Genomic DNA, 114,124 nt, shown 5'->3' on the forward strand with positions numbered 1-114,124 from the left:
CGCGTCAAGGAACGCGAACTCCAGGGCTACACCTACGAAGCCGCCGACGCCTCCTTCGAACTCCTCCTGCGCGAAGAGGTGGAGGGCCGCGCCCGGTGCTATTTCCGCGTCGAGTCCAGGCGGGCCATCGTGGAGGACCGCCCGGACGGCACCCACGCCAACGAGGCCACGGTCAAACTGTGGGCGAAGGGTGAGCGCATCATCGCGACCGCCGAGGGGAACGGGCCGGTCAACGCCCTCGACCGCGCCCTGCGCGTGGCCCTTGAGCGCATCTACCCCCAGCTCGCCAAGTTCGGGCTCGTGGACTACAAGGTGCGCATCCTGGAGGGCAGGCACGGCACGGACTCGGCCACCCGGGTCCTCATCTCCACGACGGACGGCCAGGAGGAGTGGTCCACCGTGGGCGTCGCGGAGAACGTCATCGCCGCCTCCTGGCAGGCCCTGGAGGACGCGTACACCTACGGGCTGCTGCGCGCGGGCGTCGAACCGGTCGAGTAACGCGAAGGAGGGCCGGGGCCGATCCCCGTATGCGGCCTCCGGGTCCGTCTCGGCGCCATTCGGAGTGCGGCCGTTCCGGTGTCCGGTCCGCAGTCACGAGCGGCAGCGGGCACAGTTCGGGTGGCCTCGCGTGGCACCACTTGGCGCCACATGGTGCTGCCGGGCGTCACCACCTGCCTCCAGCAGCACGGAAACACCGGTGGTGCCACTCTGAACCGAGGTGCAGGCGTTACGTTTCCGCAGGTGAGGTGGGTGGTGGCCAAACTCGTCCGCTACGGAGTACCCGTGGTGCTTGCGTGTGGTGCCATCATGGTGCAATCATGGCGTCATGGACCTCACGCCGTATGTCGACACCCTCCGCCGCGAACTCGCGGTGGCCGCCGAAACCGGCGGCGACGAAGCCCGCGAGCTCGCCGAGCGGCTCACCGTGCCCCTGGAGTCGGCGACCCGGCTGACTCTGCTCAACGTGCTCTCCGCCGCGATGGACGAGATCACCCGCGAACTCGCCCCCGGCTCCGTCGACGTACGGCTGCGCGGACTCGACCCCGACTTCGTCGTGACCCTGCCGCCGACTTACGCCGACACCCCGGCGGAACCCGCCGCGCCCGCCGAACCGTTCCGGGCCCCCGTGCCCGCCGACGGCGACGAGGGCGGCACCGCCCGCGTCAACCTGCGTCTGCCGGCCCATCTCAAGGCACGTGCCGAGGAGGCCGCGAGCCGTGAGGGCCTCTCGGTCAACGCGTGGCTCGTACGGGCCGTGGCGGCGGCGGTCGACGGCGGCACGCGGCCCCGGCCGACGGAGAAGGCCCAGACCGTCGGCCAGAGCTTCACGGGCTGGGTGCGCTGACCGCGCCCGCGCACGCACCCCTTTCATCCACAACACGTCCCACCAGCGGGGACGCCCTAGGACCCAAGAGGACGGGGCAGCCATGCCTTCTTTCGACACTCCCGCAGCGATCTCGGTCACGGCGCACGTGGACGCCGGTTCCATCCAGTTCACCGCGAGCGAGCGCGCCGACACGCTCGTCCAGGTCACGCCTCGCGACCCGAAGAAGGACCTGGACGTGCGGACCGCCGACCAGACCGAGGTCAGGCACGCGAGCGGCGCGCTCACCGTCAGGACGCCCAAGACCAACCTGTTCGGCCGCACCGGCACCGTCGACGTGACGGTGGAACTGCCCGAGGGCTCCCGCATCGACCTGACCGGCGCCTGGGTCCAGGTGCTCGGCGAGGGCCGGCTCGGCGAGGTCCGTGTGAAGACCTCCTCCGGTGACGTCCGCCTCGACGCCACCGGGCCGCTCCAGCTGAAGGCCTCGCACGGGTCGATCACCGTCGAACGGGTCGAGGGCTCGGCCGAGATCACCACCAGCTCCGGCAGCGTGCGCGTCGGTCTGCTCGACGGCCCCGCCGTCCTGAAGAACTCGCACGGCACCACGACCGTGGCCGCCGCGACCGGCGAACTCCGGGTGAGCGGCGCCAACGGCGACATCGAGATCCGGCGCGCCGAGGACTCGGTCACGGCCACCACCGCCCACGGCACCCTGCGCGTGGACGAAGTGGTGCGCGGCACCGTCCAGTTGGAGACCTCCTACGGCGCCATCGACATCGGCGTCCGCGAGGGCACGGCAGCCTGGCTCGACGTCAGCTCGGGCTCCGGGCAGGTACGCAACACCCTCACCGTGTCCGAGGCCCAGGACGGCGGCGAGAACACCGTCAGGATCCTCGCCCGCACCCGGCACGGCAACATCGACATCCGCCGCGCCAAGGCGTGACCGCCCCTCGGGCCACCGGTCGCATCCACCGCGCCGCCGTCCGAGTACACCTCTTCGACAACAGGACGCAGCCGCCCGGTTGAGGCATGAGCGCCCTACGCGGCAGCCGGTCCCGCACCGATCCATCACCCGAGTACCGGCTCGGCGACCGTCATACCGGTGCGGGCCGAGACGTCGGCGCGGCCCGGTGATCGGCCCCACCGCCCGGGCGGAGCGGTCGGTGCCGCTACGGCAACAGGGCTTCCTGTCGCGCCAGTTGGCATACCGCGACAGCTCGTACCTCCCGGCACGGCACCACCCGGTGAGCGTTTCACAGCATACGAACCGTCAACACCCGCTCGTGGGCGGGCCCGTCGCCCGCGCCGGAGCGACGGCACCACCTCGGCGATCCGCCGCACCACCCCACCACCTCGCCTCGAACGGAGGGCTCCCATGCCTTCTTCTGTCATGCCCATGTCCAGGCAGGCTGACGGCCGTCCGTCACCGGCCGCCGTCTCCGCCGTCGGCCTGCGCAAGTCGTACGGCGACAAGGCCGTCCTCGACGGCATCGATCTGCACATCCCGGCCGGGTCCGTCTTCGCGCTGCTCGGCCCGAACGGTGCCGGCAAGACCACCGCCGTCAAGATCCTCTCCACCCTCATCACCGCCGACGGCGGGCAGGCCCAGGTAGCCGGGCACGACATCGCCGGCTCACCCGACGGCGTCCGCGCCGCGATCGGCGTCACCGGGCAGTTCTCCGCCGTCGACAACCTGATCACCGGCGAGGAGAACATGCTCCTCATGGCGGACCTGCACCACCTCCCCCGCGAGGAGGGCAGGCGCGTCACCGCCGAACTGCTGGAGCGGTTCGACCTCATCGAGGCCGCGAAGAAGCCCGCCGCCACCTACTCCGGGGGCATGAAGCGCCGCCTGGACATCGCGATGACGCTCGTCGGCGATCCGCGCATCATCTTTCTCGACGAACCGACGACCGGCCTCGACCCGCGCTCCCGCCACACCATGTGGCAGATCATCCGCGAGCTCGTCACCGGCGGCGTCACCGTCTTCCTCACCACGCAGTACCTGGAGGAGGCCGACGAACTCGCCGACCGCATCGCCGTCCTGCACGACGGCAGGATCGCCGCCGAGGGGACCGCCAAGGAACTCAAGCGGCTCATCCCGGGCGGCCACGTACGCCTGCGGTTCACCGACCCCGCCGCCTACCGGTCCGCCGCCGCCGCGCTGAGCGAGGCCACCCGCGACGACGAGGAACTGGCGCTGCGGATCCCCAGCGACGGCAGCCAGCGCGAGCTGCGTTCCATCCTCGACTGGCTGGACTCCGCCGGCATCGAGGCCGACGAGCTGACCGTGCACACCCCCGACCTCGACGACGTGTTCTTCGCCCTCACCGACAGCCACACCGCGCCCGGCGCGGCCGAGCAGCCCAAGGAGACGACCCGATGAGTTCCCTGTCCCTCGCCGTGCGCGACTCGAACACGATGCTGCGCCGCAACCTGCTCCACGCCCGGCGCTACCCCTCCCTCACCCTGAACCTGCTGCTGACCCCCGTCATGCTGCTGCTCCTCTTCGTCTACATCTTCGGAGACGCGATGAGCGCGGGCCTCGGCGGCGGCGCCGACCGCTCCGACTACATCGCGTACCTCGTGCCGGGTGTGCTGCTGATGACCATCGGCTCCACCACCATCGGCACGGCCGTGTCCGTCTCCAACGACATGACCGAGGGCATCATCGCCCGCTTCCGCACCATGAACATCCACCGCGGCTCCGTGATCATCGGGCACGTCGTCGGCAGCGTCCTGCAGTCGGTCATGAGCGTGGTCCTGGTCGGCGCCGTCGCCGTCGCGATCGGCTTCCGGTCGACCGACGCCACGGTCCTGGAGTGGCTCGCTGCCTTCGCCCTGATCGTGCTGTTCTCCCTGGCGCTGACCTGGATCGCGGTCGGGATGGGCCTGATCAGCCCGAGCGCCGAGGCCGCCGGCAACAACGCGATGCCGCTGATCTTCCTGCCGCTGATCTCCAGCGCCTTCGTCCCCCTGCACACCATGCCGGGCTGGTTCCAGCCCATCGCCGAGTACCAGCCCTTCACGCCCGCCATCGAGACCCTGCGCGGACTCCTGCTCGGCAGCGGGATCGGCCACAACGGGTGGCTCGCCACGGCCTGGTGCGTCGGCCTCGCCGTGCTCGGCTACTTCTGGTCGGCCTCGAAGTTCAACAGCGACCCGGCCTAGCCGGCCTCCCACGGCACGGCTCCGGCCTGTCCCCGCTCCAGTACGGCGTACTCCGGCACCGGCCGGAGTGCGCCGTACGCGCGTTCACCGGTCCCGCGGCTCGGCTGCGGTGGCGCCGAGGTGTCACCGGCCTTCGCGTTCCTGTTGAACCCTTCGCAGCAACTCCTGCTGATCACAAACCAGTTGGTCGATGCGGGTCTGCAAGTGCGCCATCTGCGTCGCGAGGTCCGCGTGGCGCGGATGCCCGGCGGCGGGCGTGGGGGAGTGGTTGAGGATCGCCTCCATACGGCACCGCAGGGCCGGGCCCGGTTCGACGCCGAGGGTGCCGACGAGATGGCGGCGCGCGCGTTCGTAGACGCCGAGTGCCTCCGCCTCCCGGCCGCTCCGGAACAGGGCGATCATCAGCAGGTCGTAGAAGCGCTCACGCAGCGGGTGGTCCATGGTCAGCCGCTCCAGGTCGCAGGTGATCTCGGCGTAGCGACCGCAGTTGAGACTCGCCTCGTACAACGCTTCCAGGGTGGCCAGGCGCTGTTCCTCCAGGCGCTCCGCCTCGGCCGTGCAGATCGGCCCGTGACGGCTGTCCTGGAGGGCAAGTCCCTGCCACAACGACAGGGCGTGGCCGAGGAGTTCGGACGCGTACCGGGGGTTGTCGGGGACCGCCGCCCTGCCCTGTCTGGACAGCCGGGTGAAGCGCTCCACGTCGGTCGAGGCGTGGCCCAGGGTCAGCAGGTATCCGGTGGGGAGCGTGCTGATCCACTTGTGGCCGCGGGCGGGCAGCAGCCGGCGCAGCCGGGCGACATGCGCCTGGAGGGCGTTCGGCGCGTTGGCCGGGGGCCGGTCGCCCCACAGCTCCTCCACCAGCCGGTCCACGGGCAGGCGTTCGCCCGCGTGGATGACCAGGGTGGCGAGCAGCGCCCGCTGTTTGGCCCCGGTGGGTACGATGCCCGCCCCGCTCGACCCGTCGTGCACGACCACCGGGCCCAGCAGCCGGAACTCGGTGGGCTCGGCCCGCACCGGCGCCGGTGCGGCAACGTCGAGTACGGTCATCGGCGTGTCCCGGTGGGCGCCCGGCCCAGGAGCAGGGCGCGGTGCACGTCCTGCTGGATCCGCGCGGCGACCTCGGGGAGCCGGTCCTGGTAGTAGAAGTGGCCGCCGTCGAAGAGGTGCGCGCCCAGGAAGTGTTCGGTGGCGGCCGCCCAGCCCTCCATGCGGTGCGGCGGCGCCACGTGGTCCGCGGTTCCGCCGAACACGGAGAGGGGCACCGGCAGCGGCGCGGCGAGGGGGCTGGTGCGCCAGCTCTCGCTGATCCGCAGGTCCGCGCGGATCGTCGGCCTGAACAGGTCCCACAGTTCGTCGTGGTCCAGGACCGAGGAGGACGTACCGCCCATCGCCATCAACTCCCGGCGCAGGTCCGGGTCGGAGAGCAGATGCCGGCGCGCGGGGTCCCCGTCGGGGTGGAGGGTGCCGCGCGCGGAGATGCCGAGCCAGACCGGTGGCGTACGACCCGAGTCGAGGAGCAGGCGCGTCAGTTCGTACGCGACGAGCCCGCCCATGCTGTGCCCGAAGAACGCGAACCGGCCGGTCAGCCGGTCGTCGAGTTCGTGCAGGAAGTACTCCAGCAGGGCGCCCGTGTCGTCCAGCGGAGGGCGTTCGTCGCCGGGTCCGCGGCCGGGCGCGTCCGGGACCTGTACGTCCCAGCCGGCCGGGAAGGCGGACAGCCAGTCGCGGTACATCCGATGCGAGCCACCGGAGTGATGGAACACGAACAGACGCAGCTCGGGCTCGTCGGCCTTCGGCATGGCGACTCCATCGAAAGACACTCCGGCCCGGCCCGAGGACCTGGAACCCGGAACTGGGTCAGGAGTTGGGACGATACGCGGACTCACGCCGGTGGCAGCCGTGTGCTGGAGCGCGCTTCGAGGTGCTCTGCACGCGTTCTCAAGTGAGGCCGTCCGGCTGAGCGTTGCACCGAGCCGCGTGCCGCCCCGGTGAGCGCACGCTGCGTCCCGCGAGGTGAACTCCGCCTGACCACCCGCCGTTCGAGCTGTACGGCTGCTCACGAACTCGCCCCCGGCGGAGAGCCGGGGGCGAGGGGTGGCTGACTGGGGCGGCGGTGGTCGGGTCCGACGTCCGGGGCGCTCAGGCGGCGGGGCAGAGTGCCGCCGGGCCGGCCGGGGCCGCGGTGCGGTTGACGGCCGCGGACACGGGGGAGGCGGTGCGCTCGCGGACCGCGGACTGCGAACGGCCCCGGGCGAAGACGACCAGCCGCAGCACCGCGAACCGTGCGACGCCGGCGAGCGCGGAGGCGGACAGGTACACGACCTGTTCGAGCACCGCGCCGGGCGCCGCCACCAGCAGTTGCAGGACGAACATCGCCGCGCAGGTCACCGCGTACGCGGCCGTCGCGGACCCGGCCGACTGCAAGTGCTGGCTCCGGGTCGCGCGCCTGCCGGCGCCGAAGGTGAAGCGGGCGTGCAGCTCGGTGGCCAGCAGCGTGGAGGCCACCGTGATGACGGCGTTGGCCAGGACCCAGGTCGTCCAGGGTGCCAGGGCGGCCACCGCGAAGCTGGAGGCGACCCCCACCCCGCCACCGCAGAGTACGAAGCGGGCGAAGGCGGCGAGGGCGCCCGCCTGCTGTCGGCTCCGTGCTGTCTCCATGATCCGCCCCTTTGCCGTCCGGTCCCTGAGAAGCGCATCCGGCGGTGAAGCCGAGCGTGCGCTGCTGACAACACCATCATGACACATGAGTGGTGCCATGTGGAGCCGTTTATGTGCCAACAGTGCTGCGGGTGCTGTCGCGCCGCCTGTAGCCGCACAGTTCATGGCGGTGAAACGGCAGGTGAGCGCGCCGAGCGGGCGGTCGGCGGGCGGAATGGTCCGCGGCTTCCGGTTGTCGTGTCACTGCGGCGACCACGCAGTGGCTCGTAGTTGGCGCAGATTGATTCACGATGGCGCCAGATGTGTGCCATGATGGGGCCACGGAAACGGAGCGACGCCGGGAACGGTGTTCGACGTACTAAGGAGCCCCCATGTCTGTCACCTTCAGCGACCAGGACAAGGTCACCCTGCGCAACGCCGCTTACGGGGCCGTCACGCTGATGGCCGCCGCCGCCGGGGCCGACTCCCCGCACAAGGTGGCCACCCAGGGCAGCATCGCGCTGACCTCGGCGACCGGCCCGGTCGGGCACGTGCTGGCGGAGAAGTCGTCGGTGGGTGACCTGGGCGGCAAGTCCGCGGCCGAGATCGCCGACCGTGTCCTGCCCGCCCTCACCCAGGCCATGGACCTGCTGAGGAAGCAGGCGCCCGAGGAGGCCGGCAACTTCCGCGACACCGTCCTGGTCGCCGTCGAGGCCGGCGCCCGCACCGCCAAGGGCGGAACCGCCAACCCCACCCTGGCCGCCATGACCCGCAAGATCACCGACGCCCTCGACGCCGCCTGACCCACCGCCCGCGCCTCGGCGCGACCGGTGCCGTGACCGCGACGCGCCCCGGGGCCACGGCTCGCCTCCACCGCGAGCCGGGCCCGCCGGCGGCGCGAGGGCGGCCACGCATCCCCCCACGAAAGGAAGTCCGATGAGTCAGTCACCTCCCACCCCGCAAGGCCTCCCGACGGAGCGCGACGCGGGCCCCTTCAACCCGCCCCGTGACATCACCCGGCTGCGCGACACCCGCCCCGTCAGCCCGCTGGTGTTCCCCGACGGACACAAGGGCTGGCTGGTCACGGGCCACGAAGCGGCCCGCACGCTCCTGGCCGACCCCCGCTTCAGCTCCCGCCAGGACCTCGGCGCCCTTCACATCCCCTACGACGTCCCCGGCATGCCCGCGGTCACCGAGCCGTCCCCGCAGGTGCCGGGCCTGTTCATCAGCATGGACCCGCCGGACCACACGAGGCTGCGGCGGCTGCTCACCGGTGCCTTCACGGTCAAGCGCCTGAAGGAACTCGAAGAGCACATCGTCGACATCGTCGAACGGCAGCTGGACGCGATGGCACGCCTGACCCCGCCCGTCGACCTGGTCAAGGAGTTCGCGCTGCCGGTGCCGTTACAGGTGATCTGCGAACTGCTCGGCGTCCCCTACGCCGACCGCGAGAAGTTCCAGGCCGACATCGCCACCTTCCTCGAACGGGACGTGGCATTGGACGAGAAGATCGCCGCGTACACCGGCCTGACCGGCTATCTCGCGGAACTGGTCACCGGCAAACGCGCCGCCCCGGGCCAGGACATCCTGTCCGACCTGGCCGCCCGGGACGACCTCACCGTCGAGGAACTGACCGGCATCGGCTTCCTGCTGCTCCTCGCGGGCCACGAGACGACCGCCAACATGCTGGGACTCGGAGCCTTCGCGCTCCTGGAACACCCGGACCAGGTCGCCGAACTCCGCGCCGACCCGGGCCTGCTCCCCGACGCCGTGGAGGAGCTCATGCGCTACCTCTCCGTCGCCGACATCTTCTACCGGTACGCCACGGAGGACATCGAGCTCGGCGGCGAGACGATCGCCCAGGGATCGACCGTCGTCGTCTCCCTGCTGGCCGCCAACCACGACCCCGCGCGCTTCGAGGACCCCGACACCCTCGACGTCCACCGCACGGCCCGCGGCCACCTGACCTTCGGCCACGGCCTGCACCAGTGCCTCGGCGCGCAACTGGCCCGGATCGAGATGCGCGCCGGGTTCGGCGGACTGCTGCGCCGCTTCCCGACCCTCGCACTCGCCGTTCCCGCCGCCGAGGTGAAACTCAGGACCGACATGAACATCTACGGCGTCCACGAACTGCCCGTGACCTGGACCGGGACGGCTCCCTAGAGCCGCGGCGCGCGGGGCGGACCGGGCACCGGCGCCGGCGGCGAGGAGCCGGCCCACGTTTGCGGTCCGCTCATGGGGTACTTGCCGCTGGGTACGACACACAAGCTGCCGGGAGGTACGACATGGGCAAGCTGGGTGACATGGCGAACAAGGCCAAGAACATGGCCAAGGGCCACCCCGACCAGGCCGACAAGGGCGTGGAGGCAGCCGAGCGGGCGGTCGATCAGCGTACGGGCGACAAGTACGACGCCCAGACCGACAAGGCCGCCGACGCGGCCCGCCGCTCCTACGGGAGCGACGGCACACCGCAGCGCTGACCACCTCACCGAATCTGCCCCCGGCGCCCCGCGCCGGGGGCAGGCGCGCTCTCGGGCGAGGCCGCGCGGAGCCTGCGTGAGCACATCTTTTTCCCCGTGCCCGCCGAGGCGCGGTGCGTCAGACCGGCGGAGCCGTCACTCGACCGGGAGGGTCCCGACCATGAGCAGCAAGTTCACCGAGCTGGCCGTCGACTGCGCCGATCCCCACGCCCTGGCCCGCTTCTGGTGCGCGGTCCTCGACTACGAGGTGCAGGACGAGGAGGACGGGGTCGTCAGCATCGGCTCGCCCGCGGTGCCCGAGGGCAAGAGCCGGCCCGGCCCCGTGCCACCGGCGTTGACCTTCGCGCGCGTCCCCGAGGGCAAGACCGTCAAGAACAGGCTCCACATCGACGTCAACCCCACCGACCGGGAGCAGGACGACGAGGTCCGCCGCCTGCTCGACCTGGGCGCCCGGCACGCCGACGTCGGCCAGACGGGTGACGAGAGCTGGGTCACGCTCGCCGACCCGGAGGGCAACGAGTTCTGCGTCCTCGCGAGCCGCCAGCCCTGACCACGCGGTCCGCTCACAGGGGGCCTCCGCCTCTGAGACTGGGCACAGGACTGCAAGGACGGCACGGCGCTCGACGGCCCTCCGGGGTCACGACGACCCCGGCGGCCCGCCGTATCCGTCTCCGACTTCGTCACCGCACGTCGTAGGTCAGGTGCGTCACGGTCGACGTCGAGATGACACTCCGCTGGACCAGCGTGCGCGGAGTGCCGCCGGTGAACAGGGGCGTCCCCGAGCCGAGCACGACGGGCGCCAGGTGCAAGATCAGCACGTCGACCAGCCCCGCGTCGAACGCGGAGCGGATCGTGGCGCCGCCGCCCATGAGGACGACGTCGAGGTCCTTGCCGCTCGCCGCGGACGCCGCCTCGGCTCGCTCGCGTGCGGCGGCGACGGCGTCGGCCGGTCCGGTCGTGACGAACGTCCAGTCCAGGTTCGCCGTCCGCACCGACTTCGGGGGCGAGCCGGTGACGACGACGAACGCGGGCCTGCCGACCTCGCCGGCGCCGTAACCGACCGTGTCGTCCCAGCCTCCCGGGCCGTCCACCACGTCGAAGAGACGGCGGCCGAGGACTACGGCGCCGGAGCGCGCGGTCCCCTCGCGAAGGAGCCGGCGGTCGTCGGGGTCGTCGGAGAACGCCCACGTGTGCAGGGCCTCCCCGCCTGTGCCGAGGCCGTTGTCCGGTCCGGGGTCGGGCCCGGTGACGAAGCCGTCGAGCGATACGGAGATGTCGGCGATGATGCGTGTCATACCAAGGCAGACCGGCTCCGGCGCCCGAACTCATCGCCGCACGGACCCCACGTCTTCGCCGGGGACCCGGCGGGCCTCACCGCGTGCGTACGGGGCTTTCCCGCGCCGGCTCGGCCGGGTGGACGGGAGCGGTGCGGCCGAGGCGCCGGAGCCGAGGACGGGGGAGCCGAGGAGGGGGGAGTCGAGGAGGGGGGAGCCCAGGAGGGGGGAGTCGAGGACTGCGATGCGGTTCCCGCGTACCGGCACGGCGCGGAATCGGAGAATCCCCCCGTACGCGCGGACGGCTCCCGCCCTGTCTCCAGGGGAGGGAGCCGTCCGCGCGTGCAGAGGTCGTGTCGTCAGCGGCTTACGCGTGGCGGTGCGAGTGCCGGTTGCCGGTGACGAGACGGTAGATGAAGAGGAGGATCACGGAACCGACGATCGCGGCGATCCAGGTGGAGAGTTCGAAGAACCCGTCGACGGAGTCGACGCCGAAGACGACCTTGCCGAGCCAACCACCGAGCAGACCACCGGCGATGCCGATCAGCATGGTGATGATGATGCCACCCGGGTCCTTGCCCGGCATCAGGGCCTTGGCGATGGCGCCGGCGAGGAGGCCGATGATGATCCACGCGATGATGCCCATGGTGTGTCTCCGTTGATCGTGTAGGTGTTGTGTCAGTTCACCGTCTGCACCGTCTTCGCCCGCACAAACGTCCAACTCACATCGCAGTTCGGAACCACTCCGGAGCCGCGAGCGGCGGGGTGGACGGGTCCGTTTCCGATGCGTGAGCAGCGGGAACACGGGTCCTTTTCGGGTACGCGAGCTGCGGGAGAGCGGGTCCTCTTCCGCTCGGGCGGCGGCTGGAGCGGTGCCCACGACTGGGCAGTGTCCGTCGCATGAGCTTCGCCGTCACACCGGACGAACTGCTGGAGACGTTCGGTCCGACCGGCGTCGTGTACTTCCCCCGCCACGACGCACCCGGCAACGAACTCGCCCCGCGCACCGCCGACTTCCTCAGCCGGGTCGGGCTTCCGGACAACGACTGCTTCAAGTCAAGCGCGGGCATCGGGATAAACGGCGCGCTACGGCAGCCGTCCCGCACCGTCGCCATCGCCATCGCCGCGGCCACCGTGCCACTCGCCCTGGCCGTCCTAGCCTGGCCTGCACCACCCGCCGGATGGCCACCCGACGCGACCAGGTGCACGTCCTGGTCGCCGACGCCACGAGGACGTACCGTCCGCACTGGCCGTCCCTCCAGGCTGGGGAGAGGTAGATGACGCGCCGCGCGTCCCTCAACTCTTCGGAGGAGGACGGCAGGTGACAGCGGGTTGCGGGGCTCCCCCCCAGCTCCCGCATAGTCGGCGGCTGCCCGTCACCGAGGCGGGCCACACCGACTCCCTGGAGGCCTCTCGTGTTCCCCGCCCTCGGCGCCGCCGGCTCCGCCCGCACCTCGGAGTGAGCCCCCGTCATGCCGCCGATCCTCGATCCGCCGGCCTGTGCACGTCTCTCACAGGAGCCGTCGTGCTCGCCGGCGGCTCCGCCGAATGGCGCCGCCTGCGCTCTAAGCCTGCTGCCACGAGACGTCAAAGATCCATCGGCGTCGAGTTGTCGTACTTTCGCCTCGATCCCGGTCCTCGGCTGGATCGTGGGCAGCGCGGCGAGCGCCACGATGCCGGCCCTCTGTTCAGCTCGTCCCGCCGATCGCCTCCGAGACGGCGTCATCCACGGTGCAGTGGAGGCCGTGCGGTCCGATGCGATCCGACAGAGCGTGCCGGGCCAGGTCCCGTTCGGCGCGTGCCCGTACGTGAGCCAAGTGCAGGGTGATGTCCTTCCTGGCCAGTTCCCCTCTGAGTTCGTCGAGCGTGTCGAGGACCGGGATGCCGAGCCGGTAGCTGCCGGTCAGGTCCAGGACGACGGCGCGCGATGGCGGGGAAGCGTCCGCGACCAGATCACGGACGGCGAGGCGAACGCGGTTGACATTGCCGAAGAACAAGCTGCCGTCGGGCCGTACGGCGAGCACGCCGGGGGTGGTGGCCGCGTCCGGGTGCTGTGCGGTGTCGGCGTACAGATGAGTGCCGGGCAGGCGTCCGAGGACGGCGACGTTGCGCCGGCTGGCGGCGGCGATGAAGAGAACGAGAGAGAGCGCCACGGCCAGCAGCAGTCCGGGAAGCAGGTCGAAGATGAGGACGCCGATCAGGGCGGTGAGCGCCACCCACAGGCTCTGCCGGTCCAGCGCGGCGTAGCGGCGCAGTTCGCCCACCCGCATGAAGCCGCGTACGGCCACGATCACGATCGCGCCCAGGACGGGTTCGGGCAGGTCGGTGAAGAGCGGGGTGAGGAAGGCTCCGGTCAGCAGGATCAGGCCCGCGGCGATCAGGGACACCATCGGGGTGCGGCCGCCCGCTGCGGTCGCCGCGGCGCTGCGTGAGGCGCTGCCCGAAACGACGAAACCCCGGACCAGGCCGACGGCGATGTTGCTGAGACCGACCGCGGCCATCTCGCGGTCGGCGTCGACCTCCTGGCCGTGTTCGCGCGCGAAGCGGTTGGCGATGCTGAACGCCTCGGCGAAGACCACCAGGGCGACGCCGAGCGCACCCGCCGACAGGGCGATCCAGTCGCCGGCCGCGATGCCCGGCAGGTGCGGTACGGGGACGGCCGCCGGAATCTCGCCGACGACGTCGACGCCGTGGTCCTTCAGGCCCAGTGGTGCAGAGAGAGCCAGTGCGAGGGCGAGCACGATCAGCGCGGCGGGCAGGCGAGGCACGAACCGTTCCAGCAGAAACAGCAGCGTCAGCGCGCAGGCTCCGACGGCGAGCGTGGCGAGCGACCAGTCGGGTGCCTTGCTCAGGATGGTCCACAGGCGCTCGAAGAAGTCGCCGTCCCCGCTGGAGACGCCGACGAGCTTGGCACCCTGCCGGACGACGATGGTCAGGGCCATCCCGAACAGGAAGCCCACCAGGGCGGGCTCGGCGAGGAAGTTGGTGATGAACCCCAGGCGGGCAACGCCGGCGATCAGCAGCACCGCCCCGACGATGACCGCGAGAGCGGCCGAGAGGCCGACGGCGTCCTGTGGATCCCCGCTGATGCCGGATACCGCCGCCGCGGACAGGACCGCCGCCGCCGACGTCGCCCCGACGATCAGGAAGTTGGAGCGGCCGAACAACGCGTACACCAGCAGAGCCACGGGGGCCGCGTAGAACGCGTTCTGCGGGGGCAGCCCGGCGATCTGCGCGTAGGCGACACTCTCGGGGACGATCAGCGCCCACGCGGTGAGTGCCCCCAGTACGTCCCCCCGCAGCAAGCCCGGACCGTAATGCCTCAGCCAGCCTGCCACCAGCCCGTTCGAGTGTTCCCGTCCGGCTCTCACCCCGACGGCCCCGGAGAGTATCTCGTGAGCCCCATAGCCGGCTCCTTCACTGTGCCCGGTTCGGTGCCCGAGGGACAGGGCCGCGGATGCGACCCACGAAGTAGCGTGACATTTTGGAGGGATATGTGCGCTCTGTGCGAGGAGGCCGGTGTGTCGGATTTGACGGTAGAGGAGGCGCGGAGGACCGCGGCCGAGGGATGGATCTGGGGGTACGCGCTCCTGGAGAACTACCGGACGATGTACCCGCAGGCGGTCGACTCCGACGACCCCCGTTACGTGGGGGGCTTCGGGTGTTTCCGGCACTACTCGCAGCCGTTCACCGCGGCCAACACCGACGTGGTGACACCGAACAACGACACCCCCTACTCGTGGGCCTGGCTGGACCTGCGCACCGAGCCCTACGTGATCTCGGTGCCGGCCGTGGACCGGTACTACGTACTGCCGCTGCACGACCTGGACACCTCCTACATCGGCTGCATCGGCTCCCGGACGACCGGCTCAAAGGCGGGTGACTACCTGGTCGCCGGACCCGGTTGGGACGGTGTCGTTCCCGAGGGCATCGCGGGCGTACTGCGCGCCGACACGTTCCTGGTCGGCATCCTGGGCCGCACCTATCTGGCCGGCCCCGAGGACGTACCGGCCCTGCGGGCCATTCAGGAGCAGTACGTGCTGCGCCCGCTGTCCGAGTTCACCGACACTGTCGCACCCCACCCGGCCGACGAACCCGTGTGGCCGCTCTGGCGGGAGGAGGACCTCGCGACCGTCGAGTTCTTCACCCTTCTCGACTTCCTGCTCCAGTTCTTCCCCGTCCTCGCCGGCGAACGGGAACCGCGAGACCGGCTCGCCGCGCTTGGTGTCACCGGCAGTGGCGAATTCGAGCCCGCCGCCCTGACCCCCGAGATCCGCGCCGCGGCAGAGCAGGGCATCGCGGACGCCCGCGCACACCTGGAGGAAGCGAAGAAGGACGCCGCTGACTCCACTCACTGGTTCGGCACCCGCGCGGAGCACGGCAACGACTACCTGACCAGGGCGGTCGGCGTCGACAAGGGCCTGTACGGACTGCCGGCGGCTGAGGCGTGGTACGCGGGGTGGATTCAGGACGACCAGGGCAACCGGCCGCCGAACGCCTCCACGCACGACCACGTCATCCACTTCGCCCCCGGCGCGCTCCCGCCGGCCCGCTACTTCTGGTCGGCCACGATCTACCGGCTGCCCGAGCGGCTTCTCGTCGCCAACGAGATCGACCGGTACTCGATCGGCGACCGCACCCCCGGACTGGTCCACGACGACGACGGCGGCCTGACCCTCTACGTGAGCAAACACCGCCCGGCCGACCCGAAACAGGAGGCGAACTGGCTGCCCGCGCCCGACGGGCCCTTCACCATCGCCATCCGCGTGTACGGCCCCGAGACCTCGGTCCTGGACGGCTCCTGGACCCTGCCCGCCCTGAGCGTCGACGTCTGACGGGAGCCGGCCATGACCAGCAGGACCAGCCAGAGCAGTGCGAGTGGCGCCGACAGCCTCACCGACCTGGCCGCCGACGCGTACGTCTACGGCTACCCCCTCGTCTTCGACGTCTCCATGATCTCCGCGTTCATGCACAAGGGCTTCGGCTCGCTGGCGCCGACCCCCTTCAACCAGTTCGGGCACTCCACCAAACTGGCCACCCCCGACGCCCACTTCGTGTCCGTGAACAACGACACCGTCTACTCCATCGCCCAGGTCGACCTGTCCGGCGGCCCCGTCCTGCTCCACGTCCCGGACACCGCCGGCGCGTACTACGTCCTGCAGTTCGTGGACGTATGGAGCAACAACTTCGCCTACCTGGGAAAACGCGCCACCGGTACGGAAGAAGGAGACTGGCTCATCGTCCCGCCCGGCTGGTCCGGCACCGCACCCAACCAGGTGCGCGGGGTGATCGAAGCACCCACCACGGTGATCTCCGTCGTGGGCCGCAACGCATGCGACGGCCCCGAAGACATGCCCCGCGTCCATGCCCTGCAGCAGCGGCTCACCCTCACCCCGCTCGACACAGCCACCCACCGCACGGGCCTGCCCGCACCCGATCCCGCCGTGCCCGAGGAACTGCGCTTCTACGAGCAGCTACGCCTCTGGATGGCCGACTTCCCGCCCGCCGGCCCCGACCAGGACTACCAGGAACGCTTCCAACCCCTGGGGCTGCTCGAAGAAGGCCCCACGCCGTACGTGAACGCCGACCCCTCCCTCGTCAAAGCCCTCACCGAGGGGCTAGCGGCCGGCAAGGCGCGGGTCGAAGCCGCGTCGAATCCCCCTGCCGACGACGGACGACCGCCGGGCGCCTGGGAAGCCAACCCGCACCTGTTCGACTACAACCTCGACCACCTCGGCATCGGGACGATCGACGCGCCGCAATGGAAAATCGCCGACCGGGAGGCGTCCTACCTCGTACGGGCCGCCGCGGCGCGGGCCGCGCTGTGGGGCAACCACGGCTACGAGGCGGTGTACGCCCATACCTTCACCGACTCCGACGGCGAACAGCTGAACGGATCCCGGTCCTACACCCTGCGCTTCGAACAGCCGCCGCCCGTCGAGTCGTTCTGGTCCGTGACGATGTACGACACCCCCGACTACTACCTCGTCGCCAACCCCGCGGGCCGCTACTCACTCGGCGACCGCACCCCCGGCCTGGCATACGACGAGGACGGCTCGCTGACCGTCGTCATCCAACGGGAACGGCCCGACAGCCCGGCCGAGGCGGCGAACTGGCTGCCCGCCCCGGAGGGCGACTTCCGGCCCATGATCCGCCTCTACACGCCCAGGCAGTCCGTCCTCGACGGCACCTACCAGCTGCCGCCCATCGTGGCGAAGGGCTGAGTCCACCGTGGGAGACGCCGTCGGGCAGATGCTCGCCTCCGCGATCGGCATCGCCATCAGCCCCCTGCCCCTGATCGCCGTGATCCTCATGCTGGCCACTCCCAAGGGACGGGCCAACGGCATTGCTTTCACGGCGGGCTGGCTGGTCTCGCTCGCCGCGCTGGTCACGGTCGTCGTCCTCGCCGGCTCGGGAGGCGGCGCATCCGGCGACGATGACGGTCCTGCCTCCTGGACGCTGTGGCTGAAGCTGGGCCTGGGCGTGCTGTTCCTGCTCATGGGCGTCAAGCAGTGGAAGGGCCGGCCGAGAGAGGGCCACGCGGCCGAGCCGCCGGGCTGGATGAAAGCGATCGACACCTTCACCCCCGGCAAATCGGCAGGACTCGCCGCCGCGCTCGCCGTCGCCAACCCGAAAAACCTTGTCCTGGCCGTCGGTGGCGCCGTCTCCATCGCCGCGAGCACGGCCTCGACGGGCGGGAAGACAGCCGCCGCCCTCCTCATGGTCCTGATCGCGTCCCTCTGCACCCTGCTGCCGCTCGGCGTCTACCTCCTTGGCGGCCAGAAGTCGGCGAAAGTGCTCGGCGAGTGGAAGGCATGGATGGCCGCCCACAACACGGCCATCATGACCACCGTCCTGATCATCCTCGGCGCGAAGTACATCGGCGACGCAATCAGTGGGCTGGCAGCCTGAACCCCCTGACAGCAGCGCGCGGCAGGCGATCGTGAAGGGCGCTGACGATGCCGGCGCCATGCGGCCGCCCCACGCGTCAGATGATCGTGGTCACCATCGCTCGACCCTCTCCCGTCGGCTGTGGCCCTGACCCTGCCGAGCCGGTCGCAGGCCATGACGGCCGTACTTGCGGAACAGCCCTTAGCCGCTCCGTGTCCACGGCCGTAGTTTCTCCGGGTTTCGAGTCGCCCAGATTCGGGTGACGCGCCGGTCGGTGATGTCGAACGCGGCTACGGTCATCACGATGCCGGACTGTTGGGCGACCAGGCCAGGTGCGCCGTTGACGGTGCGCCGCAGGAGTTGGAGTCCGGGGGCTCTGTCGGCGATGGCGATCATGTATTCGGCGATACGCGCGCCGCCCTCGACCGGGCGCAGGACGGTGCCGACCATGCCGCCGCCGTCGGCGGTCATCACGGCGGCCGGGTCGAGAAGACCGACCAGGGTCGCGATGTCCCTGTTCTCCCAAGCCTCTTTGACGTGTCTGACGACATCGGCCCGGCCCGTGGCCGGCACCGGTGCGCCCATGGGGTGCACTCGCCGGCGGGCGGAGGCCGCCAGCTGTTTGCAGGCCGCGGGGGTGCGGCCGAGGATGTCGCCGATCTCGGCGAACGGGTAGCGGAAGACGTCGTGCAGGACGAACGCGACCCGTTCGGCGGGCGTCATCGTTTCCAGGACGACGAGGAAGGCCATGGTGATCGTCTCGTCCAGGACGATCTGGTCGGCGGGGTCCTCGGGGCCGGTGGGAGCGCTGCCGGTGGGGGTCCATTCGGTGCGGTCGGGCAGCGGTTCGGGCAGCCACGCGCCGACGTAGCGTTCGCGGCGGGAGCGTGCCGAGCCGAGCAGGTCCAGGCAGATGCGGCCGGTCACCGTCGTCAGCCAGGCGCCGGGGGAGCGGATCTCCTGCTGTCGGCTCGGGGGCAGCGTGTACCAGCGGGTGTAGGCGTCTTGCACGGCGTCCTCGGCCTCGGTCAGCGAGCCGAGCAGCCGGTAGGCCACATTGATCAGTTGGCGTCGCTCGCCGGCTATCGCGTCCGTGCCGTCCCCGACGATCTCCATGTCGCGGCCCCCGCCTTACCTTTCGCAGCCCTGTGTCGTCGGGCTGGTGAGAGACCTTAATCGATCTGCTGCCCGAGGGCGGAAACGGGGACTGTGACATGGCCACTGAGGTGACGGCGACGACGACGGCGACCAGGGTGCAGGTCCGGCGGGGCCTCTCGTTCCTGCGGATCGCGATCGCTCTGCAGACTTTGACGATCTTCCTGCAGGCGGTCTCGGCCGGGCTCCTGCTGACCTCGTCGGTGGGTGAGACGCTGCACGGTGTCGGCGCCCGCGTGATGTACGGGGCGTCGATGCTGTACGTGCTGGCCGCGGTGCTGGCATGGAAGCCGGGCGGCGGTCCGGCCCGGCCCATCGGGCACGCGTCGGTCTTCCTCGTGCTCGCCTCGGTGCAGGTCGTGCTCGGCATCGCACACGTCCCCTCGGTCCATCTTCCTCTGGGTGTGCTGATGTTCGGCTTGAGCATGCTGGCGCTGGGTGCGGCGCTCAGGCCGGCAACCGGGGCTCGTGGGCGGTAGGGCCTTCCGTTGGGAGTAGGCCGGCCGCGGAAACGGTTCGGCCCGGCCGACCCGAGCCGGGGGATTCGGCGACCGACGACAACGCCGCAGCTATGCGCGCCAGAACCCGCGACGCCAGCATGATCCAGACGACGGACTCCAGCCCTGGGCGCGGAACCCCCTGTTCGCAGGAACCCCTCCGCTCTCGTTTCGCATCAGAGGCAACCGAATCCGTGCGGACGGTGGTCTGGAGGGCGAGGGAGGGTGCTCGATGCAGGCCGAACAAGAGGACCGGTTCCAGGAGTTCGTCAGAGCGCGGTGGTCACAACTGGTGCGGACCGCGTATCTGCTGACGGGGGACGTCCACCACGCGGAGGATCTCACGCAGACCGCGCTGGCCAAGGCGTACCGGTCCTGGTGGCGCATCTCGCGCACCGACAACCCGGAGGCGTACGTCCGGCGGATGCTGGTGACCTGCAACAGCGACCGCTTCCGCAAGCGCCGGGTCGCCGAGTCGCTGACCGCCGCTCCGCCGGACACCGCGAGGCGGGACGAGAACGCGGGCCGGGTGGAGGAGCGCGGTTCCCTGCTCGCCGGTCTGGCCCAACTGCCCGCGCGCCAGCGGGCGGTGGTGGTGCTGCGGTACTGGGAGGACCTGTCGGAGGCGGAGGTCGCCGAAGCGCTCGGCTGCTCGACCGGCACGGTCAAGAGCCAGGCGTCCAAGGGGCTGGCGAAGTTGCGTACGTATCCGGGGCTGGCCGCGGGCCGCCCGGTGTCCGGCGGTCAGGGAGGCGGCAGGTGAACGGGGCGGAAGACGAGCGGACGTCCGGCTTCGGGACTGACGGGGCGCGGGACGGGGACCCCGGCTTCGAGGAGCGGATGCGCGCGCTGCTGGCCGAGGACGCGTACACCATTAGGCCCTCGCCCGTGCCGTACACGGAGATCCGGCGGCGCGGTGTGAGCGAGCGCAGGCGGCGCGCGGCGGTGACCGGCGCCGTGCTGATGTCGTTGGTCGCGCTGCCCGTGGGGGCGTACGCCCTGGCCGGCGGAGACGGGGGGCGCGGCGCGCGGACGGCGGCGGTCGAACCGTCGGACGGCACGTCGCGGACCACGCCGGCGCCCTCGTCCGCGAAGGCGTCGGGACCCAACCATCCTGTCAGCGAGGGGCAGTTGCTCGACGGCATCACCTTCGCCGAGGCGGCGGCCGGACTGGAGACGTGCCTGACCGCGGAGGGCGCGGGGTCGTCCGGGCGCGGCCCCGATCTGGGGAAGGCCGAGGACTACCGGATCATCCTGGCGGCGAAGAGCACCGGTGGGCGGGCCACCCGCGACGGCTTCCATGTCGTCGGCGTGAGCGAGCGGTCGGCGGGTCTGCGGGTGGTCTGCGACATCGAGGACGGTGAGCCGTCCGGCATCAGCACGGGCACCCGCGACAGCGATCCCCCCGACGCGGGCCCGGTCGTGCCGGACGTCAACGCGAGCGAGCTGTTCCGGCAGCCGCTCGCCGCCAAGGGCGACTGGCAACTCCCGTTCCGCTGGGGGGTCGTGGGGACGGTCGAGCCCTCCGTGACCGAGGTGAGCGTCTCCTACGGCGGCGCCACACACCGGGCCGTCCTGGACCACGGATGGTTCGTGGCCTCCGGCGTCCTGGACCGGCAGGTCACGGCGGCGCCGCACATCAAGGGCTACGACGACGCCGGCGACCTCGTCTACGACTCGGACGAGGACACGTACTGGCCCCGGATGCTGCCGTGACGAGCCCGGGCCGGCCGAGGCGCCGCACAGGGGTCGTCGCGTCGGCCGGCCCGCGTACCGGTGCGCGCGGAAGAACCGACGGGCCCGTCGTGCCTTCCGCCCCGCTCCTGGCGTACCGGAATCCGTCAAGTGGCAGCGAGAGGTGACGAGATGGGGACGAGAGCACGTGGGAAGACGGCACGGCCACGCCTTCGCCACACCGGTGAACCCGGACGCCGCCACAGCCCGTACGGCGACGAAGGCCACCGCGTCCGGCCCGGGGACGAGTCCGCGGCGCGCGCCGAGTCCGCCCAGGAGGCCGCGAGAGGCACGGCGGCGACAGGGCCGGTGGACGGCGGGCACGGCAGACGCCCCAGGGGCAGCCGCAGTGCCCACAGGCGGCGCGGACACCGGGCCCTGCGCTGGTCGTTGACGGTCCTGGCGGTCCTGATACTCGGCACCGCGGGTGCCGGTTATCTCTACTACCAGCACCTGAACGGCAACATCAGGAAGGACGACCTGAACCTCGGCGACGAGAAGGACAGACCCGCCGAGGCCGAGGCCAACGCGGCGGGCCAGACACCGCTCAACATCCTCCTGATCGGCTCCGACGCGCGGGACACCAAGGAGAACCAGAAGCTCGGCGCCGCGAGGGACACCTTCGACGGCGTGCCGCTCGCGGACGTCCAGATGCTGCTGCACCTCTCCGCCGACCGCTCCAACATGTCGGTCGTCAGCGTGCCGCGCGACACGCTGGTGCACATACCGAAGTGCACGGACCCCGACGACGGCAAGGTCTACCCGGCCACCGTCCTGCCCACGGCCGTCAACCAGTCACTGGGCCGCGGCGGTCCCGGCTGCACCGTGGCGACCTGGGAGAAGCTCACCGGCATCCACATCGACCACTTCATGAAGATCGACTTCGCCGGTGTGGTGTCGATGGCGGACGCGATCGGCGGCGTCCCGGTCTGCGTGGACGCCAACATCCTCTCCAGGGACCGCCAGGGCCACGGATCGGGACTGAAGCTGGCTAAGGGCACCCACCCCGTCAAGGGGAAGCAGGCGTTGCAGTGGCTGCGTACGCGCTACGGCTTCGGCGACGGCAGTGACCTGATGCGCGCCCGGGCCCAGCACATGTACATGAACGCGATGGTCCGCCGGCTGCGAGAGAACGCCACCCTCACCAACCCGGGCAAGCTGCGCTCCCTCGCCGAGACCGCCACCGGCGCCCTCACCGTCGACGACGGCCTCGGCACGGTGAAGAAGCTGTACGACCTCGCCACCGAGCTGCGCAGGGTGCCCACCAAGGGCATCACGATGACGACGATGCCCAACCGGTACGCCGGTGCCCGGGTGAAGCCCACGGAGGACGCCTTCACGCTGTTCCGCCTCGTGCGCGAGGACATCGCGCTGACCGGCAAGGGCAAGCACAGCAAGGCGGCCGAGACGAGGGTCTCCGACGATCCGGCCGCCGACGAGGACGAGATCGTCGTGCGGGTGCGCAACGGCACCCGTACCGACACGCTCGCCCCGGTCGGCGGACGTGCGAGCGAGGTGACGCGGGTACTGACCGGGAAGGGCTTCACCAAGGCGAAGGCGGACACCTCGGGGGCGCTCGCCGAGGCCACGACCGCGGTGCGCTACCCGGACGCCGCACTGGAGGGCGACGCCCAGCGGGTGGCCCGATCCCTCGGAATCCCGCTGCGCGCGGTCACGAGGTCCCCGTCCGTCCCGGGCGTCACGCTCATCGTGGGCGCCGACTGGCGGTCCGGCACCACGTACGAGGCACCGAAGCGGGACGACGGACTCCCGTCCTCCGCGGACGCCCTGAACGCGGCAGAGAAGGGCAAGTGCATGCCGGTGAACCCGGACTACACCTGGTGACGCCGAGCCACCATCGCGCGCGGGGCCACCGTACGGCCGTCGCGTGCCGCCCGGTGCCGTTCAGCTGCGGAGGAATCCCCCGTACTGCTGCTGCTGGAGCTGGCTGTCGATCTGCTTCACGGTCTCGATGCCCACGCTCACGATGATGAGGATGCTGGTGCCGCTGAGCTGGTTGGCCCCACCGAAACTGGCGAACGCCACCGTCGGTACCAGTGCGACGAAGGCGAGATAGATGGAGCCCGGCCAGGTGAGCCTGTTGAGGACGTAGCCCAGGTACTGGGCAGTGGCTCGCCCCGCGCGCAACCCGGGGACGAAGCCGCCGGCCTGCTGGATGTTGCCCGCCACCTCGTCCGGGTTGAACGTGATGGAGACGTAGAAGAAGGAGAAGAACAGCGTCAGGAAGAAATAGGCGAGCAGGTAGTACGGATGGTTTCCCTGGGTGAAATTCCTTTGCACCCAGGTCGCCCATCCGGAGCCGGATCCCGAGAACTGCGCCACGAGCGGGGGGACGTACAGGATCGACGAGGCGAAGATGACGGGGACGATGCCGGCCTGGTTCACCCGGAGCGGGATGTAGGTCGATGTCCCGCCGTAGGACTTCCGGCCGACCACGCGTTTCGCGTACTGCACCGGAATGCGGCGCTGCCCCTGTTCCACGAAGACCACGACGCCCACCAGCGCCAGGCCGATGAGGATGACGCTGAAGAAACTGATCCAGCCGTCCGCGATCTCGCCGCTCTGCTTGATCGCCCAGAGCGTGCGGGGAAGCGTGGACGCGGTGGCGATGAAGACGAGCATCGACATGCCGTTGCCGATCCCGCGGTCGGTGATGAGCTCGCCCAGCCACATCACGCACGTCGTCCCCGCGGTGACCGTGATGACCATGACGGCGGCGGTGAACAGGGAATCGTCGGGTACGACCTGGTCGGCCACGGGGCAGCTGGCGAAGATGGCGCCGCTGCGGGCGGCCGCGACCAGACCGGCGCCCTGGAGGAGGGCGAGCGCGACCGTCAGGTAGCGGGTGTACTGGGTGATCTTGGTCTGTCCCGCGCTGCCCTGTTTCTTGAGGTCTTCCAGCCTCGGAATGACGGCTGTCAGCAATTGCACGATGATGCTCGACGTGATGTAGGGCAGGATTCCCAGCGCGAAAATCGTGATCTGCAGGAGTGCGCCCCCGCTGAACACGTTGGCGAGGCCGAGCAGGCCCTGCGAGGTGGATGCGTTGGTGCATTCCTCCACCCGTGCGTAACTGACGCCGGGGAGCGGGACATGCGTACCGAGACGGTAGATCACCAGAATGCCCAGCGTGAAGAGAATCTTGTTCCGCAGTTCGCGGTGCGTGAAGATCTGAGCGAATTTGGTGAGCATGTCCGGTCTCGTCCTTCCCTACCTCCGGCCGACTCGGGAAGTGAGGTCTGTGTGGGTCGATTCAGGGCAGCGCGATCACCCGCCCGACTCGGCCTGCGACGGGTCAAGGGGAATTACCGCGCGGCTCCGCCGAGAAGGGCGAGAACTTCATGATTGGAGCAGTGCAAGAGGCTCGCAACCCGGCTCCGGAGCGCGGAGCGGCCGAGATCGCGGTCGTACGAGGGGACGCCGCCGTCGGCCGTCGAGACCGGGGCCGGGCGCCGGGGTCGAGGAAGGGCGCACGGGGGATTGCTCGGCGTTACTCCGCCCAGGGGTGGAATCCGGAGGCGAGGACCCGTCCGAGTGAGGCGCGCAGACGCGCCGCGTCGCCGGCTCCGTACGCGGCCTCGAACCGGCTGTCGGTCGTCTCCAGCAGGGCCCGGCCGGCCTCCACCCGGGAACGCCCCTCCGGCGTCACGCTCACCACGCGGACGCGACGGTCGGCGGGCGAGGGCTCGACGGTCACCAGACCCTCCCGCACGAGCGGCTTGAGCGCGGCGGCCAGCGTGGTCCGGTCCATGGCGATCCTCTCGGCGAGGCCGGTGATCGTCATCGTCGGGACGCGGGTGAGTTCCCGCAGAACGCTGAGCTGCGTGGACCGGAGCCCCAGGGGAGCCAGCGCCTTGTCGTAGGCGGCGCCGAGGTACCGGGCCGCCCTGCGCAGAGCGAGGTTGTTGCACGTCTCGGCAAGGTCCCGTGTCCCTTCCATGGTGCCCTCCAGTTCCCGTCGCGATAATGCGAGTATATGCTCCTAGTGGGGGAGGTGGCGGGTGGCGTCGGTCACGAGATGTACCCCGCCGACGGCGCACGGCACGGAAGGCGCCGGTCACCTCGCTCGGCACCACGCCCACGTCTCACCCCGGGGGCATGGAGACGGCGCCCTGCCTCCCCGCGCAGGCGCCAGCCCTCCGGCGCGGCGGACACCCACCCGGATGCGCGCAGAGTCCGCATCCCGACCCATGACGCGAACACGGACCCCCGACCGGCTTGGTCGCGACCTGCTGGGGGATGTGTTGGAGGCGCACGGAGGGCTGGAGCGCTGGCGGCAGGTGGAAACCGTTCGCGCCACCATCGTCACGGGAGGCAGCCTCTGGGCGATGGAGGGACTCCGGCAGGATGCGCATCCGCGTGAGATGACCGTGTCCGCACACACCCAGCACGCCTCCGTGCACCCCTTCGGCGCGCCCGACCAGCGCACCGACTTCACCCCCGCCCGCATCGCCGTCGAGAAGCTGGACGGGCGAGTCGTGGCGGAGCGTGAGGATCCGAGGGCCTCATTCGACGGCCACGGGACGCTGACGCCCTGGGACCCGCTGCACCGGGCCTACTTCAACGGCTACGCCCTGTGGACCTACCTGACCGCACCGTTCCTCCGCGCCCTGCCCGGCGTCGACATCTCGGCACTGGCGACGCGGTGGGAGGAAGGCGAGCTCTGGCGGGGCCTGCGGGCGGTCTTCCCCGCCCACATGGCGGGCCACGGCCCGGTCCAGGACTTCTACTTCGGCCCGGACGACCTCCTGCGCCGCCACGACTACCAAGTCGACATCGCCGGCGGACTGCCCGCCGCACAGTACGTCTACGACTTCACCGGGACGGGCGGCCTGCTGTTCCCGACGGTACGACGCGCGTACCGTCGCACGGCCATGAGCGCACCGGTCTGGGCGGAGCTGCTGGTCGCGATCGACCTGAGTGATGTACGGCTGGACGTCGTGGTCAGCCGCTGAGCCTCGCGCGGGTGCCGATCGCCGGCCGTGGGATCGAGGTCGGCGGCACTTGGGCACGACATGGTGATGTCGAGGCTTCGGCCGTTGCCGTGTGCGGCCCGCAGAATGGCCGCCCCGGTGCCGACTCGCGACTCCCGCGGACCACAGCGGAGCCGAGGTCCGTCGTGCGGACCTCGGCTCGGTGGGACCGGTTCTATGGATCAGATATTGAGCATGTGGTGCACAAGTCGCCTGGGATCCAAGGGCTGTAAGGGTCAGACGCGTAGACCGTCGTCTTTGGACGTGTCCTGCAGAACCGCCGCCACCCGGGCCTGGGCCTCGGCGATGTACTGCTCACTGGCCTTCTTGAAGTCGGGGCTGGCCGCCACGGCCTTCACGTGAGCCTCCATGCCGTCGCGGATGACAGCGTTGGCAGTGGTGGACAGAACGGCGGCCAGGGCCTGGATGCGGTCGAGTAGGTGACTGGGAAAGCGGACAGACACAACGACTTGCTTGTCTTTTTCCTCTGTCTTGTTGCGCTCCGTGGACACACTGATTCCCTTCGTCGGGGCCCGGCCGCCCCGTTCGTGCCAGGGATCGGGGCGTGCCATTCCCGCTTCGCAGGTGCCGGCCATCGGGCAGCCCAGCACCTTCGCTGACTGAACTCGATTCAGACTACGGCACTACAAGGTGCGCAGGAGTTCCCATCGCGAAATGTGTTGAGCCGCACATCGGTGCGAAGTCACCTGCTGTACATCCGCTGGTGTGGCCTACGACACGACACGGGTTACACGGTGTCGACCACGCGAGATAGCCGTAGGTGCGATCCTCCTCATGGACTACAGATCGGTCATGACATAGTGGCCGTCACGTAGTGGATTCACTCGCGTACGCCCCGCGCACGCCGGGCGAAGTGAACCCGGTACATAAGGAGTTGAAGTGGACAATCTGCCCTTCGAAGGCAACGGGACCCCCGAGGCCCCCTACGGCGCCGACGCCACAACTGGCCTGGCCGCGTCGGCCGGTCTCCGCGCTCTGGACGCTTTCGCCCGCAGGGTGCACAACGGTCCGGACATCGACGAGACCCCCTCCGAAGCGGAAATGCTGGAAAAGGTCCGAGACCTCCACGAGATGCGGTATGTCCCTCCCGGAGCACCCCACAGGGAAGCCCACTGGGACGAGATGGCCCGGCGCTGCATGCGTGAGGTGACCGCCGAGGTCCGTCACGCCGTCACCGAGGTGGCGAACGTCTCCGGCCAGGTCCCTGCGGTGCTCGGGGACGAGGGCACCCTGGACGAGCGCCTCGCCGAGTTCCGCGCCTGCGTCCGCGGAGGCCGCCCCGTCGTCTCGGTCTCGGCCACCGGCTCCTTCTCCCGCTGGCTCGCGGCCCGCGACACCATGGCGATATCCCTGTCCACCTTCACCTACATACCCGAGCGGCCCGTCTACGCCGCCCAGGTGACACCCGAGGCCGCCCTCCTGTCGGACTGCGCCGGCTCCTGGCGCATGACCCTGGCCGACGGATGGCTGGCGATGAGCGGCGTCCCCCTCGTGGCCGACGAACACCCCGGATACGTCGTCCTGCCGCGCCCCCTCGAAGACCGGGCGCCTCAGCTGCGCAAGCACTACACGAGCCCGATGTTTCCCTACGACACCAGCAGCGCCATCGCGCAGGCCGTGCTCGGTGGGGCCGTGCCGGCCGCGGTCCACGTCACCGAGCACGTCCTGGACTCCGCGATCATCCCGGTCGCGATCGGGCACGGCATGATCGTCATGTTCCAGGACAGTGGCGAGATCCTCGAGAAGCCCTGGGCGGCGAGCAAGTACCTGTTCAAAGCCCTCAAGGGGGAGACCGAGTTCGGCGAGGGCCTGGTCGTCGCCCGGCGTCTGCTGGACGCGCGCCGCGTGATCCGGGTGGTGAGGAACGTGACCTCTCAGGACCCCGACCAGTTCGACCCGCTCATGCCCTTCGACGACATCGACGAGGACGACGGCTTCCGCTTCGACGGACCCGACGCCTGACCCTCCGTACGACGACGCCCGCCCCCGCCGACCTGTGCGCGTCGGCCGGACCCCTCAAGGACATGACAGTGAACAGCGAACACCTCACCCTCATCGACGTCGGTGATTCCCCCGCCCCCGCGGAAGCCACCACGGCGTGGTTCCGCGTGATCCCGCCGAAGGACGTCCGCGCCGAGCTCTACCGGAAGATCAAAGCCGTCCGTCGACCGACCGGGAGTCTCGCCCTCCCCGCGATAGCCACCACGGCCGGTCTGCACTTCAGCAACACCATCCACGACAGCGACAGCCTCATGGCCTTCGGCCTGACCGCGCTCCTCGTCGGCTACGACACCGTCAACGGCCTTTGCCGCACCTGGCTCAGGACGAAGACCGTCACCGCCACCCGCCAGGAGACCATCAACGGCAGGCGCGCGGCCTGACCCGAGGGGCCGGCGACAACGCCCCGCCCCCTCCACGACGACGCGGTGCTCCGACCCAGGTCGGGGCACCTTCTCACATCCCGACGAGGGGGTGAGGACCCTCTCGGACCTCTCCGGACCCACACCCGGGAAGGTGTCAGTTCCAGGGTTCCTGGTGGGGATCCTCGCCCAGCACCTCCGCGGCGGCCGCGCAGAGATGCCGGCCGTGGAGCTGGTTCCCGCCGTGCCCGGAGCCCCAGAGCTCGGACGCGGCCTGTGCCACAGCGCGCCAGCTGTAGTCGTCGTCGACTCGCCATCCGCGGATCTGCACGGCCATCTCCACCGTGACACTCCCCGGATCCACCGGGTCACGTGTCATTCGAAATCCCCCATATGTGGAAGCAACTACCCACCGGCCAACGGACGTTGATTTTGCAGCCATGACTCCGGCGCACCACGAGCACCGCCCCTACTCGGCCCAGGGCTCGAACCCCGTGTCCAGTACGGCGTTCAGGGCCGCGCGCAGCTGTGCCGCCTCGGTCGTGCCGAAGTTGTCCTCGAACTGGGCCTGGACCGCCCGCCACAGCGGCAGCGCCTCCTTGAGCCGGACGACGCCCTCCGGCGTGATCGCGGCGATCCGTGCCCGGCGGTCGGTCGGCGAGGTCTCGACGGTGACCAGTCCCTCCCGGGCGAGCGGCTTGAGGTTCGACGCCATGGTCGTACGGTCCATGGCGATCATGTCCGCGAGCTGAGTGATCGTCACTTCCCCCTGGGAGTGCAGCTTCTGCAGAATGCTGAACTGGGTCGACCGCAGGCCGACGGGAGCCAGGGCCTTGTCGTAGGTCGCGCCGAGATAGCGGGCGGCCTTGCGCAGGGCCAGGTTGTTGCACGCGTCACCGCGGTCCGTCGGCGTAGGGGTCATGGTTTCCTCCGTTGCGTCTCCCTTCCATGATATGAGCGGTTACTCGTAATCGCCGCGCCCGTTTCATTGGTGACTTGGCGGGTCGGCACCCCGGCGTGGCGGCGTGCCCGGAGTTTGCGCTGCGCAGTACTTTGTTGATCTACTTACTTGCGCAAGCAACAACCTCCTGGCCGTCCCGCCCTGTGGCTGCGATCCAGCACGCGGGGGGTCAGGGGCCGACGTACGCCCGAGCGCGCGATCGCCGGACCCGGGACACGCGGAGCGAGATCCGCGTATGACGGGCCGCCCGGACGGGTCCCCTTACAGGCCTGCCCCACCGGCCGCCGCCCAGGTTCCGGCCGCCGTGCCGCCGAGCGCGTATCCGACATCGGGGAACCTTCCCCCTCACCACCCCGGACTCTCCATGACAGCAACTAGAGGCACCCGCCCGCGCACCTCCCGACTGGCCATGCTGGCCTCGGTCGGGGCGCTCACCGTCGGCGGAGCGATCGTCCTGCCGATGACGGCCCAGGCCGCGAACGAGGCCCCGGCCGCCACCGACGACACCGGGCGGCAGCGGGACTTCGCCGCGGCGGCGGCCGAGTACCACGTTCCCGAGAAGGTGCTCCTGGCCGTCGGCTACCAGGAGTCGACCTGGGACGCCCACACGGGCCACAGCGCGAGCGGCGGCTACGGGCCCATGCACCTGACCGACGTCACCCCCGCGATGCTGGCCGCCGGTCCCGCCGGCGCCGCCGGGCGAGGCGACCTCCGTGAGCAGGCGGCCGAACCGTCGCTGCACACCCTCGAAGCGGCGGCCGAACTGACCGACCTGCCCGTCGGCACGCTGCGCAAGGACCCCCGGGCCAACATCCGCGGCGGCGCTGCCCTGCTCGCCTCCTACCAGAAGTCCCTGACCGGAACCACGTCGACGGACGCGGCGGACTGGTACGGAGCCGTCGCCCGCTACGGCCAGGCGACCGAACGCGAGGGCGCCGAGGCGTTCGCGGACCGGGTGTTCGCCACGGTCAGGCAGGGCGCGCGGCGGACGACCTCCGACGGACAGCGGATGGACCTGCCCGCCACGCCCCGGATCCGTCCCGCTACCGGACAACTCGACAAGCTGCGCCTGGCCTCCCGGGCGGCGGCGACCGCGACCGAGTGCCCCGACACGGTGAACTGCACCTTCGTTCCCGGCGCCGCCTCCAACGGCCAGGTCTCCAACCGCCCGGCCAACGGTGTCAGGATCGACTCCATCGTCATCCACGACACGGAGTCCTCCTACGAGTCCGCCATCTCCACGTTCCAGAAGCCGGGCGGGGGAGCGGCCCACTACGTGATGAGGTCCTCCGACGGCGCGGTGACCCAGATGATGGCCACCAAGGACATCGCCTTCCACGCCGGCAACTACTCCGCCAACATGCATTCGATCGGCATCGAGCACGAGGGCTACGCAGCGCACGGCGGCTCCTGGTACACCGAAGCGCAGTACGAGGCCACCGCCGATCTGGTGAAGTACCTGGCCGGCCGCTTCGACATCCCGCTGGACCGGCAGCACGTCATCGGTCACGACAACGTTGTCGGGCCGAAGTCGTCCCTGGTCTCCGGCATGCACTGGGACCCGGGACCGTCCTGGGACTGGGCGCACTTCATGGACCTGCTCGACGCGCCCACGGGGGAGCCCCATGGCGTCGGTGACATCGGCTCGGTGGTGACCATCGCCCCCGGCTTCGCCGACAACGAGCAGACCGTTCAGGTGTGCCCCGCCGACGATCCCACCGGTGCCACGACCGAGTGCGCGAACGTGGAGAAGCCGGCGAACTTCGTCTACCTGCGGACCGCGCCGAGCAGCACGGCTCCCCTCTTCGGCGACCAGGCGATCCACCCCGGCGGCGCCGGTACGCGCAGGATCTCCGACTGGGGAAGCACGGCTCAGGACGGCCAGCAGTTCGTGGTCGCCGACAAGGACGGCAACTGGACCGCGATCTGGTACAGCGGTCTCAAGGTGTGGTTCCACAACCCCGAAGGCCGCAACACCGTTCCGGCGCACGGCGTGACGGTCGTCCGGAACGCGGGATTCGCGCCCGCCACGCCGCCCGCTCCGGTGTACGGCACCACCTACCCGGACGCCGCCGAATACCCCGAGGGCCTCTCGCCCTCCACCCAGGCCCCGTTGAGCATGTACGGCCTCCCCGCCGGCCAGGCGTATGTCGCGACCGCCGCTCCCGCGGTCACCGACGACTACTTCGCCTCCAGCGGCAAGGTCGTCCTCGGCGCCAGGAAGATGTACACCATCCAGTACAACCACCGCCTGGTCTGGGTGTACGCGGACGACGTCTCCGCCACCCCTGCCGACTGACCCGGCCCGACGACGGGCCTTGTACCGACACCGATGGGCCGAGCGGCGATGCTCGGCCCATCAGGTATTCGGTCTGCACATCGCCGCCCGCTGTTCGGCGTCGGCGGACAGTGGGTCCTACTCGGCGGTGTCCCGAGCGGCCTGCTCGATGACGCGCGTGACGGCCTGGGGCCGCGAGACCGTGACGGCGTGGGAGGCCTTGACCTCGGTGGTGTGGGCGTGGGCGCGGCGTGCCATGAAGCGCTGGGCCGCCGGCGGGATGTTGTAGTCCTCGGTGGCGATGAGGGTGTAGGAGGGGATCGTCTTCCAGGCGGCGGCCGTGGCGCCTTCTTCCAGGGCGGACGAGGCTACCGGGCGCTGCGTGGCGGCCATCAGGTCGGCGACGCGGGCGGGGACGTCGGCGGCGAACTGGTGGTGGAACTTGTCGGGCTTGATGTAGAGGTCGGTTCCGGTGCCTCCGCCGGGCAGCGGGAAGGGCACCGCGTCGAGGGTGGGGCCCAGGGTGCTGCCGGGGTACTTGTTGGACAGTTCCAGCGCGCTCTCGCCCTTGTCGGGGCTGAAGGCGGCTATGTAGACGAGCGCCTTCACCAGGGGCGAGTCGGCGGCGGCCTCACTGATGACGGCCCCGCCGTAGGAGTGTCCGGCCAGGACGACCGGGCCCTTCACGTGGTCCAGGACGCTGTGGAGGTACTCGGCGTCGGAGGCCAGTCCGCGCAGCGGGTTGGCGACCGCGAGGACCGGATAGCCGTCCTTCCGCAGACGCTCGACGACCCCGTTCCAGCTGGAGGAGTCCGCGAAGGCGCCGTGCACCAGGACCACCGTCGGCTTGGCCGGGGAGGTGCGGGCTTCGTCCTTCCGGGCGCTGGCCGAGGCCGCGGGGGTCAGGGCGAGCGCCGCGACGGTGGCGGCGGCACCCAGCGCGACCACGTGCTTGCGGGTGAGGCGGAACGCGGTCTTCTTGACGGACATGGTGACTCCCCATTCGTACACGTCTCGTTTCGCCTTCCTGCCTGCTGGCCGGGGCGACAACGAGAAAGCTAGTGCACGAGTCCCTCGTGCACAAGTTAAGTGGGTCCGATAGAATCGGTTTGCCCGGCATGTCTGGGGGAGTGCGTCCGGCAGCACGTCGGAACAGAGGAAGAGGGGAACCAACCGTGATCGAAGACCCGCAGGCGCCGGACGAGTTCAGGATGCTCCTGGAAGATCACGTCTGCTTCACCCTCTACGCGGCCTCCCGCGCCGTCACCAGCGCGTACCGGCCCCTGCTGGACGCCGTCGGGCTCACCTATCCCCAGTACCTGGTGATGGTCGTGCTCTGGCAGCAGAAGACGGCCCCGGTCAAGGACCTGGTGGCCACGCTGCACCTGGAGTACGGGACGCTCACGCCCCTGATCAAGCGGCTGGAGGCCAACGGCCTGGTCCAGCGCCGGCGGCGGGCGGACGACGAGCGGGTCGTGGAGGTCGCCCTCACACCCGAGGGCGCCGCACTGCGCGAGCGCGTCCTCGACATCGCCCCGGCGGTCGGCGGCAGCATGGGGCTGACCGCCGCTGAACTCCAGACGGTGCAGAGCCTGCTGCGCCGGCTGACGGTGAGCGTGATGCAGGGTTCCGCCGCCGCACGCGACTGAGGTGATGCAGAGCCTGGTGCCCGGCGGCCACTTGAGACGCCCCCACGTGAACTGCCGTGCGCTGTACGGCAGTTACATGGGGCGGGAGGTCACTCCCACCCCCGCAGGGCCGGTGAGTCCAGGGTGACTGCGGCTTCGCCGCGAGGGCGCGCGGCACGGTCTCGGCCGCACGTGTCTACGTCGTGGCGGCATGCGCCTACCGGGACTGATCCTCCTGATCGCCCCGGGCGATCCGCGTCAGCACCTCGGCGGCGGCGGCCACGTCACAGCCGTCGAGACGGGAGAACACGTGCCGCCGGACGCTGGCCAGGTTGGTGGGCCATGCCTGTTCGAGCCGCGCCCGCCCCGAGTTCGTCAGTACGGCGAGCAGGGACCGTCCGTCCTTGGGGGACTGCGCCCGCAGGACGAGCCCCTGGCTCTCCAGCCGGTTGACGAGCCTGGACATGCCGCTGATGGAGAGCCCGCAGGTATTGGCCAGCTCACTCATGGAGAGTTGGTTGTGCTGGGCCTCGGAGAGGTGGACGAGCACCATGTACTCGGTGCCGGAGATCTGCTGCTCTTCGAGCATGTCGGCGTCGACGACGCGAGGCAGGAAGGACATCACCCTGCCGAGTGCCCGGAGGAAGGCTTCCTCGTCGGGGTTGAGGGGCTCGATCGCCGACACATTGACCATGCACACAGTGTAGGTGGGGCATGGTGGGCGTTCGGCGGGCCGTACCCCCGGCGCTCGCGCGGCTCCTGGCGAGTGTGTCGCAGTCGCGGGGCGGGGGCCGGGTGTCGGAGGGGGCCGCCGCGGTGACTTGTTCGTGGCCGACGTGCGGTCTGCGTGGGAATGACACGGGGCAAGATGCCTCGCCCGCAGCCGAAATGAAATGCGGCCCAACGGACGGGGGATGACCGTTGGGCCGCAGTGCTTACTTTACCCTACAACCTGATTCCTTCGAAATCGCCGAGTCAAGGGCATTGGTGGGAGGAATGCGCAGGTCAGGCGACTGGAGGGGGTGCGCCGCTTCCGCCGACCGGAGCGGCACACGCCCCAGTTTTATATTTGACCAGGCAAGTATAGATTTGGCAAGTGTGGGCCTCCTCGCTGCCGACGAGGTATTCCGGTGTCCCTTCTCGCCGTCCCCGCCGATACGGATGACGGTGCCGCAGGGTGGGCCCAGGGCTGTCAGACGATCGACCGGCTGAGAAGGTCGAGGCGTACGACGAGGATCGCCGCGACCGTGGCCACGGTCACGAGGGTCGCCGCCGTGAGGGCGATGTTGCGCCGCCTCACCTCCGGTCGCAGAGCCTGCTGTGTCGCGCTGGTCACCTTCCGCTTCGTCCAGCGCAGGACCGCCTGTGCCCAGGTGAACTCGCCGGCCCAGATGGCCACACCCGCGAAGATCACCACCCATCCCGGGCCGGGCAGGGGCAGCAGGATGATGCCGGAGCCCACCACGGCGAGGCCGGTGACGAAGACGCCGATCCGCCAGAACAGGTGCAGGAGTCTCGACCGCTTGATGAAGAGGGGCGCCCTGGAGCCGTACGGTCTCGCCGCGGTCTTCGTCGACGGGGTGACATCCTCGCCGGCCGGGTCCGCCGTAGCTGCCGACGGCCCGGTCTGTGAGCCGTGGCGCCTGGCCTGCTCCTGTACTGGACGACCTGCCTCAGTCATGAAATCCACCATCGTGTCTCGCTGCACAAGATCTGCTCGAAAACGGAGAGCCGGGGGCATTGCGATTCCCTTGCGTGCGGGGTTGCGCTCCGATCCGTGTGACGTGACCGGTGAGCCGCTACGGGCGCCGCACACCGGGCGTAACCCTTCCAAGGGGTGACTCTTCGCGAGTATTCCCGCTATAACGGATGCGGGGATGTGACCTTCTCCTCGGCGCGGTGAACGGCCTCGCGGGAGCGGGCGTCGCGGCGGTCCTCACATCGCGGCGAGGCGCGATCCGGAACTCAACGTCGTTGCACGTCAACGGGGTTGCGGAAGGGCACCGCCGCCTCGGAATCCTGCTGTTGCGCAAACCCGGTTCGAGAGAGTGACTGGAGTATGGACCTCAAACTCGAACTCGCCGTTCTGCCTGTGTCCGACGTCGACCGTGCGAAGGCCTTCTACGAAAAGGCCGGGTTCCGTGTGGACCTCGACGCAAGCCCCACTGACCAATGGAGGGCAGTGCATCTCACACCCCCAGGTTCCGAGTGCGCCATCCTGCTGGGCAAAGGCCTCACCTCTGCCCCGCCCGGTTCCACCCAGGGCCTGTACCTGGTCGTCACCGACGTCGAGGCGGCACGAGGGGAACTCGTGGACCGCGGCATCGACGTGAGCGAGGTGTTCCACGACGCCAAGGGGCTGCTCTTCCACGGTCACGCGGACGGTGCGGTCGTGCACGAGATCCCGGGCCAGGAACGCCAGGCGGGCCCCCACCCGGACCGCGCCTCCTACGGCTCCTACGCCACCTTCAGCGACCCCGACGGCAACGGCTGGGTCCTGCAGGAGATCACGCAGCGAGCCCCGGGCCGCTGACGTCCGCTCTCTCCGCCCGCGTAACAGGGGCTCGGACCGCCTCGGACGCGGCGGTCGCAGAACTGCGGTCGACAGCCGCACCGCAGTTGCGTGCGTGCCGGCTCGCAGGTGAGCGGCCCGGCTATCGCCCCTGCAACAGCTCCACGAACGACACCGGCTGGTCGTAGGGGTCGGCCGCGTCCGGCGCCTCCCGCTGCTCCACCGCACGGGCGAGTTCTCCGGCAGCTCGTTTTATGCGAGCGGCAAGCGCTCCCTGCGGGGTCGCGCCGCCGCCCCAGTCCTCCGGCGCGGCGAACACCGCGGTGGGCGTGACCGCCGCGTGCAGATAGGCGAACACCGGCCTGAGGGCGTGCTCCAGCACGAGTGAATGCCGCCCGGTGCCGCCCGTGGCCGCGATCAGCGTCGGCTTGTCCGTCAGCGCGGTGTCGTCGATACAGTCGAAGAACATCTTGAAGAGCCCGTTGTACGAGGCCGTGAAGGTCGGCGTCACCGCGATCAGCCCGTCCGCCGCGGCCACGGTGCGGAAGACCTGCTCCAGTTCGGGAGACGGATAGCCCGCCATCAGGTGGTTGACCAAGTCGTGGGCGTGATCCCGGACTTCGACGTACTCGATCTCGACCTGGGTGCCGCGCTGTTCCAGATCGTCCTGGACGGCGGCGGCGATCCGCTCGGCCAGCAGCCGGGTCGTGGACGGCAGTCGCAGTCCGGCCGAGACGATCGCGAGGGTGCGCTTCATCGCAAGTCCTCCTTCGCAAGCGAGCCCTGCGCCTCGGTACCCGGATTCTGCGCCCGCGCGGCGGCGGTCAGGGAGGCGTGAGTGGGGGCGTCGGGGACGTGGGCGGGGCGGCCGACGGCGAACTCCTTGCGCAGGACGGGCACGATCTCCCCGAGTAGTTCGATCTGCTCCAGCACGGTCTTGCGTGGGACACCGATGCCGTCGACGTTGAACAACTGACGCTGGTAGTCGCCGTCCGCGTGCTCGCGGAAGGACAGCACACGCTCGATCACCTGCTGTGGGCTCCCGACCACCATCGCGGTCTGCGCCATGGTCTCCTCCAAGGAGGAGCCGTTCCCGTACGCGGAGGAGCCGTCGAAGTACTGCCGGAACTCCCGTATCGCGTCCTGCGAGTTCGGTCGCACGAAGAGGTGCGCGGCAAGACCCACGACGGCCTGGTCGGCGGGTCCGTGCCCGTAGTGCTCGAAGCGGCGCCGATAGAGGTTCACCAGTCGGCGGACGTGCTCCTTGGGCCAGAAGAGGTTGTTGTGGAAGAAGCCGTCGCCGTAGTACGCGGCCTGCTCTGCGATCTCCGGGGTGCGGATGGAGGCGTGCCAGACGAACGGCGGTACGCCGTCCAGCGGGCGCGGAGTCGAGGTGAACCCCTGAAGTGGAGTACGGAAGTTGCCCTCCCAGTCCACGACGCCCTCGCGCCACAGCCGGCGCAGCAGCGCGTAGTTCTCCACCGCCAGCGCGATGCCGTCGCGGATGTCCTTGCCGAACCACGGATACACCGGGCCCGTGTTGCCCCGGCCCATCATCAAGTCCACCCGGCCGTCCGCGAGATGTTGCAGCATCGCGTAGTCCTCGGCGATCTTCACCGGGTCGTTGGTGGTGATGAGGGTGGTCGAGGTGGACAGGACGATGCGTTCCGTCCGCGCGGCGATGTGCCCGAGCAGCGTGGTGGGGGAGGAGGGGACGAAGGGCGGGTTGTGGTGCTCGCCGAGCGCGAAGACGTCCAGGCCCACGTCCTCGGCGAGTTTCGCGTAGTCCACGAGCGCCTTGATCCGCTCGTGCTCCGTGGGGGTGTGCCCGGACACCGGGTCACGGGCCAGGTCCCCCACACCGAAGATCCCGAATTGCATCTTGCACGTCCTGTCTGATGTGTCGATCGTCTTTTCGTCGACAGCGATGTCGATATCGACGGTGAGGGCGCTGTCGGTGGGGGGGCGGGTCGCGGTCCGGCAGGCTGGGCCGTGAAGCCGTGTGCTCCGGGCCGTTGCTCAGGACCTCACAGTGCTCCGGCGGTTCCTGCCGCCACGGTGTCGGCGACGCCGAACTCGCTCGTGAGGATGCCGACTTGATCGGGCGGGACGGCCTGCGCCTCGGCTGCGATGCCGCTCGGCACAAGAGCTTCGGAGGCCTTGAGATTCACGGTGAGGGGCCCCCAGTCGACGACCGTGCCGTCACTCCAGGAGTCCTGCTGTGCCGGTTCGGGGCCGTGGCTGCCGCGCCCGCCGGGTGCGTCCGGCCGCTGGACCAGGGGCGGGCGGGCGACTCGGCGGTGCCGGCCGTGCCCGGCCTGCGTACCGCTGCCGGGCAGGTATCGGTCGTCTTCGGCGCGCCTGCCCCGGTGCTGGCCGGTGCCCGAGCCCACGAGGGAGCCGGCCGGTCGCATGCAGTCGGGTTCGAGGTCGTCGGTCGCGTAGGGCATGTGGCTTCTCCCTTGTGGTTTCGCGGAGGGATCGGAACGGATGCCGGCTGGTGGTGACGGGAGGAGCGGCGCTCTCCCGTCCCGGGTGGGCCGAGGTGCTGCCGGCGACTGGCTCAGGCGGTGTGCCGTCGGGCCCGGGCGTACGAAAAGTTGAACATAAGTTGCTACGCGAAGCAAATATATGGCGGGAGAGCGTGGGTGCCCAACGGCAGTGCGGCGGCGCGGGTCATGCGGCAGTCGGACCGACGGCTCCCCGTCAGTGTGCCTGGCAGGCGGTTGTTCTCGTCGGTCGCTACGCCTGCTCGTGCAGCGTGGCGACAGCCGTACGCGCGAGGAACGCCTCGGCGTGGTCCCAGGTCCAGCCGTTCTCGACCACCAGCGCGCGCCAGCTGGAGGGGCCGAACCAGAACCACAGCCAGTCCGCGGTTTCCTCCTGAGTGCCGACGGGGGCGGGGGTCAGCGTGTGGAGATGGCGGGCGATGGCGACCAGGGCGGCCCGGTAGTCCGCCGTGGCGCGCTGCCACAGCGCCTCGCCGTTCTCGTGCACCGGCAAGGCCCGGTGGATCGCCTCGTGCGCCAGGAAGAGTTCCTCGTTGCCCGCGCGCGTACCTCCGGCGAGCACTCCCAGGACCGCCTCGGAGGTCCGCTGTTCGAGCACCTGGCGGACGGCGTCCTCGTAACCCGACGCGGCCACTCCGCGGGTGACGATCTGGTCCAGGACGTCGCTCTTGCTGCCCACGCTCGCGAACACCGTCTTCGACGACACGCCCGCGGCCGACGCGATGTCCGCGACGGTCACCAGCCCGTATCCACGACTCGCGAACAGCTCGGTGGCGCACTGGAGGATCTGCTCCCGGGTCCGCGCGGCGGCCTGCTCGCGCAAGGGGGAGACATAGGAGCGCTTGGGGGGCATCGCACCATCCTACGTCGGTACAATGATGCGCTAATGATTAGGTACGCTGTTACCTCAATAGGGTGATCGCGCCTCGCGGATCGCCAGGTGACGAGAGGGTTGTGACTGATCATGGCGATGGGTGCCACCGACCTTGCCCGAGGACTCTTTCGCGTCCTGGAGACCGGAGACGCGGACCTGGCCGCCGAGGTGGTCGCGGAGGACTTCCGTAACCGCGAGGCGGCCGTATCACCCGCGGCCTGCTCGATTCCGGGCCCCGCGGGCGTACTGGCCTCCAGCGCGTGGATGCGGTCGGCGTTCAGCGAGCTGCGCTTCCCCGTCACGGAGACGGCCGGCAACGACCACCAGGTCTGGGTGCGGCTGCGTATGCAGGGACGCCACACGGGGGCCTTCGTCCGCTACCAGGACGGCGCGCTCGACCAGGCCGTACCTCCGACGGGACGCGAGATCGACTTCGAGCAGATCCACGTCCTCGAACTGCGCGACGGCAAGGTCGTCGGCCACGAGGCGGTGCGTGACGACATCACCATGCTGGGCCAGCTCGGCGTCTTCCCGCCCACCCCGGCGGCCGCGCTGCGCATGGTCGGCTGGAAGGTGACCGGGCGGGCCGCCCGCGCTGCCACCGAGGTCGCGGCGCAGGCGGCCGAAGCCGCCGCCCTCGTGCGCCAGGCCGGCTGAGGAGGCGGGCGCCCGCCGGGTGGGGATGACCCGGAGAGCGCCGCACGCGGGCAGCCGCGCGGAGGAAGCGCGACGCTGCCACAGTGCGGAGGAAGGTCGCCGCTGCCAGGTCAGGGATGCCGTTGTCGACATGGCGACATGGACGGCGACGAAGTCCGGGACGCCGAGTCTGACCGGCCCGTCGGCGGCCACTGGACGATTCGGCGTGTCACCCGCCCATGAGGTGGCGGACGGGAGCGTCACCTTGGGCGGCCACCATTTCTACGTGACGTGCGTGTCTGTACCCGAGTCCCTGCGGGCCAGCAATTTCATTGATCGCCTCGGCTCTCTGGCGTCCTGAAGTGCACTTCTTGCATTCCGGTGCGTCACCGCCCAGCATGGTGACATGATGCACGCATTCGTTGGAGGTGCCCCGGCGCTCGATTTCGCAGGAACACTGCGCTACAGGCACCGCTCCGTACCTCGTGAAGACCTGCACTCGACCGAGAGCCTCGGCGTCTGGTTCCGTGAGAGCGGTATCACCGAGTACGAGATCCCCTGCGAGCTCTCGGACCTCCGTGAGGCGCTGGTGCTCAGGGAGGCGGTCTACCGGCTGATCCTCGACCGGATGTCCGGCAACGCCTACGACCCGGACGCCCTGGCCCTCGTGAACGACTACGCCCGTCGGCCCACTCCGGTACCGCAGCTCACGCGGGCCGGCCGTCAGGTCGAGGCGTCGCTCCAGCAGGCGTTCGCCGCCGTCGCCCAGAACGCCGTCTCGGTGCTCGGCGGACCGGAGGCGTCGCTGCTCAAGGAGTGCGGCAACCCCGAGTGCTCGCAGGTCTACATCGACCGGTCGCGGGGTGCGCTGCGGGAGTGGTGCGCCATGGACCCGTGCGGCAACCGGATGAAGGCCGCGGCCTACCGTGCCCGCAAGAGGCTGAGCGGCCGGAAGGCGACGGCGTCCGTGCGCCCGTAACGACGCGTCGGCGGTTCTCGTGTCCCCCTGTCGCAGCGGGCGCGCACGGAGGCCCGACCCAAGGGTGTGACACGCCTCTACGTGGCCACCTTCTGCAAGGCGGCGGCGAGTTCCTTCAGGTCCAGGTCCTTCAGGTGGGCGAGGAAGTGGCGGCGTACGGCGGCCAGGTTCGTCGGCCATGCCTCCTCCAGTCGCGCGAGACCGGCGTCGGTCAGTTCCGCCTTCCAGCTGCGGGCGTCCCGGTCGCACTGCACGCGGCCGATGAGGTCCTGGCTCATCAGCCGGCGCACGATGCGGGTCATGCCACTGCACGACATGGCGCACGCCTCCGCCAGCTCACCCATCCTCAGCCGCCGGTCGGGTGCCTCGGACAGGTGCATCAGCGTCAGGTACTCGGTGGCCGACAGTCGCTGCTCACGGGTCATCTCACCGTCGATGGCGTTGGGCAGGGCGTAGATGAGGTGGGGCAGGGACCGTACGACGGCCTCTTCGTCCGGGTCGAGCGGGCGCACCTCTTTCGGGCCTGGTGCCGAGTTCCGTGTCACGGGCGGTCTTCCTCCTACGTGGGCAGCGCGCCGCCTCACCGGTGGCGGGGCGGTTCAGGGCCCCGCCACGGCCGGACGGCCTCGGCTGCGGAGCGTCGCACTGCGCGGGCCTGACCGGTACCGGACTGGCGGCAGACCGGCAGAGGGGTCGGACAGCACCCATCATGCCATCATATTGCTACGCGAAGCAATTTCTTGTAGCGTGCCCCGGAGCAGTCGTGGGGCCTGCGATTCGCGGCTTGAGATTCGTGGTGGCGCCTGACAGGAAGTTCTGCGTCTGCCCCGTCTCGTTTCATCTCCCGGACTGAGCCCCCTGTAGCGAAGCGCACCATTCGGGAAACGCCGTTCGCCCCTTGGGTGTGGCGGGCGCAGAGATCTGGGTGGAACCCGTAAGCGTTCCGCCCGAATCTGGTTGCTCGGTAAATTTCCTTGGCCGAACAAGTAAAGTGGGTCCATGTCACGCGTCGCATCGCAGTCAGAGCCGTTGCAGCCCCTCACGCCGGAGGAGGAGGCCGTCGTACGGTCCCTCAGCCGCGTCGTCTACACCCTGCCGCGTGCCATCGACGCCGACATGATCCGCGAACAGCGGCTTTCCCTCATCGAGTACCTGGCGATGATGAACCTCTCCGAGGCCCCGAACCGGCAGCTGCGCATGAGCGACCTCGCCGGCGCGATCGACATGTCGCTCAGCGGGATCACCCGACTGGCGAGCCGGTTGGAGGCGCAGGGACTCATCAAGCGCGTGCGCTCCGAAGAGGACGCCCGCGGTTACAACGCCATCCTCACCGACGAGGGCTTCGCGCGCCTCGAAGAGGCGTGGCCCAGCAACCTGGCCTCCGTGCGCCGCCACTTCCTCGACCACCTGACGGGGCTCGACCTCAAGAAGCTCGCGGCCGCCCTGAGCAACATCGCCACCTGACCGGACGGACCGGGCGCGCCCCTGCGTCCCGTCCGCTCCCGCGTCCAGTTCTCCATCACCTCCACCGTTCGCGGTCACCCCTGCGCGCGAACCCCTCATGCCAGGAGGACCCGGCAATGCTCGAGGCGGCTGGCCTCACCCCCGCGGAGGAGACCGTCTACCGGCTCCTGGTCGCCACCTCGACGGCCTCGGTCGAGGAGATCGCGTCTCACTCCCGCTTCGCCCCCGTCGAAGCCGAGTCCGTTCTCGCCGCGCTCGTGGGCAAAGGGCTCGCCAGCACCAGTGACAGCGCGCCCGTCCGCTACGCCGCGTCCCCTCCGGACGTCACGCTGCTGCCGCGTCTGCAGCGGCGCGCCGAGGCGCTGGACGAGGCCCGGGCCGCCGTCACCGACCTCCTCGGCAGTTACCGCAGCAGCCGTCGGCACCAGGACCCCGGGCACCTCATCGAGGTCATCACCGGCGCCGAGGCGATGCGCCAGCACCTGCGCCAACTCCAGGGCAACGCCCGCCACGAAATGCTCTGGTTCTGCAAGGCCCAGTACGTGGCCATGTCGTCGGGGAGCAACCACGCCGAGTACGAGGCCCTCGCGCGCGGGGTCCGCTACCGGGTCGTCTACGAGCGGGCCTTCTTCGACGATCCCGGGGCCGTCGATAACGTTGTCTCGGGAGTGCAGGCCGGCGAGATCGCCCGCTCTGTGTCACATCTCCCGCTGCGGCTCGCCATAGCCGACCGGGAGATCGCCATCTGCCCGTTGGTGCCTGGAGGCCCGTCCGGCAGCCCAGGTGAGCCGACGGCCGCGCTGCTGCGGGGGAGCAGTCTCCTGGAGGCGCTGATCGCCCTCTTCGAGCGTTACTGGGAGGACGCCGTCCCCCTGAACATCAGCGCGTCCGGCGCCATCGACGGCGCGACAGGCGCCGATCACGACGAGGGTGCCGACGTTCTGCGGGAGACCGACCGCAGGCTGCTCGCCTTCCTGGTCGCGGGCATCACCGACAAGGCGATCGCCAGCCAGATGGGACTGAGTCGGCGTACCGTCCAGCGGCGCATTCAGCACATGATGGCCCTCGCCGGCGCGGTGACCCGTATGCAACTGGCCTGGCAGGCGGCCCGCCGAGGCTGGCTCTAGAGCCGTTCGGCGACCTGCCGGGCTGACTCTGTGGCGTGCCCAGGGGTCAGCTCCGCTTCGCAGCGGGGGGTCAGCTGGGTGCGGTCGCGCGGCCGGTTCCCGAGCGTGCGGGGCCCGGCTCGGCGAGCGCGCAGGCCCAGCGTCCACCGTAGGAGGCAGACGGTGAGAGCGAGCCCTTGCCATTCGACAGATAGGAGCATATGCTCCTATCTGTGATGCGGGCCGATGAGGCCGTGTCGGCGACAGCAGTCGGCCGACGGCATCGCAGCAGCCCGACAGAGGGCGCACCCATCACCCGGCGGCCGATCGAGCCGCAGGTCAGTCGCGTCCCCGCCAGAGCGGCAGACGCGACCCCGGGTCATCCAGGACCGCACATCCATGAGGAGCTTTGTCATGACTGTTGTGAAGGCAGCCGCGGTACAGATCAGTCCGGTGCTCTACAGCCGCGCCGGGACGATCGAGAAGGTCGTCTCGAAGATCCGCGAACTGGGGCGGCAGGGGGTCGAGTTCGCGGTCTTCCCCGAGACCGTCGTCCCCTACTACCCCTACTTCTCCTTCGTGCAGCCCCCGTACACGCAGGCCAAGGAGCACCTGCGCCTGCTGGAGGAGTCGGTGACCGTGCCCTCCGCCGACACCGAAGCGATCGGCGACGCCGCCCGCGAGGCCGGCATGGTCGTCGCCATCGGCGTCAACGAGCGCGACGGCGGCACCATCTACAACACCCAGTTGCTCTTCGACGCCGACGGCACTCTCATCCAGCGCCGCCGCAAGATCACGCCTACCTACCACGAGCGCATGGTCTGGGGTCAGGGAGACGGCTCGGGGCTGCGCGCGGTCGACAGCACCGTGGGCCGCATCGGCCAGCTCGCCTGCTGGGAGCACTACCAGCCGCTGGCCCGCTACGCCCTCATCGCCGACGGCGAGCAGATCCACGCGGCGATGTACCCCGGCGCCTTCGGTGGTGAACTCTTCGCCGAGCAGATCGAGGTCAACATCCGGCAGCACGCCCTGGAATCGGCCGGCTTCGTCGTCAACGCCACCGCCTGGCTCGACGCCGACCAGCAGGCGCAGATCGCCAAGGACACCGGCGGCCCCGTCCAGGCGGTCTCCGGCGGGTTCTTCACCGCCATCGTCGACCCCGAGGGCAAGCTCATCGGTGAGCCCCTCACCTCCGGCGAAGGCGAGGTCATCGCCGATCTCGACCTCGCCCTCATCGACCGCCGCAAGCGCCTGATGGATGCGAGCGGTCACTACAGCCGCCCCGAACTGCTCAGCCTGAACATCGACCGCTCGCCGGCACCCCACGTCCACGAGCGCGCCGCCCGGGTCGCGCCGGACACGTACCCGGCCGAGGAGGGGCGCCCCGCAGAGGCCAAGTGAGCTGCGAACAGGGCCACTTCACACACGGAACGGCCGGCCTTGCGAGGCAGGGTCCCTGGCGGGCGCGACACGCGTCCGCCGGGAACATACGACGTCGTCCCACGCCAGGTCCGTAGACCCGCGGTGGGGCCGGGAGCTTCCAGTGTGAAGGCACCCCGGGACGGCGGCGGGGGAGCGGATGGCGAAAAGTCCCGAACGGAAGCGGCATCCGTTCCCCGGTGGATGCCGCTTGCGTTCGGGACTCGCGGTCCGTCCGCCAGGCCTGATCCGAGCCGTCCGGTGCCGAGCACCAGGACCACCAGCTCGAACGGCAGGCCTTAGCGCAGGACGACGCCGAAGACGATCGTGAAGAAGGACTCGAACGGCTTCGCCGAGCGGTCGGTCCTGGTGGCGATCAGGGTGCCTTCCCACGCGTTGAGCACGAAGGCTGCCAGGGTGGCGGCGTCCTGCGCCTTGGACACCTCGCCCGCCTCCTGGGCGTCGAGGATGGCCACCGCGAGCGCCTCGCGCCAGTAGGTGAAGCTCTCGAACACGCTGGCCCGCAGGGCCTCGCTGTGGTCGGCCACCTCGACCGCCATGTCACCGACCATGCAGCCGCGGGCGAAACCGGCCTCCAGGTTCTCGTCGCGGAGGAACTCGAAGTGCCGGCGCACCCGGGCGAGGGGGGCCACCGAGTCGTCGGTCAGCATGTCCAGCCGGCGACTGGCGCCGTAGCGCTCCAGCGCCACGACGGCCAACGCTTCCTTGCTCTCGAAGTGGTTGTAGAAGGACCCCTTGGGGGCGCCGGCGGCATCGGTGATGTCCTTCACCCCCGTCGCCGCGTACCCGTGCGAATGGAAGCGGTCGACGGCTGCCTCGATGATGTTTTCGCGCAAACTGGCCCGAGCCACGATGACGCCTCCTTGTAAGATGGTCGATCGTCTTAGGTTACCACTCGCTGTCGCGGCACCCGAGGAGTGGCCGTCCGTATCGCTGCTCGCTCACGCCGTCGCCATCGCTGTGACGTGCCAGATGGGCGTTTTTTTGCCCTGCTCGTGGCCCGGCGTGGGCCGTGTCACGCCCCCGGCGACCGGGAGTCCGTTGCTTTTAAGACGACCGGTCGTTATGGTCGAGTCGTCAGTCCGGAACGGACACTCCACTGCGAATGAGGACCCCATGACCGACCTCACCACCACTGTCATCGACGCCCACGGAGGCCTGGACCGGTACAGGGCGTACCGCACGGCCACGGTCGCCTTCCGTACCGGCGGCGGCCTGTGGGGACTCAAGGGGAAGAGCGGAATCCTCGACTCGGCCACCGTGCGGGTCGGTCTCGACCCCCGTGAGCAGTACGCCAGCCACAGCCCCTTCACCGCGCCCGACCTGCGCACGTCCTTCACGGCCCAGCGCGTGGCCGTGGAGAACGACCGGGGTGAGGTGCAGGCCGAGCGGCTCGACCCGCGCGCGTCCTTCGCCGGCCACACCCTGGAGAGTCAGTGGGACGACCTGCACCTCGCCTACTTCGCCGGCTACGCGATGTGGACCTATCTGACCAGCCCGTTCACCTTCGCCTCGCCCGAGTTCAAGACCGAGGAGCTGGCGCCCGTGGCCGAGGGGGGCGCCACCTTGCGGCGGCTCAAGGTGACCTTCCCCGACAACATCGCCACGCACTCCAAGGAGCAGGTCTTCTACTTCGACGAGGCCGGGCTGCTGCGCCGGCACGACTACACCGCCGAGGTTCTCAACTCCGGGCCGGCCGCGCACTACAGCTTCGACTACAAGGAGTTCGGCGGGATCATGGTTCCGACCAAGCGGCGCGTCTATCCGATCGGTGAGGACGGCGCCCCGATCCGGGACATCGAGCTCGTCACGATCGACATCGACGACGTCGTCTTCGCCTGATCGACCCGAGCGGGCCTTCCGGCCCGTATGTGGACAGCAGGGGACTGCGACGCGGTGCGGAACGCTCCGGGCTCGCAGTTCCCCGTAAGGGGTTCACTTCTCCCGACCTCCCCTACGCGCTGTCGGCCCCGAGATGGCTGCACTGTGCGTCGGTCACCTGTCGATACGGTGACCAATTGCATCGCGTCGGGCGACTCACCGATGAGCCGTTGGGACGACAACTCGGGGCTCAGACCGTCCGTCCGTAACCCGCGAACCCGGCACCAGTGCCTACGGCTCGGGTGACGGTGGGCACACTGTCACCGCATTGACTGGTGACGAATCAGCGTGGCAGCATGCGTACACCACTTCAGGGGGTGACGAGTCGCTGTCGACGGAGTCTGCTGTCGACGTCGGCAACGAGCGGCGGACGTCCGCTCGCCGTCGGTGTCAGGGCAGCCGGATCGGGCGCTGCCCGGCACCCCCGCCGTACGAACCCGCGCACACCCACGGCCGGCACGGTGGCCACGTATGCGCCGCGATCGCCGCGAGGCGAAGGACTGGTGGTCATGACTGGGAAGTCGAAACGTCCGGCCGACGGAGCGCCGATCGCGCGCCGGGCCATGCTCGGCATGTTCGCCGCGGGTGCCGCCGGCCTCGCCGGTGCCCCCTATCTGCAGAACGGCTGGGAGCGGTTCCTCGCGTCCTCCTCCCAGGCCGACCCGACCGGCCTCACCGGCCTCCTGCCCAACCCGGGCGGTTTCCGGTACTTCAGCGTCGTCACGTCGGTCCCGCACAAGGACGCGACGGACTACGAGCTGACCATCGGCGGCCTGGTGGACCGGCCGAAGACCTACACCCTCGATGAGCTGCGCGCGATGCCGCAGACCCGGGTCGTCGCCGACGTGCTGTGCACCGACGGGTGGCGCGTGGACGACACGCCCTTCAGCGGCGTGAAGTTGTCGGACCTCCTGGACGCCGCGGGGGTGCGCGCCAAGGGCACGGCCGTCCACTTCACGTGCTTCGACGGCGCCTACACCGAGAGCCTCACCCTCGAACAGGCCCGCCGGGCCGATGTGTTGGTCGCGCTGGACATGCAGGACAAGCCGATCACGCACGCCCACGGCGGGCCGGTCCGCCTCTTCGTCGCGCCGATGTACTTCTACAAGTCGGCCAAGTGGCTGTCGGGCATCACGGTCACCAGCAAGGTGGAACCCGGTTACTGGGAGGAACGCGGATATGACGTCGACGGTTGGCTCGACGGGGCCGACAGGGGCAAAGCCGCGGCCTGACGCCTCCGGGAGGGTCCGGCGCTTCAGCCGCGCCGAGCGCCTGGTGCACCGCACGACCGGCTGGCTGGTGCTCGTCTGCCTGCTGACGGCCGCTTGCCTCTACATCGGGCCCCTCGCCCAACTCGTGGGCCAGCGTTACCTGGTGTCCACCGTGCACAAGTGGTCGGGGATCCTCATCCCCGTCCCGGTGCTGCTCGGACTCTTCTCGACCGAGCTGCGGGCGGACCTGCGTCGGCTCAACCGCTTCGCCGAGTACGACAGGCAGTGGCTGCGCGCCGCCCGCCACCGGCTGATGTCCCCCGGCGCGCGGCCGGCCGGCAAGTTCAACGCCGGGCAGAAGCTCTACGCGGGCTGGATCGCCGGTGCCGTCCTGGTCATGCTGCTCACCGGACTGCTGATGTGGTTCATGGGCTTCCTGCCGTTCATCTCCCGCACCAGCGCGATCTTCGTGCACGATGTCGTCGCCTGGGCGATCACGTTTGTCGTCCTCGCGCACATGCGGAAGGCGCGGGCGGACCCCGGGGCCTTGCAGGGAATGCGGACCGGATACGTCGACCGCGCCTGGGCCGCTCGACTGCACCCCCGGTGGCTCTCGGACGACCCCGCCCAGGACAAGGACCGACCCGAGTCCCAGGACAACAAGGGCCGGCTCCGGTCCCACGGTGAGGGCCGACCCGAGTCCCGGGGCGAGGACCGGCCCGCGGGCCAGGACGAAGACCCGTCCACGGAATTCAGGAACTGATTCCACCAAGGAGCCCGCGGGACGACAGGGTTGGCGCGGCAACACGGAATCGAGCGGCAGAGGCCGCCCCACCGCGGTCGGTGGGGCGGCCTCTTGCTGTCGGCAGGGCCGGAGTCGCCCCTGTGTCCGCTCGGGGCAAGAGGCGTGAGGGTCGGCGTCCTGGTGCACGGCCACGCGCAGGCCCCGCACGCGCGGGGTGCGTGTGCGGGGCCTGCGGGGCGGGGGAGGGGCCGATTGCGCCGGCCCGGTGGGGTCAGACGGCGACGGCGTTGATGGTGACGGGTATGTTGCCGCGGATCGCCTTCGAGTACGGGCAGATCTGGTGGGCGGCCTCGGCGAGTTCGGTGGCCTGCTCCTGGGTCACACCGCCGACCTGGAGGTTGAGGACGGCGGCCAGGGAGAAACCTTCGTCGCCGTGGTTCAGCGTCATGTCGGTGTCGATCTCGGTGCCGGCCAGACGGATCTTGCGCTCGGCCGCCGCGATCCGGACCGCGCCCAGGAAGCAGGCCGCCCAGCCGGCCGCGAACAGCTGCTCGGGATTGGTCGCCGTACCGGCCCCGCCCAGTTCCTTCGGCAGCGCCAGGTCGGTCTCCAGCAGGCCGTCGTCGGACCGGGCGCGCCCGCCGTTGCGGCCTTCGCCGGTGACCTTCACGTGGGCGGTGTAGTTCGGCATGACGAATCCTCTTCGAAAGACGGGGACGCGGGGGAGACCCGTACGTCGGTGAACCTCTCGGCGGGACGCTTCCTCGCGTCACCCGCTCGACCGGTGACCACATAGTGGCAATCTCGTGCGTCACCTGTCAAGGAGGTGACGCACGGAGGGTGGTGCGGAGCAATGTCGCCGCCCCGCCGGGTTTCTCCCGGCGGGGCGGCGACATTGAGGGGTCTGTATGACGGTCAGGCGGCGGCAGCGGTGCGGCGTCCCTTCAGGCGGGGACGCAGGGCCAGCGCGGTCCCGGCGACGACCGCCCAGGCGGCCAGCGTGAGCACTGGGGTGACCAGGTGTGCGCCGCCGTAGTAGCTCAGGTCGGCGATGGCGCGGACGGCGGCGCCGGGCGGCAGTAGCGCGGAGATCGCCCGGGCCCCGGCGGGCAGCAGGTCGGCGCCGATGACCGCGCCGCTGGTGGCATTGCCGACCGTCAGCAGGAGCAGCGTGGTGATCGGCAGGCCGATCGGACCGAGCACGGTTCCCAGCAGGGTCGTGGTGAACGCCGCCGAGGCCGCCAGCAGGGCCAGGACGAACATGAGGGGGATCAGGGGTGCCGGGGCGGCGCCCAGGACCGGGCCGACCAGGATCGCGCCGACGACACCCACGGCGGCCGAGGCGCCGGCCAGCAGGTAGATCCGATGGCGCAGGCGCATCGCGGCGGCCAGGCCCAGGACGTTCGAGCCGAGGACGAAGCCGGCCAGGGAGACGCCGAAGGCCACGTAGAACCCGGCGAGGCCCCGCGCGTCGTGGTGGACCAGCGGGACGACGTCCTCGGTGGTGAACTGTGCGCCGGTCCCGTGGGCGTACGCGCCGACCAGGTGACTGACGGCCGAGGTGGTGGAGTTGCCGGCGGCCCCGGCGATCTGCAGGTTCAGGTGGTCGGGGGTGTCGGCGCCGAGGACCGCCACGACGTCGTGGTGTTCCAGGGCGGCCCGTGCCGTCGCGGCGTCCGCGGCGGGGTGGACCTCGACGGCGCCGCCGAGTGCCCTCTGCACCTCGCCCGGCAGGCTGGGGCCGGTGACGGCGATGGGCACGTGGTGTGGCTGTGGATCGCGCTGGAGGCCCACGTAGGACGCGATGAAGGCCGCCACGACGACGAGCGAGATCAGGAGCGGCTGGAGCCATGCCTTCAGAGGCGGTCGGCGGGGGCCCTGGCTCGATTTCGGAGCTTGCTCTGCCGTGGCGGGAAGCGTGTGCTCGCGCTCAGCAGTAGTCATGGCGTGACCTTTGGAGAGGGGGCAGGTGGAAGGGGAAGGGAGGCGCGGTGCCTCGGTTCGTGATACGAGCATATGCTCCTATCTTGGAGTTGGCAAGGGCTGCCCGGTCGGGGATGGTCGCCGTCGAGTCGTCGCAGGCCGCCCGTTGCGGCACTTTCTTCGTCCTGTTCGGTCGAACTGTCCTGTCTGTAGGTGCACTTGGGGTGCGGGATGGCGTCGGGTGGACCTCTGCTCGATGTGCTCCGTGGTGGCGATCGGTCACGGTGTCGTGTCGCGGGCGCCCGTGCGGCGGTCGCCGCCGTCGCTTGGCTGATCTGTCCGATCTTCCGGCACTTCTGGATCTTGGTCGGCCTTCTTCAAGTGTCTGACCTGGAGGGATGGCCGTTCTGTGGTCCCGCACCGCCTCCGCAGGCGCCTCGGTCACTGCGTCACCGCCTTGACAGGTGACGCTTCAGGGTGCACGCTCGGCACCAGTCGAGCCGGTGACGATCCCCGCCCCGGTCATCGACCTCACGGAACCTGAGAGAAGACATGAAGCTGAAGCTCGAACTCCTCGTCCTGCCCGTATCCGATGTCGACCGCGCCAAGGCCTTCTACGAGAGGGCCGGCTTCCGCCTCGACCTCGACCGCGCTCCGGTCCCCGAGTGGCGCGCGGTCCACCTCACGCCCCCCGGGTCGGAGACGTCGATCATCTTCGGCAAGGGCCTCACCTCCGCCGAGCCCGGCTCCACGCAGGGTCTGTACCTCGCCGTCACCGACGTCGAGGCGGCCCGTCAGGGGCTCCTGGAGCGAGGCGTCGAGGTGAGCGAGGTGTTCCATGACGACAAGGGGCTCCTGTTCCACGGTCACGCGAAGGGGACCGTCACCCATGACGTTCCCGGCCAGGGCCGTCTCGCCGGCCGGCACCCCGACGGCGCCTCCTACGGCTCCTACGCCACGTTCAGCGACCCCGACGGCAACGGCTGGATCCTTCAGGAGATCACGCAGCGAGCCCCCGGCCGCTGACGCGACGACCGACCGCACGAGTCACGGCGTCGTCCCCGGGCCCTCGGCCCGGGGACGACGCCGTGACGGCTGATCCCGGGCTCTCCCTCACCCGTTGCCGGAGAGGGAGAGCCGCGACTGTCAGCGCCTGCCGGGATGCAGGTAGGCGCGGTCCACCCGCTGCTCGACGGAGTTGCCGTCGGCGTCCTTGGCGGTCACGCGCAGCGTCACGTACGCGTCACCGCGCACGCGGGACGGACGCTCCACGGCGGAGGTGAAGCCGTGGCCCTTGCGAGTCGTCGTGGCGACGACCCAGGTCCGCCCGTCGTCGTAGGACGCCTCCACCTGGACCTTGACGCCCTGTGGCGACGCCATGCCGTCCTGCATGCGCACGGCGAGCTCCAGACTGTGCGTCTTCGCCCGGCTCACCGCGTTCCGCGCGTCGACCGGTACGTCGTAGTCCACCTGGAGCAGCGGCAGCCGGGACTTCTGCGCCGTGGTGTCCGACCGGAACGCCCACGAGGTGTGGGTCCTCGTACCGAAGGCCCAGTCGCCCGAGTCGCGGCCGGTGGTGAGGTCCAGCCGGTATGCGGCGTCGCCGGCGGGGACCTCGATGTCACCCCACGCGCCGATGCCCGACTCGGCGATCTGCCGGCCGTCGCGGTACAGCCGTGCCGTGGCCAGGTCGGCCTTGCCGAAGTAAGGGGCCTCGGCCACCGAGTAGTGGACGGCGCCGGAGTCGGTGAACTCGGGGACGAACACGGACAGGGTGTCGCCCTCGCGGACCGACGGCCAGGCCGCCTCACGCGGGATCGACGGCCGCACCACGGCCCCGAACCACCGCTCCGTCGCGGTTCCGCCGGCCCGGTAGGTGTGGGGACGGTCCTGCATGCCGAGGCGTAGCACGTCGTCGGGCTGATCGATGATGTCGTGGTGCACGGTGTGCTTCCACAGCGTGTCCCCGCTGCTGACGTACTCGGTGCGGGTCATCCCCACCGGTACGTAGCGGCTGTGCTGGTTCCAGGCGGTCTCCTGGTACGGCCGCCACCCGAAGCGCTGCTCGCTCGCCCAGGCCGACTCGCCCGTGCGGGTGTAAGTGGCCTGTACGACAGTGCTGTTGCGCTTGGAGACGGTGTGCACCAGGTTCGCGGGAATCTCTCCCTTCGAGACCTGCGCCACGTCGTACAGGTAGGGGCTGCGTACCGTTCCGGAGAAGTCCACCGTCGTGGTGCGCTCACGCACCCGCTTCAGCAGGGCCGAACCCTGCGTGTACGAGATGCGCATGAGCGGCACGGCCGTTCGCGGGCCGTCCGGACGCCACCTGGTCCAGGGGAGCTCGTTCTCCGGCCACACCATCAACAGCGCCTCGGCGCCCGCCAAATGGGCCTTGCGTGCCAGCTCCCTGGTGTTCTCGGCGATCGACTGGACGCGTATGACGGCCAGTTTTCCGCGCGTGCCGCGGAACGCGGGTGCCTCGGCGGTGCCGGCGTCCGCGGCGGCCAGGTGCGCGCCCCGGTCGTCGAAGACGGCGGACTCCGGTTCGTAGTAGGGAGTCAGGGCCGGCGAGTCGCCGGGCATACGCGCCTGCAGCTGCGGGGCGACCATCTGCCAGCGGGAGTGGAACTCGAACGTGCCGTCGGTGACCGGGGCGACGCGGCTCACGTACAGGTGCTTGACGAGGTCGAACATCAAGTGGCCCTGGATCAGCCCGCGTCCGTCGATCCGGCGGTAGAAGGTGTCACCGAGCACACCTCGCTGTTCGGCCGGGCGGGGCGTGCGGATCTTCACCTCGGTCACGTCCGAGGCGTCCAGTGTCACCGTCGTGTCCTCGGTGACCTTCACGTCGGGGCTGACGATCTCACCGACCTCGGCACCGTCGGCGTTCTCGTCGTAGAAGCTGTACGTGAGGTGGTAGGTGCCCTCCTCGACGACGGCGACGGCGGCGTCCCGGTCCGTGTAGGTCACGAAGCCGTTCCCCTCGCTGCCGCCCCAGATGTTCGGCAGTGCGCCGGGCACGATACGTCCGTCACGGCCGCGGTAGACGACGGTCAGCCGGTGCTGCTTGCCCCTGACCACGAGGGCCAGCGTCGTGTGGGCCACGACGGTGCCGTCGGCCGAGGTGGCGGTGACGTACCCGTAGTACTCGCCGCGGACGGCCTTCGAAGCGTCGACCCGCAGCGGGACCTCGGTCCTCGCGCCGGGCGCCAGTTCCGCGGTGCCGGAACCGAGACGGACGGCACCCTCGGGGAGCGCGCGTCCGGCGGGGGTGGCCAACCGGACCGCCAGGGTCAGTGTCAGCGGCCGGTCACCGGTGTTGGCGTAGTGGACGGTGCCCGCGTCCGTCCGGTCCTGGTCGCCGGCCCGGAGGGTCGGCAGGGTGAGGGAACCGGTGGCGGTCACCGGACCCATGGCGGTGGCCAGGTCGACGCGGCCCCCGCCCTGTTCGGTCACCTTGGTCCCGGGCACCGTGTGGGAGGTGCTGACCAGGGCGTCCTTGAGCTGCTGCGCCTTCCAGTCCGGGTGCTGTTGCGCGAGCAGCGCGGCGGCGCCCGCCACGTGCGGAGTCGCCATCGAAGTGCCGGACGACGCCGTGTAGTTGGCGTCGACGGGCTTGCCCATGGCGGTGCCTGCCGCGCGGGCGGCGACGATGTCGACGCCGGGGGCGGTCACGTCGGGCTTGGCCGCGCCGTCACCGGAACGTGGACCTCGGCTGGAGAAAGGCGCGAGGGAGTCGTCGCGGTCCACGGCACCGACGGTGAGGGCGGCGTCGGCGGCGCCGGGGGAGCCGATCGTGGCCGGACCCCCTTCGCCCGCGTTGCCGGCGGCGACGACGAACAGCGTGCCGGTCGAGGCGCTCAGGGTGTTCACGGCACGGCTCATCGGATCGGTGCCGTCGCTCGGGCTCTCCGAGCCGAGGCTCATGTTGACGACCTCGGCGTGCTGACCGGCGGCCCACTCCATGCCGTCGACGACAGCGGACTCGCTGCCGTAGCCGTCGTCCCCCAGCACCTTGCCGATCAGCAGGTCGGCCCGCGGCGCGACACCCCGCCGGGTCCCCGAGGACGCGGCACCGGTGCCGCCCACGGTCGAGGCGACGTGCGTGCCGTGGCCGAACATGTCGTTCGTGCCCGCGCTGGTGGAGAAGTTCCTGGCCTCCGCAATGCGTCCGGCCAGGTCGGGGTGGTTCGCGTCGACACCGGTGTCCAGGACGGCCACCTTGACGCCCTGGCCCTCGTACCCCGCCTTCCACGCGGCCGGCGCGTTGATCTGCGCCGTGCTGCGGTCCAGTACGGCCCTCACCCTGCCGTCCAGGAAGACGTGCGGAGCGACGGCCGCTCGGGCGCTGTCCGTCCCCTCGGGGGCGTTCAGCGTCTTCCAGAACCGGCCCAGGTCCTTGCCGGCGATCCGCACGGACCGCGCGTCGATGCTGCTCAGGGTGCGCGCGTGGCCGGCCGGGGCGTTCAGCGCCGTGAGCCGGTCCGCCGTCGCGGCGGCGGACCTCGACTCCCGCGCCGTGCGTGCGGTGCCGTCCGCGGACGGCTGTGAGGAGACGATCAGCGGCAGCGCGGACGAGTGGGCCTCGTCGTACTTCTGGGCGATCAGTCCCGTCACGTCGAAGAGGCGGCGGTCCAGGGCGCCTCCGGTCACCAGTGCCTCGGCGTCCGAGGGCAGCACGGTCAGTGCCTTGTCGTCTCCCTCAAGGGTGCGGAAGGAGACGTGTTCGCGTCCCGGGCCCGGCCGCACCGACGCGGTGCGGCGTCCTCCGGGCACGGACGTCACGGTCACCCGGTCGCCGGTCAGCAACCGCACGGTGGCGGACGCCGCCTTCTGGCCGGTGCCGGTGAACTCCTTCGTCCCCTCCGCCTCCGTGCTGGACGAGGCGGGCGACACACTGCCCAACGTCACCACCAGCACGGTCGATATCGCCGCCGACAAGCGGATCCATGCCATCAGTCAACAACCTTTCGTACAGCACGAAGTCAGGTGCTGTACGACAGAATCTGCGCACGCCAGAGGCCTGTCAGCACCCTCGCCTGGCGAACAGGCGACATGTCGCAACGGCGACACGGACGCGGGCGCACCGCCCTGATGGTCCTGCCCGGCGGGCTGTCCGTCGGGGTCGCCTCGACAGAAGCGGCGGTATCGGGCGGGGCGGACGCGGCCACCGGGCACGGCCGTCATGGCGGTGCCGGGCGGGGCGGGGGACGGCGCCTGCCGGTGAGAACGGTGCGGACACCGCCACCCTCGAGGCGTACGTCGACCTGGACGCCACCCGGCCGATCCAGCTGCTCGACACCGACTGCGAGGCGACCGGCTGACCGGCACCCTCCCGTTCGGGTCCGCCTGTTTGATTCCCGCCGTCGGACGGGCGGACCGGCCGCCGTGCACCAGGGGACGCCGTACGCCATCGGCCGCACCCCGTGCCCGCCGACGCCGTACGCCGATCCGATGCCGCCTCACAGGTCGGTGAACGAACCGCCCCTCCCCGCACCCGCCGTGAAGCGGGCGGCGCCCTCCACGCTCTCGTTCAGTACGCCCATTCCGTAACGGAGTTCACCGCGCAGCGCCGCCGGCTCGTCCAGGCCCTCCTGGTCGAGCACGGAGGCACGGTCGCCGCGCAGGCAGGACTGCGGGAAGCGGGCGATCTCCGCGGCCAGCGCCTCCGCCTCCGTACGCGCCCGACCTGTTGGTACGAGACGGTTGGCGAGACCGATCTCGTAGGCCTCCGCGGCGGGCACCGGACGGCCGGTGAGGATCATGTCCATCGCCCGGCTCGTGCCGATCAGCCGGGGCAGCCGCACGGTGCCGCCGTCGATGAGCGGCACACCCCAGCGACGGCAGAACACACCGAAGACGGCGTCCTGTTCGGCCACCCGCAGATCGCACCAGAGCGCCAACTCCAGTCCACCGGCGACGGCGTGCCCCGCGACCGCCGCGACGACCGGCTTCGACAGCCGCAGCCGGGTGGGTCCCATGGGCCCGTCGCCGTCCTCCGCCACCCGGTTGCCGCGTGTGGTCCCGATCGCCTTGAGGTCGGCACCCGCGCAGAACGTACCGCCCTCGCCCCACAGCACCGCCACCCGCGCCGACTCGTCCGCCTCGAACTCCCGGAAGGCGTCGGCGAGCGCGGCGGCCGTGGGACCGTCCACCGCGTTGCGGGCCTCGGGCCGGGACAGGACGACGGTGGTGACGTGACCCTGACGTTCGATCCGTACCGGCATCGGCCGCTCCTCTTCCCGTTCGACTCCCGCTCGGATGCGGCAGGTTACCCGGGGTGCGCCGAGCCGCCCGGTACGCCCGCTCCGCTCCGGGCGTCAGATCACCCGCAGCCGTACCAGCGCGCCCAGCGTCAACGCCCCCGGGAGCAGCGGCAGCCACACGGTGATGATGCGGTAGCCGAGGACCGCCGCCGTCGCCAGGGCCGCCGGACTCCCCGCGGCCACGAGCGTGACGATCAGCGCCGCCTCCACGGAACCGATGCCGCCCGGAACCGGCACCAGCGCCACGGCGACCGTCGCCGCCAGATACGCGACGGCCAGATGCGCGGGCGGCACCGGCACGTCCAACGCCCGCCCCACCGCGGCCAGTCCGGCCGCCTGGAGCACCGGGAACGCCAGCGCTCCGCCCCACAGGGCGAACGCCCGCGCGGGACTGACGTGGACGGACCGCGCCTCACCGAGCGCGGTGCGCAGGAAGGAACCGACGGCCGTCCGCACGCGACGCACGAGAAGCAGCACCGCGGCCACGGCACACACGGCCGCGGCCCCGGCGAACAGCAGCGGGCCGACCGCGTCCGACGGCACGAGTGTCCCCGGCCGCAGCGCGTCCGGGAACACGAGGAGCAGCACGAGCAGCAGGCCCAGGCGGCTGACCGACTCGGCGAGCAGATACAGCGCGAGGGCGGCGGAGGCGCGGGGGAGCGGCACACCGCACACCGTCATGAAACGGAGGTTGACCGCGCCCGCGCCGAGCCCCGTCGGCAGCAGGTGGTTGGCGGCGCCCGCCGCGAACTGCGCGGCGAGCAGCCGGCGCGCGGGCAGCCGCTCGACGACCGCGCCCTGCCGGGTGAAGGCGGCGGCCACCCAGGTGAGACAGGTCGCCGCGGCGGCCACCGCCAGCCACGGCCACTCGGCGCCCCGCAGCTGCCCGAAGCCCTCCTGGAGCACCGAGCGGTGACGCAGTGAGACCCACACCACGAGGGCGATCGGAAGCAGGCACAGGACCTTGCGGACCGGCACGCGTCGGGGAAGCGATTCGGGAAGGGATACGGCAGTCACATCCGGAGAGGTTTTCCACACCGCACCAACGTGGGGTTGCGCGCGCGAGGACGCCGGCTGACACGCGGGGCAAGGCGCGGAGGAACCGTACGCCGACCCCGTACGGCCCGGTGTACGAAGAACGGGTGAACGGGCCGGAGGAGCCGGGTCAGCCGCACGGGAAGCGCGGGAACACCGCGGACCGGACGGGAGGGAAACCGGTGAACGGTTGACCTCAAGCTTGCTTGAGGTCCTACCGTCTCCTCCATGAGCATGGAGACCACAGCCTGGACACAGTTGCACAGCGTCATGAACGCGCAGCAGGAGCGCCGACCCCTCGCCCGCGCGACCCTGCGCCGCATCACCGCCTTCGCCCGCCCGCACCGCCGCCGCATCGCCTGCTTCGTGCTGCTCAGCGTGGTGACCGCCCTGCTCGCCGTGGCCACCCCGGTTCTCGCCGGGCACGTCGTGGACGTCATCGTGTCCGACGGGGACGAGGACACGGTGGTGCGCCTGGCCGTCCTCATCGCGGTCATCGCGCTGGCCGAGGCCGCGTTCGGGATCGTCGGCCGCTGGCTGTCGTCGACGCTCGGCGAGGGACTCATCCTCGATCTGCGCACGGCTGTCTTCGATCATGTGCAGCGCATGCCGGTCGCGTTCTTCACACGTACCCGTACGGGCGCGCTCGTCAGCCGACTCAACAACGACGTGATCGGTGCCCAACGGGCCTTCAGCAACACCCTCTCCGGCGTCGTCAGCAACGTCGTCACGCTGCTGCTGACCCTCGCCGTGATGCTCACCCTGTCCTGGCAGATCACCCTGCTCGCCCTGGTGCTGCTCCCGGTCTTCGTGGTCCCGGCCCGCCGCATGGGCAGCCGCATGGCCAGGCTCCAGCGCGAGGCGGCCGACCTCAACGCCTCGATGGGCACCCGGATGACCGAGCGTTTCTCGGCTCCCGGTGCCACCCTCGTCAAGCTCTTCGGCCGGCCCGGCGACGAGTCCGCCGAGTTCGCGGCCCGGGCCGGCCGGGTCCGGGACATCGGCGTGCGGACGGCCATGGCGCAGTCCGCGTTCATCACCGCGCTGACCCTCGTGTCGGCCCTGGCCCTCGCGCTCGTGTACGGACTCGGCGGCTGGTTCGCCCTGCGCGGCAGCCTGGAGCCGGGCGCCGTCGTCTCCCTCGCCCTGCTGCTCACCCGCCTCTACGCACCTCTGACCTCCCTCGCCGGGGCCCGGGTGGAGGTCATGAGCGCCCTCGTCAGCTTCGAGCGGGTCTTCGAGGTCCTCGACCTGCGCCCGCTCATCGAGGAGAAGCCGGACGCCAGTGTGGTCCCCGCGGGCCCGGTGTCCGTGGAGTTCGACGACGTCCGCTTCGCCTACCCCTCCGCCGACAAGGTCTCCCTGGCCTCGCTGGAGGAGGTCGCCGCGCTCGACACCCGCGGCGGGGCCGAGGTCCTGCACGGCGTCTCCTTCCGCGCCGAACCCGGCCAGACCGTCGCGCTCGTCGGGTCGTCCGGCGCCGGCAAGTCCACCATCGCCCAACTGCTGCCCCGCCTCTACGACACCGACGAGGGCGCCGTCCGCATCGGCGGCGTCGACGTGCGCGACCTGAGTGCCGAGTCGATGCGCGAGACCCTCGGCATGGTCACCCAGGACGGCCACCTCTTCCACGACTCGGTACGGGACAACCTGCTGCTCGCCCGTCCGTCCGCGACCGAGGACGACCTGTGGGACGTGCTGCGCCGGGCCCGACTGGAGGACCTCGTACGGTCCCTGCCCGACGGCCTGGACACGGTGGTCGGCGAGCGCGGCTACCGGCTCTCGGGCGGTGAGCGCCAGCGCATGACCATCGCCCGGCTGCTGCTCGCCCGCCAGCGTGTCGTGATCCTCGACGAGGCCACCGCGCACCTGGACAACACCTCGGAGGCGGCCGTCCAGGAGGCGCTCACCGAGGCGCTGGAGGGGCGGACGGCCGTCGTCATCGCCCACCGGCTGTCCACGGTGCGGGCCGCCGACGTCATCCTCGTCGTGGAGGCGGGACGCATCGTGGAGCGCGGCACCCACGAGGAACTGCTGGCCGCCGACGGCCGCTACGCGGAGCTGTACCGGACCCAGTTCGCCAAGGCGGGAACCGCCCACGAGGACGCGGCGGGCAGGTCCGGCCCGATCGCGGACGAGGTGACGGAGACGGAGACGGCGGTGGTGTGAACGGTGGCATCGACGGCCCGGGTCGAGCCGTCGGCTCGGTCACGGGCCCGTCTGCTCCGGTCGGCCGAGCGGAAGAAGCACGGTGAACACCGTCCCGCCCGGCTCGGTGCCCAGCTCGATGGTGCCGCCGTGCGCCCGCACCAGGGAACGGGCCACCGCGAGGCCGAGACCGCTGCCCCCGCGGTCACGGCTGCGGGCCTTGTCGACGCGGTAGAAACGGTCGAAGACCCGCTCCCGGTCGGCGGCCGGGACGCCCGGACCCGCGTCCGCCACGCGCACCCGGACCTGCCCGGCGGCCACGGAGACGGCCACCGACACCGGTGTACCCGCCGGGGTGTGCACGGCGGCGTTCGTCAGCAGGTTGTCGAGAACCTGGCGGACGCGCTGCGGATCCAGGCGCATCCGCAGACTCTCCGGCCCGGCCGCCACCGTCAGCGGGCGGTCGGGGTGGCTCGCACGGAAGGCGTCCGCCGCCTGCGCGACCAGCTCCACCAGGTCCGCGTCGGCCGGGCGCAACGGGGTCTCCGCCTCCGCCGCGTCCAGCCGGGCGAGCAGCAGCAGATCGTCCAGCAGGACGCCCATCCGCGCGGCCTCGGCACGCAGCCGCGCCAGGTGCCGGTCGCGTTCCTCGGGCGCGTTGGCGGCGGCGTACTGGAAGAGGTCCGCGTATCCCCGTACCGACATCAGGGGCGTGCGCAGCTCGTGGGAGGCGTCCGCGACGAACCGGCGCAGCCGTTGCTCGGCCTCCGCGCGCACCGCGAGGGAATCGTCGATGTGCTCCAGCATCGTGTTGAACGCCGAGCGCAGCTCCTCGACCTCCGGACCCCCGTCCCGCCCGTCGGCGCGCAACGGCAGCCGCGCCGCCGACTCCGTCAGATCGTGCGAGGTGATGCCGTGCGCGGTGTGCGCCATGTCGCTCAGCGGCTTCAGCCCGCGCCGCAGCATCCGCCGGCCGAGGACCACCAGCGCCAGCAGCGCGACCGCGAACGCCACGACCTGCACGGTGATCAGCTGCCGGATCGTGGCGTCGATGTCCCCGGTGGGCGCCGCGCTGACCAGGACGACACCGGGCTCGACCTCGCAGGCGCGCAGCAGGTACGTGCCCTGCCCGTCGATCCGCACGGTGCGGGTGACCTCGGTGTCCGAGTCCGCCATCGCCTCGGCCACGGCGGTCAGCCCACGGGTGTCGGCGGGCACGTCCGCGGGGGTACGCAGGTCGGCGGCGCCGCCCGACACGTCGTACACCGCGGTGTACCAGCCGTAGTAGGGCTGCCGCCGCACGGTGCCGTGCGCCTCCGCGTCCTTCGACTGCACGACCTGCACGAGCTTCAGCTGGTCGCCGAGCTGACGCTCCAGGTAGTCCCGCATGTACGTCGTCAGCGCGGTGCCGACGACGGCGAACACGATCAGGGCCAGCACCCCGAGGCCGAGGGCGAGCCGGGTGCCGAGGCGCAGCCGGCGGTACGTCGTCAGCGGCCGACGCGGGAGCGCCGTCACGTGGCCGCCCGCCGTATCACGTAACCGAAGCCGCGGACGGTCTGGATGAGCGGGTCCCCCTCGGCGTCGACCTTGCGGCGCAGCCGGCTGACGACGAGCTCCACGACGTTGGAGCGGCCCCCGAACCCGTACGCCCACACGTGGTCGAGGATCTGCGCCTTGGTCAGTACGGTCGGCGACCTGCGCAGCAGATAGCGCAGCACCTCGTACTCGGTCGGGGTGAGCGTGAGCAGCGTCTCGCCGCGCCGCACCTCACGGGTGTCCTCGTCCATCGTCAGGTCCGCCACCCGCAGCACCGAGCGCTCGAACCCCGGCCCCGCACTGCGCCGCAGCACGGTCCGCAGCCGGGCCATCAACTCCTCCACCGCGAACGGTTTCACCAGGTAGTCGTCACCGCCGCGGGTCAGCCCCGCCACCCGGTCGGCGACCGCGTCACGGGCGGTCAGGAACACCACCGGCACCATCGTCCCGGAGCCGCGCAGCCGGTCCAGGACACCGAACCCGTCGACGTCGGGCAGCATCAGGTCCAGCACCACGATGTCGGGGCGGAACTCGGCGGCACGCCGCAGCGCCTCCTCGCCGGAGTTCGCGGTCACCGCGTCCCAGCTCTCGTAGCGGGCCACCGTCGCGACGAGATCGGCGATCGGCGGGTCGTCGTCCACGACGAGGAGTCGTACTTTTTCCACCCGCTCATACTGCTGCACCCGCCCACCGCCCCCGAGGGCGGACGGTCCCCGTGGCCACATCGATAACCACTTGAAAGTCGTACGACAGCTGATCGACAGGTTCCGACGGCCAAGCTCGGTGTCCCAGGACCCGATCGAGGAGCTCTGTCCGTGACGACCGTCCACGCACCTCCCGCGCCCCCCACGGCGATACGCCCCCGGGTGGTGGCCCGCACGGCCCTGTGCGCCCTGCTCGCCGCGAACGTAGCCGCGGTCGCGTACTTCTTCGCGCAGGCCGGATTCGCCTCCAACGCCCTGATCGTGCTGGGCCGCCTGGCCGGCCTGTACGGCGCCCTGCTGATGGCCCTCCAGCTCCTGCTGGTGGCCCGGCTGCCCTGGCTGGACCGCCGTATCGGCATGGACCGGCTCACCTCGTGGCACCGCTGGACCGGCTTCGGCATCCTCTGGACGCTGCTCACCCACGCCGTCCTCATCACCTTCGGCTACGCCGAGTCGTCGACGCTGGATCCGGTGAACCAGCTGGTCGACCTCGCCGAGACCACCGAGGGCGTCCTGCGCGCGATCACCGCCCTCGCGATCCTCGTCACGGTCGGCGCCGTCTCGGCCCGCTACGCCCGCCGCCGCCTGTCCTACGAGACCTGGCACTTCGTCCACCTGTACACCTACGTCGCCGTGGTGCTGGCCTTCACCCACCAGGTCGCGGCCGGGACGACGTTCACCTCGTCACCCGCGGCCACCGCCTACTGGTACACCCTGTGGGGCGCCTCGCTCGGCTCGGTCGCCCTCGGCCGGGTGGTCCTGCCGGTCCGGCGCAACCTGCGCCACCGGCTGCGCGTGAGCGCCGTCGTCCCCGAGTCCGACCACGTCGTCTCCGTGTACGTCACCGGCCGCCACCTGGACCGACTGCCCGCCCGGGCAGGGCAGTTCTTCCTGTGGCGGTTCCTCACCCGGGACCGCTGGTGGCAGGCCAACCCCTTCTCCCTGTCGGCCGCCCCGGACGGGCGCACCCTGCGGCTCACCGTGAAGACCGCGGGCGAGGGAACCGCCGCCCTGCGGCACCTGAAGCCGGGCACCCGGGTCTTCGCCGAGGGCCCCTACGGCGCGTTCACCGCGCTGCACAGGACGCGCCCGGACGCCCTGCTCATCGCGGGCGGCGTGGGCGTCACCCCCATCCGCGCGCTGCTGGAGGAGCTGCACGGGCACGCCGTGGTCGTCCACCGGGTCGCCACCGACCGGGACGCCGTCCTCTACGACGAACTGCGTGAGCTGGCCCGCGCCAAGGGGGCCGAGCTGCACCTGGTGACCGGGCCCGCCGCGCCCGACCGACTGGCACCGGACGAGCTGGCGCGCCTCGTGCCGGACGTCAGGGACCGGGACGTCTTCCTGTGCGGACCGCCGCCCATGATGAACGCGGTGCTCGGCAGCCTGCGCGAACTGGGCGTACCCAAGCCGCAGATCCACTTCGAACGCTTCAGCCTGGCGGGATGAGGAGCACACCGTGAAACGAGCACTGCCCGTCCTGGTCCTGAGCGTCGCGGGCCTGATCCCGGTCTGGCGCTACGAGGCGTCGCCCGACAGCTCCGCAGCCCAGGCGCCCGCGGCGCCGCCGAGTCCCACGTCCTCCACGTCCTCTTCGGCGCCCTCGGCGTCCTCCCGGGTCGTCGCGGGCCCGACCGTGGACACCGAGAAGGGGCCCGTCCAGGTCGAGGTGACCTTCGAGAAGGACCGGATCGCCTCGGTGCGGATGCTCCGGCAGCCGGACCATCCGCAGACCGCGGCGGCCGTCCCGAAACTGGTCGCGGAGACGCTGCGGGCGCAGAGCGCGGACGTCGACACGGTGTCGGGCGCCACGGTCACCAGCGACGGCTACCGGAAGTCCCTCCAGGCCGCGATCGACGCGGAGGACGCCTGAGGTGCGCCGCGTCGAGCACGTCATGGGCTTCCCGGTGTCCCTGCGGATCGACGACGAGGACGCCCCCGACGACGTCCAACAGGGCGCCGCGGACGCGGTGTTCGGATGGCTGCGGGAGGCCGACGCCCGCTTCAGCCCGTTCAGGGCCGACAGTGAGGTGTCCCGGCTGGACCGGGGCGAACTCACCGCCGACGGCATCTCCGCGGACCTGCGGGAGATCCTGGACCTGTGCGAGCACTACCGGGAGGCGACCGGCGGCGCCTTCGACGTCCGCCTGCCCGGCCGGGGCCTGGACCCCTGCGGGGTGGTCAAGGGCTGGGCGGTGCAGCGGGCGGCGGACCTGCTGACGCGGGCCGGCGTCCGCGTGTTCTGCCTCAACGCGGGCGGCGACGTGGTGACTTCGGGCGGCCCCTGGCGCGTCGGCGTACGGCACCCCGAACACGCCGACCGGCTGTGCACGGTCCTGCACCTGACGGACGGCGCGGTCGCGACCTCCGCGCGCTACGAACGCGGCGACCACATCATCGACGCCCGCACGGGCCACCCGTCGACGGACCTGCTCAGCTTGACGGTCCTGGCCCCGACACTGACCACCGCGGACGCCGTGGCGACGGCGGCGTTCGCGATGGGGCACGAGGGAGTGACGTGGGCGGCGACCCAACGGGACTGCGAGGTCTTCGCGGTGGACGCGGGGCGACGGGTGTTGAGGACGGAGGGGTTTGCGGGGGAGGGGGTGTCGCCGAGGGCAGCAGTTCCGTAAAGCAGCAAGATCCCGTTCCCGGGACGTCGGATCGATGGAGGCCCGGGTGAGGCTTCGCACTGACAGCGGTGGGTACATCCGCAAGCATGGACGTCGGCGCATGGATATCGCTGATAGCTACGGGGATCGTCTTGCTGATCGGAGCGGGGCTCATCTGCTACGAGCATTGGGGATCCGGCGCGAACCAGAGCCGGGAGTACGACCTCGGTCCGGACAACACCAGCGGCGGAGGCGGAGGCGGCTGACGCCCATGGTTCGGCCGAACCTGCCGTCGATCTCACGACCGCGCTGCAGCACAGCATCGAACAACGGCCTGGATCTCGTCGGACTCCCACCGCGATAGGTCGGTCGCGCCGAAGCCCGACGCGCACGATCGGCGTCGGACGGGCACGAGGCGGACGTAGTCAGATTCGGCCGAACCTCGGTTGCCAGCAGCGGTGTTGGGTCAGCCACGGGACCAGCTCACTGGGCAACGGGGGAAGGGACCACGGCCGTGGTGTCAGTCGGCTCCAGTAGGCTTCCCGCCACCGCTCGTCAAGTCGAAGGACCTTGAGAATTGTCTGCCCTGTCTGCCTTCCCGCTGCCCTTTCATGCCTCTCGTTCCATAGGCTTCGCGACACCGCGCACGTTGCGGGAACTTCAGATGATGGAGTGCAGCTCGCACATCCGGGCGAAGTCGCAGTGGTTCGAGAAGATGAACGACGACGGCATCGTCGCCCGGTGGACGAAGGAAGCGCTCGCGCAGGGTCTCACCGAGGCGCAGGTCCGTTACGTGCTCGCCGAACTCCATCACTACGCGGCGCTGCGGGACAGGCGGACCGGCGTCGAGGTCTCCGCGGTCGACGGGGTGTGGCAGTCGGACACGCTGGTCGACGACCGGCTCAGGTCCCGGCTGCGCGAGGCGGTCCGGGTTCTGGAGGAGGTTCCCGAAGCGGAGAAGGACTGGCACCCCGGATCGGACGGCCAGGTCCTGGATCTGGTCCACCCCTCTCTGTTCTGTCTGGTGAGGGACGTGAGCGGCGCGCCCGAGCGGGCCTGGCAGAACCCGACGAACCGCTACTCGAAGTACGAGTTCTCGGAGAGGTTCCAGTGGCTGCCCACGGACGTCGACGTCAGTGATGGCGGCGAGGTCGCCTTCCGCTCGTACGTCAACAACGTCCACCCGGAGAAGCATCGCGAACTGGCCTCCGTGCTGCCGGACTTGTTCGCCCGCATGCTGCCGCTGCTGGAGAACGTGCTCACCGACCTGCGTCACCCGCGGCCGCCGCGCATCGAGGCCGACCCTTACGGCTGGTACGACTCGGAGCCGCAGTACCCGGACAAGGCCGCCTACAGTGACGACGCGGCCTACGAGGAAGCCGTCACTGCCTATGAAACGGCCCAGGACGACTGGTGGGAGAACCGCCGCCCCGTCGTCCCGGACGCCCCCGCCTTCACGCCGCCCGCCCTGCCCGACGCGGCCGAGCGAGTCGTCCTGCGCGGCCGCAGCCTCCAGGTCATCGTCAAGCTCGCCACCATCCAACTGGCCCCGGACAAGCCCGAGTACGCGGGCGGTTCGTGGCATGTCGAGGGGATGCTGAACGAGCGGATCGTCTCGACCGGCCTCTACTACTGGGACAGCGAGAACATCACAGAAAGCCGGCTCGGTTTCCGGGCGGCGCTCGACGACCCCTCCTACGAGCAGAACGACGACAACGGCCTTCGCGAGGTCTACGGCCTGGAGGACGAGGACGCGCTGAACCAGGTACTGGGGTCGGTGGCGACCCCGGCCGGCCGCTGCCTGGCGTTCCCGAACGTCCTGCAGCACCGCGTCAGCCCGTTCCGCCTCGCGGACCCCACCCGTCCGGGGTACCGCAAGATTCTCGCGTTCTTCCTGGTCGACCCGGCGGAAAAGATCGTCTCGACGTCCGACGTGCCCCCGCAACAGCCGTGGTCCGAGACGTCGACCATGACCCTCGACCAGGCCAAGGCGTACCGCGAACAGCTCATGCAGGAACGCAAGTTCTTCGTCGCCGAACACAACGAGCAGCTCTACGAGCGGGAGTTCTCCCTCTGCGAGCACTGAACGGCTCGGAGGGGTGGGGATCCGTCCGGCCGAGGGATGACCTGGAGTGCTATGCCGTACTTCTCGTGTTGTGCGAGTGGCACGGCATGGCCGTTCTGGTGCGGTCGGGGGAGACCCAGGGTATTCGGTGCCGGTGTTCTCCCACAGGCGCGCACGTCTGACGCAGCGTGGGCAGAACTGTCGGGTCGAGAGCCACTCGCCATGGCGGAGTCAGTTCGAGTGGCCACCCGTGTGCCGACCCGATCGGAGCGGATGGTCGCAGTGCCTGGGGGAGGCGTGAGCAGTCGCCTGGCGATGGCGTCGAGCTCCCGGCGCTTCATCGATGACGAGGCACCACACCAGCAACAATGTTCTCATTCGGGGCTGTTGCTAACGTTTGGCATGGAGTCAGTGATCGGAACGGGGGAGACGATGACGTTCGGCGACGAGTGGGAGCAGCTGGTCTCTATGGCCAGGCAGCGCCAGTCCGCGGGGATGCGGCTCAATCAGCTGGAGCCGGGATCGGGCGCTACGAGTGGCGAGGCCGGCACGGACCTTGTGGTCAGGCAGGATGATCTCGGGGCGGTCGGGCATGAGGCGTTCCTGCTCCACGGCGAACTACACAAGAGAGTCGACATCGTGGGTGCGGGCGCCGACCGGAACGGAGAGGGCTCCACTGCACGGGCCGCCAGGGAACTCGCGGACCGCAACCTGGCCATGGGTGGCGAGCTCTATACCACGCTGTCCGTATGGGACTCCCAGGTAAAGACCGTCTTGCAGATGTGCGCACATATCTCGAACCACCTGGACTACTCGAAGAAGCTGCACGCCAACGATGACGCGGCGATCGCGGCTGCCGTTCGTGGCCGGGACGGAGCTGCCATGCCGGTCTCCGAGATCTCCAGGTACGTGCGCTGACGAGAGGGTGGCACATCGATGGGTACGTTCACCTATTCCGATCTCATCGCGTTGGACCTCGGCAGGCTCAGCACCGCCGTCACCGACTGGGAGACGACGGTCGGGAACCTTGCCACACTGCATTCCAATGCCAGGGACGGTCTGCTGAAGAAGGCCGAAGCGGCCCGTTGGCGCGGCGACAACGCGACCGTGACCAGGGATTTCGTGCGCAAGACCGCCAAGGAGTTCGGTGATCTCCTCAAGGAGGCTCAGAGCATCCACGCCGTGCTCGCCGACGCCCACACCGAGCTCTTGCAGATCCAGAAGAGGGCGAAGGCGCTGACAGACGAAGCGCACAGAGGCGACCCGGACCGATCCCCCGACCCCGACCGCGGTCTGGTCGTGACGGACGGCGGAAGCGGGACGGTGAAGGTCATCGAGGCGGTTTGCGAAGTGAACGGAACGTCCCAGCGCACCAAGGACAGGATGCAATGGTACGCGGACACCCTCACCGGCCTTGTCGCTCACGCATCCGAGATAGACGCCGCGGTCACCCGAGCTCTCCGAAAGTCCCACGGCGGCGACCCGCATAATGCGGGCCATGCCACGTACACCTCGCTCGATGAGGACCAGCTGCCGCGAGCGATGAAGCTCGCCTCGCTCGGCGAGGACGCGAGCGACAGACAGCGGGAGGAGTTGCGGCGGCTGTGGCAGTCGCTGAGCCCCGATGCCCGAGGCGAGCTGTGGGGGAAACACAAGGGCGATCTTCTCGCCGCCGGGATCCTCACGCCCCGATCGAAGCGCATCGCCGCCGACCCAGGGGCGGGTGAGTACGACGTCCAGGCTCCCACCGCACACGACCAGTGGATCCAGGCACAGGCGGTGGCGATGTCGAACGCGGGCGACGTGATCGGGAACACCGATGCTGCGCATCACATGGATCACTACCTACGCGGGCTCGGCACCCCGGTGGATCTGGACGTGGACCGGATGCTCACAGACGACGCGGCACTTCGGCAGACCGCGGAGTACGCCATCCAGGATGAACAGGAGAAGTGGCGGGAGCAGGCTCTCGCGGCTTTCGAGAAGTCGGGCGGTGAACCCGTGGCCATCCCGGTGGAGACCCGGCCGCAGAGCTACACCCACAGCGACCGCAACTGGTACCTGGCTGTTGGCAGCGGCATGACCAATACGACGGGTACGGTCACGGTCGTGCCAGGTGAGAACGGTGAGCCAAAGGTCGGTCTCGACTACCAGGTGAACGTATGGGACCGGTACAACTGGGACCCCGGCAAGGAGACCCCCATCGGCCCGACGACGGTGACCGACGCCGACATGGCCCGGTTGCACACCACAGGCCTGGCCAGGGAGTTCGACATGCGAGGCAGCGGATCGGTGCAACATCACGACCTGGGTTCGAACGGCAGCCTTCCCGTCCCAGCGGACCCGGGACGCGACGGAACACGCACCGATCCGAGTCGGAACGGGGACGCCCGATGACGCGGACACTTCACCGTTCGCGAGTAAGGTACGTCGTCCGCGCCGCCGGCGCCGTGGCCGTACTCTCTCTGACCGGCCCGCTCCTCGGCGGCTGCACGGCCGCGACCGAGTCCGGGTCGGCCGACAGGACCAGCGAAGTGCCCGACTGGGACGACAAAGCCACCCCTGCGACGGTCAGCCGGCAGATGAACGTCGACCTTCCCTCCAAGGCCGGCGATGTACGCGCGGCCCGTCAGAACGGATTCCAGGACGACGGGCTGCTACTGGCCTTCACCCTCCCCACCTCCGCGGTGAACGGCTTCGTGGAGCGGCTCCGGCCCGAGAGGGAGCTGAGGCAGCGCGACGAGCCCCGCAAGAGCGTCGCGAAGCCCATGACCCCCTTCTCGCACCTCGGACTCCCCGAACCCGAGTCGTTGCCGGGCGTACGGGAAGGGCAGGTCTGCGCCCCCTGCGGCGGAGACTTGAACTCCCTGGCGATCGCGGTGCACAGGCTGGACGACAGCCAGAGCCGGGTCTACCTCAAGGCTGTCGACTGACGAGCGCGCTCCACGGCACCCTGCAACGAGTCGAACGTGCCGTCTCAGCGGCCGAGCCCCCTTGCGCGCGGCGGTCCTCTCCTGCGGCGCCGTGGTGTAGGTCGCCGTCGCCCAGCGCGACCGCGCATCTGCCCCCGGCGCGCTCTCGGCGCGGTCCGCTCGCTCCTCCCGGCCTCCCTGCGACGCATGTGACACCGGTTGTCTGGGGGGCTCGGCCCTGGGTACCCGGTGCGGGTCGCGTGACACGGATCCGCGGCCGACGGGAGGCACGAGATGTCTGCGGAATCGGCCAGAGCGATCGCACTCCCCTCCGGAGAGGAGATCTCGGCGCTCGGGCAGGGCACCTGGTATCTGGGTGAGGACCCGGCCCGGCGTACACAGGAGATCGCCGCGCTGCGGCTGGGCGTGGACCTGGGCATGACCGTCGTCGACACGGCGGAGATGTACGGCGACGGCGCAGCCGAGGAGCTCGTCGGGGAGGCCCTCCGGGGACGCCGTGACGAGGTCTTCCTCGTCAGCAAGGTGCTGCCCGGCCACGCCGACCGGAAAGGCACCGTCGCCGCCTGCGAGGGCAGCCTGCGGCGGCTCCGTGCGGAACGGCTGGACCTGTACCTGCTGCACTGGCGCGGACGGTGGCCACTCGAGGAGACCCTCGCGGGATTCACCGACCTGATGGAGGCGGGGAAGATCCGCTACTGGGGCGTGAGCAATCTGGACGTCGCCGACATGGTCGAGCTCACCGCCCTCCCCGGCGGCGACGCCGTGGCCGTCGACCAGGTGCTGTACAACCTCTCCCGGCGCGGCATTGAGTGGAATCTGCTCCCGTGGTGCCGCGAGGCCGGCGTGACGGCCATGGCCTACTCGCCGATCGAGCAGGGGCGACTGCTGAAGGTCGAGACCCTGGAGGCCGTGGCTCGGGACCTCGACGCCACGCCGACCCAGGTGGCACTCGCCTGGGTGCTGGCACAGGGAGTGGCCGCGATTCCGCGTTCCGGATCACCCGACCACGTTCGGGAGAACCGCGGCGCTGCGGACCTGGACCTCCCCGCCGAGGCGCTCGACGCCCTCGACGCGGCGTTCGCGCCGCCCAGCGGGCCCACGCCCCTGGAGATGCTCTGAGGGAGTCGCAGGACGGCGCGCTTCCCGCGCGTCGTAGGCGCTCGCCTGTGGACGCCGCTTCGGAACGCCCGCGCGTTCACGCTGCTCTGCCGGGCGAAGAGGGAGCGACCTTCGAACTCAAAGGAATGAGCTGCGCCGCCGTCGTGAAGCAGTTCGCCCTGGCGCACCACTCCGTACCGGGCTGACCAGGCGCCGGCTGGGTTGCCGGAAGCGCGGCATCAGACAGTAGGCAAGGGGTCGGTGTGAGCCCCGGAACATCCCGAGGCAGCTGACCGGACATGCGAACCGTTGTACGCTCCGGAGACCGCCCTTGACCTGCAGAGGCAGGCAGGGAGCAGACGACCCGGGAGCTTCGCCATGTTCCGCACCATGTTCAAGTCCAAGATCCACCGCGCCACCGTCACCCAGGCCGACCTGCACTACGTGGGATCGGTGACCATCGACGCGGACCTCCTCGACGCCGCCGACCTGCTGCCCGGTGAACTCGTGCACATCGTCGACATCACCAACGGCGCCCGCCTGGAGACGTACGTCATCGAGGGTGAGCGCGGCTCGGGCGTCGTCGGTATCAACGGCGCCGCCGCCCACCTCGTGCACCCCGGCGATCTCGTGATCATCATCAGTTACGCTCAGGTGACCGACGCCGAGGCGCGGTCGCTGGAGCCGCGCGTCGTGCACGTGGACCGCGACAACCGGATCGTCGCCCTGGGCGCCGATCCGTCCGAGCCGGTGCCGGGTTCGGACCAGGAGCGCAGCCCGCAGGCCGTCCCGGCCTGAGCCGCACTTCGCCGTCCGGGTCCGCACCCCATCCCGAGGAGTGCACCATGAGCGACATCCGGATCCGCGACGACCGGGGCGCCGGCCGTCTGGAGGCCCTCGCCGGGGACGAAGTGGTCGGCCGTATCGAGTACTTCGTCCTCGACGCCCCCGAGCGCGCCCTCGTCCCGGTGCACACCATCGTCGAGCCCGCTCACGAGGGCCAGGGCATCGCCGGTTCCCTCGCGCGTGAGCTGTACGCCATCGCCGGGCGCGAGGGCGTCCCCGTCGCCCCGCTCTGCCCGTACGTCGTCAAGTGGGCCGCCCGCCACCCCGAGGAGGCCCCGGCCGCCGACCCCGCACTGGTGCAGGCGGCGATGGACTGGCTGGACGCCCACCCGGGCCGGTTCTGATGCCCGGACCAGGCACACTCGCCCTGCTCCACACCTCGCCCGCGCACATCCCCGTCTTCGACGCCCTGCGCGACGAGTTCCACCCGGTGCTGCGACTGCGGCACCTCGTGGCCGAGGACCTGCTCGCCCGCGCCCGCGTCGAGGGGCCCGACGCCGTGACCGGTGACGTGCGCGCCGCGCTGGACCGGGCCGTCGCGGAGGGGGCCGGTGCCGTGCTCTGCACGTGTTCGACCATCGGCGCGGTCGCCGAGGCGGCGGGCGCCGGGGTGCCGGTACTGCGCGTGGACCGGCCGATGGCCGCCGCCGCGGTGGCCGTCGGCCCGCGCGTCGTCGTCCTGGCCACGGTGGAGAGCACCCTCGCGCCGACGGTGGCCCTGGTGGAGGAGGAAGCGCGCCGGGCCGGACGCCCGGCCGACGTCCGTACGTTCCTCGTCGACGGCGCCTTCGCCCGCTTCGAGGCGGGCGACACGCACGGTTGTGCCCGGCTCGTCGCGAAGGCCGCCGACGCGGTCACCGACGCCGACGTGATCGTCCTCGCCCAGGCCTCCATGGCCCCCGCCCAGCACCTGACGACGACCGCCGTACCGGTGCTGGCGAGCCCCCGGCCGGGCCTGGCTGCGGGAGCGGACGCGTTGCACCGACGGTGACGGGCGCCGTGTGTCGGAGGTCCTGCATGCTCCGCACCAGCGGTGACGCCCTCTACGACGGACGGCCCCCCGCCCCCTCCATCCCCACCCCATGCCTCCGATTGGCCCCACCCGGTCGGCTTCCGTGGGGCGACGGGGTGACTGGGGGCGGCGGGGTCGGGTAGGCGTGGGAAAAGTCCAGGGCCGACGTACCGACTGGCTGGAGGACATCATGAGCGAGCCGTTCCCCACTCCCGTACCGCCGAGTCCCACTCCGGGACCGGTCCCCGACCCGCAGCCGTTCCCGGATCCGGCGCCGCCGAACCCGACCCCTCCGCCGAACCCGACCCCTCCGCCGGGTCCGGGCCCCGGTCCGCAGCCCACTCCGGAGCCGCCGTCTCCGTCCCCCGTGCCGAAGCCGCCGGGGCCGGACCCCGTTCCGGAGCCCGAGCCGCAGCCGGGACCCCTCTCCTAGGAGGGCGCACGCGCGGCACACGGGCCGCCGGTCGCGCCTGACGGCCCGTCCCACGACGGCCCATGCAGGCGCACCCACCCACCCCACCCCACTGCACCGATGGCCCGGTACGGAACCCCTTCCGTACCGGGCCATCGGTCTGTCCCGCAGCGGCGTCCTACGCCTCGACCTCCGACCGGTCCCCGCCCCACAGCGTGTGGAACGAGCCCTCGCGGTCCGTGCGCCGGTAGGTGTGCGCGCCGAAGAAGTCGCGCTGGCCCTGGGTGAGGGCGGCGGGCAGACGCTCCGCCCGCAGCGCGTCGTAGTAGGCGAGCGCCGCCGCGAAACCGGGCGTCGGGACACCCTGGAGGGTGGCCGCGACGAGCACCTCGCGCCAGTTGTCCTGCGCGTCGGCGATCTCCCGGGCGAACGTCTCGTCGGAGAGCAGGCTGGGCAGGTCGGCCCGGGCGTCGTACGCCGCGCGGATGCGGTCCAGGAAGGCGGCACGGATGATGCAGCCGCCGCGCCAGATGGAGGCGACCGCGCCGAGGTCGATGTCCCAGCCGTACTCCGCGCTGCCCGCGCTGATCTCGTGGAAGCCCTGGGTGTACGACACGATCTTCGAGGCGTACAGCGCCTGCTCCACGCGGTCGGCGAAGGCCGCGGCCTCGCCCTCTCCGAGCTTGGCCGCCTTCGGGCCCGCGAGGTCGCGCGAGGCGGCCCGCAGGTCGGCGTGGCCGGACAGCGAGCGGGCGAAGACCGCCTCCGCGATGCCGGACACCGGGACGCCCAGGTCGAGGGCGATCTGCACGGTCCAGCGGCCCGTGCCCTTCTGCTCCGCGCGGTCCTGGACGACGTCCACGAACGGCTTGCCGGTCGCCTCGTCCACGTGCGAGAGGACCTCGGCGGTGATCTCGATCAGGTACGAGTCGAGCCGGCCCGTGTTCCAGGTCCGGAAGATCTCCGCGATCTGCGCGGGGGAGTACCCGGCCACGTCTCGCAGCAGCTGGTAGGCCTCGCCGATCAGCTGCATGTCGGCGTACTCGATGCCGTTGTGGACCATCTTCACGAAGTGCCCGGCGCCGTCGGGGCCGCAGTGCGTCACACAGGGGGAGCCGTCCGACGCCTTCGCGGAGATCTTCTCCAGCATCGGGCCCAGCGACGCGTACGACTCCTCGGAGCCCCCGGGCATGATGCTCGGCCCGTGCAGGGCGCCCTCCTCGCCGCCGGAGATGCCCGTGCCGACGAAGTGGATGCCCTGCTCGCGCAGCTCGCGTTCCCGGCGGCGGGTGTCGGCGAAGTGGGCGTTGCCGCCGTCGATGATCATGTCCCCGGGTTCGAGGAGCGGGGCGAACTCCTTGATCACCGCGTCGGTGGGGTCACCGGCCTTGACCATGATCACCAGGCGCCGCGGGCGCTCCAGGGCCGCCACGAACTCCTTCGCGGTCTCGGCCGCCACGAAATCGCCCTCGTGCCCGAACTCCTCCACCAGGGCGTGCGTCTTGGAGGAGGTCCGGTTGTGCAGGGCGACCGCGTAGCCGTTGCGGGCGAAGTTGCGGGCGAGGTTGCGGCCCATGACCGCGAGGCCCGTGACGCCGATCTGCGCTGAAGTGCTCATAGGTACTCCTGAGAGGTCCTGTTGCCGCTGATGCCGGTCGTGCTCGTCGTGCTCGTCAGTATTGCCCTCCGGACATCCTGACTCGCCGACGGTGTGTACGCAGAAGAACCCGTCCGCGCCTCATCGGGCGGCACCGACACACGGCATCGGGTTTCGGCCAGACCGTCCGCCGCTGACCTGAGCAAACCCTTGAAAGGGCAACAGCACGGCCGATTGCCGCCTTGTCATGGCCGGGAAGACGCGCTTACTTTTGCCGCTCCTGACGGGTGTCGAGGGGGGCTTCATCATGGCCGTGCGCGGCCGGCATCGCCGGTATCAGCCGAACAGGATCAACCGGGCCTCGCTCACCGTCACGGCGGGCGGCGCGGGCATGGCGATCCCGCTCATCGGCGCCGGTGTCGCGGACGCCGCGGACGTGGGGACCTGGAACAAGGTCGCCGCCTGCGAGTCCACCAGCAACTGGAGCATCAACACCGGCAACGGCTACTACGGCGGCCTGCAGTTCAGCCAGTCCACCTGGGAGGCGTACGGCGGCAGGGTGTACGCGCGGCGAGCGGACCTGGCCACCAAGGACCAGCAGATCGCCATCGCGGAGAAGGTGCTCAAGAGCCAGGGGCCCAAGGCCTGGCCGGTGTGCTCCGCCCGGGCGGGTCTCACCCGGGGCGGTGAGACGCCCGCCGTCGACACCTCGCCGCGCACGCCCAAGCGCACCGTCAAGGACGTGCAGCCGCAGACCACGCCGCAGTCGCAGGCGGGCACCGCCGAGATGTACACCGTCGTCCGAGGCGACACCCTCTCCGGCATCGCCGACGCGCGGCGGGTCCAGGGCGGCTGGCAGCGGCTCTACGCGGCCAACCGCGCGACCGTGGGCGCCGACCCCGACCTGATCGTCCCGGGCCAGCGGCTGAACCTGCGCGCCAAGGCCCCGACGCACACCGCGGACACGAAGGCGCCGGCCCGGAAGCCCGCCACCGGGAAGCCCGCCGAGCACAAGGCCGCCACCAAGAAGCCGGCGCCCCAGAAGCCGGCGTCGGACACGGCGACGAGGACCCACACCCTCGTCGCGCCGGTGAACGCGTCGACCGGCACGCCGTACCGCGCCGCCGGTTCCTCCTGGTCGAAGGGCTACCACACGGGCGTCGACTTCCCCGTGGCCACCGGGACCTCGGTGAAGGCGGTCGGGGCCGGTCACGTCGTCAGCGCGGGCTGGGGCGGCTCGTACGGCTACCAGGTGGTGATCCGGCACTCCGACGGGCGCTACAGCCAGTACGCCCACCTGTCCGCGATCTCCGTGCGCGGCGGGCAGAACGTGACGGCCGGGCAGCGGATCGGACGCTCCGGGTCGACGGGCAACAGCACAGGGCCCCATCTGCACTTCGAGGTGCGGACGGGACCCGGCTTCGGCAGCGACATCGACCCGGTCGCCTATCTGCGCGCGGGCGGCGTCAGGATCTGACGCGGGTGCGCCGGTGGTTGCGCCGCGGCAGCGGCACGAACGGCGCGCCGTGGAAAGGGCTGAAGTAGTCCGGCATCTCGTCGTCGGGGGCTTCCCGGTCCTCGTGCGCGCCGTCCGGGGCGGGCACCGGGACCGGTACGAAGACGTCCTCGGGGACCGTCACGACGGGGAAGACGTCCGCGGGGACCGTGGCGAGGGGCTGCTCCGCCAGCCGCGTCAGCAGTTCCTCGATCACCTCGGACGCCACCAGCCCGTCCCGCCCGGCGAGGCTCTCGGGCACGGCGAGCGCATCCGGTGCGGGGAACCCGCCCGGGCCGACCGGCGCCCGGGGGCCCGCGAACGTGTCCGGGACGACCGCGTCCGGCACGTCCACCGTCTCCGGCTCGGCGGCGGGTGCGCCGGGGGCGGCCGCCTGCGGGTCCGCGCGGCGGACGCCGCCCAGCCGCTCCGTGGTGAGCAGGATGAGTCCGCCCGCGGCCACGACACCACAGCCCAGCGCGAGCGCCGTGCCCGTGCTGCCGTAGCGGAAGGTCTCGCCGAACATCGTGATGCCCACCGCCGCCGCGACGACGGGATTGACCACCGTCAGCGTGGCGAGCGGGGCGGCGAGGCCGCCGCCCCGGTAGGAGGCCTGCGAGAGCAGCATGCCGGCCGTGGCGAGGACAGCGATGACGCCCAGGGACGGCAGGTCCGCGAGGGAGACGCCGCCCGTCCAGTCCACCGCGACCGTCTTGGTGAACACCGACGAGATGCCGAAGGCCAGACCGGCCGCGACCGCGAGCAGCACACTGCGCACCGCCGGGTGGCGGTGGGCCGCGCGGGCCGCCACCATGAGCGTCACCACCGCGCCGCCCGTCACGAGCGCCAGGACCACCCGCTGGGCGCCGCCCAGGGAATGCGATTCGGCGGTGCCGACCAGCGACAGCAGACCCGCGAGACCGACCGTCGCCATGATCGCGCCGCGCCAGGCGGTCGACCCGGCCCGGCGGCCGACGAACAGGGCGGCCATCGGGAGCGCGAACACGATCGTCAGCGCGCCGAGCGGCTGTACGAGGCTCAGCGGGCCGTAGGCGAGCGCCACCACGTGCAGCAGCCCGCCGAGGCCGTTCAGCGCGACGGCCGCCCACCAGCTCAGCCTGCGCAGCGGGGCGTAGGTCCGGTCCGGGGACGTGACCGCGACCTGCTCCTGGACGATCGCCCCGCCCGCGTAGGCGACGGCGGAGACGAGCGAGAGCACCACGGACAGCGAGAGGGCGTTCACGAGTCCCTCCTCTGCGTGCGGCGAGGGCGCTGTGCCCGGCGCGACGAACGGTCGGCTTCCATGGTTAACAACGATGCCTCGCGAAACAGTCCATGTCGTCGTCCTTGAGCAGGCATTGAGTCCTACTGCCGATGGAGTAGAGCGGGGCCCCCGTCCTCCCCAGGGTGGGTGACAGCGGCCCCCTCCCCCCGGGTGTGACCCCCTAGGGGGCTTGGTACTACTGCTGTTCGTGGACCTCGACTTCGATCTCGCCGCGCTTCGCACCCTCGGCGGCTTCTCCGTACTACGCACGGGCGTACCCCCGGGCAGCCTTCTGCCCACCCTCGCGCGGGCGTACGCACCGCCGCCGGACGACGGCGGATCGGATGTTTACGGAGATCCGATAATTTTCCGTGTCCGGAAGGTCGCGAAAAGTCTCCGGGCGCCCGAGACCAGGATCGTGGTGTCGGTGGCGCAGCAGGCGCTCGCGGCCCGGCTGTGGTCGGTCTCCCTCGGCGCCGCCGCGCTGTACGGGGCCCTGCCCGATCTGGACCCCCGGCTGCTGGCCTGGGATCCGGACGCGAGCACTCCGGAGGAACTGTGGCTCTCCGAGGTGCGCGCCCTGCCCGCGACCGCGCTCGGCGAGATGGTGCTGGACGGCCACCTCGTGCCGCTCGCGGCCGCCCTGCGGGCCCGGTACACCGTCTCCGCGCGCCTGCTCTGGGGCAACGTGGGCGCCGCCCTCGCGGGGGCCGTGCGGCTGCTCGACCGGTGGGCGCGGGAGACCGGCCGGCCGGAGGCGGCGGAGCGTGTCCGCGCCCTCGCCGCTCCGCTCCTCGCCCACCCCGACCTGTCGTGGACGCTGGCCCCCGGCACGCTCCGCCGCCGCAGTTGCTGCCTCTACTACCGGCTGCCCGGCGCGGGCCTGTGCGGCGACTGCTGCTTCGACCGGGTGCCGCGCACGAGGGCCGGTTCCCGGACACCGCGCTCTTCCCCAGGGGCCACATCTGAGTGACCATGAAGGAATCCGGCCGGTTCGACGGGAGGTTCTGGGTGCGTGTGGGACTGCTGACACGGGAGTATCCACCCGATGTCTACGGCGGCGCGGGGGTGCATGTCGAGTTCCTCGCCCGCGAGTTGAGGTCCCTCGTCGACCTGGACGTGCACTGCTGGGGCGAGGGCGCCGCGGGCGGGGTGGTCCGCCACCGGCCCTGGCCCACGCTCGACGGCGCCAACGACGCGCTGCGCACCTTCTCCGTGGACCTGGCCATCGCCGCCGCCCTCGAAGGCCGCGACCTCGTCCACTCGCACACCTGGTACGCCAACCTCGCCGGCCACTTCGGCAAGCTGCTGTACGGCATCCCGCACGTGATGACCGCCCACTCCCTGGAGCCGCTGCGCCCCTGGAAGGCGGAGCAACTGGGCGGCGGATACGCCCTGTCGAGCTGGGCGGAGCGCACGGCCGTCGAGTCGGCGGACGCCGTGATCGCCGTGTCCGGCGCGATGCGCGAGGACATCCTCGGCTGCTATCCCGAGCTGGACCCCGCCAAGGTGCGCGTCGTGCACAACGGCATCGACACCTCCCTCTACCGCCCGGACCACGGTACCGACGTCCTGGCCCGCGTCGGCCTCGACCCGGACCGCCCGTACGTCCTGTTCGTCGGCCGCATCACGCGCCAGAAGGGCGTGCCCCATCTGCTGCGCGCGGTACGGGACATCGACCCGGCCGTCCAGGTGGTGCTGTGCGCCGGCGCCCCCGACACCCCTGAGATCGACCGGGAGTTCCGCGACCTGTTCCGGGACCTGAGCGGCGTACGCGAAGGGGTGCACTGGATCCCGCAGATGCTGCCGCGTCCGGACGTCATCCAACTCCTCACGCACGCGGCCGTGTTCGTCTGCCCCTCGGTGTACGAGCCGCTCGGCATCGTCAACCTGGAGGCGATGGCCTGCGGGACGGCCGTGGTGGCCTCCCGGGTCGGCGGCATCCCCGAGGTCGTGGACCACGGACGCACCGGCCTGCTCGTGCCGGTCGAGGGGGACTTCGAGGCGCGGCTGGCCCAGGCCCTGGACTCGGTGCTCGCCGACCCGGAGACCGCCCGGCGGATGGGCGAGGCCGGACGGGAGCGGGCCGTGCGGGAGTTCGGCTGGGACGCGGTGGCACGCCGGACCGTCCAGTTGTACGAGGAAGTCCGCAAACCGGGGTAGCCGTCAGACAGGCTTAGTCGAGGAAACCGGAGCCGGCTCGATCCACGGGGCGCGGCCCGACCGGGCGTAGAGGGGCGGCGGTATGCGGCGCGGTGGACCTTCGGTGCTGGGCATCGTACTGGCGGGCGGAGAAGGCAAGAGACTCATGCCGCTCACGGCGGACCGCGCGAAACCCGCGGTCACCTTCGGCGGCACGTACCGCCTTGTCGACTTCGTGCTGTCCAACCTGGTGAACGCCGACATCCTGCGCATCTGCGTCCTGACGCAGTACAAGTCGCACTCGCTGGACCGGCACGTCACGACGACCTGGCGGATGTCGAGCCTCCTCGGCAACTACGTGACACCCGTCCCGGCCCAGCAGCGGCTCGGCCCGCGCTGGTATCTCGGCAGCGCCGACGCGATCCTGCAGTCCCTCAACCTCGTCCACGACGAACAGCCGGACTACATCGCGGTGTTCGGCGCCGACCACGTGTACCGCATGGACCCGCGGCAGATGCTGGAACAGCACATCGACGGCGGTGCCGGGGTGACCGTCGCGGGCATCCGGGTGCCCCGCGCCGACTCCTCCGCGTTCGGGATCATCACGCCGGGCTCGGACGGGCAGACCGTGCAGGGCTTCCTGGAGAAGCCCGCCGACCCGCCGGGCCTGCCGGGCGACCCCGAGTGCGTCTTCGCGTCGATGGGCAACTACATCTTCACCACCAAGGCCCTCATCGAGGCGCTCCACCAGGACGCCGAGGACGAGAACTCCGTGCACGACATGGGCGGTTCGATCCTGCCGATGCTCACCGAGCGCGGCGAGGCGCAGGTGTACGACTTCAGCGAGAACCACGTGCCCGGTGAGACGACCCGGGACCAGGGCTACTGGCGTGACGTCGGCACCCTCGACGCGTACTACGACGCCCACATGGACCTGATCGCGGAGCGCCCCGCCTTCAACCTCTACAACCGCAGCTGGCCCATCTACACCCACTCCGGTCAGCTGTCCCCGGCGCGGTTCAACGCCGGCGGCATGGCCAGCGAGTCGATCATCAGCGCGGGCTGCCTCATCCGCGGGCAGGTCACCCGGTCCGTGCTCTCGCCCGGCGTCGTCGTCGACCCCGGAGCCGTCGTGCAGGGTTCGGTCCTGCACGACAACGTCCACATAGGGCGGGGCGCGGTGGTGCGGGGCGCGGTCCTCGACAAGAACGTCGAGGTGCCTCCCGGCGCGACGATAGGCGTCAACCCCGAGCGCGACGCGGAGCTCTACACGGTCTCCAAGGGCGGAGTGATCGGCCTGGGCAAGGGCCAGCGCGTCCCGTAGGCCCGTGCGGCGGTGCGGCGGGCGCCGCTGTCACAGCACCCGCCGCCTGCGGCCCAGCCAGGTCTGGGCGATCACCACGACCGCGAGGAACGCCCCGCTGACCACCTGCTGGTAGGCGGAGTCCAGCGAGCCGATTTGGTTGATGACGTTCTGGATGACCTTCAGGAGCAGGACCCCGACCAACGAGCCGCTGATGAAGCCGAATCCGCCGGTGAGCAGCGTGCCGCCGATCACCACCGCGGAGATCGCCTCCAGCTCCATGCCGGACCCCAGGATCGTCACCCCCGACACCAGCCAGGCCGCGTTGAGGGCGCCAGCGAGTCCGGCGCACAGTCCGGACAGCGTGTAGACGGCGATCTTCGTACGGGCCACGGGGGCGCCCATCAGCGCCGCTGCGTCCTCGTTGCCGCCGACCGCGTACACGTACTGCCCGAAGCGGGTGCGCCGCAGCACGAGCGCGCCGAGGACGAACAGCGCGACGGTGATCCACACGGGCACGCCGATGCCGAGGATTGCGCCCTGGCCGAGCGTGGCGAAGAACGAGTCCGTGTCCACCCGGTAGGTCGTCGAGCCCTCGTCGGTGACCGCGAGGAGGATGCCGCGGGCGCCCAGCATCGCGGCCAGCGTGACGATGAAGGGGGCCAGCCGGGAGCGGGCGATCAGCAGCCCGTTGACCACGCCGATCAGCCCGCACACCGCCAGCGGGAGCAGCAGCGCGACCACCGTCCCGTACCGGGAGCCCCAGGCCGCGAGGACGCCGCCCAGCGCGAACAGCGAGCCCACCGACAGGTCGATGCCGCCGGTGATGATCACGAAGGTCATGCCGAGGGCGACCACGGCGAGGAACGCCGAGGACAGGGCCATGTTCCTGAGGTTGTCGCTGGTGAGGAAGGTGTCGAAGCCGATCGACGCGGCGATCATGGCGACGGCCAGGGTGACCAGGGCGCCGTGCTGCTGGGCGAAGGCGCTGAGCCGTTCGGAGCGGCCGGCGCCGGCCGGCTCCACCTCGGGGGCGGCCGGCGCGTGCGGGGGAGTGTCCACTTCGGTCGTCATCGCTTTCCCCGTTCCCTGGCCGCGTAGACGGCGAGGACGATCACCACGGCCTGGGCGATCTGGGTCCACGACGGCGGCAGATCGTGCTTGATGAGCGTGGTGGTGAGCAGCTGGATGAGGGCGGCGCCGGCGACGGTGCCGCCGATGCGGACCCGCCCCCCGCTCAGCGGGGTGCCGCCGACCACGACGGCGGTGATGGCGGACAGTTCCATCAGGTTGCCGAGGGAGGTGGGGTCGCTCGCGGTCAGGCGGGCGGTGGCCAGCACCCCGGCGATCGCGGCGAGGACGCCGGAGGCGACGTACACCAGGATCAGCACGCGGCGTACCGGCAGACCGGCGAGCCGGGCCGCGGGCCTGCTGTCGCCTATGGCCAGCAGCTGCCGGCCGAACGTCGTGCGCCGCATCACGAAGGCGACGAGCAGCGCGAGCGCGGCGGCGATCAGCACCAGGTACGGCACCCCCAGCACGGCGCCGGAGCCCAGCTCGGCCATGCCCGGGTCGCGGACGTCCTTGAGCTGGGGGAGCAGGACCAGGGCGAGTCCCCGGCCGGCGACCATCAGGGCGAGCGTCGCGACGATCGGCTGGACGCCCACGAAGGCGATCAGCGAGCCGGACGCGAGACCGATCACCGCACCGCCCACCAGCGCCGTCAGGGCCGCGACCCACGGCCCGTACCCGAGATACAGGGACAGCAGGGAGGTGGACAGGGCCATCACGGAGCCCACCGACAGGTCGACGCCCTCGCTGCCGATCGCCAGCGCCATGCCGAGCGCCACGATCAGCACCGGCGCCACCTGGACGGCCTGGGTGCGGAAGTTCTCGGCGGACAGGAAGTGCGGGGTGAAGGCCAGGTTCGCCAGGAGCAGGACGGCGACGCCCAGGTAGACGCCGTAGTCCTGGAGCAGGCGCAGCAGCCGGTCGCGGTCCGCGCTCACCCGGCCCAGGCTCAGGTCAGTCATCGTGTTCTCCGGTGCCGGGGGAGGCGGGCGGGGTCTTCTCGGGGCCGGTCGCGGCGGGCGGGCCGCCTGCCGCGACCACGGTCGCGGGGGCCGGTGTCGTGCGGGCGGTCGCGGCGGGCGCCGACGCGATGGCCCGCATCAGCCGCTCCTCGGTGACGGCGTCGCCGGTGAGCTCGTCGATCACCGCGCCGTCTTTCAGGACGATCACCCGGTCGCTGCCCTCGATGAGCTCCTCCGTGTCCGAGGAGATCAGCACCACGCCGAGGCCGTCGTCGGCCAGTTCGTCGATGAGGCGCTGCACCTCGGCCTTGGCCCCGACGTCGATGCCCCGGGTCGGCTCGTCCAGGAGCAGCACCTTGGGATGCATGGCCAGCCAGCGGGCCAGCAGGACCTTCTGCTGGTTGCCGCCCGACAGTTCGCCGACCTTCTGGTGCGGGCCCGCGGCCTTGATGCGCAGCCGCTTCATGAAGGTGTCGACGATCCGGTCCACGCGTGCCTCGTCCACCAGGCCGAACCGCGACAGCCCCGGCAGCGCGGCCAGCGCGATGTTCTCGCGGACCGAGAGCCCCGGCACGATGCCCTCCGCCTTGCGGTCCTCCGGCAGCAGGCTGATGCCGGCCCGGATCGCGGCGGGCGTCGAACCGGTGCGCACCGTCGCGCCCGCCACCACGACCCGCCCGGAGTCGACGGGCAGCGCGCCCGCGATGGCCTTAGCGGTCTCGCTGCGCCCCGATCCGAGCAGCCCGCCGAGCCCCACGACCTCGCCGGGCCGTACGCTCACGGACACCGACTGAAGGTGGTGGCGGACCGTCAGTTCCATTGCCTGCAAAACGGGTTCGGCCTGCGCGTCGTGGCCGCCGGTGAACTTGGTCAGCCCTTCGTCCCGTACGTCGCCGACGTCCCGTCCGAGCATGAGCGAGACGAGCCTGAGCCGGTCGAGGTCGGCCATCCGGCCGGTGTGCACGACCTTGCCGTCACGCAGCACGGTGACGGCGTCGCAGATCTCGTACAGCTCGTCGAGGCGGTGGCTGACGTAGATCACCGCGATCCCGCGTTCGCGCAGCATGCGGATCACCCCGAACAGGGTCCGCACCTCGCGGGGTTCGAGTGAGGAGGTCGGCTCGTCCATGACGACGACCCGGGCGTCGACCGACACCGCGCGGGCGAGGGCCACCATCTGCTGTGCGCCGACGCCCAGTTCGTGCAGCGGCCGGCGGACGTCGACCCGGATGCCGAGGCCGCGCAGTGCGTCGTCCGCCTCCCGGTGCATGCGGCGGAAGTCGATCAGGCCCAGCCGGCCGCGGGGTTCGCGGCCGAGCAGGAGGTTGCGGGCCACGCTCATCAGCGGGACGAGGTTGACCTCCTGGTAGATGGTGGAGATGCCCGCGTGCTGGGCCTGGAGCGGCGTGGCGAAGCGGACCGGGGAACCGTCGTAAACCACCTCGCCCTCGTCGGGACGGTAGACGCCGGTGAGGACCTTGATCAGGGTCGACTTGCCCGCGCCGTTCTCGCCGACGAGCGCGTGCACCTCCCCGGCGCGGGCCGTGAAGTCCACCTGGGACAGGGCCTTCACGCCGGGGAAGGTCTTGGACAGACCGGTCACCGACAGCATGTCAGTAGGCCTTGCCCAGGTCCGACTCGGCGTTGTCGGTGGTGTAGGCGCTGTCCTGGATGACGACGTCCTGCGCGACCTTGTCGCCGTTGGTGAAGGTGTCCAGGGTCTGGAAGGCGAGCGGCCCGAAGCGCGGGTTGGACTCGATGACCCCGTCGATCCAGCCGTCGACGATGCCCTGGACGGCGTTGCGGGTGCCGTCGATCGTCACGATCTTGACGGCGCCCGGCTTCTTCCCGGCACCCTTGAGGGCGTTGACGGCGCCCAGGCCCATCTCGTCGTTCTCGGCGTAGATACCGGTGATGCCGGGCTTGGACTGGATGAGGTTCTCGGTGACCGACTGGCCCTTCTCGCGCGCGAACTCACCGGTCTGCTTGAAGACGACCTTGAGACCGGGCGCCTTCTCCTTGACGCGGTCCTCGAAGCCCTTGGTGCGCTCGGTCGTCACGTTGTTGCCGGCCGCGCCGAGCAGGATGGCGATGTCGCCCTTGCCGCCGGTGGCCTCGATCATGCGGTCCGCGGCCCGTCTGCCCTGCTCGACGAAGTCCGAGCCGATGAAGCTCACGTAGTCCTTGCACGCGGTGGCGTTGATCTTGCGGTCGATGGTGACGATCGGGATGTGCTTGGCGGAGGCGGAGCGCAGCACCGGTTCCCAGCCGTCGGAGTTGAGCGGTGCGATGACCAGGAGGTCGGCGCCCTTGGCGATGAGGTCCTGGACGTCGCTGATCTGCTTGGAGAACTGCGACTGGGCGTTGGCCGTCAGCAGTTTCACGCCGCGCTTCTTGGCCTCGGCCTTGATGGAGGCCGTCTCCGCGATACGGAAGGGGTTGGCCTCCTTCTCGGACTGGGAGAAGCCGACGGTGGCGGTCTTGAGGTCGATCTTCTTGCCGCCGTAGGCGTCGATGGCGCAGGTCGGTCCGGAGCCGGCGTCGGGCGAGGCGACGACCTGGCCGGAGTCGCCCTGGCTGGTGGAGTTCTTGTCCTTCCCGTCGTCGTCCTCGGACTTGGCGCATCCGGAGACGAGCGCGAGGCTCGTGACGAGGCCGGTGGCGAGGAGGGTCCGGACGGAGGTGCGGCGGAGGAATGCGGTCGGCTTCATGGAGTCCCCAAACGGCGCGGCCCCGGCGCTGAGAGCGCTCCCGGGGATGTTCGGCTCTTGCGGTCAACTCTGCGTGCACGTCGTTCAGGGGAGGTTTTTACATCGTTGGAAGGAGGCTGTAAAGCCTTCTGTCCGAAATCCCGTCAGCGCCGGCCCAGCGTGCTCTCCCGCTCAACGAGCCTGAACTCGGCGGTGAGTTCACGCCCGCCGGGGTCCGTTCGGCCCGACAGGCTGCGCAGCAGCGAGGCCACGGCCATCCGCGCGATGGCCTGCTTGTCCGGCGAGATCGTGGTCAGCGTGACCGCCCCGAACCGGCCCTCGGCGATGTCGTCGAACCCGACCACCGCCACGTCCCACGGGACCCTCAGCCCGCGCTCGTGCAGCACTCTCATCGCACCGATCGCGACCAGGTCGTTGTACGCGAACACCGCGTCCGGGCGCACCCCCGAGTCCAGCACCCGGGCCATCGCGCGGGCGCCCTCGTCCCGGTCCCAGCCGCCGACCGGCACCACCAGCTCCTCGGGAGCGGGCACCCCGGCCGCCGCCAGCTCCGCGCGCCAGCCGGCGAGGCGCAGATGGGCGGGCCGGTTGGCCGAGTCGGTGCGGGCGCCCAGGTAGGCGATCCTCGTCCGCCCGCGGCTCAGCAGATGCCGAACGGCGGCGCGGGCCGCGGCCACGTTGTCGATGGCGATGTGGTCGTAGGGCAGGTCGTACTCCCGCTCGCCGAGCAGGACCAGCGGCACGTCGTCGGTGCGGGACCGCAGGTCCTCGGCCTCCAGCTCCAGCGGGCTCAGGATCAGACCGTCGATCACGTTGGCGCGGAAGCCCTGGCTGACCAGCACCTCCTGCTCACGGTCGCCGCGGGTGTGGTCGAGCAGCACGGTGAACTCGTGCTCGGCGGCGGCGTCGATGACGGCGCCGGCCAGCTCCGCGAAGTACGGGTTGCCGAGCTCGGGCACGGCCAGCGCGATGATGCCCGTACGGCCCTTGCGCAGGTGGCGAGCCGTCAGATTGGGGCGGTAGCCCAGCTCGTCGATGGCCTCCTGGACCTTGGCCCGCATGGCGGGAGTGACGTGCGGATAGTTGTTCACGACGTTCGAGACCGTCTTGATCGAGACGCCGGCGCGCTCCGCGACGTCCTTCAGGCTGACCCGCAAGGGATCTCCTCCGCATCGATGTACGCCCCTCTCACCGGGGCGTTTGTCATGACCCTGGACAGCGGCCGGGAGCCGTGCTCTCATGCCAACTGCCGTCCCTTCCAACGTTGTACAGACTGAAGCACCGAGCCGCCACCCTTCCTCAGCAAGGAGGATCCGTGCGCATCAGACGACTCAGAATCCGAATGGCCTTCCTGCTCGCGGCAACGCTCGGGATGGCGGGACTCACCGCCACCCCGGCCGCGACCGCCGCCGACGACCCCGTCGAGGTCCACGGGCTCAAGGGCGAGTACTACACCCAGTCCGCCCCCGGAGCCTTCGACTTCCACGAGCTCAAGGCCACCGGCTTCGACACCCACCTCGACTTCGACAACCTGGAGCCGCGCCTGGACTTCGCCACCGGACAGTCGGACGACGTCAACGTCCGCTGGACCGGCCGGATCGTGCCGGAGAAGACCGGCGCCCACACCTTCGCGATCACCGGCGACAACGGCTTCCGGCTGTGGATCGACGGGAAACCGGTCATCGACCACTGGGTCGACGACTGGGACCGCGAGCAGACCTCGGCCCCCGTGGACCTCACCGCCGGACGCGCCTACGACATCAAGGTCGAGTACTTCGAGCACTTCGGCGGCTCCAACCTCCACCTGCGCTGGACCGAACCCGGCGGCACCAAGGAGGCCGTGCCGCAGTCGGCGCTGCGCCTGCCCGCGGGCTACGACTACGACGGCGCCATCAGCACCACGGTCCTCAAGGACGGCCGCACGCTCCGCCTCGACTTCGCGCAGAAGCTGAAGGCACCGCCCGCCGGCCTCACCGACCACGTGGAGGCCGTCATCGGCGGCGCCAAGTGGCCGCTCGGCAAGGCCACGCTGGACCGGTCCGACCCCAAGGCCCTGAACATCGCGCTGAAGGAACCGGTCGTCGGCAACAAGACCGGCACCGCCCGCGGCACCGCGGACCTGCGCTACGACGGCCAGGGCGGCCTGCTCGGAGCTGACGGCAACGTTGTCAACGCGTTCTGGAGCAGCGGCCCCAACCACTCCACGTACGAACTGCGGACCAAGTGGGCGGACGACGTCGGGCCGCGCAACGCCCTGCCCGAGTACCCCCGGCCGCAGCTCACCCGCGACGCCTGGCGCAACCTCAACGGCTCGTGGCAGTTCGCCTCCGCCAAGGCGGGCGAGCAGCCGCCGGTGGGCCGGAACCTCGCCGAGAAGATCCTCGTCCCGTACCCGGTGGAGTCCCAGCTCTCCGGGATCGAACGGCACGAGGACCGCATGTGGTACCGCCGCACCTTCACCGTCCCGGCCGACTGGAAGGTCGGCTCCGGCAAGCGGCTGCGGCTCAACTTCGGCGCCGTCGACTGGCGGTCCGAGGTCTACGTGAACGGCACGAAGGTCGCCGAACACAAGGGCGGCTACGACAAGTTCAGCGCCGACATCACCGACGCGCTGAAGCCCGGCCGCACCCAGGAGCTGATCGTCGGCGTCTACGACCCGACCGACGCGCAGGGCGGCGAGAACCCGCCGGTGGGCAAGCAGCGCCTGGACCCGAGCGGCATCTGGTACACCCCGTCCTCCGGCATCTGGCAGACGGTGTGGATGGAGCCGGTCGCGGCGGACCACGTCGACGCGCTCAAGCTCGTCCCCGACGTGGCCAGGAGCCGGCTGACCGTCGAGACCGAGGGCGTCCGCGACGGACTCGCGGTCACGGCGACGGCGTACGCCGGGAAGCACAAGGTCGCCACGGTCCGGGGACGCACCGGGCAGCCGCTGGTCCTGAAGATCGACGACCCGCACCTGTGGTCGCCCGACGACCCGTTCCTGTACGACCTGAAGGTGAGCGTCGGCGGCGACCGCGTCGGCAGCTACTTCGGGATGCGGTCCATCGCCGTGGAGAAGGTGGGCGGCACCCCGCGCACCGTCCTCAACGGCAAGCCCGTCTTCATGATGGCCACCCTCGACCAGGGCTTCTGGCCGGACGGACTGCACACCGCCCCGACCGACGAGGCGCTCGCGTACGACCTGAAGCTGCACAAGCGGATGGGCTTCAACTCCGTCCGCAAGCACATCAAGGTGGAACCGGACCGCTGGTTCTACTGGGCCGACCGGCTCGGCCTGCTGGTGTGGCAGGACATGCCCGCCATGACAGCGGGCGTGAACCCGGACGCCGCGTCCCGCGCCGAGTACGAGCGCGAGATGAAGCAGATGATCGACGAGCACATCAGCAGCCCGTCGATCGTGATGTGGGTGACCTTCAACGAGGGCTGGGGCCAGTACGACGAGGCCCGCATCGCCGACCAGGCCAAGTCCTGGGACCCGACCCGGCTGGTCAACAGCATGTCGGGCATCAACCTCGGGGTCGACGGCGGCACCGGCGACATCATCGACGAGCACGGCTACCCGAGCCCGGCGCTGCCACCCCACCCGGACGGTGAACGGGCCCTGGTCAGCGGCGAGTACGGCGGTCTCGGCCTGGCGGTGCCCGGTCGCGCCTGGTCGGTGCAGCAGTCGTACGTGGACGTGGACCCCTCGACGTACACGGACGACTACCTCGCCCGGCTCGCCGAGGTGCAGAAGCTGACCTGCAAGGGAGGCAACGGCGCCGTCTACACCCAGATCTCCGACGTGGAGGGCGAGTTGAACGGCCTGGTGACGTACGACCGCAAGGTGGTCAAGCCCGACGTGCGGCGGCTCAAGGCGGCCCATGAGGCGCTGATCGGCGGCGCGTCGCAGCCGGCGCCGGCGGGCTGCTCCTGACGGCGAGGGCGCTCACCGGGCGGCACCTCCCCGCCTCCCCGGTGAGCGTCCCGCCCCCGGCCCGCCGACGGGTCGACGGCACGGTCCGCCCTCCCACAGGGGGCGGGCCGTGCCCGACCGGCGCGGCCCCGACCAGTCACCTCCCGACAGGAGCATCCCCATGCCCCTCGGCAGACGTCACTTCCTGCGGACCGGCTCCCTGACGCTGGGCGTGCTCGCCCTCGGCGCCACCGCGCCGGCCACCGCGGCCGGCCGGGCCGACGGTGTCCTGCCCGACGCCTTCACCCGGCTGCCACCCGGCAGCATCACCGCCCGCGGATGGCTCGACGGCCAGCTGCGGCTCCAACTCGCGGGCCTGTGCGGCCGCTACGCCGAGCGCTCGCACTTCCTCGACCCCGCCACGAGCGGCTGGACGCACCCGGAGAACGCCGGCTGGGAGGAACTCCCTTACTGGCTGCGCGGATACGTCCCCCTCGCCATCGCCACCCGGGACTCCGCGGCCCTCGACGCGGCCCGCCGCTGGATCGACGCGATCCTCGCCACCCAGCAGAGCGACGGCTTCTTCGGCCCCCGCGCCCTGCGCACCTCGCTGAACGGGGGCCCCGACTTCTGGCCCTTCCTCCCGCTGCTCCAAGCCCTGCGCAGCTACGAGGAGTACGCGCACGACCGGCGCGTCGTGCCCTTCCTCACCCGCTTCCTGCGGTTCGTGAACGCCCAGGGACGCGGCGCGTTCGACACCAGCTGGGTCTCCCTGCGGTGGGGCGACGGCATCGACGTGGCCCTGTGGCTCCACCGCCGCACAGGGGACGCCTTCCTGCTCGACCTGGTCGACAAGATGCACGCCTACGGCGCCGACTGGACCGGCGAGCTGCCCACCCCGCACAACGTCAACATCGCGCAGGGCTTCCGTGAACCGGCCCAGTACGCCCAGTGCTCCGGAGCCGACGAGCTGACCCGGGCCACCTACCATATGTACGACCAAGTCATGCGCGCCTACGGTCAGTTCCCCGGGGGCGGGATCGCCGGCGACGAGAACCTCAGGCCCGGCTTCGGCGACCCCCGGCAGGGCTTCGAGACCTGCGGAATCGTCGAGTTCATGGCCAGCCACGAGCTGCTCACCCGGATCACCGGCGACCCCGTCTGGGCGGACCGCTGCGAGGACCTCGCCTTCAACCTGCTGCCCGCCTCCCTCGCCCCCGAGGGCCGCGCGGTGCACTACGTCACCAGCGCCAACAGCGTCGACCTGGACAACTCCCGCAAGACGCAAGGGCAGTTCCAGAACGGCTTCGCCATGCAGGCGTACCAGCCGGGCGTCGACCAGTACCGCTGCTGCCCGCACAACTACGGCATGGGCTGGCCCTACTTCACCGAGGAGCTGTGGCTGGCCACACCCGACCGGGGGCTGGCCGCCGCCATGTACGCACCCTGCCGGGTCGAGGCGCGGGTCGCCGGCGGCACGACCGTCACGGTGACCGAGGACACCGACTACCCCTTCGGCGAGACGGTCACCTTCACGATGGGCACCCCGCGCCGCGTCGCCTTCCCCCTGCTGCTGCGGATCCCGGGCTGGTGCACCACGCCCGCCCTCCAGGTGAACGGGCGCTCCGTGCCGGCCCCGAGCGGACCGGCGTTCGTCCGCGTCGACCGCACCTGGGCCGACGGCGACACCGTGACGCTGCGCCTGCCGCAGCGCACCACCCTGCGCACCTGGCACGGCAACCACGACTCCGTGAGCGTCGACCACGGACCCCTCACCTACGCGCTGCGGATCGGCGAGGAGTACGTCCGCACCGCCGGGAGCGAGACCTTTCCCGAGTACGACGTCCACGCCACCAGCCCCTGGAACTACGGCCTCGTACCCGGCGGTTCGCTCGACCTCCGGCGGGCGGACGGACCGGTCGCGGGCAATCCGTTCACCCACGCCACCAGCCCGGTCCGCATCACCGCGCAGGCGCGCCGCATCCCCGAATGGGTCGCGGACGACGAGCGGGTGGTCACGCCCCTCCAGCAGAGTCCGGCGCACAGCGACGCGCCCGTGGAGAGCGTCACGCTGATCCCGATGGGCGCGGCGCGGCTGCGGATCACGTCCTTCCTGACGGCCGCGCCGGAGGGGAAGCCGTGGACGCCGGAGCCCGCCTTCCGGCGCATCCAGAACAAGCACAGCGGGAAGGTGCTGGCGGTGGACAACATGTCCACGGTGAACAGCGCCCGGGTGGTCCAGTTCGACAACTCCGGTACGGGCGACCACGCGTGGCAGCGGATCGACCGGGGCGACGGCTGGTTCCTGGTCCGCAACGGCCACAGCGGCAAGGTGCTGGGGGTGGACGGCATGTCGACCGCGAACAGCGCCCGGGTGGTGCAGTTCGAGGACAACGGGACCGAGGACCACCTGTGGGCCTTCGACGACCGGGGCGACGGCTGGTTCCTGGTGCGCAACCGGCACAGCGGCAAGGTGCTGGGGGTGGACGGCATGTCGACGCAGAACAGCGCCCAGGTGGTGCAGTTCGAGGACAACGGCACGGACGACCACCTCTGGCGCTTCCTCTGACCTCGCACGACCGGGCTCGTCCGACCGACCGCGGGGCGGGCCCGGCCGCGACTCTTGACGAGTACACGTACACGACGAAGAATGAGCGCGCTGTGCGCTTGACAACGTTGTCCAAGCTGAGGAGGCGTTCCCGCCCATGAGATGGACCCAACGGCTACGCGGTGCGGGAATGGCGGTCGCCGCCGCCGCACTGCTCGGCGGCTCCCTCGCCGCACCGGCCGCCCAGGCGGCGGACCGGCAGGCCGGCCCGCTGACCGACCTGGTCAATCCCTTCATCGGTACGGAGAACGAGGGCAACACCTATCCGGGGGCCGCGGTCCCGTTCGGCATGGTGCAGTTCTCGCCGGACACCGGCCACAACACCGGCTACGACTACTCGCACGACCACATCCGCGGCTTCTCCCTCGTCCACCTGTCGGGCGTCGGCTGCGGCCTCGGCGGCGACCTGGCCGTGCTGCCGACGACCGGGGACGTCACGCGGACCGACTACGCCGCGTACCAGGCCGAGTTCGGCCACGACGACGAGAGCGCCACCCCCGGCTACTACCGGGTCGGCCTGAAGACCGGCATCGAGGCCGAGCTGACCGCCACGGAACGCACCGGCGTGCAGCGGTACACCTTCCCGGCGACCGACAAGGCCAACGTCCTGCTGAACGCGGGCCAGTCGCTGCACCGGGGGATCACCACCGAGGTCGAGATCCTCGACAACCGGACGGTGCGCACCGCGATCACCGGCAGCGGCTTCTGTCAGGACACGAAGCCCTACACCGTCTACACGGTCACCCGCTTCGACCGGCCCTTCGAGACATCCGGCACCTGGAACGGCGACACCGTCACCACGGGTTCCAGGAAGTCGGTGAGCACCGGACGCAACGGCGCCTTCGTCCGCTTCGACACCACCGGCGACCGCACGGTCGAGGCGACCACCGCCCTGTCGTACGTGGACGCGCGGGGCGCCGCGCTCAACCTCCGCTCCGAGGGCGGCCGTTCCTTCGACGCGGTGCGCGCGGCGGCCCACCGTTCCTGGGAGGACAGGCTCGACGACGTACGGGTGAAGGGAGGCGGCGACACCCTGCGCCGCACGTTCTACTCCTCCCTGTACCGGTCGTTCCTCGCGCCCAACATCGGCAGCGACGCCGACGGCCGCTACACCGGCTGGGACCAGCGGATCCACCGCGCGAAGGGGTTCACGTACTACCAGAACTGGTCGCTGTGGGACACCTACCGCACCCAGTCGCAACTGCTGTCCCTGCTCGCGCCGCGTGAGGCCCGCGACATGGCGATCTCGGTCGTCAGGATCGACGAGGAGAGCGGCTGGCTGCCCAAGTGGGGCTACGGCACGGTCGAGACCAACATCATGACCGGCGACCCCGTCACCCCCTTCCTCACCAACGCCTACCAGCAGGGGCTGCTCAAGGGGTACGAGGAGCGGGCCTACCGCGCGCTGAGGAAGAACGCCGACGGGGTGCCGCCCGCCGACTCGCCCGCCGTCGGCCGCGAGGCCAACAAGGAGTACCTGGCGAACGGCTTCGCGCCCTACGTCAAGGGGCGCCCGCACGTGAAGCCCGGCGACTCGGACTACGACCACGGAGCGTCCGCGACCCTGGAGTACGCCCTGTCGGACGCCATGCTGGCCGAGATGGCGCGCGACCTCGGGCACGAGGCGGACGCCGCGCGTTACGCCGGACGGGCGCAGAACTACCGGAAGATCTTCGACGACTCGACCGGGTTCTTCCGCGCGCGGGACGCCGCCGGCGCCTTCACCGGACCGGAGGACCCGGCCCGGAGCGAGGGCTTCCACGAGGGCACGTCCTGGCAGTACCAGTGGCTCGTCCCGCAGGACCTGCCGGGCATGGTGGACCTGATCGGCGGCAAGCAGGCGGCCAACGAACGGCTCGACTCGTTCTTCGCCTACGAGGAGCTGCTGAAGGACCCCGCGAAGACGGCACGCGAGGTGTGGGTCAACGGTCCCTACGACTACTACAACGCCGACAAGTACAACCCGCAGAACGAGCCGGACCTGATCGCCCCGTACACGTACCTGTCCACGGGTGAGCCGTGGAAGACCACGGACGTGGTGCACGCGGCGCTCACCCTGTTCACCGACACGCCGACCGGCATGACGGGCAACGACGACCTGGGCACGATGTCCGCCTGGAACGTCCTGTCGTCCATCGGTGTCTTCCCGGTGCAGCCCGGCTACGACAGCTGGGGCCTGTCCACCCCCGTCTTCGAGCGGGTCGACCTCACCCTGGACCGGCGCTACTACCCGCGCGGCGCCCTCACGGTGACGGCGCCGGGTACCTCCGACGACGCCCGGTACATCCAGTCGGCGCGCGTGGACGGCGACGCCTACGACCGCACGTATCTGACGACGGACGGGCTGCGCGACATGCGCTCGCTCGCCTTCACCGTCGGCACCGAACCGTCCGGATGGGGGACGTCCGAAGAGGCGGCACCGCCCGCCCTGAACTGACCCCGCACACCTCCCGCGGCGCCTGCGTCCCGCCCCTCCTCGAGGGGCGGGACGTAATCTGCTGTTAACTGAGCGTAGCTTGATCGTACTTGACCGTAATCGCCTGTCAGGGGTTGACTGCTTGTGCACCCGTCCGTCGACGCGAGAGCAAGCCTTTGACCTCTGACCTGCTCGCACCCCTCGACCTGGCGTTCTGGAACATCGAGTCCGCCGAGCACCCCATGCACCTCGGTGCCCTCGGGGTCTTCGCGGCCCGCTCGCCCACCGCGGGCGCGCACGCGGCGGACCTCCTCGCGTCCCGCGCGGCCGCCGTGCCGGGGCTGCGCATGCGGATCCGCGACCTGTGGCAGCCGCTCTCCTTCCCGCTCGCCTTCGGCGGGGCGACGCGCGAGCCCGTGCCCGACTTCGACCCGCTGCAACACGTTCGGCTGCACGCGCCCACGGCGGATTTCCACACGGTCGCGGGCAGGCTCATGGAACGCCCGCTCGAACGCGGCCGGCCGCCGTGGGAGGCCCACGTGCTGCCCGGCGAGGACGGGGTGTCGTTCGCCGTCCTCTTCAAGTTCCACCACGCCCTCGCCGACGGGCTGCGTGCGCTCATGCTCGGCGCCGCCCTGATGGACCCGACGGACATGCCGGAACCCCGGCCGCGCCCCGCCGCGCCCGCCCGGAGCCTGCTCCCCGACGTGCGCGAGCTGCCCGGACTCCTCCGCGGCACCCTTTCCGACCTGGGCCGGGCCCTCGACATCGGCGCGTCCGTCGCCCGCGCCACCTGGGACGTCCGCTCCTCGCCCGCCCTGACCTCCGAGGCCACCGGCACCCGCCGCACCGCGGGCGTCGTCATCGACCTCGACGAGGTGCACCGCGTCCGCAAGAGCGTGGGCGGCACCGTGAACGACGTCCTCATCGCGGTCGTGGCCGGCGCGCTGCGGCGCTGGCTCGACGAGCGGGGCGACGGCAGCGAGGGCGTCACGCCCCGGGCGCTGATCCCGGTGTCCAGGCGGCGCCCGCGCACCGCCCACCCGCAGGGCAACCGCCTGTCGGGCTACCTCATACGGCTCCCGGTCGACGACCCCGACCCGCTCGGCCGGCTGCGCGCGGTGCGCACGGCCATGGACCGGAACAAGGACGCCGGACCACACCGGGGCGCGGGAGCCGTCGCGCTGCTCGCCGACCACGTGCCGCCCCTCGGGCACCGGCTCAGCGGACCCGTCGTCGGCCAGGCGGCCCGGCTGCTCTTCGACATCCTCGTCACCAGCGTGCCGCTGCCCAGCCTCGGCCTGCGACTCGGCGGCTGCCCGCTCACCGCCGTCTTCCCGCTCGCGCCCCTGGCGCGCGGGCAGTCCCTGGCGGTCGCCGTCTCGACGTTCCGCGGGCGCGTCCACTACGGGCTGGTCGCCGACGCGAAGGCCGTGCCCGACCTGGAGGTGCTGGCCCGCGCCCTGCACGAGGAGATCGCCGAACTCGTCGAGGCGAGCGCGCCCAGGGCCGCTGACGGCCGGAGCTGACCTCTCGCGGGGGCCCCGCGCGCAGGCGGGTGACATGCGGCCATTTTGCTGACACCCGCCGCGTCAGTATGCTCGCGAGCTGGCGGGATGTATCGAGCAGCGTATAGGGTGCCGCCTTTTGGGAACCGCCGCGGCCGTCCGGGCACGCGGGCACGAGTGACACGAGGAACACAGCGGCGATGACGGTGACAGAGGACAGCCAGGCGGGTGCCACGGACATCGCGGAGGTGTCATGGGGCCCGGGCGTCGACCCGGAACGTCTCGCCGTCTGCCTGAGCGTGCTCGAAGAACTCGACAAGCTGGACGTCGACCACCCCGACGCCATCGCGGTGCGCCGCGCGACCGCGGGCATCTACCGCACGGTCAAGCAGCGCCGCCGCCAGGAGCGCCGGGCCGCCAAGACCGCCCACGACAAGGCGGTCACCGAGTCCACGGCCACCGGCTCCGCCCAGCGCATCGACGACGAGACGGAAGGCATCCTGCCTTCGTCCGTGACGGACGCCGGCGAGATCGCCGGGGTGCTCCAGCGCCCGCGCTCCTGCTACATCTGCAAGACGCGCTACGTCGAGGTCGACTACTTCTACCACCAGCTCTGCCAGCCCTGCGCCGCCGAGAACCGCTCGCGGCGTGAGGCCCGCGCCGACCTCTCGGGCAAGCGCGCCCTGCTCACCGGCGGCCGCGCCAAGATCGGCATGTACATCGCGCTGCGGTTGCTGCGCGACGGCGCCCACACCACGATCACCACGCGGTTCCCGAACGACGCCATCCGCCGCTTCAAGGCCATGCCCGACAGCGACGAGTGGATCGGCCGGCTGAAGATCGTCGGCATCGACCTGCGCGACCCCGCCCAGGTCGTCGCCCTGGCCGACTCGGTCGCCGCGGAGGGCCCCCTCGACATCCTGATCAACAACGCGGCCCAGACCGTACGCCGTTCCCCGGGCGCCTACAGCGAGCTGCTGGCCGCCGAGTCGGGGCCGCTGCCCGCCGGTGAGCTGCCCCCGGCCGAGGTCATCGGCACCTTCGGCTCCGGTGCCGTCTCCGCGCTCCCCGTCGCCGGCGGGGGCGCCCTCACCGCGCAGGACGTGACCGACCTCGCGCTGGTCTCCGGCTCCGCCTCCCTGGAGCGGATCGCGGCCGGCACGGCGATCGACGCCGGTGGCCTGGTGCCCGACCTGCACGACACCAACAGCTGGATCCAGTCCGTCGAGGAGGTCACGCCGGTCGAGCTCCTGGAGGTCCAGCTCTGCAACTCCACGGCGCCGTTCATCCTCATCAGCCGCCTTCGCGCGGCGATGGCGGCGTCGCGGGCCGAGCGGACCTACATCGTGAACGTCTCCGCGATGGAGGGCGTCTTCAACCGCGGCTACAAGGGCGCGGGCCACCCGCACACCAACATGGCCAAGGCCGCCCTGAACATGCTCACCCGCACCAGCGCCCAGGAGATGTTCCAGAAGGACGGCATCCTGATGACCGCCGTCGACACCGGCTGGATCACCGACGAGCGCCCGCACCCTGACAAGATGCGGCTCGCGGACGAGGGCTTCCACGCCCCGCTCGACCTCATCGACGGCGCGGCCCGCGTGTACGACCCCATCGTCCGCGGCGAGCAGGGCGAGGACCTGTACGGCGTCTTCCTGAAGGACTACGCGCCGGGCAAGTGGTAAGCCCTCAGGGCTGACGAGGGGCGCGGTCCCGCAGGCGCTCGTGGACGGCGTACGCCGCCGGGTCGGGCCGCGCCGGCCGGTACGCCGCCCGGACCCGCGTCCCGCCGTCCACCAGCAGGTCCGCGCCCGTGATCCAGTCCGCGGCGTCCGAGGCCAGCCACACCACGGCGCGGGCGACGTCCGCCGGTTCGCCGATGCGGCCGAGCGGGAGGCCCGCGGCGATCTCCTCCTCGGAGTCCTCCCAGACGAAGCGGGCCAGCTCGGTCCTGACGAGGCCGGGGGAGACGGAGTTGACCCGGACCCGGGGCGCGAGTTCGCCCGCGAGCTGCCGGGTGAGGTGCAGGAGCGCCGCCTTGCTGGTGCCGTACGCCCCCACGTGCGGGCCGGGATGGACGGCGCCCTCGGTGCAGACGTTGACCACCGAGCCGCCGTGCTCGCGCATCCACAGCCGCCAGGCGCACCGCACGAGCCGCAGCGGTGCCTCCACGTTGACGGTGAACGCCTCGCGCCAGCGGTCCGGGTCGGCGTCCATCAGGGGGCCGTACGGTTCGTTCGTCGCGGCGTTGTTCACGACGACGTCCAGGCGTCCGAACTCCCGCAGCGCCAGCTCCGTCAGCGCCGCCAGGTGCGCGGGGTCCGCGACCGTGCCCGGCAGACCGACGGCGCCCAGCTCCTCGCAGGTCCGCCGCAGCCCGTCCGGGTCCCGTGCCGTGACGCACAGCCGTGCCCCCGCGCGCGCGAACTCCTCGGCGACCGCCCGCCCTATCCCGCGGGAGGCACCGGTGATGAGGACGGCCCTGCCGTCGAGTCCGTACGGCCGCGTCATCCGCGTACCGTCTCATGACGGACCGTCAGACAACAGGGCGCCGGCCGTCCCGCTGTCGTCCGGCGGGGCCGCGCCCGCGGCGGTCCGCCGGCCCGCCGGTACCGCCCTGCGGGCCTGCGGCGGGGCGCAGTTCCGTGCCCGCCCGTCCCGGTCGTCCGGCTTGTCCTGTCCGGGTTCCTCTGTCCCCCAGATGTGTTCTGTCCCGCAATTTCTTTCGCCCGCTGGGCCGAACGGGTGGCGGCGAATCGGGGCAGCATGTTTCAAATCACCGCGTATCGTGGGTGGATGGACGCTGAACGACTCAGGACGGTTACCTCGTGTTTTCAGCCCCATCGAGCGGACGTCCGCTCATCTGGTTACTCTGTAGCCGACGGACAGACAGCCTGGGTCCCACCCACACCCACGGTCCGTCCCGGGACATGCCGGTCATCACGGCCTGCTCTCTCGCGAGTTACCGGCGCCACCGCGTCCGAACTGCTTCGACTCAGACCCGAGCGGGCGTCAGGCGCGCAGCAGCACACTGAGCCAGTACGTCCCGAGGGTGACCCGACACATAAGGAGTGCGCGGTGACACCGGACAAAACGAACCTCGATCAACGTTCCAAGGAACGCCTGGAGCGAGCGGGCCTGCCCGAGAAGAAGCTCGGCAGCCTCGACGTGTGGGCCAGGTCCGCCCCGATCCGCCTCGCGGGCTACGAGGAAGACCTCGCGGAGCCCCATATCCTGCCCAGCGTGGACTGACCACCCCGCGCCTCGCGGGGACCCGTCCCGACAGCTGACGGCATGGGCGTGCCACACTCACGCCCATGCTGATCAGAGAAGCCGCGGCCGACGACTGGCCGCGGATCTGGCCGTTCTGGCACCGGATCGTCTCCGCCGGCGAGACCTACGCCTGGGACCCGGACACCTCCGAGGAGGACGCCCGCGCCCTGTGGACGGCCCCCGGCAAGCGGGTGTACGTCGTCGAGGACGACGCCGGCGCCGTCGTCGCGTCCGCCTACGTCACGCCCAACTACGGCGGCCCCGCCGCCCGTATCGCCAACGCCGGCTTCATGGTCGACCCCGACCGGTCCGGGCAGGGGTTCGGCCGCGCGCTCGCCGAGCACCTCCTCGCCGCCGCGAAGGCGGACGGCTACCGAGCCATGGTCTTCAACGCCGTGGTGGAGACCAACCCCGCCGTCGGGCTGTGGACTTCGCTCGGCTTCACGATCCTCGGCACCGTGCCCGACGCCTACGAGCACGCCCGGCACGGTCTGGTGGGACTGCACATCATGTACAAGGCCCTCTGACTCCGCGGCCGCCCGCCCCGCTCACTCGTCGAGCGGTGCCGTACGCCGCCACGGCCGCAGCGCCTCCAACCACCCCGCCACGTCGAGCAGTACGCCCTCCGAACCCGGCCGCGCCACGAGCTGCACGGCGCACGGTGCCCCCGAGGGCAGCGTGCCGAACGGGACGGACATCGCGGGCCAGCCGGTCAGGTTCCACGGCGGTGTCAGCGGCGAACAGGCGGTGTTGGCCAGCAGGTTGCGCAGCCAGCCCCGCTCGTGCCAGGCCGCCGCGGCCGGTCCGCGCCGGGCGAGCGCCGGGGTCAGCAGCACGTCGTGCTCCGCGAAGAACGGCTCCAGCCGGCGGCGCAGTTCCTCGCGCCGGTCGCCGGCGCGCACGCTCCGCACGAACCGGCGTCCCACGGCGGCGTGGACCCGGGTGCGCCGGGCGAGCCGCCGCGGGTCGAGGTCCTCGGCGTCCACGGCGGTGCCCGCCGTCCAGTGGGCGAGCGCGGTGGTTCCGAGCCACCACGGGTACGGCGGGTCCGCGGGCCGTACCCGGTGACCGGCCCCGGCCAGCAGTTCGGCGGCCTCCCGTGCCGCCGTCGTATACGGCCGGGTGACGCTCACGCCGAGGAGCGGACTGCGCAGGGAGAGGGCGATACTCGGGCCCGCCGCGTCGCCGCCGCCGGGCGCCGCGCCCGCGTCCGGGCCGGCGAGGACCGCGAGCATCAGGCGGGCGTCCTCGACGGTGGTCGCGAGCGGCCCGTTCTCCGACATGCCGAACCAGTCGCCGTGCCCGATGCCGGCCGGGACCACCCCGAAACCGGGCTTCAGCCCGACGAGACCGCAGTGGGCGGCCGGGATCCGCAGCGAGCCCATCCCGTCGTTGCCGAGCGCCAGCGGGACCAGGCCGGCCGCGACCGCCGCCGCGCTGCCGCCCGACGAGCCGCCCGCCGTGCGCGAGAGGTCCCAGGGGTTGCGCGCGATGCCGTGCACCCCGTCCGTGGTCCCGAAGACGCAGAGCTCCGGCACGTTCGTCAGGCCCACCACGACGGCGCCCGCCGCGCGCAGCCGGGCCACGGTCACGTGGTCCTCGTCGGCCAGGGTCGCCGGCGTCGCCGCGCTGCCGTTGCGGGTCGCCTCGCCGCGTACGGCGAGGTTGTCCTTGACCGCCACCGGGACCCCCGCCAGGGGGAGTCCGGCCAGGTCGGGGCGGGAGCCGACCTCGTCGGCCTCGGCCAGTGCCGCCTGGGCGCGCACGGTCCGGAAGGCGCCGATCCGGGCGTCGAGCCGCTCGATCCGCGCGAGGTGCCAGGCCACCACCTCGCGGGGCGTCACCCGCTTCTCGCGTACGGCGGCGGCTGTCTCGACGGCGGTCCGGCCGGCCCAGCTGGTCACGGGCGCTCCTTGTCGGTACGTGCGCCGCGGCGGCGGGCACGGAGGGGCCCGCTCGCTGCGCACGGCGGGCTTACTCGCGAGTAGTAAGGAGCACTGTGCCCGCAGAGGAGGCCGCGCGTCGAGAGGTGACGGCGACGAATCCGGACGACGCGTGCCCGCCGTCCGAGCGCCGCCGCCGGGACGTCACTCCGGGCAGGGCCCCGTGCTGTCCCGCTCGATCAGCCGGGGCACCGGGACCTGCACCGTGCGCGCCGGGCCCCCGTCCAGCAGCGCCGTCAGCTCCTGCGCGGCCGTCCTGCCGAACTCCACGGTGTCGCGGGAGAGCGCCGACAGCCACGGCTTGACCATGCGGCACAGCGCGGAGTCCTCCCAGGCGACCACCGACACGTCCCCCGGCACCGAGAAGCCGAGCTCGGCCGCGGCGGCCACCCCGGCGACCGCCATCACGTCGTTGTCGTAGACCAGCGCGGTCGGCGGGGTGTCCTGCTCCAGGACGCGGCGCGTGACGGCCGCGCCCTGCGCGTCCGAGTAGTCCGTGGTCACCGAGCGGACCTCACGCAGGTCGCGCCGGGCGGCCTCGGCGCGCAGCGTGCGGATCCGGCGCTCGGTGTGGGCGAGGCCCGGCAGACCCGCGATGTGCGCGATCCGGCGGTGCCCGAGCGAGTGCAGCTCGCCGACGACGGCGGCCATCGCGCCGGCGTCGTCCGCCCACACGACGGACAGCCCGGGGTGCCGTGCGTCGGGGACGCCGCCGATGACCACGGCGGGCAGGCCCAGCTCGTCGAGGAGGTCCGGCCGGGGATCGTCGGTGCGCGGATCGACGACCAGGACGCCGTCCACACGATGCTCGGCCCACCACCGCCGGTACACCGCGCACTCGGCGTCCACGTCCTCCACCACCTGGAAGAGCAGGCCGAGATGACGCTCGGCCAGCACTTCCTGGATGCCCGAGATCAACTGCAGGAAGAAGGAGTCCACCCCGAGTGTGTCCGCCGGGCGGGCCACCACCAGGCCGACCGTCGCCGTGCCCTCGCCGGAGAGCTGCCGTGCCGCCGTGCTGGGCCGCCAGCCCAGCTGTTCGGCCACTCGACGCACCCGGTCGCGGGTGACCTCGGAGACTCCCGGCCGGTCGTTCAGCGCGAAGGAGACCGCGCTCTCGGAGACGCCGGCCCGCTGCGCGATGTCCTTCATCGTCGGCCGGCGCGCCGGGGATCGCTTCGCTGACACACCTGGCCCCTTTCCCATGGCTTGCGGGCGACAGCGTACCGCAGACGTGCACGCACTAAAGCGCTTGAGTGATCACGAGCTAAAGCGCATTAGTGGCTGGTTGTAGTTCCGCTTCCACGCGTCTCTGACCTGCTGCTTTATGGGCGCTTCGAATTTACTGCGGGCTAATGCATTGACTTCCCGTGGAACCTGCGTGCAAGGTCTGCGACGGCACCCGTTCATCCCCCCTGCGAAGGAGCCCCTTCCGTGCGTATCTCCCGCAGAGCCCTCGCTGTCGCCGCCACCGTCGCCGTCGTCCTGCCGCTGAGCGCCTGCGGCTCCGGGGACGACGGCAGTGGCTCGACGGACGCCTCCGGCAAGATCGAAGGCGACATCACGTTCCAGACCTGGAACCTCAGGGCCAACTTCAAGCCGTACTTCGAGGGCGTGATCGCCGACTTCGAGAAGAAGTACCCCGGCACGCACGTCAAGTGGGTCGACCAGCCCGCCGAGGGCTACGCCGACAAGATCAGCGCGGACGCGGCCGGCGGCACCCTGCCCGACGTCGTCAACGTCTCGCCCGACCTCGTCGCCCCGCTGGCCAAGGCGGGCCTCGCGCTCGACCTCGACAAGGCGGCCGCGAAGTACAAGAAGGAGTATCTCGACGGCGCCTGGGCCAGCCATCGGATACCGGGCATGACCGGCACGTACGCGTTCCCCTGGTACCTGAACACCGGCCCGCTCTTCTACAACAAGAGCCTCTTCGAGCAGGCCGGGCTCGACGCCTCGAAGCCGCCGAAGACGTACGACGAACTCTTCGCCGACGCCCTCCGGCTGGCGAAGAAGAGCAAGGGCAAGGTGGCCACGCTGGCCAACGTGCCCACCATCGAGGACTTCGGGCGCTACGGCGTCCAGCTGATGAACAAGGAAGGCACCGCCTTCGCGTTCAACGACGCCAAGGGGGTCGAACTCCTCACCAAGTACAAGGAGTTGTACGACGCCAAGGCGCTCGACTCGCAGGCGCTCACCGCGACCCCCGAGTCCTCGGGCAAGAAGTTCCTCACCGGGGCCGTCGCCATGAACCCCGGCAGTGCCCTGGACCTCGGCAACTTCAAGAAGCAGGCGCCGAACCTCTACAAGAACATCGGCATCACGGACCAGATCACCAGCACCGGCAAGGTCAACATGTACGTCATGGGCGTGATGGTGAACTCGCGCACCAAGGAGAAGCCGGCCGCGGTCGCCTTCGCGCACTACGTCACCGACGCGAAGAACCAGATGTCCTTCGCCAAGAAGGTCGCGATCTTCCCGAGCACCGCCGGCTCGCTCGACGACCCGTACTTCACCGAGCAGGACGGCACCGACGAGACCCGGGTGCGCGTCGCCGCCGCGCAGTCCCTGAAGAACGCCGTCAACTACACGCCGGTGCTGTTCAGTGAACAGATGAAGACCGCGCTGCGCAACGAGGTCGCCAAGGCGCTCCAGGGCAAGCAGAGCCCGAAAGCAGCTCTTGACAACGCTGTCAAGGCCTGCGACCGGCTCCTCCAGCAGCAGGGCTGAACCGGCATGGCGAGTCCCACCCTGTCCCGGGTGAGCCGTCCACGCGGCGAGCGGCCGAAGGAGCCGGGCGGGCGTCCGCGTCGCGTGCGACGCCATCTCCCCTTCAGCCCGTGGCTGTTCGCCGCACCCGGGCTGCTGATCACGGGCGCGTTCATCCTCTACCCGTTCGTCTCCACGCTGGTCAACGCCTTCACCGACCGCCGGACCCTGATCCCGGGCCACTTCGTGGGCCTGGCCAACTTCCGGGAGCTGCTGCACGACGAGATGTTCTGGATCGGGCTGCGCAACAGTGCGCTGTACGTCGTCGGGGTCGTCCCGGCGCTCGTCCTGCTCCCGCTGCTGCTCGCGCTCCTGGTCCAGAAGAACATCCCCGGCATCACCTTCTTCCGGTCGGCCTTCTACACCCCCGTGGTCGCGTCCATCGTCGTGGTCGGACTGATCTGGGTGTGGCTCCTGGACGAACGCGGCCTGGTGAACTCGCTGCTGGAGGCGGTCGGCGTCGGCAAGGTCGGCTTCCTCAGCGACCAGTGGCTGCTCCTGCTGAGCGCCATGGCCGTCACGGTCTGGAAGGGCCTCGGCTACTACATGATCATTTATCTGGCGGCGCTCGCCAACGTGCCGCGCGAACTGCACGAGGCCGCCGCCGTGGACGGCGCGGGCGCGGTACGCCGCTTCCTCACGGTCACCGTGCCCGCCGTCCGCTCCACCATGGTGCTGGTCGGCGCGCTCTCCTCGGTCGCCGCCTTCAAGGTGTTCTCCGAGGTCTACCTGATGGCGGGCCCGGACGGCGGCCCGGCGGGCGAGGACACCACCCTCGTCATGCTCGTCCAGCGCACCGGCACCGGCCTGACCGGCCGGGTCGGCTACGCCTCCGCCATCTCCGTCGTCGTCTTCGTCGTCACCGTCGCGCTCATGCTGCTCGTGCTGCGCGCCGACCGGAAGGAGGACGCGTGAGCACCGCCGAGAAGACCCCCGAGGCCCGCGAGACGCGGCCCGCCACCGGGACCGCCCCCCGGAGGCGCGTCACCGACGAGCGGGGCCGGCAGGTCCGCGCCTGGGAACTGGCCCTGCGCTACCTGCTGTTGCTGGGCGTACTCGCCCTCACCGTCGGACCGTTCGTCTGGCAGCTGTCCACCTCGCTCAAGGGCCCGACCGAGGACATCTTCAGCTCGCCGCCCCGCTTCCTGCCCAACGACCCGACCCTGCACAACTACGGCCGGGTCGCCGACACCATCCCGGTGTGGGACTACGCCCTCAACTCGCTGAAGGTGGCCGCGGCCAACGTCGTCACCAACTGCGTCGGCTCGGCGCTCGCGGGCTACGCCCTGGCCCGGCTGCGCTACCGCGGGCGCTCGGCGGCCACCCTGGTCTTCATCCTCGCCATGCTCGTCCCCGTCGAGGGCATCATCATCGCCCAGTTCACGACCATGCGTGAGCTCGGCCTGAACAACACCCTCATCGGTGTCGTCCTGCCGGGCTGCATCGGCGCGATGAACGTGCTGCTGATGCGCAACGCCTTCCTCAACCTCCCCTACGAGATCGAGGAGGCGGCCGTCGTCGACGGGGCGAACACCTGGCAGCGGTTCCTGCGCATCGCCCTGCCGTCGGTGAAGGGCACCCTCGCCGTGGTCGCGATCTTCGCGTTCATGGGCGCCTGGGACGACTTCCTGTGGCCGCTCATCGTGCTGAGCGACCCGTCTAAGTTCACGCTCACCATCGGCCTCAACTACCTGCACGGCACCTTCGCCAACGACGAACGGCTCGTCGCCGCGGGCACGATCATCGCCGTCGCACCGCTGATCGTCCTCTTCGCCTGCCTCCAGCGGTACTTCTTCCGAGGCGTGGGCGAGGGCGCGGTCAAGGGCTGAGCCCCGCCGCACCCGCGGTGCTCACGGCCGACCTCCCCGCCACTTCCCGATTCGCAAGGATCCCGTATGCCTTCTGCCGTGCGCTTCGGCGTCAACTACACCCCGAGCGAAGGGTGGTTCCACCACTGGCTCGACTTCGACCTCGACGCCGTCCGCGCCGACCTCGACTCCATCGCGCGGCTCGGCCTCGACCACATCCGGGTCTTCCCGCTGTGGCCCTACTTCCAGCCCAACCGCACCCTCGTCCGCCCGCGCGCGGTCGAGCAGCTCGTCGCCCTCGCCGACGCCGCCGCCGAACGCGGGCTCGACGTCAACGTGGACGGCCTTCAGGGCCACCTGTCGAGCTTCGACTACCTGCCGGCGTGGACCCGGACCTGGCACCGGCGGAACATCTTCACCGACCCCCAAGTGGTGGAGGGGGAGGCGGAGTTCGTACGCACCCTCGCCGCCGCCCTCGCGGACCGGCCGAACTTCGTCGGCATGACCGTCGGCAACGAGATCAGCCAGTTCGCGGCCGACCCGCACCCCGACCCGGACCGCGTCACGCCCGCCGAGGCCGAGGCCTGGCTGCTGACCCTGCTCGGCGCCTGCGAGAAGGGCGCGCCGGGCAAGCTGCACCTGCACGCCTCCTACGACGCCACCTGGTACCAGGACGACCAGCCCTTCACACCCGCCCACGCGGCACGGCTCGGCGCGGTCACCGCCGTCCACTCCTGGGTGTTCAACGGCACCGCCCAGCGCCACGGCCGCACCGGCACCGCCACCGAACACCACGCCGCCTACCTCATCGAGCTCTCCAAGGCGTGGGCGGACGACCCGCACCGGCCCGTCTGGCTCCAGGAGGTGGGCGCCCCCGCGCCGTTGATCCCCGCCGAGCACGCCGCCGCCTTCACCGAGGCGACCGTCGCGAACGCGCTGGACTGCCCCGACCTGTGGGGTGTCACCTGGTGGTGCTCGCACGACGTCAGCCGCGGCCTCGCCGACTTCCCCGAACTCGAATACGGGCTCGGCCTGTTGACCAACGACCGGCGGACGAAGCCCGCGGGCGAGGTCATCGCCCGGATCGCCGCCGAACGGCGGACCCACCGCCCAGCCCCGCGCACCACCGCGCTCGTCGTGGACACCACGCCGGGCCGCTCGGTCTGCGCACCCGGCGGACCCGTCTTCGAGGCCTTCGCGCGGCTGGCCGGCGACGGCGTCCGCCCCACGACCGTCCTCGCGAGCCGCGCCGCCGACCAGGACCACCTCACCGCCCGCGGCATCACCGAGGTCCTCACCCCCGGCCAGGTCATGTCGTAGCCGGGCGCACCTACAGCACCCCCCCGCAAGCACCGTAGTCCGTCCCCCAACGTTACGGAGCACACCGTGAACCTCAGCAGACGCACCGTCCTGCTCGCCGGAGCCGGCGTCGCCGCCGGGCTCGTCCCCGGCCTGTCCACCGCGGCCGCGGCGGCCACCGGCGACCTCCAGCCGTACGCCTCGTACTGGTACCCCGACTCGCTGCCCGCCGGCAGCCCCGGCGCCGGCATCACCTGGCGCAGCCTCAAGGCGTGGCGGGCCGAGGACGACCCCGACCTGCCCTTCAACACGGCGTCCGTACCGCTGGCCGCGCGCTTCACCCCGACACCGACGAACCGTACGGCCCGCGACGGCCAGGCCCGGGTCCAGTCCCTCGTCTCCTTCGGCCCGACCGCGGGCAACCCCTCCCAGGGCGCGGCGACGGCCGACTACTACGCCCTCACCCACTGGGCGTACCTCGACGAACTCGTCTTCTGGGGCGGCTCGTCCGGCGAGGGACTGATCCTCGCGCCCAACGCGCCGATCGTCGACGCGGCCCACCGCCACGGCGTGCCCGTTCTCGGCAACGTGTTCCTGCCGCCCGCCGCCTACGGCGGACAGCTCCAGTGGACCCGTGACCTCGTGCAGAAGGACGCGTCCGGGCACCACCCGCTGGCGGAGCGACTCGTCGCGGTCGCCGCCGCGTACGGCTTCGACGGCTGGTTCGTCAACGCCGAGACCGGCGGCGGCGACGCCGCCCTGGCCGTCGACATGCTCGGCTTCCTCGCCGAGCTCAGGACGCTCGGCACCGCGAAGGGGCAGCGCGTCACCTGGTACGACTCGATGACCACGAACGGCTCGGTCAGCTGGCAGGGAGCGCTGAACGACCGGAACAAGGCGTTCTTCCAGGCCGCCGACTCCATGTTCGTCGACTTCCGCTGGTCACGGAGCAGCCTCTCCTCTTCCGCCACGACCGCCCGGCAACTGGACCGCATCCCCTACGAGTTGTGGGCGGGCGTCGACGTCGAGGCCAACGGCACGAACACCTCCGTCGACTGGGACGCCATCGTGCCCGCCGACAAGGACCACGTCGTCTCCCTCGGCCTCTACCGGCCCGAGTGGACCCGCAACCACCTGCCCGCCGGCCGCACCCCCGGCGACTTCCACGCGGCCGACGACGCGTTCTGGACCGGCGCCTCCCTCGACCCCTCCCGGCCCGACACCGGCGCCGCCTGGCGTGCCCCGGCGCTCTCCGTCGCCGACCGCTCCACCGTCACCGCCGTCCCCTTCGCCACCACCTTCAACACCGGGCACGGCCTGAAGTGGTACGACGGCGGCAAGGTCACCTCGGACGCGGCGTGGAACCACCTCGGTCTCCAGGACCGGCTGCCCTCCCGCCGCTGGGTCGTGCGCACCACCGGGAGGCGTCCCGCCGTCGCCTTCGACTTCGCGGACGCCTGGCGCGGCGGCAGCAGCGTGCTCGTCGACGGCACTCTCGACGCCCCCGTCACCCTGGACCTCTACGCCACCCGGCTGCCGCTGAGCGCGGACACCGTGGCCGAGCTGACCTACCGCACCGACGCGGGCGCGGTCAGGGTCGAGCTGGGCGTCGCCACCGCCGAACCCGGCACGCCGGGCGGGGCCCCGCCGTACACCTGGTTCCCCGTCGAGGCGGGCAGCGGCGGCTGGCGGACCTCCACCGTGCGGCTGAGCGGGCTGTCCGGGACCGCGCACGCCATCGCCGTCCGGCTCACCCCGGCCCGCCGCGGATCCTCGGTCCGCCTGCGGCTGGGCGGGCTCGCCGTCCGGAACGCGAAGGTGATCCCCGCCGCGCCCACCGGCCTGCGCGTCACCGACGCCGACGGCGGCAGCCTGCGCCTGAGGTGGCAGGCCGCCCCCGGCGCCGTACGCCACTACGAGCTGCACCGCGTCCTGCCCGACGGCACACGCCGCTTCCTCGGCGGCACCTGCCAGCGCGCGTTCTTCGTCAAGGGCCTCGCCCCCGCACAGGGGGAGGCCGCCGCGCGGTTCGAAGTACGCGCGGTGGGGGAGCTGTTCACCATCTCCTCAGCCACCACGACCACCCATACCTGGTAGCCCGCACCCACACCCACGGAGCACTTCATGCATGACGACCGCACCCTGGTCGAAGCCCGCCTCAAGCGCGTCCTCGACGAGCGCATCCGCCCCGCCGTGTATCCCGAGTCCGTACCGCTGGACGTGGCGGTGTGGAACGCGCCGGGCGAGCCCGTGCCGGTCGCCGAGGGCCTGGCGGCCGACCCGGCACCGATCGAGGTCGGCGCGCGCTGGGGTGCTCCGTGGGGCACCAGCTGGTTCCGGGTCACCGGGACCGTCCCGAAGGAGTGGGCGGGACGCCACGTCGAGGCGATCCTCGACCTCGGCTTCGACGAGAACATGCCCGGCTTCCAGTGCGAGGGCCTCGTCTACCGGCCCGACGGCACCCCGGTGAAGGGGCTGAACCCCCGCAACCAGTGGGTTCGGATCGGTGCCCCGGCCGAGGGCGGCGAGGAGGTCCTGCTGCACGTCGAGGCCGCCTCCAACCCGGTGATCCTCGACTACCACCCCTTCGTGCCCACCCCCCTCGGCGACAAGGAGACCGCCGGCACCGAGCCGCAGTACACTCTCACCCGCATGGACCTGGCCGTCTTCGACGAGACGGTGTGGAACCTCGTGATCGACCTGGAGGTGGCCGGCGAGCTGATGGCCGAGCTGCCGGTGGAGTCCGCGCGGCGCTGGGACCTGCTGCGCGCCGTCGAGCGCGCTCTCGACGCCGTCGACCTCCAGGACGTCAACGGCACGGCGGCCGCCGCGCGCGCCCGGCTCGAAGGGGTGCTGGCCGAGCCCGCCGTACCCTCCGCCCACCGCATCAGCGCCGTCGGTCACGCGCACATCGACTCGGCGTGGCTGTGGCCGCTGCGCGAGACCGTGCGCAAGGTGGCCCGCACGACGTCCAACATGACCGCGCTGCTGGAGGACGAGCCCGACTTCGTCTTCGCCATGTCCCAGGCCCAGCAGTGGGCCTGGGTCAAGGAGCACCGGCCCGAGGTGTGGGCGCGGGTGAAGAAGGCCGTCAGCGACGGGCGGTTCGTGCCCGCCGGAGGCATGTGGGTCGAGTCCGACACGAACATGCCGGGGTCGGAGGCGATGGCCCGTCAGTTCGTGCACGGCAAGCGGTTCTTCCTGGAGGAGTTCGGCGTCGAGAACGAGGAGGCGTGGCTGCCCGACACCTTCGGCTTCGCCGCGGGCCTCCCGCAGATCATCAAGGCGGCGGGCTCCAAGTGGCTGCTGACGCAGAAGATCTCGTGGTCGCAGACCAACAAGTTCCCGCACCACACCTTCCAGTGGGAGGGCATCGACGGCACCCGGATCTTCACCCACTTCCCGCCCGTCGACACCTACAACTGCTCCATGAAGGGCAGCGAGATCGCGCACGCCGCGAGCAACTTCAAGGACAAGGGGGTCGCCCGGCACTCCCTGGCGCCCACCGGCTGGGGTGACGGCGGAGGCGGCACGACACGCGAGATGGTCGCCAAGGCGGCCAGGCTGCGGAACCTGGAGGGCTCCGCGACCGTCGTCTGGGAGACCCCCGAGGAGTTCTTCGAGAAGGCGCAGGCCGAGTACCCGAACGCGCCGGTCTGGGTGGGCGAGCTGTACCTGGAGCTGCACCGGGCCACGCTCACCAGCCAGGCCAAGACCAAGCAGGGCAACCGCCGCAGCGAGCACCTCCTGCGGGAGGCCGAGCTCTGGGCGGCGACCGCGGCCGTCCGCACCGGGTTCGCCTACCCCTACGAGGACCTGGACCGCATCTGGAAGACGGTCCTGCTCCACCAGTTCCACGACATCCTGCCCGGCTCGTCCATCGCCTGGGTGCACCGCGAGGCCCGCAGGACGTACGAGCGGGTCGCCGAGGAGCTGAACGCGATCATCGACGCGGCGCAGCGGGCGCTGGCCGGTGAGGGTTCCGCGCCGCTGGTGTTCAACTCGGCGCCGCACACCCGCGACGGGGTCCCGGCGGGCGGCGCCCGGACCCCTGCCGTCCTCGGCGAGACGGCGCTTGAGCCCCGCCCGGACGGCGGCTATGTCCTCGACAACGGGATGCTGCGGGTCGAGATCGACGCGCGGGGCCTGGTCGTCTCCGCGTACGACCTGGCCGCCGATCGCGAGACGGTCGCACCCGGACAGGCCGCCAACTTGCTGCAACTGCACCCCGACTTCCCGAACATGTGGGACGCCTGGGACGTCGACGAGTTCTACCGCAACACCGTCACCGACCTGGTCGACGCCGACGAGGTGGCGCCCGGCGACGACGGTGTCTCGGTACGGGTCGTCCGCTCCTTCGGCGCGTCACGGGTCACCCAGGTGCTGTCGCTCGCCCCCGGCGAACAGCGACTCGGCATCGACACCGAGGTCGACTGGCACGAGACCGAGAAGTTCCTGAAGCTCGCGTTCCCGCTCGACGTGCACGCCGAGCGGTACGCCTCCGAGACGCAGTTCGGGCACTTCCACCGGCCGACGCACACCAACACCAGCTGGGAGGCCGCCAAGTTCGAGGCCTGCAACCACCGGTTCGTGCACGTCGAGGAGCCCGGCTGGGGCGTGGCCGTCGTCAACGACTCGACGTACGGCCACGACGTGACCCGTACCGTGCGCGACGGCGACTCCGGTACGACCACCACCGTGCGGGTCTCGCTGCTGCGCGCCCCGCGGTTCCCCGACCCCGAGACCGACCAGGGTGTGCACCGGTTCCGGCACGCGCTGGTGCCGGGGGCGGCGATCGGTGACGCGGTGCGCGAAGGGTGGCGGATCAACCTGCCGGAGCGGCGGGTGTCGGGCTCCCAGGAGGTCGCGCCGCTCGTCACCGTCGAGCAGGACGCCGTCGTGGTGACGGCGGTCAAGCTCGCCGACGACGGGAGCGGGGACGTGGTCGTCCGGTTCCACGAGTCCCGGGGCGGGCGGTCGCGGGTCACCCTCACGGCAGGGTTCCCCTTCGAGGACGTCACCGTGACGGATCTGCTGGAGCGGCCGCTCGCCGATGCGGTGGGGCCCGAGCGGGACGGGGGGCGGCTTCGGATGCCGTTGCGGCCGTTCGAGTTGGTGACGCTTCGGTTGAAGCGGGGGTGATCACCTTGCGGTGAGGGCCCTTCGGGGGTGTCCCGGGGGTTCCTTGCCGGGTGGCGGCGGGTTCAGTCCCGACGTGCGGTGTCGCGGCTGGGCCCTGCCTTCTCCGGCGCCGGAGGGGGTGGGTTGCGTGACCGGGGTTCCCCGCTCGGGGTCGGCTTCGGTCCCGACGCGGGGCTCTGCCCCGGGCCCCGCTCCTCAAGCGCCGGAGGGGCTGGATTTGTGCGCCCGGGCTTGTGGAGTGACGGGGTGGCTCCGGTCCCGACTCGGGGCTCCGCCCCGGGCCCCGCTCCTCAAGCGCCGGAGGGGCTGATTTTGTGCGCCCGGACTTGTTGCGTGACGAGGTGGCTTCGGTCCCGACTCGGGGCTCTGCCCCGGGCCCCGCTCCTCAAGCGCCGGAGGGGCTGGGTTTGTGGACCTGGCCTTTCGGCCCCGCTCCTCAAGCGCCGGAGGGGCTGGAGCTGCGCGCCGCATGCTGTTCAGCCGGCCACGGAGAACCCTTGCCGTTCTCACGGCTCCAGCTGGCTGCGTAGCCACTGTTCCACCTCGCCCACGTGGGCTGCCGCCGCCGCTCGGGCCGCTTCCGGGTCGCGGGCCACGAGGGCGCGGTGGATCGCGGCGTGCTCGCGGCGGGTGCGCTCGAAGGCGCCCTCCTCCTGGTAGCCGCGCCACACCCGGGCGCGGAAGGTGCGGGAGGAGAGCCCCTCCAGGATCGCGGCCATGGTCTCGTTGCCCGCCGCGGCGCCGATCGCGCGATGGAAGGCGAGGTCGTGGGCGAGGATCTCCTCGGGGTCGTCCGTCGCGTTCATCGCCAGCAGGTGCTTCTCGACCTCGGCGAGCTGGTCGGGCGTGATGCGCGCGGCGGCCAGGGCGGTCGCCGTCGATTCGAGGACGCGGCGCACTTCGAGGAGTTCGACGAGCCGCGGTCCCCGGGAGAGGTCGGCCACGACACCGAAGGTCTCCAGCAGGTCCCCGGCCTCCAACTGCGTGACGTAGATGCCCGATCCGTGCCGGGCCTCCAGGACGCCGAGGACGGTGAGCGCCCGGATCGCCTCGCGCATCGAGCTGCGGGACATGCCGAGCTGTGCCGCGAGGTCCCGCTCGGTGGGCAGCCGCTGGCCGGGCTCCAGGCGGCCCTCGCCGATCATCGCCTTGATCCGCTCGATGGCGCGCTGCGTCACGGTGCCCTTCGGCGGTGCCGTCTGCGCTTCCCGAGGCTGGCTCTCGTCCACGCCGCTTCCTCCTGTTGCCGGGTGCGCGCAGTCTAATCACCCAGGTGGTCGGACCACTACGGCCGGAAACCGGGAAAAGTTGGCTCCGGAGGGTGTTGTGGCTCCCAAGTGGTCTGATAAATATTCGTCGCGGTCGGCAGAGGGACTTCCGGCCGGGGCCGTGCCGGGGTCGTAGGCCCACGCGCTCGACCAGCATCCGATCACTGCTCGATCACGCTCGATGAGGAGCCGTCAGATGGCCGGCAGAACTGTGCGGAACAGGCGAGGCACGTCACGGGCGGTGCGTGCGGCGGCTGCGGCCGTCTGCGTCGCCCTCGCGCTCACGGCATG

General features: G+C 71.0%; 101 protein-coding genes (1 of these 101 cut by a window edge). 62 read left to right on the plus strand and 39 right to left on the minus strand.

The features are described 5' to 3' along the window. From ACZ4VA_RS30595 to ACZ4VA_RS30615, 5 genes are all read left to right on the plus strand, one after another. A partial coding sequence (locus ACZ4VA_RS30595; RefSeq protein WP_468083256.1) for an alpha-isopropylmalate synthase regulatory domain-containing protein occupies nt 1–498 on the plus strand: 498 nt, incomplete at its 5' end. Between the two features lie 328 nt (nt 499–826). Beyond that, the gene (locus tag ACZ4VA_RS30600) at nt 827–1,345 is read left to right on the plus strand and encodes a hypothetical protein (protein WP_356244333.1); all 519 of its coding nucleotides are present in this window, start codon (nt 827–829) and stop codon (nt 1,343–1,345) included. Nucleotides 1,346–1,427: 82 nt separating this feature from the next. Then, a complete protein-coding gene (locus tag ACZ4VA_RS30605; RefSeq protein WP_356176329.1) occupies nt 1,428–2,270 on the plus strand; it encodes a DUF4097 family beta strand repeat-containing protein in 843 nt (280 codons plus the stop codon). A 432-nt stretch (nt 2,271–2,702) separates the two neighbouring features. After that, nucleotides 2,703–3,713 carry an ATP-binding cassette domain-containing protein gene (locus ACZ4VA_RS30610; RefSeq protein ID WP_452925356.1) on the plus strand — a complete coding sequence of 337 codons (1,011 nt, stop codon included), beginning with the start codon at nt 2,703–2,705 and terminating at the stop codon, nt 3,711–3,713. Continuing rightward, nucleotides 3,710–4,498, plus strand: a complete 789-nt coding sequence (locus tag ACZ4VA_RS30615; protein WP_355790593.1) for an ABC transporter permease — start codon at nt 3,710–3,712, stop codon at nt 4,496–4,498. The genes ACZ4VA_RS30610 and ACZ4VA_RS30615 overlap by 4 nt, the downstream gene beginning before the upstream one ends. Before the next feature lie 123 nt (nt 4,499–4,621). On the opposite strand, the gene ACZ4VA_RS30620 is transcribed toward ACZ4VA_RS30615, so the two are convergent. The 3 genes from ACZ4VA_RS30620 to ACZ4VA_RS30630 all read right to left on the minus strand — a co-directional run bounded on the left by ACZ4VA_RS30620 (nt 4,622) and on the right by ACZ4VA_RS30630 (nt 7,156). After that, complete coding sequence (locus ACZ4VA_RS30620) at nt 4,622–5,545, minus strand: AfsR/SARP family transcriptional regulator (RefSeq protein WP_356176333.1); 924 nt, start codon at nt 5,543–5,545, stop codon at nt 4,622–4,624. After that, nucleotides 5,542–6,297, minus strand: coding sequence for a thioesterase II family protein (locus ACZ4VA_RS30625; protein WP_355794975.1), 756 nt, complete (start codon nt 6,295–6,297; stop codon nt 5,542–5,544). The genes ACZ4VA_RS30620 and ACZ4VA_RS30625 overlap by 4 nt, the downstream gene beginning before the upstream one ends. A gap of 340 nt (nt 6,298–6,637) precedes the next feature. Further along, a complete protein-coding gene (locus ACZ4VA_RS30630; RefSeq protein ID WP_468083260.1) occupies nt 6,638–7,156 on the minus strand; it encodes a GtrA domain-containing protein in 519 nt (172 codons plus the stop codon). Nucleotides 7,157–7,527: 371 nt separating this feature from the next. On the opposite strand from ACZ4VA_RS30630, the gene ACZ4VA_RS30635 reads away from it, so the two are divergent. The 4 genes from ACZ4VA_RS30635 to ACZ4VA_RS30650 all read left to right on the plus strand — a co-directional run bounded on the left by ACZ4VA_RS30635 (nt 7,528) and on the right by ACZ4VA_RS30650 (nt 10,165). Then, nucleotides 7,528–7,938, plus strand: coding sequence for a hypothetical protein (locus tag ACZ4VA_RS30635; RefSeq protein ID WP_356244327.1), 411 nt, complete (start codon nt 7,528–7,530; stop codon nt 7,936–7,938). Nucleotides 7,939–8,071: 133 nt separating this feature from the next. Continuing rightward, nucleotides 8,072–9,298, plus strand: a complete 1,227-nt coding sequence (locus ACZ4VA_RS30640; RefSeq protein WP_389391372.1) for a cytochrome P450 — start codon at nt 8,072–8,074, stop codon at nt 9,296–9,298. 122 nt (nt 9,299–9,420) lie between these two features. Continuing rightward, on the plus strand, nt 9,421–9,615 hold the full coding sequence (locus tag ACZ4VA_RS30645) for an antitoxin (protein ID WP_355795119.1): 195 nt from the start codon (nt 9,421–9,423) through the stop codon (nt 9,613–9,615). 160 nt (nt 9,616–9,775) lie between these two features. Continuing rightward, a complete protein-coding gene (locus ACZ4VA_RS30650) occupies nt 9,776–10,165 on the plus strand; it encodes a VOC family protein (RefSeq protein ID WP_355785914.1) in 390 nt (129 codons plus the stop codon). A gap of 130 nt (nt 10,166–10,295) precedes the next feature. Here the strand turns inward: ACZ4VA_RS30650 and ACZ4VA_RS30655 are convergent, their stop codons facing one another. Together ACZ4VA_RS30655 and ACZ4VA_RS30660 are read right to left on the minus strand one after the other, a co-directional pair. Beyond that, nucleotides 10,296–10,910 carry a dihydrofolate reductase family protein gene (locus tag ACZ4VA_RS30655; RefSeq protein WP_355785912.1) on the minus strand — a complete coding sequence of 205 codons (615 nt, stop codon included), beginning with the start codon at nt 10,908–10,910 and terminating at the stop codon, nt 10,296–10,298. 346 nt (nt 10,911–11,256) lie between these two features. Then, a complete protein-coding gene (locus tag ACZ4VA_RS30660) occupies nt 11,257–11,535 on the minus strand; it encodes a GlsB/YeaQ/YmgE family stress response membrane protein (RefSeq protein WP_355785909.1) in 279 nt (92 codons plus the stop codon). A gap of 254 nt (nt 11,536–11,789) precedes the next feature. Here ACZ4VA_RS30660 and ACZ4VA_RS30665 point away from each other — a divergent pair, with 254 nt between their 5' ends. Continuing rightward, entirely contained in the window at nt 11,790–12,170 is a 381-nt protein-coding gene (locus tag ACZ4VA_RS30665; protein ID WP_468083264.1) for an SUKH-4 family immunity protein, read from the plus strand. 407 nt (nt 12,171–12,577) lie between these two features. Here ACZ4VA_RS30665 and ACZ4VA_RS30670 read toward each other — a convergent pair whose 3' ends face one another. Then, a complete protein-coding gene (locus ACZ4VA_RS30670) occupies nt 12,578–14,194 on the minus strand; it encodes a SulP family inorganic anion transporter (protein WP_356165093.1) in 1,617 nt (538 codons plus the stop codon). 216 nt (nt 14,195–14,410) lie between these two features. Between ACZ4VA_RS30670 and ACZ4VA_RS30675 the strand changes: the two genes are divergently transcribed. The 3 genes from ACZ4VA_RS30675 to ACZ4VA_RS30685 are packed head-to-tail and all read left to right on the plus strand — an operon-like array spanning nt 14,411 to nt 17,801. Further along, nucleotides 14,411–15,724 (plus strand): DUF1254 domain-containing protein, encoded by a 1,314-nt coding sequence (locus ACZ4VA_RS30675; RefSeq protein WP_468083266.1) that lies wholly within the window; start codon nt 14,411–14,413, stop codon nt 15,722–15,724. A gap of 12 nt (nt 15,725–15,736) precedes the next feature. Then, entirely contained in the window at nt 15,737–17,113 is a 1,377-nt protein-coding gene (locus tag ACZ4VA_RS30680; protein WP_468083267.1) for a DUF1254 domain-containing protein, read from the plus strand. A 7-nt stretch (nt 17,114–17,120) separates the two neighbouring features. Beyond that, nucleotides 17,121–17,801, plus strand: a complete 681-nt coding sequence (locus ACZ4VA_RS30685) for a GAP family protein (protein ID WP_355792327.1) — start codon at nt 17,121–17,123, stop codon at nt 17,799–17,801. A gap of 180 nt (nt 17,802–17,981) precedes the next feature. Here ACZ4VA_RS30685 and sigJ read toward each other — a convergent pair whose 3' ends face one another. Then, nucleotides 17,982–18,896 carry an RNA polymerase sigma factor SigJ gene (sigJ, locus tag ACZ4VA_RS30690; RefSeq protein WP_452924765.1) on the minus strand — a complete coding sequence of 305 codons (915 nt, stop codon included), beginning with the start codon at nt 18,894–18,896 and terminating at the stop codon, nt 17,982–17,984. 98 nt (nt 18,897–18,994) lie between these two features. On the opposite strand from sigJ, the gene ACZ4VA_RS30695 reads away from it, so the two are divergent. From ACZ4VA_RS30695 to ACZ4VA_RS30710, 4 genes are all read left to right on the plus strand, one after another. Continuing rightward, the gene (locus ACZ4VA_RS30695; protein WP_355792321.1) at nt 18,995–19,414 is read left to right on the plus strand and encodes a hypothetical protein; all 420 of its coding nucleotides are present in this window, start codon (nt 18,995–18,997) and stop codon (nt 19,412–19,414) included. Nucleotides 19,415–19,664: 250 nt separating this feature from the next. Continuing rightward, nucleotides 19,665–20,195 carry a SigE family RNA polymerase sigma factor gene (locus ACZ4VA_RS30700; protein ID WP_355792318.1) on the plus strand — a complete coding sequence of 177 codons (531 nt, stop codon included), beginning with the start codon at nt 19,665–19,667 and terminating at the stop codon, nt 20,193–20,195. Next, nucleotides 20,192–21,148: a hypothetical protein gene (locus tag ACZ4VA_RS30705; protein WP_356165104.1), complete on the plus strand. Its 957-nt coding sequence runs from the start codon at nt 20,192–20,194 to the stop codon at nt 21,146–21,148. Before ACZ4VA_RS30700 ends, ACZ4VA_RS30705 begins: the two co-directional genes overlap by 4 nt. Nucleotides 21,149–21,298: 150 nt before the next feature. Then, on the plus strand, nt 21,299–23,011 hold the full coding sequence (locus ACZ4VA_RS30710) for an LCP family protein (RefSeq protein ID WP_355781286.1): 1,713 nt from the start codon (nt 21,299–21,301) through the stop codon (nt 23,009–23,011). 60 nt (nt 23,012–23,071) lie between these two features. Here ACZ4VA_RS30710 and secY read toward each other — a convergent pair whose 3' ends face one another. Next, nucleotides 23,072–24,379, minus strand: a complete 1,308-nt coding sequence (gene secY, locus ACZ4VA_RS30715) for a preprotein translocase subunit SecY (protein ID WP_389391367.1) — start codon at nt 24,377–24,379, stop codon at nt 23,072–23,074. Between the two features lie 298 nt (nt 24,380–24,677). Then, nucleotides 24,678–25,127, minus strand: a complete 450-nt coding sequence (locus ACZ4VA_RS30720; RefSeq protein WP_355781291.1) for a MarR family winged helix-turn-helix transcriptional regulator — start codon at nt 25,125–25,127, stop codon at nt 24,678–24,680. 424 nt (nt 25,128–25,551) lie between these two features. Between ACZ4VA_RS30720 and ACZ4VA_RS30725 the strand changes: the two genes are divergently transcribed. Further along, nucleotides 25,552–26,142, plus strand: coding sequence for a hypothetical protein (locus ACZ4VA_RS30725; RefSeq protein WP_468083271.1), 591 nt, complete (start codon nt 25,552–25,554; stop codon nt 26,140–26,142). Nucleotides 26,143–26,396: 254 nt separating this feature from the next. Here ACZ4VA_RS30725 and ACZ4VA_RS30730 read toward each other — a convergent pair whose 3' ends face one another. Continuing rightward, a complete protein-coding gene (locus ACZ4VA_RS30730; RefSeq protein ID WP_355781297.1) occupies nt 26,397–26,756 on the minus strand; it encodes a hypothetical protein in 360 nt (119 codons plus the stop codon). A gap of 304 nt (nt 26,757–27,060) precedes the next feature. On the opposite strand from ACZ4VA_RS30730, the gene ACZ4VA_RS30735 reads away from it, so the two are divergent. Together ACZ4VA_RS30735 and ACZ4VA_RS30740 are read left to right on the plus strand one after the other, a co-directional pair. Continuing rightward, nucleotides 27,061–28,143, plus strand: coding sequence for a hypothetical protein (locus ACZ4VA_RS30735; protein WP_355781300.1), 1,083 nt, complete (start codon nt 27,061–27,063; stop codon nt 28,141–28,143). A gap of 68 nt (nt 28,144–28,211) precedes the next feature. After that, nucleotides 28,212–28,562, plus strand: coding sequence for a hypothetical protein (locus ACZ4VA_RS30740; RefSeq protein WP_468083274.1), 351 nt, complete (start codon nt 28,212–28,214; stop codon nt 28,560–28,562). Between the two features lie 136 nt (nt 28,563–28,698). Here ACZ4VA_RS30740 and ACZ4VA_RS30745 read toward each other — a convergent pair whose 3' ends face one another. After that, on the minus strand, nt 28,699–28,920 hold the full coding sequence (locus ACZ4VA_RS30745; RefSeq protein ID WP_355781306.1) for a hypothetical protein: 222 nt from the start codon (nt 28,918–28,920) through the stop codon (nt 28,699–28,701). Between the two features lie 90 nt (nt 28,921–29,010). Then, nucleotides 29,011–29,463 carry a MarR family winged helix-turn-helix transcriptional regulator gene (locus ACZ4VA_RS30750; protein WP_355781309.1) on the minus strand — a complete coding sequence of 151 codons (453 nt, stop codon included), beginning with the start codon at nt 29,461–29,463 and terminating at the stop codon, nt 29,011–29,013. 403 nt (nt 29,464–29,866) lie between these two features. On the opposite strand from ACZ4VA_RS30750, the gene ACZ4VA_RS30755 reads away from it, so the two are divergent. Beyond that, nucleotides 29,867–31,801, plus strand: coding sequence for an N-acetylmuramoyl-L-alanine amidase (locus tag ACZ4VA_RS30755; RefSeq protein WP_468083276.1), 1,935 nt, complete (start codon nt 29,867–29,869; stop codon nt 31,799–31,801). A gap of 117 nt (nt 31,802–31,918) precedes the next feature. On the opposite strand, the gene ACZ4VA_RS30760 is transcribed toward ACZ4VA_RS30755, so the two are convergent. Next, nucleotides 31,919–32,770 carry an alpha/beta fold hydrolase gene (locus tag ACZ4VA_RS30760; RefSeq protein ID WP_468083278.1) on the minus strand — a complete coding sequence of 284 codons (852 nt, stop codon included), beginning with the start codon at nt 32,768–32,770 and terminating at the stop codon, nt 31,919–31,921. Nucleotides 32,771–32,955: 185 nt separating this feature from the next. On the opposite strand from ACZ4VA_RS30760, the gene ACZ4VA_RS30765 reads away from it, so the two are divergent. After that, nucleotides 32,956–33,429 (plus strand): MarR family winged helix-turn-helix transcriptional regulator, encoded by a 474-nt coding sequence (locus ACZ4VA_RS30765; protein ID WP_468083280.1) that lies wholly within the window; start codon nt 32,956–32,958, stop codon nt 33,427–33,429. A 196-nt stretch (nt 33,430–33,625) separates the two neighbouring features. On the opposite strand, the gene ACZ4VA_RS30770 is transcribed toward ACZ4VA_RS30765, so the two are convergent. Together ACZ4VA_RS30770 and ACZ4VA_RS30775 are read right to left on the minus strand one after the other, a co-directional pair. Further along, a complete protein-coding gene (locus ACZ4VA_RS30770) occupies nt 33,626–34,102 on the minus strand; it encodes a MarR family winged helix-turn-helix transcriptional regulator (protein ID WP_355783482.1) in 477 nt (158 codons plus the stop codon). A 498-nt stretch (nt 34,103–34,600) separates the two neighbouring features. Further along, a complete protein-coding gene (locus ACZ4VA_RS30775) occupies nt 34,601–35,089 on the minus strand; it encodes a TIGR02611 family protein (protein WP_468083282.1) in 489 nt (162 codons plus the stop codon). Nucleotides 35,090–35,467: 378 nt separating this feature from the next. Here ACZ4VA_RS30775 and ACZ4VA_RS30780 point away from each other — a divergent pair, with 378 nt between their 5' ends. Next, nucleotides 35,468–35,941, plus strand: coding sequence for a VOC family protein (locus ACZ4VA_RS30780; protein WP_355783488.1), 474 nt, complete (start codon nt 35,468–35,470; stop codon nt 35,939–35,941). Nucleotides 35,942–36,062: 121 nt separating this feature from the next. On the opposite strand, the gene ACZ4VA_RS30785 is transcribed toward ACZ4VA_RS30780, so the two are convergent. The 4 genes from ACZ4VA_RS30785 to ACZ4VA_RS30800 form a co-directional block, all read right to left on the minus strand. Then, a complete protein-coding gene (locus ACZ4VA_RS30785; RefSeq protein WP_355783491.1) occupies nt 36,063–36,677 on the minus strand; it encodes an FMN reductase in 615 nt (204 codons plus the stop codon). Beyond that, nucleotides 36,674–37,801, minus strand: coding sequence for a CE1758 family FMN-dependent luciferase-like monooxygenase (locus ACZ4VA_RS30790; RefSeq protein WP_468083284.1), 1,128 nt, complete (start codon nt 37,799–37,801; stop codon nt 36,674–36,676). The genes ACZ4VA_RS30785 and ACZ4VA_RS30790 overlap by 4 nt, the downstream gene beginning before the upstream one ends. Nucleotides 37,802–37,947: 146 nt before the next feature. Further along, on the minus strand, nt 37,948–38,370 hold the full coding sequence (locus tag ACZ4VA_RS30795; RefSeq protein WP_468083286.1) for a hypothetical protein: 423 nt from the start codon (nt 38,368–38,370) through the stop codon (nt 37,948–37,950). 292 nt (nt 38,371–38,662) lie between these two features. Continuing rightward, on the minus strand, nt 38,663–39,283 hold the full coding sequence (locus ACZ4VA_RS30800) for a TetR/AcrR family transcriptional regulator (RefSeq protein ID WP_468083288.1): 621 nt from the start codon (nt 39,281–39,283) through the stop codon (nt 38,663–38,665). A 111-nt stretch (nt 39,284–39,394) separates the two neighbouring features. Here ACZ4VA_RS30800 and ACZ4VA_RS30805 point away from each other — a divergent pair, with 111 nt between their 5' ends. Continuing rightward, on the plus strand, nt 39,395–39,961 hold the full coding sequence (locus tag ACZ4VA_RS30805; protein WP_402375340.1) for an ester cyclase: 567 nt from the start codon (nt 39,395–39,397) through the stop codon (nt 39,959–39,961). A 385-nt stretch (nt 39,962–40,346) separates the two neighbouring features. After that, nucleotides 40,347–40,919: a CGNR zinc finger domain-containing protein gene (locus ACZ4VA_RS30810; RefSeq protein ID WP_356165142.1), complete on the plus strand. Its 573-nt coding sequence runs from the start codon at nt 40,347–40,349 to the stop codon at nt 40,917–40,919. A gap of 77 nt (nt 40,920–40,996) precedes the next feature. Here ACZ4VA_RS30810 and ACZ4VA_RS30815 read toward each other — a convergent pair whose 3' ends face one another. Beyond that, nucleotides 40,997–41,464: a MarR family winged helix-turn-helix transcriptional regulator gene (locus ACZ4VA_RS30815; protein WP_468083291.1), complete on the minus strand. Its 468-nt coding sequence runs from the start codon at nt 41,462–41,464 to the stop codon at nt 40,997–40,999. Between the two features lie 454 nt (nt 41,465–41,918). On the opposite strand from ACZ4VA_RS30815, the gene ACZ4VA_RS30820 reads away from it, so the two are divergent. From ACZ4VA_RS30820 to ACZ4VA_RS30830, 3 genes are all read left to right on the plus strand, one after another. Next, a complete protein-coding gene (locus tag ACZ4VA_RS30820) occupies nt 41,919–42,383 on the plus strand; it encodes a MarR family winged helix-turn-helix transcriptional regulator (RefSeq protein WP_356165148.1) in 465 nt (154 codons plus the stop codon). Between the two features lie 116 nt (nt 42,384–42,499). Next, nucleotides 42,500–43,510 carry a helix-turn-helix domain-containing protein gene (locus tag ACZ4VA_RS30825; RefSeq protein WP_389391354.1) on the plus strand — a complete coding sequence of 337 codons (1,011 nt, stop codon included), beginning with the start codon at nt 42,500–42,502 and terminating at the stop codon, nt 43,508–43,510. Between the two features lie 393 nt (nt 43,511–43,903). After that, the gene (locus tag ACZ4VA_RS30830) at nt 43,904–44,890 is read left to right on the plus strand and encodes a nitrilase-related carbon-nitrogen hydrolase (protein WP_356165151.1); all 987 of its coding nucleotides are present in this window, start codon (nt 43,904–43,906) and stop codon (nt 44,888–44,890) included. Between the two features lie 317 nt (nt 44,891–45,207). Here the strand turns inward: ACZ4VA_RS30830 and ACZ4VA_RS30835 are convergent, their stop codons facing one another. Then, entirely contained in the window at nt 45,208–45,780 is a 573-nt protein-coding gene (locus tag ACZ4VA_RS30835; protein WP_356165154.1) for a TetR/AcrR family transcriptional regulator, read from the minus strand. A gap of 265 nt (nt 45,781–46,045) precedes the next feature. On the opposite strand from ACZ4VA_RS30835, the gene ACZ4VA_RS30840 reads away from it, so the two are divergent. The 3 genes from ACZ4VA_RS30840 to ACZ4VA_RS30850 all read left to right on the plus strand — a co-directional run bounded on the left by ACZ4VA_RS30840 (nt 46,046) and on the right by ACZ4VA_RS30850 (nt 48,784). Then, nucleotides 46,046–46,771, plus strand: coding sequence for a hypothetical protein (locus ACZ4VA_RS30840; protein ID WP_468083294.1), 726 nt, complete (start codon nt 46,046–46,048; stop codon nt 46,769–46,771). A 548-nt stretch (nt 46,772–47,319) separates the two neighbouring features. Beyond that, nucleotides 47,320–48,042 (plus strand): molybdopterin-dependent oxidoreductase, encoded by a 723-nt coding sequence (locus ACZ4VA_RS30845; protein WP_356165159.1) that lies wholly within the window; start codon nt 47,320–47,322, stop codon nt 48,040–48,042. Beyond that, entirely contained in the window at nt 47,990–48,784 is a 795-nt protein-coding gene (locus tag ACZ4VA_RS30850; RefSeq protein WP_356165162.1) for a formate dehydrogenase subunit gamma, read from the plus strand. Before ACZ4VA_RS30845 ends, ACZ4VA_RS30850 begins: the two co-directional genes overlap by 53 nt. Nucleotides 48,785–49,037: 253 nt before the next feature. Here the strand turns inward: ACZ4VA_RS30850 and ACZ4VA_RS30855 are convergent, their stop codons facing one another. Both ACZ4VA_RS30855 and ACZ4VA_RS30860 read right to left on the minus strand, forming a co-directional pair. Next, nucleotides 49,038–49,457 (minus strand): organic hydroperoxide resistance protein, encoded by a 420-nt coding sequence (locus ACZ4VA_RS30855; protein ID WP_355792617.1) that lies wholly within the window; start codon nt 49,455–49,457, stop codon nt 49,038–49,040. A gap of 224 nt (nt 49,458–49,681) precedes the next feature. Beyond that, the gene (locus tag ACZ4VA_RS30860) at nt 49,682–50,710 is read right to left on the minus strand and encodes a hypothetical protein (protein WP_468083297.1); all 1,029 of its coding nucleotides are present in this window, start codon (nt 50,708–50,710) and stop codon (nt 49,682–49,684) included. A 531-nt stretch (nt 50,711–51,241) separates the two neighbouring features. Between ACZ4VA_RS30860 and ACZ4VA_RS30865 the strand changes: the two genes are divergently transcribed. Further along, the gene (locus ACZ4VA_RS30865) at nt 51,242–51,715 is read left to right on the plus strand and encodes a VOC family protein (RefSeq protein WP_355794439.1); all 474 of its coding nucleotides are present in this window, start codon (nt 51,242–51,244) and stop codon (nt 51,713–51,715) included. 120 nt (nt 51,716–51,835) lie between these two features. Here ACZ4VA_RS30865 and ACZ4VA_RS30870 read toward each other — a convergent pair whose 3' ends face one another. The 3 genes from ACZ4VA_RS30870 to ACZ4VA_RS30880 form a co-directional block, all read right to left on the minus strand. Next, nucleotides 51,836–55,645, minus strand: a complete 3,810-nt coding sequence (locus tag ACZ4VA_RS30870) for a S8 family serine peptidase (RefSeq protein ID WP_468083299.1) — start codon at nt 55,643–55,645, stop codon at nt 51,836–51,838. A 506-nt stretch (nt 55,646–56,151) separates the two neighbouring features. Beyond that, on the minus strand, nt 56,152–56,916 hold the full coding sequence (locus ACZ4VA_RS30875; protein WP_389391350.1) for a crotonase/enoyl-CoA hydratase family protein: 765 nt from the start codon (nt 56,914–56,916) through the stop codon (nt 56,152–56,154). Between the two features lie 93 nt (nt 56,917–57,009). Then, complete coding sequence (locus ACZ4VA_RS30880; protein WP_356165172.1) at nt 57,010–57,972, minus strand: lysylphosphatidylglycerol synthase transmembrane domain-containing protein; 963 nt, start codon at nt 57,970–57,972, stop codon at nt 57,010–57,012. A 252-nt stretch (nt 57,973–58,224) separates the two neighbouring features. Here ACZ4VA_RS30880 and ACZ4VA_RS30885 point away from each other — a divergent pair, with 252 nt between their 5' ends. After that, nucleotides 58,225–60,159 (plus strand): ABC transporter ATP-binding protein, encoded by a 1,935-nt coding sequence (locus tag ACZ4VA_RS30885; RefSeq protein WP_468083497.1) that lies wholly within the window; start codon nt 58,225–58,227, stop codon nt 60,157–60,159. Nucleotides 60,160–60,198: 39 nt separating this feature from the next. On the opposite strand, the gene ACZ4VA_RS30890 is transcribed toward ACZ4VA_RS30885, so the two are convergent. Together ACZ4VA_RS30890 and ACZ4VA_RS30895 are read right to left on the minus strand one after the other, a co-directional pair. Then, on the minus strand, nt 60,199–61,656 hold the full coding sequence (locus tag ACZ4VA_RS30890; protein WP_468083301.1) for a sensor histidine kinase: 1,458 nt from the start codon (nt 61,654–61,656) through the stop codon (nt 60,199–60,201). Beyond that, nucleotides 61,653–62,402, minus strand: a complete 750-nt coding sequence (locus ACZ4VA_RS30895; protein WP_468083303.1) for a response regulator transcription factor — start codon at nt 62,400–62,402, stop codon at nt 61,653–61,655. The genes ACZ4VA_RS30890 and ACZ4VA_RS30895 overlap by 4 nt, the downstream gene beginning before the upstream one ends. Before the next feature lie 90 nt (nt 62,403–62,492). Between ACZ4VA_RS30895 and ACZ4VA_RS30900 the strand changes: the two genes are divergently transcribed. The 11 genes from ACZ4VA_RS30900 to ACZ4VA_RS30950 all read left to right on the plus strand — a co-directional run bounded on the left by ACZ4VA_RS30900 (nt 62,493) and on the right by ACZ4VA_RS30950 (nt 72,926). After that, nucleotides 62,493–63,830: a ferredoxin reductase family protein gene (locus tag ACZ4VA_RS30900; RefSeq protein ID WP_355779870.1), complete on the plus strand. Its 1,338-nt coding sequence runs from the start codon at nt 62,493–62,495 to the stop codon at nt 63,828–63,830. Nucleotides 63,831–63,840: 10 nt separating this feature from the next. Then, nucleotides 63,841–64,254, plus strand: a complete 414-nt coding sequence (locus ACZ4VA_RS30905; RefSeq protein ID WP_355779867.1) for an FMN-binding protein — start codon at nt 63,841–63,843, stop codon at nt 64,252–64,254. A 1-nt stretch (nt 64,255) separates the two neighbouring features. Further along, on the plus strand, nt 64,256–65,014 hold the full coding sequence (locus ACZ4VA_RS30910) for an FAD:protein FMN transferase (protein WP_468083306.1): 759 nt from the start codon (nt 64,256–64,258) through the stop codon (nt 65,012–65,014). Nucleotides 65,015–65,570: 556 nt separating this feature from the next. After that, a complete protein-coding gene (locus ACZ4VA_RS30915) occupies nt 65,571–67,079 on the plus strand; it encodes a DUF4246 domain-containing protein (protein ID WP_355779861.1) in 1,509 nt (502 codons plus the stop codon). Between the two features lie 411 nt (nt 67,080–67,490). Beyond that, nucleotides 67,491–67,976 carry a hypothetical protein gene (locus ACZ4VA_RS30920; RefSeq protein WP_355779887.1) on the plus strand — a complete coding sequence of 162 codons (486 nt, stop codon included), beginning with the start codon at nt 67,491–67,493 and terminating at the stop codon, nt 67,974–67,976. A gap of 18 nt (nt 67,977–67,994) precedes the next feature. After that, complete coding sequence (locus ACZ4VA_RS30925) at nt 67,995–69,455, plus strand: hypothetical protein (protein ID WP_355779859.1); 1,461 nt, start codon at nt 67,995–67,997, stop codon at nt 69,453–69,455. A 53-nt stretch (nt 69,456–69,508) separates the two neighbouring features. Further along, nucleotides 69,509–69,991 (plus strand): hypothetical protein, encoded by a 483-nt coding sequence (locus tag ACZ4VA_RS30930; protein ID WP_355779856.1) that lies wholly within the window; start codon nt 69,509–69,511, stop codon nt 69,989–69,991. A gap of 273 nt (nt 69,992–70,264) precedes the next feature. Beyond that, nucleotides 70,265–71,110: an aldo/keto reductase gene (locus tag ACZ4VA_RS30935; RefSeq protein WP_468083309.1), complete on the plus strand. Its 846-nt coding sequence runs from the start codon at nt 70,265–70,267 to the stop codon at nt 71,108–71,110. A gap of 357 nt (nt 71,111–71,467) precedes the next feature. Further along, nucleotides 71,468–71,887, plus strand: coding sequence for an aspartate 1-decarboxylase (panD, locus tag ACZ4VA_RS30940; protein ID WP_356165189.1), 420 nt, complete (start codon nt 71,468–71,470; stop codon nt 71,885–71,887). Between the two features lie 47 nt (nt 71,888–71,934). Then, entirely contained in the window at nt 71,935–72,279 is a 345-nt protein-coding gene (locus ACZ4VA_RS30945) for a GNAT family N-acetyltransferase (protein ID WP_355795223.1), read from the plus strand. Then, nucleotides 72,279–72,926 (plus strand): arylsulfatase, encoded by a 648-nt coding sequence (locus tag ACZ4VA_RS30950; protein ID WP_356165193.1) that lies wholly within the window; start codon nt 72,279–72,281, stop codon nt 72,924–72,926. Before ACZ4VA_RS30945 ends, ACZ4VA_RS30950 begins: the two co-directional genes overlap by 1 nt. 611 nt (nt 72,927–73,537) lie before the next feature. Here ACZ4VA_RS30950 and gndA read toward each other — a convergent pair. After that, complete coding sequence (gene gndA / locus ACZ4VA_RS30955) at nt 73,538–74,977, minus strand: NADP-dependent phosphogluconate dehydrogenase (RefSeq protein ID WP_356165196.1); 1,440 nt, start codon at nt 74,975–74,977, stop codon at nt 73,538–73,540. Nucleotides 74,978–75,263: 286 nt separating this feature from the next. On the opposite strand from gndA, the gene ACZ4VA_RS30960 reads away from it, so the two are divergent. After that, nucleotides 75,264–76,433 (plus strand): transglycosylase family protein, encoded by a 1,170-nt coding sequence (locus ACZ4VA_RS30960; RefSeq protein WP_355793785.1) that lies wholly within the window; start codon nt 75,264–75,266, stop codon nt 76,431–76,433. Here the strand turns inward: ACZ4VA_RS30960 and ACZ4VA_RS30965 are convergent. Further along, the gene (locus ACZ4VA_RS30965; RefSeq protein ID WP_468083313.1) at nt 76,423–77,694 is read right to left on the minus strand and encodes a DMT family transporter; all 1,272 of its coding nucleotides are present in this window, start codon (nt 77,692–77,694) and stop codon (nt 76,423–76,425) included. The two genes, ACZ4VA_RS30960 and ACZ4VA_RS30965, sit on opposite strands and share 11 nt — an antisense overlap. Before the next feature lie 211 nt (nt 77,695–77,905). On the opposite strand from ACZ4VA_RS30965, the gene ACZ4VA_RS30970 reads away from it, so the two are divergent. From ACZ4VA_RS30970 to glgC, 3 genes are all read left to right on the plus strand, one after another. Next, nucleotides 77,906–78,688, plus strand: coding sequence for a (2Fe-2S)-binding protein (locus ACZ4VA_RS30970; protein WP_468083315.1), 783 nt, complete (start codon nt 77,906–77,908; stop codon nt 78,686–78,688). Nucleotides 78,689–78,726: 38 nt separating this feature from the next. Continuing rightward, nucleotides 78,727–79,878: a glycogen synthase gene (gene glgA / locus ACZ4VA_RS30975; RefSeq protein ID WP_355793932.1), complete on the plus strand. Its 1,152-nt coding sequence runs from the start codon at nt 78,727–78,729 to the stop codon at nt 79,876–79,878. 82 nt (nt 79,879–79,960) lie between these two features. Further along, complete coding sequence (gene glgC / locus ACZ4VA_RS30980) at nt 79,961–81,181, plus strand: glucose-1-phosphate adenylyltransferase (protein WP_402375240.1); 1,221 nt, start codon at nt 79,961–79,963, stop codon at nt 81,179–81,181. Between the two features lie 30 nt (nt 81,182–81,211). Here the strand turns inward: glgC and ACZ4VA_RS30985 are convergent, their stop codons facing one another. The 5 genes from ACZ4VA_RS30985 to ACZ4VA_RS31005 form a co-directional block, all read right to left on the minus strand. After that, entirely contained in the window at nt 81,212–82,234 is a 1,023-nt protein-coding gene (locus ACZ4VA_RS30985) for an ABC transporter permease (protein ID WP_356165209.1), read from the minus strand. Further along, nucleotides 82,231–83,193: an ABC transporter permease gene (locus ACZ4VA_RS30990; RefSeq protein ID WP_356241681.1), complete on the minus strand. Its 963-nt coding sequence runs from the start codon at nt 83,191–83,193 to the stop codon at nt 82,231–82,233. The genes ACZ4VA_RS30985 and ACZ4VA_RS30990 overlap by 4 nt, the downstream gene beginning before the upstream one ends. After that, nucleotides 83,186–84,805 (minus strand): sugar ABC transporter ATP-binding protein, encoded by a 1,620-nt coding sequence (locus ACZ4VA_RS30995; RefSeq protein ID WP_388905935.1) that lies wholly within the window; start codon nt 84,803–84,805, stop codon nt 83,186–83,188. Before ACZ4VA_RS30995 ends, ACZ4VA_RS30990 begins: the two co-directional genes overlap by 8 nt. A gap of 1 nt (nt 84,806) precedes the next feature. Continuing rightward, nucleotides 84,807–85,904, minus strand: a complete 1,098-nt coding sequence (locus ACZ4VA_RS31000; protein ID WP_468083319.1) for an ABC transporter substrate-binding protein — start codon at nt 85,902–85,904, stop codon at nt 84,807–84,809. A 143-nt stretch (nt 85,905–86,047) separates the two neighbouring features. After that, a complete protein-coding gene (locus tag ACZ4VA_RS31005) occupies nt 86,048–87,061 on the minus strand; it encodes a LacI family DNA-binding transcriptional regulator (RefSeq protein ID WP_355784804.1) in 1,014 nt (337 codons plus the stop codon). Nucleotides 87,062–87,219: 158 nt separating this feature from the next. On the opposite strand from ACZ4VA_RS31005, the gene ACZ4VA_RS31010 reads away from it, so the two are divergent. The 5 genes from ACZ4VA_RS31010 (at nt 87,220) to ACZ4VA_RS31030 (ending at nt 98,019) form a co-directional block, all read left to right on the plus strand. Beyond that, complete coding sequence (locus ACZ4VA_RS31010) at nt 87,220–89,823, plus strand: PA14 domain-containing protein (protein WP_468083321.1); 2,604 nt, start codon at nt 87,220–87,222, stop codon at nt 89,821–89,823. A 160-nt stretch (nt 89,824–89,983) separates the two neighbouring features. Further along, on the plus strand, nt 89,984–92,371 hold the full coding sequence (locus tag ACZ4VA_RS31015) for an RICIN domain-containing protein (protein ID WP_468083322.1): 2,388 nt from the start codon (nt 89,984–89,986) through the stop codon (nt 92,369–92,371). A gap of 136 nt (nt 92,372–92,507) precedes the next feature. After that, complete coding sequence (locus ACZ4VA_RS31020) at nt 92,508–94,847, plus strand: GH92 family glycosyl hydrolase (protein WP_468083324.1); 2,340 nt, start codon at nt 92,508–92,510, stop codon at nt 94,845–94,847. A 155-nt stretch (nt 94,848–95,002) separates the two neighbouring features. Next, complete coding sequence (locus ACZ4VA_RS31025; RefSeq protein ID WP_356165229.1) at nt 95,003–96,355, plus strand: wax ester/triacylglycerol synthase family O-acyltransferase; 1,353 nt, start codon at nt 95,003–95,005, stop codon at nt 96,353–96,355. Between the two features lie 179 nt (nt 96,356–96,534). Continuing rightward, on the plus strand, nt 96,535–98,019 hold the full coding sequence (locus ACZ4VA_RS31030; protein ID WP_355791639.1) for an SDR family NAD(P)-dependent oxidoreductase: 1,485 nt from the start codon (nt 96,535–96,537) through the stop codon (nt 98,017–98,019). 4 nt (nt 98,020–98,023) lie between these two features. On the opposite strand, the gene ACZ4VA_RS31035 is transcribed toward ACZ4VA_RS31030, so the two are convergent. Next, nucleotides 98,024–98,845 carry an SDR family oxidoreductase gene (locus ACZ4VA_RS31035; protein ID WP_468083327.1) on the minus strand — a complete coding sequence of 274 codons (822 nt, stop codon included), beginning with the start codon at nt 98,843–98,845 and terminating at the stop codon, nt 98,024–98,026. A gap of 567 nt (nt 98,846–99,412) precedes the next feature. Here ACZ4VA_RS31035 and ACZ4VA_RS31040 point away from each other — a divergent pair. Both ACZ4VA_RS31040 and ACZ4VA_RS31045 read left to right on the plus strand, forming a co-directional pair. Continuing rightward, entirely contained in the window at nt 99,413–99,586 is a 174-nt protein-coding gene (locus tag ACZ4VA_RS31040; protein ID WP_355794534.1) for a hypothetical protein, read from the plus strand. Nucleotides 99,587–99,651: 65 nt separating this feature from the next. Continuing rightward, a complete protein-coding gene (locus ACZ4VA_RS31045; protein WP_356241666.1) occupies nt 99,652–100,134 on the plus strand; it encodes a GNAT family N-acetyltransferase in 483 nt (160 codons plus the stop codon). 21 nt (nt 100,135–100,155) lie between these two features. Here ACZ4VA_RS31045 and ACZ4VA_RS31050 read toward each other — a convergent pair whose 3' ends face one another. Together ACZ4VA_RS31050 and ACZ4VA_RS31055 are read right to left on the minus strand one after the other, a co-directional pair. Continuing rightward, on the minus strand, nt 100,156–101,511 hold the full coding sequence (locus ACZ4VA_RS31050; protein ID WP_468083329.1) for an amidase: 1,356 nt from the start codon (nt 101,509–101,511) through the stop codon (nt 100,156–100,158). Between the two features lie 183 nt (nt 101,512–101,694). Then, a complete protein-coding gene (locus ACZ4VA_RS31055) occupies nt 101,695–102,738 on the minus strand; it encodes a LacI family DNA-binding transcriptional regulator (protein ID WP_356165242.1) in 1,044 nt (347 codons plus the stop codon). A gap of 246 nt (nt 102,739–102,984) precedes the next feature. Here ACZ4VA_RS31055 and ACZ4VA_RS31060 point away from each other — a divergent pair, with 246 nt between their 5' ends. From ACZ4VA_RS31060 to ACZ4VA_RS31085, 6 genes are all read left to right on the plus strand, one after another. Further along, on the plus strand, nt 102,985–104,277 hold the full coding sequence (locus ACZ4VA_RS31060; RefSeq protein WP_355781733.1) for an ABC transporter substrate-binding protein: 1,293 nt from the start codon (nt 102,985–102,987) through the stop codon (nt 104,275–104,277). A gap of 6 nt (nt 104,278–104,283) precedes the next feature. Then, a complete protein-coding gene (locus ACZ4VA_RS31065) occupies nt 104,284–105,231 on the plus strand; it encodes a carbohydrate ABC transporter permease (RefSeq protein WP_356165246.1) in 948 nt (315 codons plus the stop codon). Beyond that, nucleotides 105,228–106,145, plus strand: coding sequence for a carbohydrate ABC transporter permease (locus tag ACZ4VA_RS31070; protein ID WP_355781727.1), 918 nt, complete (start codon nt 105,228–105,230; stop codon nt 106,143–106,145). Before ACZ4VA_RS31065 ends, ACZ4VA_RS31070 begins: the two co-directional genes overlap by 4 nt. A 66-nt stretch (nt 106,146–106,211) precedes the next feature. Continuing rightward, entirely contained in the window at nt 106,212–107,444 is a 1,233-nt protein-coding gene (locus ACZ4VA_RS31075) for a glycoside hydrolase 5 family protein (protein WP_468083333.1), read from the plus strand. A gap of 66 nt (nt 107,445–107,510) precedes the next feature. Beyond that, on the plus strand, nt 107,511–109,520 hold the full coding sequence (locus ACZ4VA_RS31080; protein WP_468083335.1) for an endo-beta-N-acetylglucosaminidase: 2,010 nt from the start codon (nt 107,511–107,513) through the stop codon (nt 109,518–109,520). A gap of 27 nt (nt 109,521–109,547) precedes the next feature. Further along, nucleotides 109,548–112,565 carry an alpha-mannosidase gene (locus ACZ4VA_RS31085; RefSeq protein WP_356165256.1) on the plus strand — a complete coding sequence of 1,006 codons (3,018 nt, stop codon included), beginning with the start codon at nt 109,548–109,550 and terminating at the stop codon, nt 112,563–112,565. Nucleotides 112,566–113,071: 506 nt separating this feature from the next. Here the strand turns inward: ACZ4VA_RS31085 and ACZ4VA_RS31090 are convergent. Continuing rightward, the gene (locus tag ACZ4VA_RS31090; RefSeq protein WP_356241657.1) at nt 113,072–113,794 is read right to left on the minus strand and encodes a FadR/GntR family transcriptional regulator; all 723 of its coding nucleotides are present in this window, start codon (nt 113,792–113,794) and stop codon (nt 113,072–113,074) included. Nucleotides 113,795–114,029: 235 nt separating this feature from the next. On the opposite strand from ACZ4VA_RS31090, the gene ACZ4VA_RS31095 reads away from it, so the two are divergent. Next, nucleotides 114,030–114,124 carry the 5' portion of a sugar ABC transporter substrate-binding protein gene (locus tag ACZ4VA_RS31095; protein ID WP_452920632.1) on the plus strand. The gene runs 982 nt beyond the window's last position, so 95 of the gene's 1,077 nt are visible here — the first part of the coding sequence; its start codon is at nt 114,030–114,032; its stop codon lies off the right edge, out of view.

This window comes from Streptomyces sp. NPDC028308 (genome assembly GCF_055565855.1).

Coding starts and splice junctions, on each gene's coding strand:
- ACZ4VA_RS30935 (WP_468083309.1), top strand. CDS start 70,265: ATGTCTGCGGAATCGGCCAGAGCGATCGCACTCCCCTCCGGAGAGGAG.
- ACZ4VA_RS30870 (WP_468083299.1), bottom strand. CDS start 55,645: ATGGCATGGATCCGCTTGTCGGCGGCGATATCGACCGTGCTGGTGGTG.
- ACZ4VA_RS31045 (WP_356241666.1), top strand. CDS start 99,652: ATGCTGATCAGAGAAGCCGCGGCCGACGACTGGCCGCGGATCTGGCCG.
- ACZ4VA_RS30805 (WP_402375340.1), top strand. CDS start 39,395: ATGGCGATGGGTGCCACCGACCTTGCCCGAGGACTCTTTCGCGTCCTG.
- secY (WP_389391367.1), bottom strand. CDS start 24,379: ATGCTCACCAAATTCGCTCAGATCTTCACGCACCGCGAACTGCGGAAC.
- gndA (WP_356165196.1), bottom strand. CDS start 74,977: ATGAGCACTTCAGCGCAGATCGGCGTCACGGGCCTCGCGGTCATGGGC.
- ACZ4VA_RS30680 (WP_468083267.1), top strand. CDS start 15,737: ATGACCAGCAGGACCAGCCAGAGCAGTGCGAGTGGCGCCGACAGCCTC.
- ACZ4VA_RS30625 (WP_355794975.1), bottom strand. CDS start 6,297: ATGCCGAAGGCCGACGAGCCCGAGCTGCGTCTGTTCGTGTTCCATCAC.
- panD (WP_356165189.1), top strand. CDS start 71,468: ATGTTCCGCACCATGTTCAAGTCCAAGATCCACCGCGCCACCGTCACC.
- ACZ4VA_RS30780 (WP_355783488.1), top strand. CDS start 35,468: ATGGACCTCAAACTCGAACTCGCCGTTCTGCCTGTGTCCGACGTCGAC.
- ACZ4VA_RS30755 (WP_468083276.1), top strand. CDS start 29,867: ATGACAGCAACTAGAGGCACCCGCCCGCGCACCTCCCGACTGGCCATG.
- ACZ4VA_RS30640 (WP_389391372.1), top strand. CDS start 8,072: ATGAGTCAGTCACCTCCCACCCCGCAAGGCCTCCCGACGGAGCGCGAC.
- ACZ4VA_RS30745 (WP_355781306.1), bottom strand. CDS start 28,920: ATGACACGTGACCCGGTGGATCCGGGGAGTGTCACGGTGGAGATGGCC.
- ACZ4VA_RS30820 (WP_356165148.1), top strand. CDS start 41,919: ATGTCACGCGTCGCATCGCAGTCAGAGCCGTTGCAGCCCCTCACGCCG.
- ACZ4VA_RS30960 (WP_355793785.1), top strand. CDS start 75,264: ATGGCCGTGCGCGGCCGGCATCGCCGGTATCAGCCGAACAGGATCAAC.
- ACZ4VA_RS30865 (WP_355794439.1), top strand. CDS start 51,242: ATGAAGCTGAAGCTCGAACTCCTCGTCCTGCCCGTATCCGATGTCGAC.
- ACZ4VA_RS30925 (WP_355779859.1), top strand. CDS start 67,995: ATGGGTACGTTCACCTATTCCGATCTCATCGCGTTGGACCTCGGCAGG.
- ACZ4VA_RS30650 (WP_355785914.1), top strand. CDS start 9,776: ATGAGCAGCAAGTTCACCGAGCTGGCCGTCGACTGCGCCGATCCCCAC.
- ACZ4VA_RS31065 (WP_356165246.1), top strand. CDS start 104,284: ATGGCGAGTCCCACCCTGTCCCGGGTGAGCCGTCCACGCGGCGAGCGG.
- ACZ4VA_RS30800 (WP_468083288.1), bottom strand. CDS start 39,283: ATGCCCCCCAAGCGCTCCTATGTCTCCCCCTTGCGCGAGCAGGCCGCC.
- ACZ4VA_RS30785 (WP_355783491.1), bottom strand. CDS start 36,677: ATGAAGCGCACCCTCGCGATCGTCTCGGCCGGACTGCGACTGCCGTCC.
- ACZ4VA_RS30760 (WP_468083278.1), bottom strand. CDS start 32,770: ATGTCCGTCAAGAAGACCGCGTTCCGCCTCACCCGCAAGCACGTGGTC.
- ACZ4VA_RS30665 (WP_468083264.1), top strand. CDS start 11,790: ATGAGCTTCGCCGTCACACCGGACGAACTGCTGGAGACGTTCGGTCCG.
- ACZ4VA_RS30770 (WP_355783482.1), bottom strand. CDS start 34,102: ATGGTCAATGTGTCGGCGATCGAGCCCCTCAACCCCGACGAGGAAGCC.
- ACZ4VA_RS31075 (WP_468083333.1), top strand. CDS start 106,212: ATGCCTTCTGCCGTGCGCTTCGGCGTCAACTACACCCCGAGCGAAGGG.
- ACZ4VA_RS30710 (WP_355781286.1), top strand. CDS start 21,299: ATGGGGACGAGAGCACGTGGGAAGACGGCACGGCCACGCCTTCGCCAC.
- ACZ4VA_RS30695 (WP_355792321.1), top strand. CDS start 18,995: ATGGCCACTGAGGTGACGGCGACGACGACGGCGACCAGGGTGCAGGTC.
- ACZ4VA_RS30855 (WP_355792617.1), bottom strand. CDS start 49,457: ATGCCGAACTACACCGCCCACGTGAAGGTCACCGGCGAAGGCCGCAAC.
- ACZ4VA_RS30810 (WP_356165142.1), top strand. CDS start 40,347: ATGATGCACGCATTCGTTGGAGGTGCCCCGGCGCTCGATTTCGCAGGA.
- ACZ4VA_RS30635 (WP_356244327.1), top strand. CDS start 7,528: ATGTCTGTCACCTTCAGCGACCAGGACAAGGTCACCCTGCGCAACGCC.
- ACZ4VA_RS30610 (WP_452925356.1), top strand. CDS start 2,703: ATGCCTTCTTCTGTCATGCCCATGTCCAGGCAGGCTGACGGCCGTCCG.
- ACZ4VA_RS31085 (WP_356165256.1), top strand. CDS start 109,548: ATGCATGACGACCGCACCCTGGTCGAAGCCCGCCTCAAGCGCGTCCTC.
- ACZ4VA_RS30645 (WP_355795119.1), top strand. CDS start 9,421: ATGGGCAAGCTGGGTGACATGGCGAACAAGGCCAAGAACATGGCCAAG.
- ACZ4VA_RS30725 (WP_468083271.1), top strand. CDS start 25,552: ATGACCGTGTCCGCACACACCCAGCACGCCTCCGTGCACCCCTTCGGC.
- ACZ4VA_RS30700 (WP_355792318.1), top strand. CDS start 19,665: ATGCAGGCCGAACAAGAGGACCGGTTCCAGGAGTTCGTCAGAGCGCGG.
- ACZ4VA_RS31035 (WP_468083327.1), bottom strand. CDS start 98,845: ATGACGCGGCCGTACGGACTCGACGGCAGGGCCGTCCTCATCACCGGT.
- ACZ4VA_RS30985 (WP_356165209.1), bottom strand. CDS start 82,234: ATGACGACCGAAGTGGACACTCCCCCGCACGCGCCGGCCGCCCCCGAG.
- ACZ4VA_RS30990 (WP_356241681.1), bottom strand. CDS start 83,193: ATGACTGACCTGAGCCTGGGCCGGGTGAGCGCGGACCGCGACCGGCTG.
- ACZ4VA_RS30995 (WP_388905935.1), bottom strand. CDS start 84,805: ATGCTGTCGGTGACCGGTCTGTCCAAGACCTTCCCCGGCGTGAAGGCC.
- ACZ4VA_RS30775 (WP_468083282.1), bottom strand. CDS start 35,089: ATGACTGAGGCAGGTCGTCCAGTACAGGAGCAGGCCAGGCGCCACGGC.
- ACZ4VA_RS31030 (WP_355791639.1), top strand. CDS start 96,535: ATGACGGTGACAGAGGACAGCCAGGCGGGTGCCACGGACATCGCGGAG.
- glgC (WP_402375240.1), top strand. CDS start 79,961: ATGCGGCGCGGTGGACCTTCGGTGCTGGGCATCGTACTGGCGGGCGGA.
- ACZ4VA_RS30795 (WP_468083286.1), bottom strand. CDS start 38,370: ATGCCCTACGCGACCGACGACCTCGAACCCGACTGCATGCGACCGGCC.
- ACZ4VA_RS30840 (WP_468083294.1), top strand. CDS start 46,046: ATGACCGACCTCACCACCACTGTCATCGACGCCCACGGAGGCCTGGAC.
- sigJ (WP_452924765.1), bottom strand. CDS start 18,896: ATGGAGATCGTCGGGGACGGCACGGACGCGATAGCCGGCGAGCGACGC.
- ACZ4VA_RS30830 (WP_356165151.1), top strand. CDS start 43,904: ATGACTGTTGTGAAGGCAGCCGCGGTACAGATCAGTCCGGTGCTCTAC.
- ACZ4VA_RS30945 (WP_355795223.1), top strand. CDS start 71,935: ATGAGCGACATCCGGATCCGCGACGACCGGGGCGCCGGCCGTCTGGAG.
- ACZ4VA_RS30600 (WP_356244333.1), top strand. CDS start 827: ATGGACCTCACGCCGTATGTCGACACCCTCCGCCGCGAACTCGCGGTG.
- ACZ4VA_RS30630 (WP_468083260.1), bottom strand. CDS start 7,156: ATGGAGACAGCACGGAGCCGACAGCAGGCGGGCGCCCTCGCCGCCTTC.
- ACZ4VA_RS30620 (WP_356176333.1), bottom strand. CDS start 5,545: ATGACCGTACTCGACGTTGCCGCACCGGCGCCGGTGCGGGCCGAGCCC.
- ACZ4VA_RS30720 (WP_355781291.1), bottom strand. CDS start 25,127: ATGGAAGGGACACGGGACCTTGCCGAGACGTGCAACAACCTCGCTCTG.
- ACZ4VA_RS30885 (WP_468083497.1), top strand. CDS start 58,225: ATGGAGACCACAGCCTGGACACAGTTGCACAGCGTCATGAACGCGCAG.
- ACZ4VA_RS30605 (WP_356176329.1), top strand. CDS start 1,428: ATGCCTTCTTTCGACACTCCCGCAGCGATCTCGGTCACGGCGCACGTG.
- ACZ4VA_RS30850 (WP_356165162.1), top strand. CDS start 47,990: ATGACGTCGACGGTTGGCTCGACGGGGCCGACAGGGGCAAAGCCGCGG.
- ACZ4VA_RS30860 (WP_468083297.1), bottom strand. CDS start 50,710: ATGACTACTGCTGAGCGCGAGCACACGCTTCCCGCCACGGCAGAGCAA.
- ACZ4VA_RS31000 (WP_468083319.1), bottom strand. CDS start 85,904: ATGAAGCCGACCGCATTCCTCCGCCGCACCTCCGTCCGGACCCTCCTC.
- ACZ4VA_RS30730 (WP_355781297.1), bottom strand. CDS start 26,756: ATGGCCGGCACCTGCGAAGCGGGAATGGCACGCCCCGATCCCTGGCAC.
- ACZ4VA_RS30790 (WP_468083284.1), bottom strand. CDS start 37,801: ATGCAATTCGGGATCTTCGGTGTGGGGGACCTGGCCCGTGACCCGGTG.
- ACZ4VA_RS30655 (WP_355785912.1), bottom strand. CDS start 10,910: ATGACACGCATCATCGCCGACATCTCCGTATCGCTCGACGGCTTCGTC.
- ACZ4VA_RS30615 (WP_355790593.1), top strand. CDS start 3,710: ATGAGTTCCCTGTCCCTCGCCGTGCGCGACTCGAACACGATGCTGCGC.
- ACZ4VA_RS30895 (WP_468083303.1), bottom strand. CDS start 62,402: ATGTGGCCACGGGGACCGTCCGCCCTCGGGGGCGGTGGGCGGGTGCAG.
- ACZ4VA_RS31020 (WP_468083324.1), top strand. CDS start 92,508: ATGAGATGGACCCAACGGCTACGCGGTGCGGGAATGGCGGTCGCCGCC.
- ACZ4VA_RS30950 (WP_356165193.1), top strand. CDS start 72,279: ATGCCCGGACCAGGCACACTCGCCCTGCTCCACACCTCGCCCGCGCAC.
- ACZ4VA_RS30825 (WP_389391354.1), top strand. CDS start 42,500: ATGCTCGAGGCGGCTGGCCTCACCCCCGCGGAGGAGACCGTCTACCGG.
- ACZ4VA_RS30660 (WP_355785909.1), bottom strand. CDS start 11,535: ATGGGCATCATCGCGTGGATCATCATCGGCCTCCTCGCCGGCGCCATC.
- ACZ4VA_RS30875 (WP_389391350.1), bottom strand. CDS start 56,916: ATGCCGGTACGGATCGAACGTCAGGGTCACGTCACCACCGTCGTCCTG.
- ACZ4VA_RS30845 (WP_356165159.1), top strand. CDS start 47,320: ATGACTGGGAAGTCGAAACGTCCGGCCGACGGAGCGCCGATCGCGCGC.
- ACZ4VA_RS30750 (WP_355781309.1), bottom strand. CDS start 29,463: ATGACCCCTACGCCGACGGACCGCGGTGACGCGTGCAACAACCTGGCC.
- ACZ4VA_RS30920 (WP_355779887.1), top strand. CDS start 67,491: ATGACGTTCGGCGACGAGTGGGAGCAGCTGGTCTCTATGGCCAGGCAG.
- ACZ4VA_RS31015 (WP_468083322.1), top strand. CDS start 89,984: ATGCCCCTCGGCAGACGTCACTTCCTGCGGACCGGCTCCCTGACGCTG.